This is a genomic window from Kocuria rosea subsp. polaris, from assembly GCF_001483755.1.
GTDB classification, from domain to species: Bacteria; Actinomycetota; Actinomycetes; order Actinomycetales; family Micrococcaceae; genus Kocuria; species Kocuria cellulosilytica.
Genome location: NZ_LQBK01000003.1, coordinates 57,672 through 157,156, shown reverse-complemented (window position 1 = coordinate 157,156; position 99,485 = coordinate 57,672). Strand labels below are relative to the sequence as shown.

At 73.2% G+C, this 99,485-nt stretch carries 84 protein-coding genes, 1 tRNA gene and 1 riboswitch (1 of these 86 only partly in view); of the genes, 62 read left to right on the top strand and 23 right to left on the bottom strand.

Features of this window, described 5'->3' with window-relative positions; all coding sequences use genetic code 11:
• The first annotated feature begins 320 nt into the window (after positions 1 to 320).
• The 4 genes from ileS (at position 321) to ndk (ending at position 6,018) form a co-directional block, all read left to right on the top strand.
• The gene (gene ileS / locus AVL61_RS02455; RefSeq protein WP_082696908.1) at positions 321 to 3,680 is read left to right on the top strand and encodes an isoleucine--tRNA ligase; all 3,360 of its coding nucleotides are present in this window, start codon (positions 321 to 323) and stop codon (positions 3,678 to 3,680) included.
• Positions 3,677 to 5,050, top strand: a complete 1,374-nt coding sequence (locus AVL61_RS02450; RefSeq protein ID WP_058872752.1) for a bifunctional folylpolyglutamate synthase/dihydrofolate synthase — start codon at positions 3,677 to 3,679, stop codon at positions 5,048 to 5,050. Before ileS ends, AVL61_RS02450 begins: the two co-directional genes overlap by 4 nt.
• A 73-nt stretch (positions 5,051 to 5,123) precedes the next feature.
• Positions 5,124 to 5,558 carry a DUF4233 domain-containing protein gene (locus AVL61_RS02445; protein ID WP_082696904.1) on the top strand — a complete coding sequence of 145 codons (435 nt, stop codon included), beginning with the start codon at positions 5,124 to 5,126 and terminating at the stop codon, positions 5,556 to 5,558.
• A gap of 43 nt (positions 5,559 to 5,601) precedes the next feature.
• Positions 5,602 to 6,018 (top strand): nucleoside-diphosphate kinase, encoded by a 417-nt coding sequence (gene ndk / locus AVL61_RS02440; protein WP_058872750.1) that lies wholly within the window; start codon positions 5,602 to 5,604, stop codon positions 6,016 to 6,018.
• 95 nt (positions 6,019 to 6,113) lie between these two features.
• Here the strand turns inward: ndk and AVL61_RS02435 are convergent, their stop codons facing one another.
• Positions 6,114 to 6,746, bottom strand: coding sequence for a vitamin K epoxide reductase family protein (locus AVL61_RS02435; RefSeq protein ID WP_058872749.1), 633 nt, complete (start codon positions 6,744 to 6,746; stop codon positions 6,114 to 6,116).
• Positions 6,747 to 7,238: 492 nt separating this feature from the next.
• Between AVL61_RS02435 and AVL61_RS02430 the strand changes: the two genes are divergently transcribed.
• The 22 genes from AVL61_RS02430 (at position 7,239) to nrdF (ending at position 31,995) form a co-directional block, all read left to right on the top strand.
• On the top strand, positions 7,239 to 10,880 hold the full coding sequence (locus tag AVL61_RS02430) for an Rne/Rng family ribonuclease (protein ID WP_058872748.1): 3,642 nt from the start codon (positions 7,239 to 7,241) through the stop codon (positions 10,878 to 10,880).
• A 181-nt stretch (positions 10,881 to 11,061) separates the two neighbouring features.
• Positions 11,062 to 11,796 (top strand): nuclear transport factor 2 family protein, encoded by a 735-nt coding sequence (locus AVL61_RS02425; RefSeq protein WP_058872747.1) that lies wholly within the window; start codon positions 11,062 to 11,064, stop codon positions 11,794 to 11,796.
• Positions 11,797 to 11,967: 171 nt separating this feature from the next.
• A riboswitch (TPP riboswitch) is annotated at positions 11,968 to 12,061 on the top strand.
• Positions 12,053 to 12,928: a hydroxyethylthiazole kinase gene (thiM, locus tag AVL61_RS02420; RefSeq protein ID WP_058872746.1), complete on the top strand. Its 876-nt coding sequence runs from the start codon at positions 12,053 to 12,055 to the stop codon at positions 12,926 to 12,928. It overlaps the preceding riboswitch by 9 nt.
• Positions 12,925 to 13,608, top strand: a complete 684-nt coding sequence (gene thiE / locus AVL61_RS02415; RefSeq protein WP_058872745.1) for a thiamine phosphate synthase — start codon at positions 12,925 to 12,927, stop codon at positions 13,606 to 13,608. Before thiM ends, thiE begins: the two co-directional genes overlap by 4 nt.
• On the top strand, positions 13,605 to 15,125 hold the full coding sequence (locus AVL61_RS02410; protein ID WP_058872744.1) for a bifunctional hydroxymethylpyrimidine kinase/phosphomethylpyrimidine kinase: 1,521 nt from the start codon (positions 13,605 to 13,607) through the stop codon (positions 15,123 to 15,125). Before thiE ends, AVL61_RS02410 begins: the two co-directional genes overlap by 4 nt.
• A gap of 220 nt (positions 15,126 to 15,345) precedes the next feature.
• Complete coding sequence (gene rplU, locus AVL61_RS02405; RefSeq protein ID WP_058872743.1) at positions 15,346 to 15,657, top strand: 50S ribosomal protein L21; 312 nt, start codon at positions 15,346 to 15,348, stop codon at positions 15,655 to 15,657.
• Between the two features lie 60 nt (positions 15,658 to 15,717).
• Positions 15,718 to 15,975 (top strand): 50S ribosomal protein L27, encoded by a 258-nt coding sequence (rpmA, locus tag AVL61_RS02400; RefSeq protein ID WP_017834601.1) that lies wholly within the window; start codon positions 15,718 to 15,720, stop codon positions 15,973 to 15,975.
• A gap of 154 nt (positions 15,976 to 16,129) precedes the next feature.
• Positions 16,130 to 17,695, top strand: a complete 1,566-nt coding sequence (gene obgE, locus AVL61_RS02395; protein ID WP_058872742.1) for a GTPase ObgE — start codon at positions 16,130 to 16,132, stop codon at positions 17,693 to 17,695.
• Positions 17,696 to 17,806: 111 nt separating this feature from the next.
• Complete coding sequence (gene proB, locus AVL61_RS02390) at positions 17,807 to 19,060, top strand: glutamate 5-kinase (protein ID WP_082696903.1); 1,254 nt, start codon at positions 17,807 to 17,809, stop codon at positions 19,058 to 19,060.
• Positions 19,057 to 20,415, top strand: coding sequence for a glutamate-5-semialdehyde dehydrogenase (locus tag AVL61_RS02385; protein WP_197412618.1), 1,359 nt, complete (start codon positions 19,057 to 19,059; stop codon positions 20,413 to 20,415). Before proB ends, AVL61_RS02385 begins: the two co-directional genes overlap by 4 nt.
• 125 nt (positions 20,416 to 20,540) lie before the next feature.
• Positions 20,541 to 20,789 (top strand): hypothetical protein, encoded by a 249-nt coding sequence (locus AVL61_RS02380; protein ID WP_058872741.1) that lies wholly within the window; start codon positions 20,541 to 20,543, stop codon positions 20,787 to 20,789.
• A gap of 19 nt (positions 20,790 to 20,808) precedes the next feature.
• Complete coding sequence (gene nadD / locus AVL61_RS02375; protein WP_408669405.1) at positions 20,809 to 21,531, top strand: nicotinate-nucleotide adenylyltransferase; 723 nt, start codon at positions 20,809 to 20,811, stop codon at positions 21,529 to 21,531.
• Positions 21,531 to 22,637 (top strand): hypothetical protein, encoded by a 1,107-nt coding sequence (locus AVL61_RS02370; RefSeq protein ID WP_058872740.1) that lies wholly within the window; start codon positions 21,531 to 21,533, stop codon positions 22,635 to 22,637. The genes nadD and AVL61_RS02370 overlap by 1 nt, the downstream gene beginning before the upstream one ends.
• Before the next feature lie 86 nt (positions 22,638 to 22,723).
• On the top strand, positions 22,724 to 23,128 hold the full coding sequence (gene rsfS, locus AVL61_RS02365; RefSeq protein ID WP_058872739.1) for a ribosome silencing factor: 405 nt from the start codon (positions 22,724 to 22,726) through the stop codon (positions 23,126 to 23,128).
• A 117-nt stretch (positions 23,129 to 23,245) separates the two neighbouring features.
• Positions 23,246 to 23,321: transfer RNA gene (locus AVL61_RS02360), tRNA-Ala, on the top strand.
• 246 nt (positions 23,322 to 23,567) lie between these two features.
• A complete protein-coding gene (gene fdhA / locus AVL61_RS02355) occupies positions 23,568 to 24,785 on the top strand; it encodes a formaldehyde dehydrogenase, glutathione-independent (protein ID WP_058872770.1) in 1,218 nt (405 codons plus the stop codon).
• A 161-nt stretch (positions 24,786 to 24,946) separates the two neighbouring features.
• The gene (locus AVL61_RS02350) at positions 24,947 to 26,017 is read left to right on the top strand and encodes an App1 family protein (protein ID WP_058872738.1); all 1,071 of its coding nucleotides are present in this window, start codon (positions 24,947 to 24,949) and stop codon (positions 26,015 to 26,017) included.
• Positions 26,018 to 26,158: 141 nt separating this feature from the next.
• Positions 26,159 to 27,646, top strand: a complete 1,488-nt coding sequence (locus tag AVL61_RS02345) for an aldehyde dehydrogenase family protein (protein WP_058872737.1) — start codon at positions 26,159 to 26,161, stop codon at positions 27,644 to 27,646.
• Between the two features lie 296 nt (positions 27,647 to 27,942).
• Positions 27,943 to 28,179, top strand: a complete 237-nt coding sequence (gene nrdH / locus AVL61_RS02340; RefSeq protein WP_058872736.1) for a glutaredoxin-like protein NrdH — start codon at positions 27,943 to 27,945, stop codon at positions 28,177 to 28,179.
• Positions 28,180 to 28,251: 72 nt separating this feature from the next.
• Positions 28,252 to 28,749: a class Ib ribonucleoside-diphosphate reductase assembly flavoprotein NrdI gene (gene nrdI, locus AVL61_RS02335; RefSeq protein WP_058872735.1), complete on the top strand. Its 498-nt coding sequence runs from the start codon at positions 28,252 to 28,254 to the stop codon at positions 28,747 to 28,749.
• Complete coding sequence (gene nrdE, locus AVL61_RS02330; RefSeq protein WP_058872734.1) at positions 28,746 to 30,905, top strand: class 1b ribonucleoside-diphosphate reductase subunit alpha; 2,160 nt, start codon at positions 28,746 to 28,748, stop codon at positions 30,903 to 30,905. The genes nrdI and nrdE overlap by 4 nt, the downstream gene beginning before the upstream one ends.
• 91 nt (positions 30,906 to 30,996) lie before the next feature.
• On the top strand, positions 30,997 to 31,995 hold the full coding sequence (gene nrdF / locus AVL61_RS02325; RefSeq protein ID WP_058872733.1) for a class 1b ribonucleoside-diphosphate reductase subunit beta: 999 nt from the start codon (positions 30,997 to 30,999) through the stop codon (positions 31,993 to 31,995).
• A 421-nt stretch (positions 31,996 to 32,416) separates the two neighbouring features.
• Here the strand turns inward: nrdF and AVL61_RS02320 are convergent, their stop codons facing one another.
• From AVL61_RS02320 to AVL61_RS02305, 4 genes are all read right to left on the bottom strand, one after another.
• Positions 32,417 to 33,142 carry a YwaF family protein gene (locus tag AVL61_RS02320; RefSeq protein ID WP_058872732.1) on the bottom strand — a complete coding sequence of 242 codons (726 nt, stop codon included), beginning with the start codon at positions 33,140 to 33,142 and terminating at the stop codon, positions 32,417 to 32,419.
• 54 nt (positions 33,143 to 33,196) lie between these two features.
• Complete coding sequence (locus tag AVL61_RS02315) at positions 33,197 to 33,619, bottom strand: hypothetical protein (RefSeq protein WP_058872731.1); 423 nt, start codon at positions 33,617 to 33,619, stop codon at positions 33,197 to 33,199.
• Positions 33,620 to 33,819: 200 nt separating this feature from the next.
• On the bottom strand, positions 33,820 to 34,440 hold the full coding sequence (locus AVL61_RS02310; protein ID WP_058872730.1) for a dihydrofolate reductase family protein: 621 nt from the start codon (positions 34,438 to 34,440) through the stop codon (positions 33,820 to 33,822).
• Positions 34,441 to 34,604: 164 nt separating this feature from the next.
• The gene (locus AVL61_RS02305) at positions 34,605 to 36,233 is read right to left on the bottom strand and encodes an HNH endonuclease signature motif containing protein (RefSeq protein ID WP_082696901.1); all 1,629 of its coding nucleotides are present in this window, start codon (positions 36,231 to 36,233) and stop codon (positions 34,605 to 34,607) included.
• 382 nt (positions 36,234 to 36,615) lie between these two features.
• Here AVL61_RS02305 and AVL61_RS02300 point away from each other — a divergent pair, with 382 nt between their 5' ends.
• Complete coding sequence (locus tag AVL61_RS02300; RefSeq protein WP_231738253.1) at positions 36,616 to 38,316, top strand: MFS transporter; 1,701 nt, start codon at positions 36,616 to 36,618, stop codon at positions 38,314 to 38,316.
• A gap of 85 nt (positions 38,317 to 38,401) precedes the next feature.
• On the opposite strand, the gene AVL61_RS02295 is transcribed toward AVL61_RS02300, so the two are convergent.
• Entirely contained in the window at positions 38,402 to 39,382 is a 981-nt protein-coding gene (locus AVL61_RS02295) for a patatin-like phospholipase family protein (RefSeq protein ID WP_058872728.1), read from the bottom strand.
• A 421-nt stretch (positions 39,383 to 39,803) separates the two neighbouring features.
• Here AVL61_RS02295 and AVL61_RS02290 point away from each other — a divergent pair, with 421 nt between their 5' ends.
• Both AVL61_RS02290 and katG read left to right on the top strand, forming a co-directional pair.
• A complete protein-coding gene (locus AVL61_RS02290; protein WP_058872727.1) occupies positions 39,804 to 40,832 on the top strand; it encodes a M12 family metallopeptidase in 1,029 nt (342 codons plus the stop codon).
• Positions 40,833 to 41,293: 461 nt separating this feature from the next.
• Entirely contained in the window at positions 41,294 to 43,501 is a 2,208-nt protein-coding gene (gene katG, locus AVL61_RS02285) for a catalase/peroxidase HPI (protein WP_157571255.1), read from the top strand.
• On the opposite strand, the gene AVL61_RS02280 is transcribed toward katG, so the two are convergent.
• Both AVL61_RS02280 and AVL61_RS02275 read right to left on the bottom strand, forming a co-directional pair.
• Entirely contained in the window at positions 43,470 to 45,026 is a 1,557-nt protein-coding gene (locus AVL61_RS02280) for an FAD-dependent monooxygenase (protein ID WP_231738252.1), read from the bottom strand. The genes katG and AVL61_RS02280 overlap by 32 nt on opposite strands.
• 112 nt (positions 45,027 to 45,138) lie before the next feature.
• Positions 45,139 to 46,344, bottom strand: coding sequence for an FAD-dependent monooxygenase (locus tag AVL61_RS02275; RefSeq protein ID WP_058872725.1), 1,206 nt, complete (start codon positions 46,342 to 46,344; stop codon positions 45,139 to 45,141).
• Positions 46,345 to 46,598: 254 nt separating this feature from the next.
• Between AVL61_RS02275 and AVL61_RS02270 the strand changes: the two genes are divergently transcribed.
• From AVL61_RS02270 to AVL61_RS02260, 3 genes are all read left to right on the top strand, one after another.
• Positions 46,599 to 47,774 carry a PucR family transcriptional regulator gene (locus AVL61_RS02270; RefSeq protein ID WP_058872724.1) on the top strand — a complete coding sequence of 392 codons (1,176 nt, stop codon included), beginning with the start codon at positions 46,599 to 46,601 and terminating at the stop codon, positions 47,772 to 47,774.
• 76 nt (positions 47,775 to 47,850) lie between these two features.
• The gene (locus AVL61_RS02265; RefSeq protein ID WP_231738251.1) at positions 47,851 to 48,450 is read left to right on the top strand and encodes a class I SAM-dependent methyltransferase; all 600 of its coding nucleotides are present in this window, start codon (positions 47,851 to 47,853) and stop codon (positions 48,448 to 48,450) included.
• A 157-nt stretch (positions 48,451 to 48,607) separates the two neighbouring features.
• Positions 48,608 to 50,071: a protein adenylyltransferase SelO gene (locus tag AVL61_RS02260; protein ID WP_058872722.1), complete on the top strand. Its 1,464-nt coding sequence runs from the start codon at positions 48,608 to 48,610 to the stop codon at positions 50,069 to 50,071.
• A gap of 179 nt (positions 50,072 to 50,250) precedes the next feature.
• Here the strand turns inward: AVL61_RS02260 and AVL61_RS02255 are convergent, their stop codons facing one another.
• Positions 50,251 to 51,000, bottom strand: a complete 750-nt coding sequence (locus tag AVL61_RS02255) for a hypothetical protein (protein ID WP_058872721.1) — start codon at positions 50,998 to 51,000, stop codon at positions 50,251 to 50,253.
• 240 nt (positions 51,001 to 51,240) lie between these two features.
• Between AVL61_RS02255 and AVL61_RS02250 the strand changes: the two genes are divergently transcribed.
• Positions 51,241 to 51,453, top strand: a complete 213-nt coding sequence (locus tag AVL61_RS02250; protein WP_058872720.1) for a hypothetical protein — start codon at positions 51,241 to 51,243, stop codon at positions 51,451 to 51,453.
• Between the two features lie 141 nt (positions 51,454 to 51,594).
• On the opposite strand, the gene AVL61_RS02245 is transcribed toward AVL61_RS02250, so the two are convergent.
• Positions 51,595 to 52,695, bottom strand: coding sequence for an excalibur calcium-binding domain-containing protein (locus AVL61_RS02245; protein WP_058872719.1), 1,101 nt, complete (start codon positions 52,693 to 52,695; stop codon positions 51,595 to 51,597).
• A gap of 299 nt (positions 52,696 to 52,994) precedes the next feature.
• Between AVL61_RS02245 and AVL61_RS02240 the strand changes: the two genes are divergently transcribed.
• The gene (locus tag AVL61_RS02240; RefSeq protein WP_058872718.1) at positions 52,995 to 53,582 is read left to right on the top strand and encodes a hypothetical protein; all 588 of its coding nucleotides are present in this window, start codon (positions 52,995 to 52,997) and stop codon (positions 53,580 to 53,582) included.
• On the opposite strand, the gene AVL61_RS02235 is transcribed toward AVL61_RS02240, so the two are convergent.
• The gene (locus AVL61_RS02235; protein ID WP_231738250.1) at positions 53,515 to 54,753 is read right to left on the bottom strand and encodes an FG-GAP repeat domain-containing protein; all 1,239 of its coding nucleotides are present in this window, start codon (positions 54,751 to 54,753) and stop codon (positions 53,515 to 53,517) included. The two genes, AVL61_RS02240 and AVL61_RS02235, sit on opposite strands and share 68 nt — an antisense overlap.
• A 462-nt stretch (positions 54,754 to 55,215) precedes the next feature.
• Here AVL61_RS02235 and AVL61_RS02230 point away from each other — a divergent pair, with 462 nt between their 5' ends.
• The 10 genes from AVL61_RS02230 (at position 55,216) to AVL61_RS02185 (ending at position 63,086) form a co-directional block, all read left to right on the top strand.
• Positions 55,216 to 56,340 (top strand): serine hydrolase domain-containing protein, encoded by a 1,125-nt coding sequence (locus AVL61_RS02230; protein WP_082696907.1) that lies wholly within the window; start codon positions 55,216 to 55,218, stop codon positions 56,338 to 56,340.
• Between the two features lie 148 nt (positions 56,341 to 56,488).
• Complete coding sequence (locus AVL61_RS02225) at positions 56,489 to 56,866, top strand: hypothetical protein (protein WP_058872716.1); 378 nt, start codon at positions 56,489 to 56,491, stop codon at positions 56,864 to 56,866.
• A gap of 244 nt (positions 56,867 to 57,110) precedes the next feature.
• Entirely contained in the window at positions 57,111 to 57,344 is a 234-nt protein-coding gene (locus AVL61_RS02220) for a hypothetical protein (protein ID WP_058872715.1), read from the top strand.
• A gap of 82 nt (positions 57,345 to 57,426) precedes the next feature.
• Complete coding sequence (locus tag AVL61_RS02215; RefSeq protein ID WP_408669404.1) at positions 57,427 to 58,695, top strand: SufS family cysteine desulfurase; 1,269 nt, start codon at positions 57,427 to 57,429, stop codon at positions 58,693 to 58,695.
• A gap of 39 nt (positions 58,696 to 58,734) precedes the next feature.
• Positions 58,735 to 59,199: a Fe-S cluster assembly sulfur transfer protein SufU gene (gene sufU, locus AVL61_RS02210; RefSeq protein WP_058872713.1), complete on the top strand. Its 465-nt coding sequence runs from the start codon at positions 58,735 to 58,737 to the stop codon at positions 59,197 to 59,199.
• Positions 59,200 to 59,280: 81 nt separating this feature from the next.
• Entirely contained in the window at positions 59,281 to 60,288 is a 1,008-nt protein-coding gene (locus tag AVL61_RS02205) for an MsnO8 family LLM class oxidoreductase (RefSeq protein WP_058872767.1), read from the top strand.
• Between the two features lie 118 nt (positions 60,289 to 60,406).
• Positions 60,407 to 60,976, top strand: a complete 570-nt coding sequence (locus AVL61_RS02200) for a nucleosidase (protein ID WP_058872712.1) — start codon at positions 60,407 to 60,409, stop codon at positions 60,974 to 60,976.
• A 44-nt stretch (positions 60,977 to 61,020) separates the two neighbouring features.
• Positions 61,021 to 61,737, top strand: coding sequence for a lipoate--protein ligase family protein (locus tag AVL61_RS02195; RefSeq protein WP_058872711.1), 717 nt, complete (start codon positions 61,021 to 61,023; stop codon positions 61,735 to 61,737).
• Between the two features lie 38 nt (positions 61,738 to 61,775).
• Positions 61,776 to 62,606, top strand: a complete 831-nt coding sequence (locus AVL61_RS02190; RefSeq protein ID WP_058872710.1) for an SOS response-associated peptidase — start codon at positions 61,776 to 61,778, stop codon at positions 62,604 to 62,606.
• A gap of 48 nt (positions 62,607 to 62,654) precedes the next feature.
• The gene (locus AVL61_RS02185) at positions 62,655 to 63,086 is read left to right on the top strand and encodes a pyridoxamine 5'-phosphate oxidase family protein (protein WP_058872709.1); all 432 of its coding nucleotides are present in this window, start codon (positions 62,655 to 62,657) and stop codon (positions 63,084 to 63,086) included.
• 175 nt (positions 63,087 to 63,261) lie between these two features.
• Here AVL61_RS02185 and AVL61_RS02180 read toward each other — a convergent pair whose 3' ends face one another.
• Entirely contained in the window at positions 63,262 to 63,765 is a 504-nt protein-coding gene (locus tag AVL61_RS02180; RefSeq protein ID WP_058872708.1) for a GNAT family N-acetyltransferase, read from the bottom strand.
• Between the two features lie 301 nt (positions 63,766 to 64,066).
• Between AVL61_RS02180 and AVL61_RS02175 the strand changes: the two genes are divergently transcribed.
• The 3 genes from AVL61_RS02175 (at position 64,067) to AVL61_RS02165 (ending at position 66,494) form a co-directional block, all read left to right on the top strand.
• Entirely contained in the window at positions 64,067 to 64,390 is a 324-nt protein-coding gene (locus tag AVL61_RS02175; protein ID WP_058872707.1) for a DUF6504 family protein, read from the top strand.
• Between the two features lie 60 nt (positions 64,391 to 64,450).
• Positions 64,451 to 65,290: a fumarylacetoacetate hydrolase family protein gene (locus AVL61_RS02170; RefSeq protein WP_058872706.1), complete on the top strand. Its 840-nt coding sequence runs from the start codon at positions 64,451 to 64,453 to the stop codon at positions 65,288 to 65,290.
• A 235-nt stretch (positions 65,291 to 65,525) separates the two neighbouring features.
• On the top strand, positions 65,526 to 66,494 hold the full coding sequence (locus tag AVL61_RS02165) for a TIGR03885 family FMN-dependent LLM class oxidoreductase (RefSeq protein ID WP_058872705.1): 969 nt from the start codon (positions 65,526 to 65,528) through the stop codon (positions 66,492 to 66,494).
• A gap of 145 nt (positions 66,495 to 66,639) precedes the next feature.
• Here the strand turns inward: AVL61_RS02165 and AVL61_RS02160 are convergent, their stop codons facing one another.
• Entirely contained in the window at positions 66,640 to 67,212 is a 573-nt protein-coding gene (locus tag AVL61_RS02160) for an MOSC domain-containing protein (RefSeq protein ID WP_058872766.1), read from the bottom strand.
• Between the two features lie 234 nt (positions 67,213 to 67,446).
• On the opposite strand from AVL61_RS02160, the gene AVL61_RS02155 reads away from it, so the two are divergent.
• The 4 genes from AVL61_RS02155 (at position 67,447) to AVL61_RS02140 (ending at position 75,032) form a co-directional block, all read left to right on the top strand.
• Positions 67,447 to 70,917 carry a DNA polymerase III subunit alpha gene (locus AVL61_RS02155; RefSeq protein WP_231738249.1) on the top strand — a complete coding sequence of 1,157 codons (3,471 nt, stop codon included), beginning with the start codon at positions 67,447 to 67,449 and terminating at the stop codon, positions 70,915 to 70,917.
• 103 nt (positions 70,918 to 71,020) lie between these two features.
• Positions 71,021 to 72,052 carry a PRC and DUF2382 domain-containing protein gene (locus AVL61_RS02150; RefSeq protein ID WP_058872704.1) on the top strand — a complete coding sequence of 344 codons (1,032 nt, stop codon included), beginning with the start codon at positions 71,021 to 71,023 and terminating at the stop codon, positions 72,050 to 72,052.
• 287 nt (positions 72,053 to 72,339) lie between these two features.
• Positions 72,340 to 74,457: a threonine--tRNA ligase gene (thrS, locus tag AVL61_RS02145; protein WP_058872703.1), complete on the top strand. Its 2,118-nt coding sequence runs from the start codon at positions 72,340 to 72,342 to the stop codon at positions 74,455 to 74,457.
• Complete coding sequence (locus tag AVL61_RS02140; RefSeq protein WP_058872702.1) at positions 74,454 to 75,032, top strand: HIT family protein; 579 nt, start codon at positions 74,454 to 74,456, stop codon at positions 75,030 to 75,032. The genes thrS and AVL61_RS02140 overlap by 4 nt, the downstream gene beginning before the upstream one ends.
• Before the next feature lie 156 nt (positions 75,033 to 75,188).
• Here AVL61_RS02140 and AVL61_RS02135 read toward each other — a convergent pair whose 3' ends face one another.
• The 4 genes from AVL61_RS02135 to AVL61_RS02120 all read right to left on the bottom strand — a co-directional run bounded on the left by AVL61_RS02135 (position 75,189) and on the right by AVL61_RS02120 (position 81,924).
• Complete coding sequence (locus AVL61_RS02135; RefSeq protein WP_082696899.1) at positions 75,189 to 77,276, bottom strand: M3 family metallopeptidase; 2,088 nt, start codon at positions 77,274 to 77,276, stop codon at positions 75,189 to 75,191.
• A gap of 170 nt (positions 77,277 to 77,446) precedes the next feature.
• Positions 77,447 to 78,499, bottom strand: coding sequence for a hypothetical protein (locus AVL61_RS02130; RefSeq protein WP_058872701.1), 1,053 nt, complete (start codon positions 78,497 to 78,499; stop codon positions 77,447 to 77,449).
• Between the two features lie 4 nt (positions 78,500 to 78,503).
• The gene (locus tag AVL61_RS02125; RefSeq protein ID WP_058872700.1) at positions 78,504 to 81,041 is read right to left on the bottom strand and encodes a PEP/pyruvate-binding domain-containing protein; all 2,538 of its coding nucleotides are present in this window, start codon (positions 81,039 to 81,041) and stop codon (positions 78,504 to 78,506) included.
• 160 nt (positions 81,042 to 81,201) lie between these two features.
• Positions 81,202 to 81,924 (bottom strand): LysE family translocator, encoded by a 723-nt coding sequence (locus AVL61_RS02120; protein WP_058872699.1) that lies wholly within the window; start codon positions 81,922 to 81,924, stop codon positions 81,202 to 81,204.
• A 111-nt stretch (positions 81,925 to 82,035) separates the two neighbouring features.
• Between AVL61_RS02120 and AVL61_RS02115 the strand changes: the two genes are divergently transcribed.
• Entirely contained in the window at positions 82,036 to 82,956 is a 921-nt protein-coding gene (locus AVL61_RS02115; RefSeq protein WP_058872698.1) for a LysR family transcriptional regulator, read from the top strand.
• A gap of 81 nt (positions 82,957 to 83,037) precedes the next feature.
• On the opposite strand, the gene AVL61_RS02110 is transcribed toward AVL61_RS02115, so the two are convergent.
• The 5 genes from AVL61_RS02110 to AVL61_RS02090 form a co-directional block, all read right to left on the bottom strand.
• Positions 83,038 to 83,532, bottom strand: a complete 495-nt coding sequence (locus AVL61_RS02110) for an MmcQ/YjbR family DNA-binding protein (protein ID WP_231738248.1) — start codon at positions 83,530 to 83,532, stop codon at positions 83,038 to 83,040.
• Positions 83,529 to 84,707: an MFS transporter gene (locus AVL61_RS02105; protein ID WP_082696897.1), complete on the bottom strand. Its 1,179-nt coding sequence runs from the start codon at positions 84,705 to 84,707 to the stop codon at positions 83,529 to 83,531. The genes AVL61_RS02110 and AVL61_RS02105 overlap by 4 nt, the downstream gene beginning before the upstream one ends.
• 148 nt (positions 84,708 to 84,855) lie before the next feature.
• Positions 84,856 to 85,626: a VldE C-terminal domain-containing protein gene (locus AVL61_RS02100; protein ID WP_058872764.1), complete on the bottom strand. Its 771-nt coding sequence runs from the start codon at positions 85,624 to 85,626 to the stop codon at positions 84,856 to 84,858.
• Complete coding sequence (locus AVL61_RS17720) at positions 85,626 to 86,261, bottom strand: hypothetical protein (protein ID WP_197412617.1); 636 nt, start codon at positions 86,259 to 86,261, stop codon at positions 85,626 to 85,628. The genes AVL61_RS02100 and AVL61_RS17720 overlap by 1 nt, the downstream gene beginning before the upstream one ends.
• A gap of 496 nt (positions 86,262 to 86,757) precedes the next feature.
• Positions 86,758 to 87,084 carry a hypothetical protein gene (locus AVL61_RS02090; RefSeq protein ID WP_157571253.1) on the bottom strand — a complete coding sequence of 109 codons (327 nt, stop codon included), beginning with the start codon at positions 87,082 to 87,084 and terminating at the stop codon, positions 86,758 to 86,760.
• A 164-nt stretch (positions 87,085 to 87,248) separates the two neighbouring features.
• Here AVL61_RS02090 and AVL61_RS02085 point away from each other — a divergent pair, with 164 nt between their 5' ends.
• From AVL61_RS02085 to AVL61_RS02040, 10 genes are all read left to right on the top strand, one after another.
• Positions 87,249 to 88,556: a Mur ligase family protein gene (locus AVL61_RS02085; RefSeq protein ID WP_058872694.1), complete on the top strand. Its 1,308-nt coding sequence runs from the start codon at positions 87,249 to 87,251 to the stop codon at positions 88,554 to 88,556.
• A gap of 11 nt (positions 88,557 to 88,567) precedes the next feature.
• Entirely contained in the window at positions 88,568 to 89,290 is a 723-nt protein-coding gene (locus AVL61_RS02080; protein ID WP_197412616.1) for a type 1 glutamine amidotransferase, read from the top strand.
• A gap of 166 nt (positions 89,291 to 89,456) precedes the next feature.
• Positions 89,457 to 90,218 carry a YebC/PmpR family DNA-binding transcriptional regulator gene (locus tag AVL61_RS02075; protein WP_058872693.1) on the top strand — a complete coding sequence of 254 codons (762 nt, stop codon included), beginning with the start codon at positions 89,457 to 89,459 and terminating at the stop codon, positions 90,216 to 90,218.
• A 26-nt stretch (positions 90,219 to 90,244) separates the two neighbouring features.
• Positions 90,245 to 90,841 (top strand): crossover junction endodeoxyribonuclease RuvC, encoded by a 597-nt coding sequence (gene ruvC, locus AVL61_RS02070; protein WP_058872692.1) that lies wholly within the window; start codon positions 90,245 to 90,247, stop codon positions 90,839 to 90,841.
• Positions 90,842 to 90,931: 90 nt separating this feature from the next.
• Complete coding sequence (ruvA, locus tag AVL61_RS02065; RefSeq protein ID WP_058872691.1) at positions 90,932 to 91,573, top strand: Holliday junction branch migration protein RuvA; 642 nt, start codon at positions 90,932 to 90,934, stop codon at positions 91,571 to 91,573.
• 26 nt (positions 91,574 to 91,599) lie between these two features.
• On the top strand, positions 91,600 to 92,697 hold the full coding sequence (gene ruvB / locus AVL61_RS02060; protein WP_231738247.1) for a Holliday junction branch migration DNA helicase RuvB: 1,098 nt from the start codon (positions 91,600 to 91,602) through the stop codon (positions 92,695 to 92,697).
• Between the two features lie 220 nt (positions 92,698 to 92,917).
• The gene (gene yajC / locus AVL61_RS02055) at positions 92,918 to 93,376 is read left to right on the top strand and encodes a preprotein translocase subunit YajC (protein ID WP_058872689.1); all 459 of its coding nucleotides are present in this window, start codon (positions 92,918 to 92,920) and stop codon (positions 93,374 to 93,376) included.
• A gap of 90 nt (positions 93,377 to 93,466) precedes the next feature.
• Positions 93,467 to 95,308: a protein translocase subunit SecD gene (gene secD / locus AVL61_RS02050; RefSeq protein ID WP_157571252.1), complete on the top strand. Its 1,842-nt coding sequence runs from the start codon at positions 93,467 to 93,469 to the stop codon at positions 95,306 to 95,308.
• Positions 95,308 to 96,327: a protein translocase subunit SecF gene (secF, locus tag AVL61_RS02045; RefSeq protein WP_058872688.1), complete on the top strand. Its 1,020-nt coding sequence runs from the start codon at positions 95,308 to 95,310 to the stop codon at positions 96,325 to 96,327. The genes secD and secF overlap by 1 nt, the downstream gene beginning before the upstream one ends.
• Positions 96,328 to 96,540: 213 nt before the next feature.
• Complete coding sequence (locus AVL61_RS02040; RefSeq protein ID WP_058872761.1) at positions 96,541 to 98,865, top strand: RelA/SpoT family protein; 2,325 nt, start codon at positions 96,541 to 96,543, stop codon at positions 98,863 to 98,865.
• A gap of 165 nt (positions 98,866 to 99,030) precedes the next feature.
• Here the strand turns inward: AVL61_RS02040 and AVL61_RS02035 are convergent, their stop codons facing one another.
• Positions 99,031 to 99,485 carry the 3' portion of a type IV toxin-antitoxin system AbiEi family antitoxin gene (locus tag AVL61_RS02035; protein WP_058872687.1) on the bottom strand. 142 nt of this gene lie beyond the right edge of the window, so the window shows 455 of its 597 coding nt (coding positions 143–597); its start codon lies beyond the right edge, outside the window — the gene reads right to left on this strand; its stop codon occupies positions 99,031 to 99,033.

Below are 99,485 nucleotides of genomic sequence, written 5' to 3'. Positions count from 1 at the left end.
GCGGCTGTCGGCGACCCGGCGAGCCCGGGTCGCCGACAGCCGCGACCTCGGCGGGCTGCCGGGTGGGTTAAGATGGGGGCAGTCATCGCGGCGTCGATCCGGCCATCACCGGGGAGCCTTCGGAAGAACAGGGCCCCCGGGCCCCCAGTAGAACCGAACGGGTAAGCCCGTCACAGCAGTCACGAGCGGCGGCCCGCGTCCCCCCGGGGACCGGGGCGCAAGCGAGGTGGTACCGCGTTCCGCCCCGGGCGACCGGCCGGCAGCGTCCTTGCACCCTGACCCGCACGAGCAGCACCGACGTCAGAACGAGGATGGACCCCGTGTCAGACCAGCCCGTCTACCCCAAGGCGACCACCGACCCCGAGGCCCGCGGCGTCCCCGCGGCGCCCGCGTTCCCCGCCGTCGAGGAGCGCGTCCTGGCCTACTGGGCGCAGGACCGCACGTTCCAGGCCAGCGTGGACCAGCGCGATCCCGGCCGGGACGGCGCCAACGAGTTCGTGTTCTACGACGGCCCGCCCTTCGCCAACGGCCTGCCGCACTACGGCCACCTCCTCACGGGCTACGTCAAGGACCTCGTGGCCCGGTACCAGACCCAGCAGGGGCGCCGGGTGGAGCGCCGCTTCGGCTGGGACACCCACGGCCTGCCCGCCGAGCTGGAGGCGATGAAGCAGCTCGGGATGGCGGACAAACAGGAGATCGAGCGGATGGGCGTCGCGGCGTTCAACGACGCCTGCCGGTCCTCCGTGATGAAGTACGCCTCCGAGTGGCAGGACTACGTCACCCGCCAGGCTCGCTGGGTCGACTTCGACAACGACTACAAGACCCTCAACCCGGACTACATGGAGTCCGTGATCGCGGCGTTCAAGGCGCTCGACGACAAGGGCCTCGTCTACTCCGGCTACCGCGTCCTGCCGTACTGCTGGAAGGACGAGACCCCGCTGTCCAACCACGAGCTGCGGATGGACGACGACGTCTACCAGGACCGCCAGGACCAGACGGTCACCGTCACGTTCCCGGTGCTCGACGACGCCTCGTGGGCGGTCCGGCCCGAGCTGGCCGCCGAGCTCGCCGGGGTCGAGGCCCTCGCCTGGACCACCACCCCCTGGACGCTGCCCACCAACCAGGCGATCGCCGTGGGCCCCGGGATCGTCTACGCCGTGGTCCCCGGCGCGGGGGAGCTCGCGGGCCGGCGCTTCCTGGTCGCCGAGGAGCTGCTGGGCGCCTACGCCAAGGACCTCGGCTACGGGGACGCCGAGGACCCGGCCGCGGCCGCGGCCGCCGCAGTGACCGCCCGGCACCCCGGCGCGGACCTCGAGGGGCTGCGCTACCAGCGGCTGTGGGACTACTTCGCCGACGCCGAGCGCTTCGGCACGGGCACGTCCTGGCAGTTCGTCGTGGCCGACTACGTCACCACGACCGACGGCACCGGGCTGGTGCACCAGGCGCCCGCCTACGGCGAGGACGACCAGAACGTCTGCGCCCGCTACGACATCCCCGTGGTGCTCTCCCTCGACGAGTCGGGGGTGTTCTACCGGCTCTTCGAGGACGAGCGGCTCGCCCCGGGCGCGCCCCTGGCCGGGATCGCCGGGCGCAACGTCTTCGACAAGGACGTGGCGCGCACGGTGATCCGGGACCTCAGGGCACAGGACCGGCTGGTCCGGCAGGCCACCTACGAGCACCCGTACCCGCACTGCTGGCGCTGCCGCAATCCGCTCATCTACCGGGCCGTGTCCTCCTGGTTCGTGGAGGTCACCCGGATCAAGGAGCGGATGGTCGAGCTCAACCAGCAGATCCACTGGATCCCGGAGAACGTCAAGGACGGCCAGTTCGGCAAGTGGCTGGAGAACGCCCGCGACTGGTCGATCTCCCGCAACCGCTACTGGGGCTCGCCCATCCCGGTCTGGGAGTCCGACGACCCCGAGCACCCGCGCCGCGACGTCTACGGCTCCCTCGCCGAGCTGGAGGCCGACTTCGGCCGGCTGCCGGTCAACGACCGGGGCGAGGTCGACCTGCACCGGCCGTGGATCGACGAGCTGACCCGCCCGAACCCCGACGACCCGACCGGCCGCGCCACGATGCGGCGCGTGCCCGAGGTGCTGGACGTGTGGTTCGACTCCGGGTCGATGCCGTACGCGCAGGTGCACTACCCGATGGAGAACCGGGAGTGGTTCGAGACCCACAACCCCGGCGACTTCATCGTGGAGTACATCGGCCAGACCCGGGGCTGGTTCTACACGCTGCACATCCTGGCCACGGCGCTGTTCGACCGGCCCGCGTTCCGCAACGTCATCAGCCACGGGATCGTGCTGGGCTCCGACGGGCAGAAGATGTCGAAGTCCCTGCGCAACTACCCGGACGTCAACGAGGTCCTGGACCGGGACGGCGCCGACGCGATGCGCTGGTTCCTGATGTCCAGCCCCATCCTGCGCGGCGGGAACCTGGTCGTGACCGAGCAGGGCATCCGGGACGGCGTGCGCCAGATGATGCTGCCGCTGTGGAACGTGTACCACTTCTTCGGCCTCTACACGAACGCCGCGAACGGCGGCGCCGGCTACGAGGCACGGACCCGCCACGAGTCCGGGAACGTGATGGACCGCTTCGTGCTCGCCGCCACCGGCCGGCTCGTGACGGACGTGCAGGACGCCTTCGACCGCTACGACGTCTCAGGCGCCGCGGAGCACCTGCGCTCCTACATGGACACGCTGACCAACTGGTACGTGCGCCGCTCCCGGGACCGGTTCTTCGACGAGGACACCGTCGCCTTCGACGTGCTGTACACGTGCCTGGAGACGGTCTGCCGGGTGGCAGCCCCGCTGCTGCCGCTGGTCGCCGAGGAGATCTGGCGCGGGCTGACCGCCGGGCGCTCGGTGCACCTGACCGACTGGCCGGACGCCTCGCTGTTCCCGGCCGAGGCCGGCCTGGTGGCGCGCATGGAGACGACCCGCACCATCTGCTCCAACGGCTCCGCCCTGCGCAAGGCCCACCAGCTGCGCGTGCGCCAGCCGCTGGCCGGGATGACCGTGGTGGTGCCCGGGGGCGACGAGCTCGCCGGCACCTTCGAGCGCATCGTCGCGGACGAGCTGAACCTGAAGTCCGTGACCCTGCTGGACGCCGCCGAGGCCTCCGCGGAGCAGTTCGGCATCTCCCAGCAGCTCAAGGTGAACGCCCGCGCCGCGGGCCCGCGCCTGGGCAAGGGCGTGCAGGCCGTGATCAAGGCCGCCAAGGCGGGGGACTGGTCCACCGCGGAGGACGGCACCGTCACCGCCGGCGGGGTGGCGCTGCAGGAGGGCGAGTACGAGCTCGAGACCGTCGTGGCCCAGGACGCGGCCGCCGGCTCGCGCGCCGTGGCCGTCCTGCCCGGCGGCGGGTTCCTCGTCCTCGACACCGAGCTCACCCCCGAGCTCGAGGCCGAGGGCACGGCCCGGGACATGGTCCGGGCGATCCAGCAGGCCCGCAAGGACGCCGCTCTCCAGGTCTCCGACCGGATCCGCACGGTCGTGACCGCGGACGAGCGGACGGTCGCCGCGCTCGAGGCCAATCGCGGGCTCGTGGCGGGCGAGACGCTCTCCGCGGAGCTCGAGCTGCGCGTGGGCGAGCCGTCCGTGGCGGTGACCGTCGTGGGGACTGCGGCCGGGCGCCCGGCCGGCACCGCTGTCGACGCCGGGGCGGTGCAGGCGTGAGCGCCCCGTTCGCGGAGACCGGCGGCGCGGAGACGGTCGAGGAGGTCTACGCCCGGCTGCTCGAGCGCGCCCCCGAGAACCGGATGGCCCCGCGCCTGGACGCGATGCGCCGGACCATGGAGGTCCTCGGCGAGCCGCAGCGCGCCGCCCCGGTGATCCACCTGACCGGCACCAACGGCAAGACCTCGACCGCCCGGATGATCGAGGCCCTGCTGCTCGCCCACGACCTGCGGGTGGGCCGCTACACGAGCCCCCACCTCTCCCGGGTCACCGAGCGGATCAGCGTGGACGGCGCGCCCGTCGACGACGCGACGTTCGTGCGCGTGTACGGCGAGATCGCCCCGTACCTCGGCTTCGTGGACGCCGAGCTGGCCGAGCGGGGCGAGCCCCGGCTCAGCTACTTCGAGACCGTCACGGCGCTCGCGTTCGCGGTCTTCGCGGACGCGCCGGTCGACGTCGTCGTCCTCGAGGTGGGCATCGGCGGCTCCTGGGACGCCACGAACGTGGCCGACGCCGTGGTCTCCGTGGTCACGCCCGTCGACCTCGACCACACCGACATGCTCGGCGACACGCTCGCCGAGATCGCCGCCGAGAAGGCCGGGATCCTCAAGCCGGGCGGGTTCCTCGTCTCCGCCGCCCAGGACCCGGAGGCCGCCGAGGTGCTGCTCGCCCGGGCCCGGGAGCTCGGGATCCCGTTCCGGTTCGGCGGCGTCGAGTTCGGCGTGGAGTCCCGCGCCACGGCCGTGGGCGGGCAGGTGCTCGACCTGCAGGGCCTGGCCGGACGGTACCCCGAGGTCCTGCTGCCGCTGTTCGGCGCGCACCAGGCGGAGAACGCCGCGCTGGCCGTCGCCGCCGTGGAGGCCTTCCTGGGCGGCGGGGACAAGGAGCTCAGCCCCGAGCTGGTCCGCACCGGACTCGGCGCCGTCGAGTCCCCGGGGCGGCTGGAGCTGGCCCGCAAGGCGCCCCCGGTGGTGCTCGACGCCGCGCACAACCCGCACGGGCTCACGGCCGCGGCGGCCGCCCTCAAGGAGGCCTTCACGTTCGGGAAGCTCAATCTCGTGGTGGGGGTGCTCCAGGAGAAGGACGCCGAGGCGATGCTGCGGGTCCTGCTGGACGAGTACGAGGAGTTCCACACCGAGTTCTGGTTCACCCGGTCCTCCTCGCCGCGGGCGGTCGACCCGCAGGAGCTCGTGGAGCTCGCCGTGGACCTCGGCTTCCCGGAGGACGTGGTCCACGCCGTGCCCCAGCTCGACGACGCGATGACCGAGGCCGTCCAGGACGCCGCCGCCCGCCCGGAGTTCGACGGCGCCGTGCTGGTCACGGGCTCGATCACCGTGGTCGGCGAGGCCCGCACGCTGCTGGGGCTGTGACGGTGCGCCGCGCCCCGAGCCACCCCCGCCCCCCGCACCACTCGCAGGAGAGGACCCGTTCCCCGTGGCACGCATGAGCAGAGCCCAGCGCGGCACGCCCTCCGGGCAGCCCGGGCGGCGGCGCTCGATCCGCACGATGTTCGCCTCCTCCGTGCTGGTCATGGAGGCGTTCATCGCGTTCTTCGCCGCCCTCACCGCCTACGGAGTGCTCGGCCGCGAGCTCGGGGACGGGGCGCGCGTGGCGGTCCTGGCGGGCGGGACCGCGCTCGCCCTGGTCCTGGGGCTGGCCCCCGCCGTGCTGGGCCGTCCCTGGGGGTACACCGTCGGGTGGGTCCTGCAGGGGGTGCTCCTGGCCACGGGTCTCGTGCTCCCCACGATGTTCTTCGTGGGCGGGCTGTCGGTGCTCGCCTGGTGGTACGCCGTGCGCACCGGGGCGCGGCTGGACCGGGAGAACGCCGCCCGCGACGCCGCCCAGGCGCAGTGGGAGCGGGAGCACCCGGACGGCTAGGCTGAGCACCGACATCCCGGATACCCACCTCGGAAGGACTCCCATGACCACGGAACGCACCCTCGTCCTCGTCAAGCCCGACGGCGTGGCCCGCGGCCTCACCGGCGAGGTGCTCGCCCGGATCGAGGCGAAGGGCTATCGCCTCGTGGAGCTGCGGCTGCTGCACGCGGAGCGCTCGGTGCTCGAGCAGCACTACGCGGAGCACCGCGGAAAGCCGTTCTACGAGCCACTCGTCGAGTTCATGCTGAGCGGCCCGGTCGTGGCAGCCGTCGTCGAGGGCCACCGGGTGATCGAGGGCTTCCGCTCCCTGGCCGGGACCACCGAGCCGACCACCGCCGCGCCGGGCACCATCCGTGGGGACCTCGGCCGGGACTGGGGCGGAAAGGTCCAGCAGAACCTCGTGCACGGCTCCGACTCCCCGGAGTCGGCCGAGCGCGAGATCGGCATCTGGTTCGCCTGATCCCGGTCCCACCGACGACGACGGCCTCCGCCCGGACCGGGCGGAGGCCGTCGTCGTCCGGGCCGGGGCCGGCGGGGTCCTGTCTCAGGCCGGTCTCAGGCCGGGAAGATGACCCCGGCGAAGCGCACGAGCACCGTCCCGAAGATCAGCACCAGCAGGGCCGCGGAGACGAACCACGCCCACGGTTCGGCGGCGCGCGCCAGAGCGGCGGGCGCCGGCAGCACCCCGGCGCGCAGGTTGCGGGCCGTGGTCTGCACCACCAGGACGGTCTGCATCACCCACACGAGCATGCAGTACAGGCACAGGGCGTTGATCTCGAACGTGGTCTGCCACCACAGCCACAGCACGAAGACCCAGCCGAGGGTCACCCCGAGCTGCAGGCCCCACCAGTACCAGGCGGCGAACCGGGCGCCGGCCAGCACCGCGAGCGCCACGGCCACGACCACCGCGTAGGCCACGATGCCGATGAAGGGGTTGGGGAAGCCGAACGCCTCGGCCTGCGGCGTGCGCATGACGGTGCCGCAGGACAGCCACGAGTTGATGTCGCAGCTGGTGCGGTGCCCGGCGTCCAGGAAGAGCTGGAGCCGCTCGTACACCAGGGTGGCGGCGCCGTAGAAGCCCAGGACCGCGGTCACGAGCGCCACGAGGCCCCAGCGCCGGTCGGCGCGGGGGTCGTGGCCGGGAGGTGCGGCGGGGGAGTCGTCGAGAGCGGACGGAGTGGAGGTCACACGCCGATCCTAGGCGATGCCTCCTCCGGCCCTCCCGGTCCCCGGCGGGAGGAACCCGGGAGGACCCGGGGAGGATGCCGGGCACGTGGCGGGAGGTCGCAACAGGACCGCGGGACGAGCGCGGGAGGGTTGCGGGCCGTGACAGGACCAATCCGGCCCGGACCGGGACGTCTGTGAGATACTGGCCACGGTCGAGCCCGCCCGTACGCGGGATCTCGGCCCAGTCGGACTTCGACCCCAGGTCGGCAGGACCCGCGGCTCTCATCGGATTGAGCGCGTCCGCCGCCGGCTCAAGACCGTTGCCCTCGTGAGCAGCGGCTCGAAGCCCCGGACTGGCTCGTTGCCGTCCCCGCCCGTTCGCGAGGTGTGCGGGACGCGACGGGTACGCACAGGACTTCTGGCCGCCGCGTGGACCCCCACCGGCGATACGCCGACCAAGCCGCCGCGGGGACCGGGTACGGACGGCGTACCGCGGCAGGAGCACAGCTGTATATGGATGCCGAACAGGAGAACCAGGTCGGGGCGCAGGACGCCCTGGACGCTGGTCAGCAGAACACATCGCACGACGCGCCCCGGGACCTCCCGGTAGCGGAGGAAGTGGTGCAGGACCCCGCCCCCGAGGCCCCGGCCGACGCGCCGGGCACCGGGTCGGACCCTGATCCCGTCACGGAGCCGGGCATTGAGCGGGCCGCCGCGTCGGTCGTGGAGCCGGCCGCAGAGACAGACACCGAGCCGGTCGCCGATCCGGACCCTGAGCCGACCACGGAGCCGGGTACTGAGCCGATCCCCGTGTCGATCGTGGAGCCGGGCACTGAGCCGGTTGCCGCGTCGGTCGCAGAGACAGGCACCGAGCCGGTCGCCGATCCGGACCCCGAGCCGGTCGTGGAGCCGGACAGGGGCGCGGCCGCCGGGACCGACACCCTCGACGTCGCGCCGGGGACCGCTGTTCCCGGCGACGAGCGACCCGGTGCGGTGGCCGAGGAGGCCGCCGCGCCCGGGCACCCCGCACCGGGCACGCCGGGTGCCGAGGAGGCTGCCGAAGGCGTCGAGCCCGCCGGTGAGGCGGAGGACCTGGGCACCGGGACGGACGCCCCGGTCGAGGACCCGACGAGCGGTCGCGGCCAGGGGCGGGACACCGACGCCGTGGGAGCCGGGAACGGGGCCACCGACGACCGGAACGCCGGCAACGGGAATGCCGACGCCGAGGGTGCCGGAAACGGGGCCACCGACGACCGGAACACCGGCAACGGGAATGCCGACGCCGAGGGTGCCGGGAACGGGGCCAACGACGACCGGAACGCCGGCAACGAGAATGCCGACGCCGGCAACGGGACCACCGACGACGAGAACACCGGCGACCGGAATGCCGACGCCGAGGGCACCGAGGACGACGAGGGCACCGACGGCGACGAGCCGCGCACGGCGCTGTCCGCCGCCGTGACGGCGACCTCGCTGATGTTCCACGCCCCGGACCTCGACGAGCTGCGCGAGGCCGCTCAGCAGCGCGCGGCCCGCCGCCGCGAGGCGCGGCGCCGCCAGCAGGAGGAGAACGCCTCCGCCGAGGACCCGGGCGACGGGCCCGAGGAGCCGGACACGGCCGAGCTCGCCGACGAGGGCGAGGAGGCCGGACAGGGCTCGGGCGGGGGCACCACCAGCCGCCGGCGCCGTCGCCGCCGCCGCGGCGAGGTCGACATGGAGCTCGTGGGCGGCAGCGACGACGACCCGCCCAACACCGTGACGCGGGTCCGGGCGCCGCGCGCCGCGGACTCCGCCACGGTCGACGAGGTCGTGGCCGTGAAGGGCTCCACGCGGCTCGAGGCCAAGAAGCAGCGCCGGCGCGAGTCCCGCCAGACCGGCCGCCGCCGCCAGGTGATCACCGAGGCGGAGTTCCTGGCCCGCCGCGAGTCCGTCGAGCGGCAGATGCTGGTGCGGCAGAAGGACAACCGGATCCAGATCGGCGTCCTCGAGGACGGCGTCCTGGCCGAGCACTTCGTCTCGCACACCCAGCAGGACTCCCTGATCGGCAACGTCTACGTGGGCAAGGTGCAGAACGTGCTGCCGTCCATGGAGGCCGCGTTCATCGACATCGGCCGCGGCCGCAACGCCGTGCTGTACGCCGGCGAGGTCAACTGGGACGCATCGCGGCTCGAGGGCGGGCCCCGCCGGATCGAGGTCGCGCTGAAGTCCGGGGACTCGGTCCTCGTGCAGGTGACCAAGGACCCGGTCGGGCACAAGGGCGCGCGGCTCACGAGCCAGATCTCCCTGCCCGGCCGGTACCTGGTCTACGTCCCGGGCGGGTCGATGACCGGGATCTCCCGGAAGCTGCCCGACGTCGAGCGTGCCCGGCTGAAGAAGATCCTCAAGGACCGGCTGCCGGACGGGGCGGGAGTCATCGTGCGCACCGCGGCCGAGGGGGCCTCCGAGCAGGAGCTCACCCACGACATCAACCGGTTGCGCGCCCAGTGGGAGCAGATCCAGGAGCGGTCCGGCTCGACGAAGACGCTGCCGCCCGAGATGCTCTACGCGGAACCTGACCTGACGATCAAGACCGTCCGCGACGTCTTCAACGAGGACTTCACCACCATGGTCGTCCAGGGCGACGAGGCGTGGGACAACATCGAGGCGTACGTGACCTACGTCGCGCCGGACCTGCTCGACCGGCTCCAGAAGTGGGACGAGGACGAGGACCTGTTCGTGAACTACCGCGTGGAGGAACAGATCCAGAAGGCACTCGAGCGCAAGGTCTTCCTGCCGTCGGGCGGCTCGCTCGTGATCGACCGGACCGAGGCGATGACGGTGGTCGACGTGAACACCGGCAAGTTCACCGGCTCCGGCGGCAACCTCGAGGAGACCGTCACCAAGAACAACCTGGAGGCGGCCGAGGAGATCGTCCGGCAGCTGCGGCTGCGGGACATCGGCGGGATCATCGTGATCGACTTCATCGACATGGTGCTCGAGTCCAACCGGGACCTCGTGCTGCGCCGGCTGGTGGAGTGCCTCGGCCGGGACCGCACCAAGCACCAGGTGGCGGAGGTGACCTCGCTGGGGCTCGTGCAGATGACGCGCAAGCGCATGGGCACCGGCCTGCTCGAGGTGTTCTCCGAGCCGTGCGAGCACTGCGCCGGTCGCGGCGTGGTGGTCCACGACCACCCGCTCGAGGGCCGCTCCGGCGGCGCCACGGGCGAGTCGCGCGACCAGCGGCCCAACCGGACGGAGCGCAAGCGCGGCCGCGGGGGCCGGGGCGAGCAGCAGCCGGCCCGGACGGAGCAGCGCTCCGCCGAGCCGGATCCCGCGGAGAAGGCCAAGGCCGAGGCCGCGCGGACGGCGTTCGCGACCATCGCCGCGGCCACCCACCACGAGGAGGCCGTCGCGGAGGAGCCGGCCCGTGCCGAGGAGACCGCCCCGCCGGCGGAGTCCCGGCCCGAGGGCTCGGGGCGCTCCCGGAAGAAGCGGCGCGGCAAGCGCAGCCGCAACCGCGGCCAGGGCGCGGACACCGCCGCCGAGCAGCAGCCGGGCATGGGGGAGGAGCCCGCCGCGTCCGCACCCGAGCAGGTCTCCGCCGAGGAGACGCCGGCCGGGCAGGGCTCCCGCCTGACGATCAAGGGCGAGGTCATCGAGCTGCCGCAGGGCCACACCCCCGCGGAGGAGCCCGCCGAGGCCCGGCCGCTGAGCCTGGACTCCCTCGCGGAGGCCTTCGAGCACCCCGCGCCGGACGCGGCCTCCGCTCCGCGGGAGCCGGCCGGAACGACGGGCGCCGCTGCGCAGAACACGGCCGCGCAGAACACGGCCGCGCGGGACACCGCCACGGAGGACGCCCGGGCGGGGACCGCCGGGCAGCGGAGCGCGGGGCGCGCGGGCACGGCGCCGCAGGCTCCCGCCCCGGAGCAGCCGCGGGCGGACGCCGAGCCGGCGCGCCCCCGCCGGCGCTCCCGGCGGGCCTCGGCACCGGAGGCCCGCCCGGGCGAGGCCGAGGTGACCGCCGGGCAGGCGGCCACCGCGGAGGGCGCCCGGCACGAGGCCAAGGCCGTCGCCCAGCGCTCCCCGGAGGAGACCTCGGGCCGCGCGCCGACCGTCGTCGGCGTGGGGGTCAAGGCGGAGGACCTCACCAGCGGCCGGCCCGCCGAGCGCGGCTGAGCCGCCCCCGCGAGCAGCACGACGGAGGACCCCGACCGGAGCGGTCGGGGTCCTCCGTCGTCGTGCGCTCCGCCTCCCTGTCGGGCCGGGCACGGCGCGAGTAGCGTGGTGGCACGACACGCGGGCCGGCCGACCGGGCCGATCCGTCGGATCCCCGGCCCGCAGCCCCGAGGGGACAGCCATGAACAGCAAGCAGATCGTCCTCACCGCCGGCCGCGAGCTCTTCGGCGAGCGGGACGCCTCGGCCATCGACCGGCACTGGGCCCCGGACTACCGGCAGCACTCCGCGCTCGGGGCCGACGGCCCGGACGGCCTCCGCGCGGCGCTCTGGCAGCTGCCGGAGGACTTCCGCATCGACGTCCTGCGGGTGCTCGAGGACGGCGACATGGTCGCGGTCCACTGCGTCTACCACGGGTTCGGACCCGACCCCACGGCAGCGGTGGACGTGTTTCGCGTGGCGGAGGGAAAGATCGCCGAGCACTGGGACGCCATGGCGCCCCTGCCCGGCGGTTCCGCCGGGACGCACCGGATCGACGGACCACGGCAGATCACCGGGCGCGAGCGCACCGGCACGAACAAGGCAGCGGTGACCGAGTGGGTGCAGGAGCGGCTCATCGGCGCCGACCGGGACGCCCTCGAGGAGCTGGCCCGCGACCCGCGCTACGTGGAGCACGGCCCCGGCCCGGACGACCGGCTCGCCCGGCGCACCCTGCACCGGGTGCTCGGCGAGGGCGACCTCGTCCTCACCGTCACCGAGGCCCTGCTCGGTCCCGGCGAGGGAGGCGCCGAGCCCGGCGACCGCGTCCCGGCCGCCTGCTACGACCTGTGGCGGGTCTCGGACGGCCGGATCCTCGAGCACTGGGAGGTCTGCCAGCCCGTCCCGGAGCGGATGCCGCACGGCAACGGCTTCTTCTGAGCGTCAGGACGTCCCCACGAGCCCGATGGTGCCGGGCCGTGGGGAGCCGATCACCGGCGTGCCCCTCCGCCCGGACGGCAGCCCCCGAGGGCAGGGCGGCGGACGAAACCCGAGCGCCGCGGCTGGGGCCCTCCGGCGTCCCGGCGCACCTTCTGCGACTAGACTGGCAGGACACCTGACACGGGGTGCCGCGCGAGCGGCTGAGAACACACCCGTCGAACCTGATCTAGCCAGTACTAGCGAAGGGATGTCGCAGATGCGCGATGCCGTACCCACGTCCGCCGGAACACCGGGAGCCGTCCGGCCGGTACCACCGGATCCCGTGCTCGCCGAGGACGCCGCCGCGGCCCTGGAGGACCTGCGCTCCGCGGCGCCGCTGGTGCAGTGCATCACCAACGCCGTGGTCACCAACTTCACGGCCAACGCGCTGCTCGCCGTGGGCGCGTCCCCGGCGATGACCGACATCCAGGGCGAGGGCGGGGTCTTCGCGGAGCTCGCGGACGGCCTGCTCGTCAACACCGGCACGCCCACCGCCGAGCAGCGCGGCGCCGCCTACGAGGCCGTCGGGGCCCGGCACCGCGCCGGCCGGGCGTGGGTCCTCGACCCCGTGGCGGTGGGCGCCCTGCCCGTGCGCACCGCGCTGGCCCGCGACCTGCTCGAGTTCCGGCCCGCGATCGTGCGCGGCAACGCCTCCGAGGTCATGGCTCTCGCCGGCGGCACCGGCGGGCGGGGCACGGACGCCACGCACGGCGTCGAGGCCGCCCGTGACGCCACCACCGCGCTCGCCGAACGGGCCGGCTCGGCGGTGGCCGTGTCCGGGCCCGTGGACCTCGTGCGCTCCCCGGACGGCACCGTCGTCCGCGTCCCGCACGGCACGCCGCTGCTGACCCGCATCACCGGCGGGGGCTGCGCCCTGGGCGCCCTCATGGCCGCATTCACCGCCGTGCGCACGGACCCCGGCGCGGCGGCCGTGGCCGCCACCACGGTGTACACCCTCGCCGCCGAGGACGCGGCCGCCGACGCCTCCGGCCCCGGGTCCTTCGCCGTGGCCCTGCTGGACCGCCTGTACGCCGTGACGCCGGAGCAGGTCGCCGCCCGGGCGGATCTGGTGCGCGAGGAGGTGACCCGGTGAGCCCGCGCCTCGATCCCGCGGCCCTGGCCCTGCACCTCGTGACGGACACCGCCCTCAGCGCGCCCCGGCCGGTCCCGGACGTCGTGGCCGCCGCCGTGCGCGGGGGCGCCACCATGGTCCAGGTCCGCGCGAAGGACGCCCCGGTCCGTGATCTCGTCGCCCTGCTGACGGCCGTCGCCGAGCGCGTGGGCCGGCAGGTCCCCGTGCTCGTGGACGACCGCGCGGACGTGTACCTCGCCGCCCGCGCGGCCGGCGCCCCCGTGGCCGGGGTGCACGTCGGGCAGACGGACCTGCCCGTGGCGCTCGCCCGGCGGATCTGCGGCCCCGACGCCGTGCTGGGCCTCAGCGCGGCCACGGCCGAGGAGCTCGACACCGCCTCCGCGCTGCCCGCCGGCACGGTCGACTACCTGGGCGTCGGGGCGGTGCGGGCGACGCGCACCAAGCCCGACCACCCCGAGCCGCTGGGCGTCGAGGGCTTCGCCCGCGCGGCGGCGCGCACCTCCCTGCCCTGCCTGGCCATCGGCGGGGTGCAGGCCGAGGACGCCGCCGCCCTGCGCGCCGCGGGCGCCGCCGGGCTGGCCGTGGTCTCCGGGATCTGCGCCGCTCCCGACCCCGCGGCCGCCGCCGCTCGCTACGTGCGCGCCTTCGGCGCGGCGACCGCCGAGGAGGTGGCCCCGTGAGCGCACGCGTGCCCCGCGTCCTGGCCGTCGCCGGCACCGACCCCACGGGCGGGGCCGGCCAGCACGCGGACCTCAAGTCGATCGCCGCGATGGGCGGCTACGGGATGAGCGCCGTCACCGCCGTCGTCGTGCAGAACACCGTGGGCGTGCGCGCCATCCACGTCCCGCCGGTCGAGTTCCTCACCGCCCAGCTCGAGGCGGTCGCCGAGGACGTCGAGATCGACGCCGTCAAGATCGGGATGCTCGGCTCCGTGCCGGTCATCGAGGCCGTCACCCGGTGGCTCGGAGCCCACCGGCCCCCGGCCGTGGTCCTGGACCCCGTCATGGTCGCGACCTCCGGGGGGCGCCTGCTCGAGCCCGACGCCGAGGACGCCCTGCGCTCGATGCTGGGCCTCGCCGACCTGATCACCCCGAACCTGCAGGAGCTCGCCGTGCTGGCAGGCGAGAACACGGCGTCGTCGTGGGACGAGGCCCTCGCGCAGGGCCACCGCGTGGCCCGCGCCCACGGGACCCTGGTGCTCGTCAAGGGCGGGCACCTCACCGGGGACCGGACCCCGGACGCCCTCGTGGGCCCGGACGCCCCGGAGCCCCTCGTGGCGTTCGACGGCGTCCGGGTGCCCACCGAGAACTCGCACGGCACCGGGTGCTCCCTCTCCTCGGCCCTGGCCACCCTCCAGGCCCGGCACGGGGACTGGCCCCGGAGCCTGCGGATCGCCCGGGACTGGCTGCGCGGGGCCCTCGAGACCTCCGGGGAGCTCTCCGTCGGCCACGGGAGCGGCCCCGTCCACCACTTCCACCACGTCCAGCACGCCCTCGAGACCTGGGGCACCGTGCCGGAGCGGTTCAGCGACGAGCTGTGGGAGGCCTCCGCGGCCGTGCGGCGGGAGATCGAGGAGCTCGAGTTCGTGCGCCGCCTCGGGGACGGGCGGCTCGAGCCGGACCGCTTCCTCACCTACCTCGACCAGGACCTGCAGTACCTCGACGGCTACAGCAGGGCGCTCGCCCTGCTGGCGGCACGGGCGCCCGACGAGGAGCAGCGGCTGTTCTTCGCGGCCGGCGCCGTGTCCTGCACCGAGACCGAGGCGCAGCTGCACCGGGCCCGGCTGCAGCACGCCGGGGACGGCGGCGCGCGGGACGAGCCGGCGGAGGTGACACGGCGGTACACCACCTTCCTGCTCGCGGCCACCGCCGCGGAGCCCTACCCCGTGGGCCTCGCGGCCGTGCTCCCGTGCTACTGGGTGTACGCGGACGTGGGACGCCACCTGGGCGAGCTCGCCGCGGCCGGCGGGCCCGGCGAGCACCCCTACGCCGACTGGCTCGCCACGTACGCGGACGAGGGGTTCCAGGAGGCCACCCGCACGGCACGGCGGCTGCTCGACGACGCCGCCCGGGCGGCCCCGGCGGAGGTCCGGGAGCGGATGCGGGAGGTGTTCCTGGAGGCCTGCGCGCTCGAGCGGGACTTCTTCGCCGCGCCGGGGACGGGGCGCCGGTTGGCGGGCATTGACCGGATCGAGTAGTCTTGATCTTCGGTGCCATGCCGGTGCGCGCGTGTAAAAACTCGACACCCCACCTGGCGGCACATGCGGGTGCAGTTCCTGAATTGCGGCGAACCTGCGCTGACCTCGGCCTAGTCCCACGGGCCGGTCACCGACAGCTCGTCTCAACGTCGTTGGTCCTGACAGGTATGCGCTCGACCCACACTGTTTACACATGACGTCGAGAGAAGTGAGTTCCCAAGTGGTGTACGCGATTGTCCGCGCTGGCGGCCGCCAGGAAAAGGTTTCCGTCGGAGACCTCGTTACCCTTGACCGCGTCGCCGGCGGAGCAGGCAGCACCATCGAGCTCCCTGCCCTGCTGCTGGTCGACGGGGACAAGATCACCTCGGATGCCCCGACCCTGGCGAACGTCAAGGTCACGGCCGAGATCGTCGAGAACCTCCGCGGTCCCAAGATCTCCATCCAGAAGTTCAAGAACAAGACCGGCTACAAGAAGCGCCAGGGCTTCCGTGCCGAGCTGACCACCGTGAAGGTGACCGGCATCGACGCCTGATCGGCCCGGTTCCCCTCCAGACTCCATCAGCCAGTAAAGACCCGAAGGTAGGCACACCTCATGGCACACAAGAAGGGCGCGAGCTCCACTCGCAACGGTCGCGACTCCAACGCGCAGTACCTCGGCGTGAAGCGCTTCGGCGGCCAGACCGTCAACGCCGGCGAGATCCTCGTCCGGCAGCGCGGCACGCACTTCCACCCCGGCCTGAACGTCGGCCGCGGCGGCGACGACACCCTGTTCGCCCTGGCCGCCGGCCAGGTCGAGTTCGGCACCCGCCGGGGCCGCAAGGTCGTCAACATCCAGGCTGCCGCGGAGTAGTCGGAAGGACCGGCCCTGCCGGTCCCGGTGCGGGTCCCCACCCGCGCCGCCCATTGTTTGTGCTGTAGAGGGTGGGTGCGTCCAGCGCCCGCCCTCTACAGTTTTAACGTGGCCCGTTCGCGGGCCCGCCCGTTCTTGACCAGAGGAGTTCCCCGTGGCCAGTTTCGTCGACCGCGTCGTCCTGCACGTCTCCGGCGGCTCCGGGGGGCACGGCTGCGTGTCCATCCGCCGGGAGAAGTTCAAGCCGCTCGGCGGGCCGGACGGGGGCAACGGGGGAGACGGCGGCAGCGTGATCCTGCGCGTCGACGGCCAGACCACCACGCTGCTCAACTACCACCACGCGCCCCACCAGTCCGCGCCCAACGGCGGCCCCGGCAAGGGCGACCTCCGGCACGGGCACAAGGGCGAGGACCTCGTCCTGTCCGTCCCCGACGGGACCGTGGTGAAGGACCAGGACGGCAACGTCCTGGCCGACCTGGTGGGGCAGGGCTCCGAGTTCGTGGCCGCGCCGGGCGGGCAGGGCGGGCTGGGCAACGCCGCGCTGGCCTCGGTCAAGCGCAAGGCCCCGGGCTTCGCGCTCCTCGGCACGCCGGGCTCGGCCCGCGACGTGGTCCTGGAGCTCAAGTCCATCGCCGACATCGCCCTGGTCGGCTATCCCTCCGCCGGCAAGTCCAGCCTCGTCGCCGCCATCAGCGCCGCCCGCCCCAAGATCGCGGACTACCCCTTCACCACGCTCGTCCCGAACCTCGGCGTGGTGCAGGCGGGGGACGTGCGCTACACGGTGGCCGACGTCCCGGGGCTGATCCCCGGCGCCTCCGAGGGCAAGGGACTGGGCCTGGAGTTCCTCCGCCACGTCGAGCGCTGCGCCGCGCTCGTGCACGTCCTCGACTGCGCGACCCTCGAGCCCGGCCGGGACCCGGTCTCCGACCTCGAGACGATCGAGCGGGAGCTCGCCGGCTACGCCGTCGACGGCGACCTCGACGGCGGGCAGGCGGTGCCCCTCAACGACCGTCCCCGCCTCGTGGTGCTGAACAAGATCGACGTCCCCGAGGCCAGGGAGCTCGCCGAGTTCGTGCGCCCCGAGCTCGAGTCCCGCGGCTACCGCGTGTTCGAGATCTCCACCGCCTCCCACGAGGGGCTGCGACCGCTGACCTTCGCCATGGGCGAGGTCGTGCAGCAGGCCCGGGCGGCGCGACCCGCTCCGGCGGAGGCGCCGAGGGTCGTGCTGCGCCCGAAGGGCGTGCGCGGGCCCGAGTTCACCATCAGCCGCGAGGAGCGCAACCTCGAGCCGCTGTGGCACGTGCGCGGCGACAAGCCCGACCGCTGGATCCTGCAGACGGACTTCAACAACGAGGAGGCCGTCGGCTACCTCGCCGACCGGCTCGCGAAGCTCGGCGTCGAGTCGGAGCTGTTCAAGCAGGGCGCCCGGCCCGGCGACGCCGTGCTCATCGGACCCGAGGACGACGGCGTGGTCTTCGACTGGGAGCCCACGATGGTCGGCGGCGCCGAGCTGCTCGCCGGGCCCCGCGGCACCGACCTGCGCTTCGCGGACATCGACCGCCCCACCCGCGAGCAGAAGCGCCAGCAGTACCAGGACCGCAAGGACGCCAAGGCCGCCGCCCGCGCCGAGCTCGAGGCCGAGCGCACCGCCGGGGTGTGGACCGAGTCGGTCGACGCCCGGCGCGGCGAGGCCCCGGACGGCCCCGGCACCGACGACTGACCGCACCCGCGGGACCGGGACGGCGTGCCCGGCCCCGTCCCCGACCGCAGCACCCGACGAACGACTGACCGACACACCGACGACGCCCACCGGACGAGGGAGACGCCCAGGATGAACGAGCAGACGAACGAGATCGACGTCGAGCAGCTCGAGGAGGTCGCGGAGAAGTCCGCGGTCCAGCTCAGCAGCGAGAACCGTGGCAAGAACCGGCGCAGCCCCATCGAGCGCCGCGAGGACATCCCGCGCGCCCACCGCGTGGTGGTCAAGGTCGGCTCGTCCTCGCTGACGTCCATCGAGAGCTCGATCGACGAGCAGGCCGTGCGGATGATCGTGGACGCCCTCGGGGAGACCAAGGCCCGCGGCATCGAGCTCGTGTTCGTGTCCTCGGGCGCGATCACGGCGGGCCTGGCGCCCCTGGGGCTGTCCCGGCGGCCCAAGAACCTGGCGGGCAAGCAGGCCGCCGCCGCCGTGGGCCAGGGACTGCTGATGGGCCGCTACATCGAGTCCTTCGCCCGCTTCGGCGTCACCGTGGGCCAGGTGCTGGTCACCGCGGAGGACCTGATGCGCCGCAGCCACTACAAGAACACCCACCGCCAGATCGAGCGGCTCCTCGACTTCGGGGTGCTGCCCATCGTCAACGAGAACGACGCCGTCTCCAGCCAGGAGATCAAGTTCGGCGACAACGACCGGATCGCCGCCCTGATCGCCCACCTCATCAAGGCGGACGTCCTGCTGCTGCTCTCCGACGTCGACGCGCTCTACACCATGGACCCCCGCAAGGGCGGCGAGCGGATCCCGGTGGTCAACGACCCCATCAAGGACCTCGAGGGCGTGCAGATCGGCTCGGTGGGAGCCGCCGGGGTGGGCTCGGGCGGCATGGTGACCAAGGTCCAGGCCGCGCGCATCGCGGCGGCCTCGGGCATCCCGGCGCTCGTCACGTCGGCGCAGAACATCACCCGCGCCCTGGACGGCGAGGACGTCGGCACCTGGTTCGCGACCTCCGGCGGGCGGCGCAACGTCCGGCTGCTGTGGCTGGCCCACCTCGCGGACATCAAGGGCTCCCTGACCCTGGACCCGGGCGCCGTCGAGGCGATCCGCGACCGCAACTCCCTGCTGGCCGCCGGGGTCACGGGCGTGTCCGGCACCTTCGAGGCGGGGGAGCCCGTCTCGCTGCGGGACCCGGCGGGCAAGGAGATCGCGCACGGGCTGAGCAACTACTCCTCGGACGAGATCCCGCCGATGCTCGGCAAGTCCACCTCCGTGCTGGCCGACGAGCTCGGGGACGACTACAGCCGGGAGCTCGTGCACGTGGACAACCTGGTGGTCCTGCGCGCACGCGGCGCACGGACTAAACTGAAGAAATGACTTCCGCCGCACACGATTCCGTGACCACCGACGAAGCCACCCGCACGACCGACAAGGCGGTCGTGTCCGACCACGGCGTCATCGCCACCTTCGGGGAGGACCCCGTCGCCGGCGTGGCCGCCATGGCCGACGACGCCCGTGATTCCGCCCGCGTGCTCGGCCGCGCCACCCGGGCCTGGAAGGACCGGGCGCTGCTCGCCATCGCGGACCGCATCGAGCGCAAGCAGGACGTGATCCTCGCCGCGAACGCCAAGGACCTCGAGCGCGGCCGCGTGAACGGGACCTCCACGGCCCTCCTCGACCGGCTCAAGCTGGACGCCGGGCGGATCACCGCCCTGGCCGAGAGCCTGCGCGAGCTGGCCGCCCTGCCCGACCCCGTGGGCGGGTTCGTCCGCGGCTCCACCCTGCCCAACGGCCTGCGGATGCGCCAGGTGCGCGTGCCGATGGGCGTGGTCGGCGCCATCTACGAGGCCCGCCCCAACGTCACCGTGGACATCGCCGGCATCGCCCTGAAGTCCGGCAACGCGGTGCTCCTGCGCGGCGGCTCGGCCGCGGAGGAGAGCAACCGGGCCCTCGTGGGCATCATCCGGGACTCCCTCGCCGACGTGAAGCTTCCCGTGGACTGCGTCCAGAGCGTCGACGAGTACGGCCGCGAGGGCGCGAACGCGCTCATGGCCGCCCGCGGCAAGGTCGACGTCCTCATCCCGCGCGGCGGGCACGGGCTGATCCAGTCCGTCGTCCAGAACGCCAAGGTCCCCGTCATCGAGACCGGAGAGGGCAACGTCCACCTCTTCGTCGACCACTCGGCGTCGAAGGACATGGCCGTGGACGTGGTGGTCAACTCCAAGACCCACCGCACGAGCACGTGCAACACCACGGAGACCCTCCTGCTGCACAGCGGCTTCGAGCACGGCGCCGCCGTGCTCGCGGCCCTGGACCGGGCCGGCGTCACGCTGCACGTCGACGAGCGGGCCGAGGCCATGCTCCCCGCCGGCAGCCACCACCTGCGCGCCACCGAGGAGGACTGGGGCACCGAGTACCTGTCCATGGACCTGGCCGTGAAGGTGGTCGACTCCCTGGACGAGGCGCTCCAGCACATCGACCGGTGGTCCACCCGGCACACCGAGGCGATCGTGACCAACGACCTCGCGGACGCCGAGCGGTTCGTCGCCGAGATCGACGCCGCCGCGGTCATGGTCAACGCCTCCACCCGGTTCACCGACGGCGGCCAGCTGGGCCTCGGCGCCGAGATCGGCATCTCCACCCAGAAGATGCACGCGCGCGGTCCCATGGGCCTGGAGGAGCTGACCACCACGAAGTGGATCGTCCAGGGCGACGGGCACACCCGCGCCTGAGTCCCGCACGCGGCGGGCCCGCCGCGGATTCAGTACGATGAGAACCGCCCGGGCCCGCCGACGTCGGCGGCACGGACCGCCCACCGACCACCCCCGCCGCCACGCCGGCGTCAGAAGGGATCCCCATGCTCCAGAACACCGTCATCACCGTCCTCGCCGCCGCGGAGGGCGGGCACGCCGCCGCCGAGCCCGGCGTGCCCGCGTGGGTCTGGGGCGTCTCCGTCTTCATCGTGCTGATCGGTCTCATGGTGGTGACGCTGTCCTACGCCAACCGGGGCCTCAGCCCCGAGGCCGGCCAGCACGAGGACCCGGCCGACCTGCCCGCGGACGAGCGCGCGATGCTCGACGAGTACGCCGCCAAGCGCCACGCCTGAGCCGGGGAATCCCACCGTCGTGACGACCGCTTCGCAGGACACCGCCGCCCGGACCCGGGGCCTGCCCCTGACGGGCACGGCCGTGCCGCCCCGGACGCCGGGGCGCACCAGGCTCGGCGTCATGGGCGGGACGTTCGACCCCATCCACCACGGCCACCTCGTGGCCGCGTCCGAGGTGGCGGGGGAGTTCGATCTCGACGAGGTCGTGTTCGTCCCCACCGGGCACCCCTGGCAGAAGGCGGCGGGGGCGGTGAGCCCCGCGGAGCACCGCTACCTCATGACGGTGATCGCCACGGCCTCCAACCCGCGGTTCACCGTCAGCCGCGTGGACATCGAGCGCGACGGTCCCACGTTCACGGTGGACACCCTGCGGGACCTGAAGCGTCAGCGGCCGGAGGCGGACCTGTTCTTCATCACGGGCGCGGACGTCATGGCGGAGATCCTGACCTGGAAGGGTGCGGAGGAGCTCTGGCAGCTGGCCCACTTCGTCGGCGTGACCCGGCCGGGTCACGACCTCGCCGCGCCCGTCGGGTCCAGCGGCGTCAATCTGCTCGAGGTGCCCGCGATGGCCATCTCGTCCACGGACTGCCGCGCCCGCGTGGCCGAGCACAAGCCCGTCTGGTACCTCGTGCCCGACGGCGTGGTGCAGTACATCAACAAGTACGGGCTCTACCTCGGCGCCGAGGACGGGGCGACGACGGACCATGTCGGCGTCCGCGGCACCGCGGCGAAGGCGCCCTGATGGCCGGCGAGGACCCCCAGCGGGACGACCCCGAGCAGCCGGCCGACCTGGCCGTGGGCGCGCCCGAGTCGGCGGACGGCCCCACTACGGGCACGCCCACGGCGACCTCCGGGGCGGCTCCCGTCGTCGATCTCGGCGAGGACGCCGTGCGGGACGACCCGGAGAAGGCGGACGGCCCGGCCGTCGGCACGACAGAGCCGGCCGACCCGGCCGTGGGCACGCCGGGGCCGGCGGACGGCACCGCGGTGCGCACGCCGCCGGTGCCCTCCGGGCCGGCCCCGGTCATCGATCTGGGCGAGGACGCCGTGCCGGTCCGCCCCGTGAAGCCCCTCGGGCCGCGGCGGCTGGCCCGGCTGCAGCGCGAGCTCGCGGAGCGCGCGCGGGAGCTCGAGGAGACCGGCGGCCCCGCGGACCCGGAGCTGCTGGAGAAGCAGCGCCGGTTCGCGGAGCTCGCCGCACAGGCGGAGGCCGCCCAGACGGGTTCCGGCACGGGTGTGGTTCCCCAGCAGCCGGTCGCCCCGGCGGCTCCCTCCGCGCCGCTCTCCCCGGCGCCGCCGGAGGACCGGCAGGAGCCGCTCGAACAGATCACCGTCGTGTTCCCCGATGGCGGTCCGGACGGCCCGGACGGGCACGTGTCCCACGACCCCGTGCACGTCGACCCGTCCCTGTTCAGCAACCGGCTCGCGCCGGAGGACCTGGCCGCGCTCACGCACATCGAGATCGTCGCGCCCGAGGACGCCGGGCACCACGGCTCCCACGCCGCCACGGCGGCCGCTCCCGCCCAGCACGTGCCCTCCGCTGCCGCCGAGACCTCGCCGGGAGCCGGGCCGGTTCCCGCCGCCGAGGACGGCCCGCAGGGCAGCGCCGAGGACCCATCCGGGGCTCCGCCGGTGCCGGCCGACCCGTCCGAGCCGGCGCCGGCGTCCGCGGCGTCGTGGTCCGAGGAGGACCCACCGGCCCCGCCGGTGCCGGCCGGCACCGCCGAGGGGCTCGAGCTGCTCGAGCGGCGGGAGTACCGGCGCCGCACGGGCGCCGCCTGGTGGGTCCTGCTGCTGCTGGCAGTGCTCGCGGCCCTCGTCGTCGTGCTCGTGCTCTTCGTGCTCTGAGCACACCACCTGCTGTCCTGCTCCACTCGTCCACTCCATCCGTCCCCGTGGGACGGAACCTCCGGTTCGCCGGGAAAGGATCCTTCTTGACTGTCAACGACTTCTCCCTCTCCATCCTCCGCGTCGCGGCCGCCGCGGCCGACGCCAAGCAGGCCCACGACATCGTGGCCCTCGACGTCAGCGAGGCGCTGGGCATCACCGACGCGTTCCTGGTCGCGTCCGCCTCCAACGAGCGGCTCGTCAACGCCGTGGTCGACGAGATCGAGGAGAAGCTGGTCGAGCAGCTCCAGCTGCGCCCGATCCGCCGCGAGGGTCGCTCCGAGGGTCGCTGGGTGCTCCTGGACTACGGCGACGTGGTGATCCACGTCCAGCACGACGAGGACCGCGCGTTCTACGCCCTCGAGCGGCTGTGGCGGGACAGCCCCGTGGTGGACCTCGGCACCGCCACGGGCCAGGCCGCGCCGGCGCCCGCTGCCGACGATTTGCCTTGATCCTGATCGGCTGTCTACTATGAATGCGTTGCCCAGCGAGGTGCTGGATCAACCGGGAAAGGGTGACCGACAAGGACACCGTCCAGGTTGTGATAGTGTCTCTCGAGGCAACGACCTGGGGCTGTGGCGCAGCTGGTAGCGCATTTGCATGGCATGCAAAGGGTCAGGGGTTCGAGTCCCCTCAGCTCCACCAGGACGAAAGAGCCCGTTCCGCGACACGCGGGGCGGGCTCTTTCGCATTCCGTTTCGCCTGCTCCCATCCCTTCCGCTCGTTGACGCGTCCTGTTAGCGTCAGCACCACCGGCGGCCGTTCTCCGTGACCTGGATCACAGCGAGCTCAGGGTCACATCGTGACGGGTCCCCGTCGGGAACGAGGGCTTCCGCGGTGGTGCTCTACCGGGAACGCCCGTGACGGACATCCACCACGGAAGAGGTCATGATGGCAGGCAACAGAGCGGTCGCCTACAAGGGTCCCGGCAAGGTCGAGGTCATCGACACCGAATACCCCGAGTTCGAGCTCAAGGACGCCCCGGGGATCAACACGGCCAACATCGGCCGGAAGGTCCCGCACGGGGTCATCCTCCGGACCGTGAGCACGAACATCTGCGGCTCGGACCAGCACATGGTGCGCGGGCGCACCACGGCCCCGACGGACCTCGTCCTCGGCCACGAGATCACGGGCGAGGTCGTCGAGTGCGGGCCGGACGTCGAGTTCATCAAGGTCGGGGACATCGTCTCCGTCCCCTTCAACATCTCCTGCGGGCGGTGCCGCAACTGCAAGGAGCGCAAGACCGGCATCTGCCTCAACGTGAACCCGGACCGGCCGGGCTCCGCCTACGGCTACGTGGACATGGGCGGCTGGGTCGGCGGGCAGGCCGAGTACGTGCTGGTGCCCTACGCGGACTGGAACCTGCTGAAGTTCCCGGACCGGGACCAGGCCCTGGAGAAGATCATGGACCTGACCATGCTCTCCGACATCCTGCCCACGGGCTACCACGGCGTGGTCACGGCCGGGGTGGGCGTCGGCTCCACGGTCTACATCGCCGGCGCCGGACCGGTGGGCCTGGCCGCGGCGGCCGCGGCCCACCTGCTGGGGGCCGCGGTGGTGATCGTGGGGGACATGAACGAGCAGCGACTGGCCCAGGCGCGCAGCTTCGGCTGCGAGACCGTGGACGTCTCGAAGGGCTCGCCCGCCGAGCAGATCGAGCAGATCCTCGGCGTCCCGGAGGTCGACTGCGGCGTGGACGCCGTCGGCTTCGAGGCCAGGGGGCACGGCAAGGACGCCTCCCACGAGGCTCCGGCCACCGTGCTGAACTCCCTCATGGACATCACCGCCGCGGGCGGAGCGCTGGGCATCCCCGGCCTCTACGTGACCGGTGATCCGGGCGCGGTGGACGAGGCGGCGAAGAAGGGCTCCCTGTCGATCAGCCTCGGCACGGGGTGGGCGAAGTCCCTGGCCTTCACCACCGGACAGTGCCCGGTGATGAAGTACAACCGACAGCTGATGATGGCGATCCTGCACGACAAGATCCAGATCGCCAAGGCCGTCAACGCCAAGGCCATCCCGCTGGAGGAGGCGCCGCAGGGCTACGCCGAGTTCGACGCCGGGGCCGCCACGAAGTACGTGCTGAACCCGAACGGCTACATCAAGAACTGACGCCGGGGCCGCCACGAAGTACGTGCTGAACCCGAACGGCTACATCAAGAACTGACCGGCAGGACCCCGGCGCCCGTGGGGCGGAGCGAATCGGACACCCGGCCCGCTGCGCCCCGCGGGCTCCGCCGTGTCCCGGGTGTGCCCTGTGGAACACTGGGCGCATGGCGAAGAAATCCAGCAGCTCGGAGCTCATGCAGACCGTCGACCAGGTCACCGAGGAAGCCATCAACGTGGGCTACCGCCTCGAGCAGCGGCTCCACCGGTTCCGGCAGCGGCGCGCCGAGGCCCGGGGCGACATCCCGGTCATGGTGGCCTTCGAGGGGTACGGCTCCGAGCACCACGTGCGGGTGCTCGGCCGGGCCCTGCTCAAGACCCGGGGGCTCATCGAGTCCACCGACGAGAGCGCGGAGTCGATCCGCGGCTGGCGCTCGTTCACCTCCGTGCCCATCGCCTTCGCCCACGTCAACGTCTGGATCGACGAGTTCGAGTTCCACCTGGTGGCCGACAAGGGCGGCGTGGTCGACGTCGACCTGCAGGTGTCCCTGGCTCCGGGCGAGCACACGGTGTGGATGCAGACGGAGGGCTCCGAGACCGTCGAGTCCCGCGTGTTCGTCGTGGCGGACGAGCAGCGGATCGGCGTGGTCTCCGACGTCGACGACACCGTCATGGTCACGGCCCTGCCGCGCCCCATGCTGGCCGCCTGGAACTCCTTCGTGCTCAACGAGCACGCCCGCACCCCCACCCCCGGGATGGCGGTCATGATGGACCGGCTGCTGCACCGCCACCACGAGGCGCCGTTCCTCTACCTCTCCACGGGCGCCTGGAACGTGGCGCCCACCCTGCGCCGCTTCCTCACCCGCAACGCCTACCCGGCCGGGGCCCTGCTGCTCACCGACTGGGGCCCCACCACGGACCGCTGGTTCCGGGCCGGGGCCGCGCACAAGGTGCAGAACCTCGAGCGGCTGGCCCGGAACTTCCCCCACGTGCGGTGGATCCTCATCGGCGACGACGGCCAGCACGACCCCGAGATCTACAGCGGATTCGTCAACCGCTATCCGGAGCACGTGGCCGCCATCGTCATCCGCAACCTGTCCCCGGCGGAGGCGGTGCTGGCCGGCACGCCCCTGGTCAACGAGGAGCGGCGGGTGACCATCCCCGAGGGAACGCTGTGGATCGAGGGCAACGACGGCGCGTCGATCTCCCGGCAGCTCGCGGAGCACGGGCTGCTCTGACCGGCGAGGGCCCGGCCGGCGGGTCGGACGCCCGATCCCGCCGTCCGTCGCCTCCGAGCCGGGCACCCCGGGCGGGGGCGGGGCCTCGTCGCCGCGGCCACCGGAGTCTCCGGCGTCCGAGCCGGGCCCTACCCTGGAGCCATGACCAGCATCCACAGCAGTCTCACCGTCCCCGGCCCCGCGGACGTCGCGGCCCACGCGCCGGCGGACTTCCCGGCCGTCGACGCCGCCGTCGACCGCGCCCGGGCGGCCTTCGTCCCCGACGTCGACCTCGCGACCCGGCTGGACCGGCTCCACCGGCTCGAGGACCTCGTGCGGGAGAACCGCACGGAGCTCGAGCAGGCCCTGGCCGCCGACCTCGGCAAGCCCCCGGCGGAGGCGTGGCTCACCGAGCTCGGCTTCACCCTCGAGGAGGTCGCCGGCATCCGCAAGGAGCTCGCCCGCTGGATGACCCCGGCCCGGGTTCCCGTCCCGCTGAGCCTCGCCCCCGCCCGCTCCCGGGTCGAGCACCAGCCGCTCGGGACCGTGCTGGTGATGGCGCCGTGGAACTATCCCGTCCAGCTCGTCCTGAGCCCGCTGGCGGGAGCGCTCGCCGCCGGCAACACCGTCGTCGTCAAGCCCTCGGAGGTCTCCGCCACCGTCTCCGGGGTGCTGGCCGAGCTGCTCGAGCGCTACCTGGGGGACTGCGTGAGCGTGGTCGAGGGCGGCGTGCCGGAGACCACCCGGCTGCTGGAGCACCGCTTCGACCACGTGTTCTACACCGGCAACGGGAAGGTCGCGCGGGTCGTCATGGCCGCCGCCGCACGGCACCTGACCCCGGTGACCCTCGAGCTGGGCGGGAAGTCCCCGGTCTGGGTGGACGGCTCGACCGACCTGCGGACCGCCGCGCGGCGGATCGTGTGGGGGAAGTTCCTCAACGTGGGCCAGACCTGCGTGGCCCCGGACCACGTGCTCGGCACCCCCGAGACGCTCGCCGCCCTCGAGCCGGAGCTCGTGCGTGCGGTGGAGGAGCACTACGGCCCGGACCCGTCCCGCAGCGACTCCTACGGGCGGATCGTCACCGGCCGCCACCTCGACCGGCTGACCGGGCTCCTGGACCAGGTCCCCGCCCACGACGTGGTCTGCGGAGGGACGGCCGAGCCGGGGGAGCGCTACCTCGCGCCCACGGTGGTGCGCTCCGCCCCGGACGGCCCGCTCATGGCCGAGGAGCTCTTCGGGCCCGTCCTGCCCCTGGTGCCCGTGCCCTCCGCCGAGCACGCCGTGGAGCTGATCACCTCCCGGGACAAGCCGCTGGCCCTCTACGTGTTCACCGAGGAACGGTCGGTCAAGGAGCTGTTCCGCCGGCGCACGTCCTCCGGCGGGCTGTCCTTCAACGCCCCGCTGCTGCACCTCACCAGCCCCGAGCTGCCGTTCGGCGGGGTGGGGGAGAGCGGCACCGGCGCCTACCACGGGAAGTTCTCGTTCACCACGTTCTCCCACGCGCGAGCGGTCCTCGACAAGCCGCTCGCCCCCGACACCCTGCGGGTCGTCTACCCGCCCTACCGGGGCCTGCGGGGCAGGATCGCCGCCGCGGCGGTCGGGCTGCGCCGGCCCCGCCGCCGACCCCGACACGCCGTGTCCGAAAATTAATCCTGTCCACCGGCCGGGGGCCCGCGGTGCGCACAGCCTGTGCACAACGGCACCCCGGCGGCGGAAATCCGCGACCCCCTGCGGAGGCCCCTGTGGATAGACCAGGGCCTTCCTGGGGATAGTGAGAAAGGAGCTGTGGACAACCGTCACCACTGCATCTAGGGGTCGCTTCCCCTTCCTGGCACTAGATGTAGTATTGAAATCAGCCACCCGGAGAGACCCCTTCACCGCCGCAGAGTCTGCGGAAGTCCCGGATCTCCCTCGAAAACCACCCGACCGACCAAGGGGAAACAGCGATGTCCGTGACCGTGTACAGCAAGCCGTCCTGCGTCCAGTGCAATGCCACCTACCGGGCTCTGACCAAGAAGGGCATCGAGTACAACGTCGTCGACGTCACCGAGGACGAGGCCGCCCTGGCCCACGTCCTGGCCCTGGGCTACCAGCAGGTGCCGGTCGTCGAGACGCCGACCGAGCACTGGTCCGGGTACCGTCCGGACAAGATCACCTCCCTGGCCGTCCTCCTCACGGCCTGAGGCCGGCGCGCCGCCCGCTTCCCCGCGGCGCCCGACCACCCACCCACCACCCCATCCCGGAGCGCGGAAGCAATGAGCACGCACCACCCCGGCACCCGTCCCGGGAACGCTCAGCAGGACCACGGCGAGACCGCCGCGGCACCGGACGGCCACGCCCCACTGGTGGTCTACTTCTCCTCGGTCTCCAACAACACGCACCGCTTCGTCGAGAAGCTCGACGCCCGCGTGCTGCGCCTTCCTCTTCTGACCGGGGAGGAGCCCCCTGAGATCACCGAGCCCTTCGTGCTGGTCGCCCCGACGTACGGGCGGCCCAACGGCAGCGGGGCCGTCCCGCCGCAGGTCGTGAAGTTCCTCAACAAGGAGACCAACCGGCGGTTCCTGCGCGGCGTCATCGGCGCGGGCAACACCAATTTCGGGCCGGCGTTCTGCCTGGCCGCGGACAAGATCGCGGCCAAGTGCAACGTCCCCGTTCTCTACAAGTTCGAGCTCATGGGCACCCCCGAGGACGTCCACGAGGTCAATCAAGGATTGGAACAGTTTTGGCGACAATTTCAGCAGCTCCGGGCGTGAGCGTCGAGCCCGGCCACGAGGACACGCGCGTCCCGGAGAAGTACCGGGGCCTGGGCTACCACGAGCTCAACGCCCTGCTGAACCTCTACGACGCCGACGGCCACATCCAGTTCGACGCCGATCGGCAGGCCGCGCGGCAGTACTTCCTGCAGCACGTGAACAACAACACGGTCTTCTTCCACGACCTCGAGGAGAAGCTCGACTACCTGGTCTCGCACCAGTACTACGAGCCCGAGGTCCTGGCGAAGTACAGCATGGACTTCATCAAGGAGCTCTCCAAGCGGGCCTACTCCCGGAAGTTCCGCTTCGAGACCTTCCTGGGCGCGTTCAAGTTCTACACGTCCTACACGCTGAAGACCTTCGACGGCCAGCGCTACCTCGAGCGCTTCGAGGACCGCGTGGTCATGGTCTCCCTCTACCTCGCGGACGGCGACGAGCTGCTCGCCACGCAGCTGGTCGACGAGATCATCGCCGGGCGCTTCCAGCCGGCGACCCCCACGTTCCTCAACGCGGGCAAGCAGCAGCGCGGCGAGCTCGTCTCCTGCTTCCTGCTCCGCATCGAGGACAACATGGAGTCCATCGGCCGGTCGATCAACTCCGCCCTGCAGCTGTCCAAGCGCGGCGGCGGCGTGGCGTTCGCGCTGACCAACGTCCGTGAGGCCGGGGCCCCGATCAAGAAGATCGAAAACCAGTCCTCGGGCATCATCCCGATCATGAAGCTGCTGGAGGACTCGTTCTCCTACGCCAACCAGCTGGGCGCCCGCCAGGGCGCGGGCGCGGTGTACCTGCACGCCCACCACCCGGACATCTACAGCTTCCTGGACACCAAGCGGGAGAACGCGGACGAGAAGATCCGGATCAAGACCCTCTCCCTGGGCGTGGTAATCCCGGACATCACGTTCGAGCTGGCCAAGAAGAACCAGGACATGTACCTGTTCTCCCCGTACGACGTGGAGCGGGTCTACGGGATGCCGTTCTCGGACGTCAACGTGTCCGAGAAGTACCACGAGATGGTCGCGGACGGCCGGATCACCAAGAAGAAGATCAACGCCCGCGAGTTCTTCCAGACCCTCGCGGAGGTGCAGTTCGAGTCCGGCTACCCGTACGTCATGTTCGAGGACACGGTGAACCGGGCCAACCCGATCGACGGCAAGATCATCATGTCCAACCTGTGCTCCGAGATCCTGCAGGTCTCCGAGCCGTCCACGTACCACGAGGACCTGAACTACGACGAGGTCGGCAAGGACATCTCCTGCAACCTCGGCTCCCTCAACATCGCGCTGACCATGGAGTCCCCGGACTTCGGGCGGTCGGTGGAGACCGCGATCCGGGGGCTCACCGCGGTGTCGGACATGTCCGACATCACCTCGGTGCCCTCGATCGAACGCGGCAACCAGATGTCCCACGCCGTGGGCCTCGGGCAGATGAACCTGCACGGCTACCTCGCCAAGGAGCACATCCACTACGGCTCCGAGGAAGGCCTCGACTTCACGAACATCTACTTCTACACGGTCACGTACCACGCGGTCCGCGCGTCGAACGAGATCGCGAAGGAGCGCAAGTCGGTGTTCGCCGGCTTCGAGCGGTCCCAGTACGCGTCGGGGGAGTACTTCACCAAGTACACCGACCGCGAGTGGGTCCCGGCCACCGAGCGGGTGCGGCAGCTGTTCGCGGAGGCCGGCGTGCACATCCCCACCCGCGCGGACTGGGAGCAGCTCAAGGCCTCGGTCATGGAGCACGGGATGTACAACCAGAACCTGCAGGCCGTGCCGCCGACCGGGTCGATCTCCTACATCAACAACTCGACGTCCTCGATCCACCCGATCGCCTCGAAGATCGAGATCCGCAAGGAGGGCAAGCTGGGCCGCGTGTACTACCCGGCGCCCTTCATGAACAACGAGAACCTGGAGTACTTCCAGGACGCGTACGAGATCGGCTACGAGAAGATCATCGACACCTACGCCGCGGCCACGCAGCACGTGGACCAGGGCCTGTCCCTGACCCTGTTCTTCAAGGACACGGCCACCACCCGGGACATCAACCGGGCGCAGATCTACGCGTGGCGCAAGGGCATCAAGACGATGTACTACTCCCGGATCCGCCAGCTGGCGCTGGAGGGCACCGAGGTCGAGGGCTGCGTCTCCTGCATGCTGTGACCACAGGGCCCCGGCGGCCACCCACGAAACTCCCCGCGTGCGTCCGCAGGACGCGCGCGGGGGCCCACCCCGTTCGAGGAAGAGACAGACCATGACTCTGGAGAAGAGCGAGAGCATCGACAAGGTGCAGCTGCTCCACCACCAGGCCCAGGCCATCAACTGGAACCGGATCGAGGACCCGAAGGACGACGAGGTCTGGGACCGGCTGACCGCGAACTTCTGGCTGCCCGAGAAGGTGCCGATCTCCAACGACGTCCCCTCCTGGAAGACGCTCACCGCGGAGGAGCAGCAGCTCACCATGCGGGTCTTCACGGGCCTGACGCTGCTGGACACCATCCAGGGCACCGTGGGCGCCGTCTCCCTGATCCCGGACGCCGTGACCCTGCACGAGGAGGCGGTGTACACCAACATCGCGTTCATGGAGTCGGTGCACGCCAAGTCCTACTCGTCCATCTTCTCGACGCTGTCCTCCATGAAGGAGATCGACGACGTCTTCCGCTGGTCCCGGGAGAACCCGCACCTGCAGAAGAAGGCCGACATCATCATCAAGTACTACAAGGGCGACGACCCGCTGAAGAAGAAGGTGGCCTCGACCCTGCTCGAGTCCTTCCTCTTCTACTCCGGGTTCTACCTGCCCATGTACTGGTCCTCCCGGGCCAAGCTGACGAACACGGCCGACCTGGTCCGCCTCATCATCCGGGACGAGGCCGTGCACGGCTACTACATCGGCTACAAGTTCCAGCGGGCCCTGGCCCAGGAGTCCCAGGAACGCCAGGACGAGCTGAAGCTCTACACCTACGAGCTGCTCGAGGAGCTCTACGAGAACGAGGTGCTCTACACCGAGTCCCTCTACGACGGTGTCGGGTGGACCGAGGACGTCAAGAAGTTCCTGCACTACAACGCCAACAAGGCCCTGAACAACCTGGGCTTCGAGGCGCTGTTCCCGAAGGACATGACGGACGTCTCGGCGGCCATCCTGTCCGCGCTGTCCCCGAACGCCGACGAGAACCACGACTTCTTCTCCGGCTCGGGCTCCTCCTACGTGATCGGCAAGGCCGTGAACACGGAGGACGAGGACTGGGACTTCTGATCCCGTGTGAGGTCCCGAGCTGTCTGAGCAAGGTGACCCCAGCGTCACCTCACACCGACTGCTGCGGCGTTTGCTGACGACGCCGGATCGCGGGCTGAACCGGTCCGCGGCGACGACAACGGGTAGCGGCGCGTCAAAGGTGAGTACAGATGCAGCTGAGCTGCCACGATGACATGTCGTGCAGGCCCCTGCCGAGCTTCGTGAAGTGCTCAGACGACTCGATGCCGCTAGGAGCGTGACCAAGCGACGCCAATTCCGGAAGTCCGGGGTTCCCGTTCCTGGGCAATTGCTCACTCAGGTCGGCGTCTCACATCCCGGCTTGAGCCATTTGGACGACGACGGCGGTCCGGCCCACCTTCCCGAGGTGGGCCGGACCGCCGTCGTTGACAGACATGACTCGATGCCCTGGTGCCGTGCTGCCTCAGCCTTCCGCGCCGACGCGGGGCTCGGCTGTGCTCTTTCGCCGGATCGTCCAGGGCCAGGTGATGAGCGCCCAAGCCACGGCGATGACGAGGAACTCCACCAGCAGGTACCACGGCCAGGGCCCGAGCAGATCGAGGATCGAAGGGTTGTCCGGCTTGCCGTTGAGGAAGCCGTAGTTGGTCCCCAGCCAGCTGTTGAGTCCGAAGGCAGCCACGGCCCACGTGACGGTGACCACCATGGCCAGGCGGTAGCTGCCCCAGTCAATCCGGCCGCCGCGTCCCCAGATCAGGTACAGGGTGGCCCAGAGGACCAGGATGTGCTGGACCCAGAGGTCGACGAAGTCGATGTGGGGGAAGTCCGGCGAGTCGAGTGCCGGGGTGAGGATGGCCTGCGGGTTGAGAGTCAGTCCCCAGTAGTAGGTAAGCGCCGTCGCCCAGCGGACCCGTGTCCACAGGGCGATGACAGCGACCATCCACGCGACGTCCGAGAGGTGGACCGGCAGAGAGATGTGGACGTCGAAATTGCCCGGCAGCGACCGGTAGACGAGCATCGTCACGGTGTACGTGGTCAGCACCGCGGCGAAGGCCCGAGAAAAAACCGCCTCGGCCCCGGAACCCCGAAGGCGGCGGCCCAGCATCACCACGAGCACAGCCCCGAGGGCGCAGACGCCCAGAGCAGCCCAGTGCGTGGGGCCGTAGGGGACGAAGACCTCCTGATCGGGCATCGCCGTCTCCCCTCAACCGGGTCTGATGGGTGGTGCGCCCATGGGGCCAGGACATCAGATCCGGTCGTCCAGGGCCATGGGCGGGGCAACGTGGACCGGGACCGGCGCCGGGTCGCCGTTCGAGCTCTTGGCCTTGCCCTGACCGATGCTGCGCGTCACGGAGACCAACTGGTAGGGCCTCTTGGCCCGGGGGCGCGTGTCACGCCGGAGAAGCGCCACCCATCCTTCGCCGGCAACGTCGACCTGCTTCAAGGGCCGGGTGAGGTAGCTGACAACGGTCGGCGGCGTGGTGGATCGATCGATGCGGACCCCGCCGGCGAGACCGGTGTTGAAGTCCCGGGTCCATGCGTTCTTCGCCGGCGTGGCCGAGGCAATGTGCTCTGCGAACTCCGGTGGCACCACGAAGGTCGCCAGCCTGCCGTCCACACCCTGTAGCCGCAACGGCACCCGGTATCGCGGTGCCTCCAGCTCGCCCATCCCAGGTCCTTCTTCGCGGGTTCGGTCGGCGGCATTATAGCGGATCCCTCTGAATATCTCCCGCTGCGTGATCGACGCGGCAGTGGGGAGCCGCGTTGCTTCATGACAGGCCGAGGTGCCTCACGACGGCGTCGGGACCGGTCGTCCGACAGCCCGGTCCAGATGACAGGGACACGGCGAACAGGGCGTTGCGGCGTCGTTCACTGGGCCGGCTGGGAGACGTCCACGCCGGTGACCGGGTCGCCGGCCCGCTCGTAGACGAGCGAGACCGCTCCCTTCGGGAACGCCCGCGGTGGCTCCGCCAGGGTGAAGGCGGCCGGGACGGAGCCGTGGCCGAAGAGGCGCTTGCCCGAGCCCAGGACCACGGGATAGAGCAGGAGGTTCAGCCGGTCGACAAGGTCCTCCCTCAGCAGGGTCGAGACGAGGTCGCCGCTGCCGACCACGTGGACCTCGTCGAACCGGTCCTTGAGGGCTCGCACCTCGGACCGGACATCTCTCAGCACTGTGGTGCCCTGCCACGAGGGAGCGCTCAGGGTGCGGGACACGACGAACTTCGGCACCGCGTTGAACTTCACGGCGATCGGTTCGTCGCCGTCGTGGGCCGGCCAGTAGCCGGCGAAGATGTCGTACGTCCTGCGACCGAGCAGCAGCGCGTCCAGGCGCTCGATGCCCGCGCCGACCGTCGCCCCCGATTCGTCGTCGAAGTAGGCCCCCTGCCAGCCACCGAGCTCGAAGCCGCCCGAACGGTCCTCGTCGGGCCCGCCCGGCGCCTGGTAGACGCCGTCGAGGGTGAGGAAGAGGTCGACCTGGACGATTCCCATGGCGTGGTCCTTCGGCGTGCTGCGGCGGCATCCGTGGTGCACCATCTTGTCGCCGCGGGATGCGGGCGTCAACGGCTCGCCCTCGGAGGACACGATGCCTGAACTGCCCCGCCATGACGTCCTGCTCCGGCCGGGCTGCCGGCGGTGCTGATCGAGGCCTCGGTTCAGAAGGGCGGGGGGTCGTCGGCAGGTGGCGACGGCGGTGGGCATCCGGCCGCGGAGCCGAGAGCGGGATGCAGCGGGCCGTCCGCAGCGGCGCTCCGGTCACGGACGTGCTCGGGCACGGACCGGTGCACGAGCCCGCCCGGGGAGGTCCACTCCAGCACCGCGGCGTGCTCGGCAGGGGTGCCGCCCGTCCCGCCGTCCGGTTGGGGTGCGACCCGCCGCACCGACCAGCGCCCGAGGTGCCCATCGCGGTGCTTGACCCGGTGATGGTGCCGGCACAGCGCGGCCAGATTGTGCTCGGCCGTCGGACCGCCGTCCGCCCAGGCCACCGTGTGGTCGAGGTCGCCGCTCTCGGCGCGGCGCCGGCACCCGGGGAAGCGGCAGGTCCCGTCGCGCAGCTCGACCAGACGGCGCAGGTCCCGGGGCACGGCGTAGACGGTGCGGTCGTGGTCGAGGACCACGCCGGACACGGGATGGGTCAGCACCCGGTGCCAGGCGCCGGCGCCGGCGGCCAGCCGGCGGGCCACCTCCGTGCTGATCGGCCCGAAGCCGGAGAGCATCGGGGCGCCGCACGCGGCGGTGTCCGCCCCGACGCCTTCGCCGGCGAGCAGAGCCAGCGGCACCGTCACGGTCACCCGGGCCCGGACTCCGCGTGGGAAGCGCGGCTCGTCCGGCAGGACACCGTCCAGCAACAGGTCCGCCAGCACATCTGCGCGCAGCTCTCCGGCCGAGCGCGGTTCAGCGTCCTCCGAGCCGTCCGACAGGGGCCGACCGGCCTGCCCGAGACCGTCGGGAGCCGGTACGTCCTCGCCCAGCAGGGCCACCAGGTCCTCGAGCCTGCCGTGCACGGCGACCGCCACGTGCGCGTCCAGCAGTGCGTGCAGAAAAGCCGTCCCGTCGGGGGCCGGTTCCACCCACACCGTGCGGTTCTTCCGGGTACTGCACCGGCTGCGCTCCTCGGCGTCGGCTACGAGCACCGCCCGCCGGGCGCGAGCCACCGCCCGCAGCTGCGCGGCCGTGGCGTGGGGTGCCCGTTCCAGGAGCTCGGTGATCAGGCGGCAGACCGCGTCGACGGGCGGTGGGGCGCAGCTCCCGGGAGTCCAGGTCGGTGCCTGCTCGATGAGCTCGCGCCACTGCTCCACCATCACCGTGGCCTGGGCCGCACCGATGCGGCCCTCCTCCAGGGCGGTCAAGACCTCCGGCAGCATCTCGGCCAGGAGGACGGCGTCCTCCACCCGCCGCCGGGCCGTGCCGGCCGGCACCCGCAGCGCCGGCCCCACCTCGGCCGCCACGTCCACGACCAGCTGGTGCTCCGCCTCAGCCAGCGGGCCCAACGGGTCCGGGCGGACGAACCCTCGGGCGGACATCTCGGCATCTGCCTGCGCCATCGTCTCGAACCGGGCCGCCGTACGAGCCGTCTGCGCCGCCAGCCACAGCCGGTGGATGGAGCGCATCTGGGCACCGACTGCCCGTGCCTCCGCGGCGGCGGCGTCCACGAGCTGGGCGGCGGCGGCCCGTACCACCTCGCGCCGCGCTCCAGGCCCCGTCATGTCCGTCAGCCCGGGGCGATCCCGGAATCCGTCACGGGTCACCGGGGTCGGGAGCTGCCACTGCGCCGTCGCCGTCATGACCCCATTCTCTCCAGCGCCTCCGACGCGCTAAGGCCGAGCCCGGCCACGGCCGTCCCGGGCTCTCGCGGGTGGGGTGTGCCGTTCGAGGGCTGTGGGCGGGAAGGCCGGTGCGGCCTGCTGGTCGGCCACGCCGGGCCGCGAGCGTCCTCGGCCTTCCCAGGTGGGGTGTCCTGCTCGAAGACCGTGCACGGGGACGCCGGGTTGGCCCACTGATCGGCCCGACCGGGCAACGACAGTCCTCGCCTTCCCGGGTGGGGTGTGCCGTTCGAGGACCGTGGCCGGGGGAGCGTGCTCGCCCGGCCGGGCCGCTGCAGAACTGCTCCTCGGTGCCCCGCTCCGAGCCGTTATCGTGTCCGCACCCCTCACTAGACTGAGCCGCATGAACGAGCAGGAACCGGGTCTGTCCCGGGCCGCGGTGGCCCCCGTCGGCCGTGCGGCGCTCCCCGCGGACGCGACCGGCACGCCCGCTCCGACCGACGACGGCCAGGCCCCGGACCTCGTCGATCCAGGTGCCGTCGACACCTCCCTGCGCAGTCCGGCGCAGCGCTCCCGCACCTTCGCCGGGATCCTGGTGAACACCGCGCTCGCGAACATCACGACCAGCTATCTCTGGTTCGCCCTGACGTTCTGGGTCTACCTGCAGACGCGGAACGTGATCGCCACCGGGGTGGTCGGCGGCGCCTACATGCTGCTGATCGCGCTCTCCAGCATCAGCTTCGGCACCTTCGTGGACCGCTACCGCAAGCTCGCCGTGATGCGCTTCGCCGCGGCCTTCACCCTGGTGATGTTCGTCCTGGCCGGAATCCTGTTCCTCCTCGCCCCGGCGTCCGCGATGGCGGACCTGACCCAGCCGTGGATCTGGGTCTTCGCCCTGGTCGTGCTGATCGGTGCGGTGGTGGAGAACATGCGCAACATCGCCCTGTCCACCACGGTCACGATCCTCATCGAGCCGGACCGTCGCGCCAACGCCAACGGGCTGGTGGGCATGGTGCAGGGTCTGATGTTCATCGTCACCTCGGTGCTCTCCGGCCTCTCGATCGGGCTCCTGGGCATGGGCTGGACGGTCGTGGTGGCCGTGCTGCTCACGGCCGTGGCCTTCGGGCACCTCCTGACGCTGCGCATGCCCGAGGAGGTGCGCGCCGCGGCCACGGACGCCCACGGCGGCTTCGATCTGCGGGGAGCCTTCGCGGCCGTGCTGGCCGTGTCGGGACTGTTCGCGCTGATCCTGTTCTCGACGTTCAACAACTTCATCGGCGGCGTCTACATGGCCCTGATGGACCCCTACGGCCTGGAGATGTTCCCCGTCGAGATCTGGGGAACGGTCTTCGCGCTCGGCGCGACCGGGTTCATCGTGGGCGGGGCGCTGATCGGCAAGTTCGGGCTCGGGTCCAACCCGCTGCGCACCATGCTGCTCGCGGTGATCGCGATGGGCGTGCTCGGGGCGGTGTTCACCGTGCGGGAGTGGGCCTGGCTGTACGTCCTCGGCATCTGGCTCTACCTGGTGCTCGTCCCCTTCGTGGAGGCGGCCGAACAGACGATCATCCAGCGTGTCGTGCCGCTCGAGCGGCAGGGCCGGGTGTTCGGATTCGCCATGGCGTTCGAGTCGGCGGCAGCGCCGGTCACCGCGTTCCTCATCGCGCCGATCGCCCAGGTCTGGATCATCCCGTACGCACGGTCGGCGGAGGGCAGCGCCCAGCTGGCTCCTCTGCTGGGCGAGGGCACCTCCCGGGGCATCGCCCTGGTGTTCCTGGTGGCCGGGATCATCATGATCGCGGCCGCGCTGCTGGCCTTCCTGACTCCGGTCTACCGCCGGGTCTCGGCGTCGTACGCCCAGGTTGCCGCTGAGGCCGGCGGGGACGCGGGGGCCGGCGGGGATGCGGGGAACGCGGGGGCCGGCGGGGATGCGGGGAACGCGGGGGCCAGCGGGGACGCGGAGGGCGTCAGGGAGCCGGGGAACGCGGGGGCCGGCGGGGACGCGGAGGGTGTCAGGGACCCGGGGATCGCAGGGACCGGCGGGGACGCGGAGATCGTCAGGGACCCAGGCAATGCCGGGGACGGCGTTCGCGCGCCCTCGACCTGAGGGTGTCGGCAGCCCGCCCCGAGGACGACGGCGGGAGCGGTGGCCGGCCCGCGAGCTCGGCGGGGTCGGCAGGGCCGGCGAAGCTTCAGCGGTGTGCGGCGATGTAGGCGCTGAAGTCCCACGGCGGGCGGTGGGCTGAGCCGTCGAGGAACTTCTCGGCGGCCCGGCGCCCGTTCTGGTAGAGGAAGTCCCGGTCGTCGTCGGTGAGGTTGAAGTCGGTGGCGCGGATGGCGCCGGTGTCGACGAAGATCGTGCGGGCCTGGGCGTCGGAGGACTCGATGTGCATCTGGTCGTAGAACCCGGTCATGGTCTTGAGCATGGCCCGGCTCATGCTCACCGGCCCGTTGATCGGGTACTTGGTGCCCTGGACCGCGTCCGGATGCGCGGAGAGCTTGATGCCCAGGGTGGGCCAGCGCGGCGCGGTTCCGGCCGGGGCGTCGAAGACGCTGATGGGATAGTTCGAGAGCATTCCGCCGTCGACCAGCCAGGCCTTCCGGCCGTCGGCGGTGTCCCAGCGGACGGGACGGTAGAAGAACGGGATGGACATCGAGGCGCGGACCGCCTCGACCACGTGCTGGGCGCCCCGGTCGCGGCCGAACTCGTCGTAGTCCCAGGGCAGGTAGCGCAGCCGGCCCCTGCTGATGTCCGAGGCGGTGACCACCAGCCGGAAGGCCCGCTCCGGGGCAGGGGGCCGCTCGTCGTCCGTGTAGGGCAGGTCGGCGAAGGTCGTGACGCCGTAGTCGTCGAGCTGGGACTGCAGCCAGGAGCGAAGGTGCTCACCGAGGTAGATGCCGTTGCGGGCCAGGATCCCGGCGGCCTTGCCCGCGGTGGTCCGGGTCAGCCGGGAGCCGTCGCGGAAATCGGGGTACTGGACGGAGCCGATGATGTCCACCAGTTTCCTCGCCGGGGCGCCGGCGGCGACCAGGGCCCCGACGATGGCTCCGGCGGAGGTGCCGGCCACTCGTTTGAAGCGGTAGCCGCGCTCCTCGAGGACCTCGATGGCCCCCACCAGGGCGATGCCCTTGACACCCCCGCCCTCCAGCACCAGGTCGGCAAACTGTTCCATGCAGCCCACGCCCCTCAGGCAGGTCGGATTCCTGTGCCCAGTACAGCAAAGGATCGGGGGAGAAGGAACGAGTCCACGGCATGCGGTTTCATGTGACGAGAGTGCACTCGTGCAGCGGAGATCTGCGGAGCCGGCATCCCGCTCCGTCCGCCCAGCAGCGCATCGGGCCGAGGCTCGCCACAACGTCCCACGTCGGAGCCCGGTCCTTCATGTTGTCGTCACATGATCACAGCCGCAGCACGGGGAGGACCGACCTCTTGGACGTGCTGCCTGCCCGTGGTTGTGTCGATGCACATCACTGCGACGGCACTCGCGGTGCGCCGCGCGGAACGACTGCCGCCGGGATTCTCCGGCGGCGCCGCACGGGCCGTGGCCGTGCGGCATCCGAGATCGCAGGACAGGCACGTGTCAGGAGCCGACCATGACCGATTCCCCAGTTCGTCCGTACTGCGCCGTCAAGCCTCGCATCGTCCGTCCGCTCCCGGAGGGACTGGTGGCCGTCAGGCAGCGGCTCGTCCGGCTCATGGCGCAGAAATGGGTCAACGGCACCGTGCTCCACTACGCGTTCCGCGAGGGCCCCGAGCCGCAGCGCCAGGCGGTGCGGAGCGCGTTCCAGGAGTGGAAGGACCTGGGGATCGGCCTCGGCTTCCAGGAGGTGGACGAGCCGGGGGAGGCGGAGGTCAGGATCTCCTTCGACCAGGCCGACGGGTCCTGGTCCTACGTGGGCAGGGACGTCCTGACCATCGGCACCCAGGCACCGACCATGAACTTCGGCTGGGACCTGACCGACGAGTACGGACGCACCACGGCGCTGCACGAGATCGGCCACACGATGGGTCTGCCCCACGAGCACCAGAACCCGTTCGCCGGAATCGTGTGGGACGAGGCCAGGGTCTACGAGTTCTTCGCCGCGGCACCGAACCACTGGTCCCCGGAGACGACGCACCACAACGTCCTGCGCAAACTGGGCCAGGACGAGGTGGAGGGCTCGACCTGGGATCCCGACTCGGTGATGCAGTACGCGTTCTCCGAGGGGCTCATCAAGGAGCCCGCCCGCTACCAGCCGGGAATCAGCCCCCCGGGCGGTCTCTCGGGCAAGGACACGGAATGGGTGCGGACCTTCTACCCGGTGCTGCCGGACGCGCTCCCGGCCCTCGAACCGTTCCGGTCCACGCCGCTGACCCTGGCCCCGGGGGAGCAGGCGGACTTCGAGATCACCCCCGAGGCGTCGCGGAAGTACCAGGTCGCGACCTTCGGGACCGCCGACACCACGCTGGTGCTCTTCGAGGAGGTCGACGCCGAGCTGCGCTTCCTCGCCGGCGACGACGACAGCGGGGAGGACCGCAACTCCAGCCTGTCGGCGAAGCTCTTCCGGGGAAGGCGGTACGTGGTGCGCGTCCGGCTCGCCTGGGCAGGACAGTCCGGGGACACCGCGATCATGCTCTGGTAGCCCGGGGCGTGCTCCACCCGTTCCACGCGCGGCGGCTCTGCCCAGCACTGCCGCCGAGGCCGGGACCAGCGGAGCGAAGATCCTTGACGGGCTCCGGACCGGCCACGGCACTTTGAGGGTGGACGCACAGCTGGATCCCCAGCAGCTCTCCCGGAGCGCCGCCCAGCGGGTCGACCCGACTCCGCCGGGGGTTCCGGACGCCGTGACCACTCACTCGCACGTCGCCACAGCCCCGGTCCTCCGCGGCGTCCGTCGCGCTCTCCCCGCCCCGTCGGCCCCGGCCGCGCACACCGCCCTCCGGAGTCCGGACGGCGCCACCTCCTGCCTGACGGCGCCCGGGCGTCCGACGGCACCCGGTGACCGCGTGCTGTCCGCCCACGGGTGCGGCTCGTCCGCCGAGGCCGGTGCGCATGCTGCACGACCGGTCCCGGCCCCGCACCGCCATTCCGGAAGGAAGACCCATGTCCCAGACATCTGACGCTCCCGTGCACGGCAGCGAGAGCGAGAACCCGGCCATCGACGCGCCCACCCCCAGGACCGGTCAGCCGCGGACGGTCCAGGACTGGTGGCCCGACCAGCTGGACCTGGGCGTCCTGCGGAAGCACTCGACCACGACCGACCCGCTGGGCCCCGACTTCGACTACGCGAGCGAGTTCGAGAAGCTCGACGTCGAGGAGCTCAAGCGCGACCTCGCAGACCTCATGACCACCTCGCAGGACTGGTGGCCGGCCGATTTCGGGCACTACGGAGGGCTGTTCATCCGGATGAGCTGGCACTCGGCCGGCACCTACCGGACCGCGGACGGCCGCGGCGGCGCCGGCGAGGGCGCCCAGCGGTTCGCCCCGCTCAACAGCTGGCCGGACAACGCCAACCTGGACAAGGCCCGGCGCCTGCTGTGGCCGGTCAAGCAGAAGTACGGCCGGAAGATCTCGTGGGCGGACCTGCTGGTGCTCGCCGGGAACGTGGCGCTCGAGTCGATGGGCTTCAGGACGTTCGGCTTCGGCTTCGGACGCGAGGACGTCTGGGAGCCCGAGGAGATGTTCTGGGGCCCTGAGGACACCTGGCTCGGCGACGAGCGCTACGCGGGCGACCGCGAGCTCACGGGCCCGCTGGCCGCGGTGCAGATGGGGCTGATCTACGTCAACCCCGAGGGCCCCCAGGGCAACCCCGACCCGCTCGCCTCCGCCAGGGACATCCGCGAGACCTTCGGGCGCATGGCGATGAACGACGAGGAGACGGTCGCTCTGATCGCCGGCGGGCACTCGTTCGGCAAGACCCACGGTGCCGGGCCCGCGGACCACGTGGGGCCCGAGCCGGAGGCCTGCCCGGTCACGGGCCAGGGCCTCGGCTGGAGGAGCACCTACGGCACGGGCAAGGGCCCGGACACGATCACCAGCGGCCTGGAGGTGACCTGGACCAGCACCCCGACCCGCTGGGGCAACGGCTTCTTCGGCAATCTCTTCGGCCACGAGTGGGAGCTGGCCGAGAGCCCCGCGGGGGCGCACCAGTGGGTGGCCAAGGACGCCGACGAGACCGTCCCGGACGCCTTCGACCCGGAGCGGAAGCACCGGCCGACGATGCTGACGACCGACCTCGCACTCCGGGCCGACCCGGAGTACGAGAAGATCTCCCGGCGGTTCCACGAGCACCCGGAGCAGTTCGCCGAGGCGTTCGCCAAGGCGTGGTACAAGCTGCTGCACCGCGACATGGGTCCGGTCACGCGCTACCTCGGGCCGTGGGTCCCCGAGCCGCAGCTGTGGCAGGACCCCGTCCCGGCGGTCGAGCACGAGCTGATCGGGGACGACGACGTCGCCGCCCTGAAGGAGACCCTCCTCGGCTCGGGGCTGACCGTGCCGCAGCTGGCCTCGACCGCGTGGGCCGCCGCGGCCAGCTTCCGGGGCACCGACAACCGGGGCGGGGCCAACGGCGCCCGCATCCGCCTCGAGCCGCAGCGCGGCTGGGAGGTGAACGAGCCGGAGCGGCTGTCCGAGGTGCTGCGCGTCCTCGAGCAGGTCCGGGACGACTTCAACGGTGCCCGCTCGGACGGCAGGAGGGTCTCGCTGGCCGACCTGATCGTCCTCGGCGGCTGCGCGGCCGTCGAACAGGCGGCCCGCAGCGCCGGGCACCCGGTCGAGGTCCCGTTCCGGCCCGGGCGCACGGACGCCACGCAGGAGCAGACCGACGTCGAGTCCTTCGCCGTGCTGGAGCCGCAGGCCGACGGCTTCCGGAACTTCGTGAAGTCCGGCGCACGGCTCTCGCCCGAGACGCTGCTCCTCGACCGCGCCTACATGCTGAACCTCACGGCCCCGGAGATGACGGTCCTGGTGGGCGGCATGCGCAGCCTGGGCACGAACCACGGGCGGTCGGAGCACGGCGTCCTCACCGACCGTCCGGAGACGCTGACCAACGACTTCTTCGTCAACCTCCTTGCGGCCGGCACGGAGTGGAGGCCGTCCGAATCGTCGGAGAACGTCTACGAGATCCGCGATCTCGCCACCGGTGAGCTCCGGTGGACGGCCACCGCGGCCGATCTGGTCTTCGGCTCGCACTCCCAGCTGCGGGCGATCTCGGAGGTCTACGCCAGTGCCGACGCCGGGGAGAAGTTCGTGCGCGACTTCGTCGCCGCCTGGGTGAAGGTCATGGAGCTCGACCGGTTCGATCTCCGCTGACCTGGGGCCCGGGGCGCGGGCCGCACCAGGCGGTGAGCGCCTCCTCCAGTCCTGAGCGGTCTCCCTCGCCCACCCAGGCGACGTGCCCGTCCGGGCGGATCAGCACCGCGGTGGGCGCGGGGACGGTGCCCAGGACCGGGAGCTCCCAGGCCCCGGCGGGTTCGGCGGCCACCAGCCGGACGCGCTCGGCCCAGGGCCCGGCGTCGACGCCGTCCGGGTCCCCGAGGTCGAGCAGCACGGGCCGGGCCTCGTGCAGGAGGTCGAAGACCCGTGCGGGGCCACCGGCCGTGCGGAGGTCGAGATCGGGCATGCGCCGTCCGAGCAGGGGATGCCCCGCGCCGAGGTCGTAGTGGATGTCCAGACCGGACATCGTCGCGGCGTAACGCCGTCGTGGCTCGTCCATGCCCAGCAGCTCGGCGACCGTCTCGCCCACGGCCCGCACCCGGTCGTCGGGCCGGCGCAGCGCGACCTGCGCCATCGTGAGGCGCAGCACGCGGGCCGCCACCGGGTGGCGCTCGGCGTGGTAGCTGTCCAGAAGGCCCTCCGGCGAGGTCCCCGCGACGACCTGGCCGAGCTTCCAGCCCAGGTTCACCGCGTCCTGCACCCCGGTGTTGAGGCCCTGCCCGCCGTCCGGGGCGTGCACGTGCGCGGCGTCGCCGGCCAGCAGGACCCGCCCTGCCCGGTAGGACGCCGCCTGCCGGGTCGTGTCGGTGAACCTGAAGATCCAGGTGGGGCTGTGCACCCCGTAGTCCGTCCCGTGCACGGCGACGAGCGCCTCGCGCAGATCGTCCAGGGTGGGCTCACGACCGTGTTTGACGTGGCGCTCGGTCACCATGACCCCCACCGGCCCACCGTCCTCGGGGCGGCGGAAGGCGTGCTTGCCGAGACCGTCCTGGTGGATGCCCCACTGCGGCTCCTCGTCGAGCTCGACCTCGGCGAGCAGACTGCTGGTCGTCGGGTCCCACCCCGGGAACGCGATCCCCGCCGCCCTGCGGATCCGGCTCCGGCCACCGTCGCACCCCACGAGGCGAGCCGCCCGCAGCCGCCGGCCCTCGGACAGGTCCACGTCGACGCCGGCGCCGTCCTGGGCGATGCCCGTCACCTCGTGCCCGTGGCGGACGGGCACCCCCAGCTCACGGACCCAGCCGGCCAGGAGCCGCTCGATGTGGTTCTGCCACAGCGCCAGGCCGTAGGGATGGCGGGTGGGGAAGTCGCTGATGTCCAGTGGAACGCCGGCGAACCCGGCGACCTGGGCGGTCGTTCCCGCTTCGAGGAACCGGTCGGCGATGCCGCGCTGGTCGAGGACCTCGATGGTCCGCGCGTGCAGCCCGCCGGCGCGCGAGCCGACGAGCTCCTGGCCGGCCCGCCGTTCGACGACGACGACGTCCACCCCCGCCAGCGCCAGCTCGCCCGCCAGCACCAGGCCCGTCGGCCCTGCGCCGACCACCACCACGTCGTGCTCGTCCATGTGCTGCTCCTCGGCCCGCAGGTCCCGCTCCCGGCCCGAGCATTCTGCGGCGCGCACGGGGTCTTGCCGCAAGCCCCCCGCGCCGCTGTACGTTGGGAGTGACGAGCAACCACGCACGGCCCCGGCCGGGACGGCACCGGCCCCCGTTGCGGCCCGGGCGTCGAGCGGCTCAGAGCCAGGTTCCGCCGCCGGCCTCGTCGGGCACGTCGACGTCGGCGCGGAAGCCGTGGATCCACGCGAGGTGCCGGTCGACGACCCCGGGACGGCCCAGCCGGGCGTTGCGCTCGTCGGCCCGTTCACCGTCGGGCAGGTGCAGCACGTCGGCGGTGGTGATCGAGGCGTACTGCACCTTGCGGGTCCGCCCCCGGCGCAGCCGCTCGTACTGCTCCCGCGCCGCGTCCCAGTCGGCGCTCCCGGCCAACTGGTCGGCCAGCACGATCGCGTCCTCGATCGACTGGTTGGCGCCCTGCCCGTGGTGCGGCACGAGCGCGTGGGCGGCGTCGCCCAGCAGCGTCACGCGGCCGCGGGACCAGCGGGACAGGGGCGGGCGGTGGAACAGGGCCCAGCGCTCGGTGACCGGCACGGCCGAGACCATCTGCCGGACCGCCGGGTGCCAGTCGCGGAACCGCTCGAGGTGGGACCCGTCCTCGACCGGCACGACCCAGCGCCGGTGCGGCCAGGGCGAGGGCGCGCGCTCCACGAGGAAGAAGTTCTGGTCCCCGCCGCCGATGGGATAGTGGAGCAGGTGCGCGCCGGGGCCCGTCCAGAACTGGATGGCCCCGGGGTCCGGCAGCTCGGACAGCGCCTCGGGCGGCACGATGCCCCGGGAGGCGCTGGTGCCGGAGTACAGCGCGTCGTCGTAGCCCAGCAGCAGCCGCCGGGTGGTGGAGCGGGCGCCGTCCGCGCCGATGACCAGGTCGGCCTCGGCCGTGCTGCCGTCCTCGAAGCGCAGCACCGCGGCCGCGCCGTCGTCGTCGACGTCGACCATGCGCTTGCTCAGGTGCAGGCCGTCCGTCCCGAGGGCTCCGGAGAGGATCTGCTGCAGGTCGGCGCGGTGGATCCCCACGTACGGGGCGCCGAAGCGCTCGCGGTAGCCCGTGCCGTGCCGGCCGATCAGCCGGCCGTCCCGACCGTCGCGGAAGACCAGCGCCTCGACCTCCGCCCACCGGGCGCTCAGCCGTTCCTCCAGCCCGAACCGCTCCAGGAAGAAGCGGGTCGCGTTGGCGGACAGCGCCACGGCGGCCCCCACCTCGCGCAGCTCCCCGGCCGCCTCGTACACCTCGACCTCGAGGCCGCGGCGGCGCAGCTCGATGGCCAGCGTCAGCCCGCCGATGCCCGCGCCGACGACGGCGATGCGCCTCCCGGTGGTCGTCATCCGTTGTCCTCTCTCCTCGTGCTCAGCCGTTCCTGCCGCGGAGCTCGTGCCGCGGAGCTCGTGCTCCACCTCTCGCTCCGCTTCTCGGGGTGTCCTGCTCCGACCGTAGCCAGTGCACGCCGTCACCCTCTTCGGACGGCTGTGGGAAGATCGTGCCGATTCGTCGGACACCGTGTCCGACGGGCGGTCGGGCCCCCCGCGGCGCGCGACCGTCCACCCACCGCCCACCGCACCCGAGGAGCCACCGACCACCCGTGGACCGGACCCCCGACCTGGACGACCTGCTCCAGGACCTCTCCGAACGAGCCGGCCGCCGGCTGATCGTCCTCGACTCCGCGATGCGCGTGGTCGCCTGGTCGATCCACGAGTCCGACGACGATCGGCGCCGGCTCTCCGCCGCGCTCGCCCACAGCGACTCGTGGGACGTTCCCGCCGCCGGTCCCGAGGGCTTCGCCATCGAGGACGTCCCGGAGCTGGGCCGGTGCCTGGTCATCGCGCTGCACGACCACCGCCACCGTGTCGGGCTCCTGCTCACCGTCCTGGAGGGTCCGCGGTCACCGTCCGCCGACGTGGTCCGGACGCTGGTCGGCGAGGCGCCCGTGCTCGGCGTGCTGCTGTCCCTGCGGACCCTCTACGCGGCGCGGGACCGGGACCGGGCACGGACCCTGCTCACGGCCCTCGTCGCGGGCGATCCGGCGCGCCGGCCGGGAGCCGCCGAGGCCCTCGTGGGAGAAGGTCTCCTGGGCGCGTCGCGGCAGTACTGCGCCGTGGTCCTCGGCACGGACCCGCTCGCGGCCGCACCGGACGAGACGGGCCGGACCGTGCTGGCCGTGCACCGGACCCTCGACTTCGTGGCCAGGAGCTCGACCGCGTCGGTGGTGGGCTCGACCTTCGACGACGGCACCGGTGTCCTCGTCTTCCCCCGGCCCGTGGTCGTGCCCCGCCTGGCGCGCATCCTCGCCCGGCCGGACGTGGCCACGGTGCGCGCCGGCATCGGCCCCGTGGTCGACGGCCTGCTGGACGTGCACCGCTCGTACCGCCTCGCGCGCCGCACGTGGCGCACCCTGTGGCTGGATCCCCTCGCGCACGGGCCGGTCAGCACCTGGGACGACGCCGGGCTGGACGGGCTGCTGGCGATGCTGCCGCTCGAGCGGCTGACGGCCGACGACCTGCCGCTGCAGGTGCGCCGGGTCCTCGCCGCCGGCCTGCGCCCCGAGCTGCTGCGGACGCTGGAGACCTACCTCGACTGCGGGGCCGACGCGCAGCGAACGGCCGCCGCGCTGCACATCCACCGGTCGACGTTCTACTACCGGCTGGATCGGCTCAAGGAGCGCCTCGACCTGGACCTCGACGACGGGCGGACCCGCAGCGAGCTCCACGTCGGGCTCCGCGTGGCCCGGCTCGCACGCCTGTGGCCACCGGAACCGTGATGCGCACCCACCCCTCCGACCACGCGGCAGGGCACCACCCGGCGGGCGGTACCCTGGCGGGGTGGTGGAACAGAGCATGTGGATGCAGAAGGTGCGCGCGGATCCCGGGCACTCCTCGTGGTACGTCGAGCGGTTCCGGGCCATGGCCGCCGCCGGCGCGGACATCGTGGGGGAGGCCCGGCTGGTCGAGGCGATGGTCCCGCCCGGCTCGCGGATCCTCGACGCCGGATGCGGGCCCGGCCGGCTGGGCGGACACCTGCACCGCAGCGGGCACACCGTCGTCGGGGTCGACGTCGACCCCGCCCTGGTCGCCGCCGCGCAGGAGGACCACCCCGGCCCCCGGTGGCTCGTCGGGGATCTCGCGGAGCTGGACCTGCCGGCCCGTGGCGTGCCCGAGCCCTTCGACGCCGTGGTGTGCGCCGGCAACGTGATGGCCTTCCTGGCCCCCAGCACGCGCACCGAGGTGCTGCGACGCTTCCACCGCCACCTGACCGCCGACGGGCGGGCCGCCGTGGGCTTCGGGGCGGGGCGCGGCTACCCGTTCCCGGAGTTCCTGCGGGACGCCGAGCGGGCCGGGCTCGAGCCCGAGCTGCTGCTCTCGACCTGGGACCTTCGCCCGTTCCGGGAGGACAGCGACTTCCTGGTGGCCGTGCTGCGGCCTGCGGCGCGGCACTGATCCGGGGTGCGGCACCGGCGCCACGGTGGGGCCCGCGGGGTGCGGTACCGGCCCCACGGTGGGGCCCGCATCCCGCGGTGCGTTCCCGGCCCCGCGGTGCGGCCCGGACTGCGCGGGCCCATCGGCAGCGCCGGATCCGCCGGGTAGCGTGGACGGTGTGAGCACCCAACCCCTGTCCGCCGTCGTCCTCGAGAGCCGCTTCGCCCAGGAACTGGGGGAGCTGTCCGTGCCCTGGCAGGCCGACGACGTCGCCGCCCCCCGGCTGCTGGTCCTCAACGAGCCCCTGGCCGCCGAGCTGGGCCTGGACCCGGAGTGGCTGCGGAGTGCGGAGGGCGTCCGACTGCTGATCGGCAACCTGGTGCCGCAGGGGGCCGTGCCGGTCGCGCAGGCCTACTCCGGGCACCAGTTCGGCTGGTACTCCCCGAGCCTCGGCGACGGGCGCGCCCTCCTGCTGGGCGAGCTGGTGGACGCCGGTGGCCGACGCCGCGACCTGCACCTCAAAGGCATCGGACGGACACCCTTCGCCCGCGGGGCCGACGGTCTCGCGGCGGTCGGCCCGATGCTGCGCGAGTACGTCCTGAGCGAGGCGATGCACGCCCTCGGCGTGCCCACGACCCGGTCCCTCGCCGTGGTGGCCACGGGGCGGCAGGTGCGCCGCGAGAGCCTGCTGCCGGGAGCCGTGCTCGCCCGGGTGGCGAGCAGCCACCTGCGCGTGGGCACCTTCCAGTACGCCCGGGCCACGGGCGACATCGACGTCCTGCGCCGGCTCGCCGACCACGCCGTCGCCCGCCACCACCCCGGCGTCGCCGGTGCCGAGCACCCGCATCTCGCGCTGTTCGAGGCGGTGGTGGCCGCCCAGGCGTCACTGGTGGCCCGCTGGATGCTCCTCGGGTTCGTGCACGGGGTGATGAACACCGACAACACGACCGTCTCGGGGGAGACCATCGACTACGGGCCGTGCGCGTTCCTGGACGCGTTCGACCCGGCCGCGGTCTACAGCTCGGTCGACCGCGGTGGGCGCTACGCCTACCGCAACCAGCCGGTGGCCGCGCAGTGGAACCTCGCCCGGCTCGCCGAGGCCATGCTGCCGCTGCTCCACGAGGACCAGGACCGGGCGGTGTCCCTGGCGGAGGAAGCGCTCGAGGCGTTCCCGCGGCAGTACAGCGCGGCGTGGTCGGCGGGCATGCGGGCGAAGCTCGGGCTGCCCCAGGACCTCGACGACGACGTCGCCTCGTCCCTGGTCGACGACCTGCTCGTGCTGCTCCAGCAGGACCGCGTCGACTGGACGGCGTTCTTCCGCGCCCTGGGCAGGACCGCCCGGACCGGCGCGCACGCCGCGCGGGACCTGTTCCTCGACCGGCGGGGGTTCGACGCCTGGGCCGAACGCTGGCGGGCCGTGGGCCCCGACCCCGAGGCGATGGACCGCGTGAACCCCGTCTACATCCCCCGCAACCACCTGGTGGAGGAGGCCCTCTCCGCGGCCGCCGAGGGCGACCTCGACCCCTTGGGGCGGCTCCTGGAGGCGGTGACCGCTCCCTACGACGAACGCCCCGGCCTGGAGCGCTGGGCCGCCGGGCCCCCGGACGACTTCGGCCCCTACAAGACCTACTGCGGGACCTGAGGCGCCTGGGCCACCTCCTGCCGGGCCTGCGCGCCTCGCCCCCGGACGACTTCGGCCCCTGCACGACCTGACGCGGGACCTGAGCTGCCCGGGTCACCTCCTGCCGGGCCTGCCGCGCCTCGCCCCCGGCGCCCGCACCCTGCGAGCTGCCGGGTCCGGGCGCACGGGCCGGCGGGTGGTCAGCCGCCGATGTACTCCCCGGTCACGCTGTCCACGGTGCCGTTCTCGATGCCCGTGCACTGCGCGACGCCGGCCTCCGTCACCGGGTCGTAGTTGACGCAGAAGGCGTCGTAGTAGGGCACGCCGCTCCGCCACGCGGCCAGGGCCTCGTCATAGCTGAACTTCTCCGGGAACGGCACCGCTCCCACGTCGGTGTTCACCTGCACCTGGCAGCTCCCGGGTCCGCCCGGGGCGAAGGCCAGGAGCTGGCCGACCGTGTCGACGACGTCGATCCGGTCCTGGCCGGTGCCCATCGCGGACTGGTAGGCACCGCAGATCTCGACGGCGACGGCGCGGTCGTTCGTGTCCGCGGTGAGGCGGTGCGCGAGTCCGCCGCCCTGGACCGCCTGCTGCTCGACCCTGGTCACGGTCCCGGTGTACGGCTGTCCCTCGGGAGTGGCGGCGAACGCGGCCCACGGATCGGCGGGACCGGGCTCCTCGGCCGCCGGGGGAGCGTCCTCGGGCTGAGGCTCGGAGTCCTCGTCCGGCTCGGGGGCCGGCTCAGTGGTCGGCTCGGGGGTCGGTGCGGGGGTCGTCCCAGTGGCCGGCTCGGAGGTCGGCTCCGGCGTTGTCCCCCGAACGGTGTCCGAGGGGGAGGGCGAGGTCCGGGCGGCCGGAGTGCTCTCCTGGGCCGGGGGATCGCCGGCGCAGCCGGCCAGGGCGAGACCGGTGGCGATGAACAGACTGGTGACGACGGCCTTCGTGCTCATGAGGTGCCTCTGCTTCGCTGGGGGGCGGGATCTCCACTGTAGGCGGCCCGCCCGGCGAACCCCGGTTGCCACCCGGTGGCCCGCCCGGATCTGCCCACCCAAGAGGGGTCAGACGGGGCGGGGAGCGCCGTGCCACGATGCGGAGGGCATGCCGCCGGACACTGCCACGATGCGGAGGGCATGCCGCCGGACACTGCCACGATGCGGAGGGCATGCCGCCGGACACTGAAGGGAGCCGCTGTGCCGCACCAGATGACGCTGATGTTCTCCAACATCGTGCTGACCCTCGTCCTCGTCACGGCGTGCTATCTGCACCTGGACGGCGGGCGGTGGTGGTTCCCCTGCCTGTGGTTCGTGGGCATGGCCGCAGGGTCCTTGTGGGACGCGCTGCCGCACCGCCGCGCGGCGGAGTTCGCCCGCGCCAGCGGTGGGCGGGCCGCCTGGCAGTCCTGAGCGCGAGGAGGCGCCCTCGAGGCCGGCCGGCACCGTCCCGGCCCAGCCGGCGGCCCAGGACGACGCCGCCGGCGCGGGAACGGAAGCCGACCGGCCGCTGAACGGGCGTCATCGGCCCCGCCGACCTCCTCCGCCGGCGCCCTACTCGCACGCGACGCCGTCGCCGTCACGGTCCATGGCGCTGCGGTAGCCGGGCTGTCCCCGCAGCAGCGGGGCGGCGCCGGCCTCCCGGGCGGCCGTGCAGTTGGCGTAGTGGACGTCCGCCGGGGCGGCCGGAGCCTCCTCGACCACGACGGGGGCCGGCTCCGGAGCGGTCCCGGCGGGGATGTCGCCGAACGGAGTGCCGGCGGGCAGCTGCTGGTCGGGGCACTCGGCGAGCACCTCGGCCATGGCGTCCTTCTCGGGTGCCGTGACCCACAGGCCGTAGCGGGACTTCACCGCGATCTGGATCGCCACCATGTCGCAGGCGAAGGCCCGGTTCGGGGGCAGCCACCCGGCGGCGTCCTGGTCGGACTTCGACCCGTTGGCCGGGCCGTCGACCGCCAGCAGGTTCAGCGGGTCGTTGGCGAGGGCCACGCGGTCGGCCGGGGAGAGCCGGCGCGCCCCGGTGACCCAGGCGTTGCCGAGCGAGACGACGTGGTCCACCTGGACGTCACCGGAGGTCGCGACCCCGCGCACGAAGTCGATGCTCGCCCCGGTGTAGGGGTCGGCGAGGGTGCCGGTGTCGACCCTGCACCCGTCGGCGGAGGTGACGCCGGTCAGGTCGCGGGCCAGGATCTCGTTGCGGGAGTCCTCGCAGTCGCCGTCGGCGTCGATCCAACCGCCGAACAGGGCCTCGCGGTCGTAGTCGGACATCGTCCCGGCGGCGGCGACCGTCAGGTCCTCCAGGGCCAGGAACGCCCCCGAGGGCGGGGCGACGGCGCGGACGGGAGTCTCCGACGGCTCCGGGGACGGGGCGACCGTGGTGACGGATCCCGGTGTCCTCGAGGCGGTGGGCGAGGGAGCATCGCTCGGCACGGCGCTCGGGGACGGAGCGGCGGGCACCGTCGTCACGGTTCCCGGAACGGGGCCGGGCTCGGTGCCCGGGTCGGTGGACGCGGTGCTGGACGCGCAGCCGGCGACCAGCCCGATCGCCAGGGTGAGGTGCAGCGGCACCGCCACGATCCACCGGCCCGCGGCGGAACCGCGGCGGGACGTCAGGCCCGTTCTCGGGGCAGGGGAGGGGGAGGGGGCGTTGCTCATGGTGCTCCTGGGGGGAAGAGGCGAAGCGTGCCTGGTGGGGGATGCGCGTGGGGGAGCGCGCGCGGCACCCTCCAGTTCTACGTCCGCTGCCCGGCCGTCACCGCGCGGCGCGCCGCAGACGACGGCCACCGGCGCGAGTGTGACGCCGGTGCGTGCCCGTCCGGCCGGGGAGGCCTGCTCCGCGGCTCGTGCCGGAGGTCCCCGCCGCGCCCGCCATCCCCGGATGAGGGGTCAGACACGCGGGCTCACCGGGTGCGAGGATGCGGTCACGGGGATCGTCCGAGGGAGGGGAGGGGCTCGTGCTGGCCGTGCGCGACAAGCTGCTCCTGGGGCTCTGGCTCCTGCCGGTGGCACTCGGTCTCGTGGTGGGACTGCGCGTCGGGGACGACGACGGCTCCGTCATGCTGTTCGTCACCGGCATCGTGGCGGCGCTCTACGTCGTCGTGCTGGTCAGCACGGTGCACTCGGCGCGACGCCGCCGGGCCGAGCCGCCCGCCGCCGCGCCGGGGCCCGGCGAGCCCGCCGGCGAGCCCGAGCCCGGTGCCGCGGGCCCGCCCGGCGAGGACGGCCGTGCGCTCGCGGTCTCACGCGCCCTGCAGCTGGTCCTGATCGTCTCCGCTGCCGTCTACGTGGTCGTCGCGGAGGGCGGCTGGACCTTCGTGGTCGTCGCCGCGCAGCTCATCACGGTGATCACCATGGCCGCCTACGTCCACGAGCGGGGGGCGGCGCCGGTTCCGGTGACCTGGCACGGCCCCGCCCCCGTCCGCGCGGACGGGGGCGGGGCCGTGACCGGACCGCGACGGAGCGCGGCCGGCGGGCTCAGGACAGCTGCACGTACGTGGCCGAGTGCCCGAAGCCCACGACGTCGTCGCGACCGTCGCCGTTGACGTCACCGAGCAGACGCGGATACCGCTCCTCCGTCCAGCCGTCCGCCCAGCCGAAGGCGGCGGTCTTCAGGTACACCGGGCCGAAGGTGCTGTCCGCCCGGCCGTGCGCCACGTAGACCCCGGCGTTGCCGAAGCCCACGATGTCCTGGATGCCGTCGACGTTGATGTCCGCGTGGGTCCGCGGATGACGGTCGCCCCGCCACCCCTGGGCCTGGCCGAAGTCGTTCACCCGCACGGCCACACCGGTGTAGTTCCCCCCGTTGAGCGAGTGGGCGACGGAGACCCCGGAGTAGCCGAAGCCGATGATGTCCGCCGCGGCGCTGCCGGCGGGGTTGATGTTGACGTCGGCCAGCATCCGCGGGTGCTGGTCCACGCGCCACCCCTGGGCGTAGCCGAAGTTGCGGATCTCCAGCGCGGGCTGGGTGAACGTGTCCCCCAGCGCCGAGAAGTAGGAGACGTACGTGCCGGCGTCGCCGAAGCCCACGATGTCGGCGGTGCTGTTGCCGTCGACGTCCGCGAGCATCCGCGGGTTCTTGTCGACCCGCCAGCCCCGGTCCCAGCCGAAGCTGTCGATGCGCTTGCCGGTGCCCGTGAACGTCCGGTCGGACAGGGCGTGGGAGATGGTGACGCCGGAGTACCCGAAGCCCACGATGTCGGCGGTCAGGTTGCCGTTGAGGTCGGCGAGCTCGCGCGGGTGCCTGTCGACGCGCCAGCCCTGGTTCCAGCCGAAGTCGCGGACCTTGAGCTGCGGCGCGGTGAAGCTGCCGTCGCCCTGCGAGTAGGCCACGTAGACCCCGGCGTTGCCGAAGCCCACGATGTCGTCGCGGCGGTCGCCGTCGACGTCCGCGAGCGTGCGCACGTGCCGTGCGTTGGACCAGCCCTGGGCGGTGCCGAAGTCCCGCACGCTGAACCTCGGGGTGCCGAAGGTGCCGTCGGCCCGGCCGAAGGAGACCTGGACGCCGGCGTTGCCGAAGCCGACGACGTCGGCGCGGCCGTCACCGTTGACGTCCGCGAGCTCGCGCACGTGCTGGTCCACGCGCCAGCCCTGGGCGTAGGAGTACACGGGCTGTGCGGTCGCGGCGTGGGCCGGTGCGGCCACGGCGAGCCCTGCGGTCACCAGGGCGGTGGCGGACGCGCCGGTGAGCACGCGCGAGAGGAGTGGGTGTTTCATGGTGGGTCCCCGAGGTGGTGAGGTGGATCGTTCGGCACGGGCGCGGGTGGCACGTGCCGGAGACGTCGGTCGACCCCCGGTCGACCGGGAGATGTCCCCCGGGGCGCGGCGCGCCTTCCGGGGAACCGGTGGCTCCGGGAACGTCGTCCCGGAGCCGAGGCGCAACAGCTGAGGACCCCAGTTTACTCCTGCAACGATCGTCGTCACCAGGGGTGTTCCCGATCGTGACCTCCTGCCGCGAACGGGCGGGCTCCGCGGCGGCCGCGGTGCAGCACGCGCCGTCGCCGCCCACCGCGGAGAGCTCCCGGCCGGTCCGTCCCTCGAGGTCGGGCCGGGCGTCGTCGGTCGACATGCGTCTCGTCCGGCCCGGAGGTCCGGGCGCCCTTGACGGATCGGGAGTCCGGCCGCACCGTGGTCCTGTCGGGCGGCGGTGACCTCCGCGGCCCGCTCCCGGAGGTTCCGATGCACAGCTCCTCGCCCGGTGACCGCGCCTCGACGCCTGCCCCGGGGCCCCTGCCGGCCGAGCTGCAGGACGCGGTGGCGGCGATGATGCGCGCCGGGCACGTCCCGGGGCTCTCCCTCGCGGTGACCGACCGGGACGGGCTGCTCTGCGCGGCAGGCTTCGGACTGGCCGACCTGGCCGGTCGGGTCCCCGCGACGCCGGGCACGGCCTACCCGTGGTTCTCCATGACCAAGCCCGTCACCGCCACCGCCGTCATGGCCCTCGCCGAGGCCGGCCGGCTGGACCTGCAGTCGCCCGTCGACGAGCACCTGGACTTCCCGCCGGCCCCCGGAGGCGCCCGGCCGACGGTGGAGCAGCTGCTCACCCACACCGCGGGCCTGTCCAATCCGCTGCCGATCCGGTGGGTCCACCCGGCCGGGGCCCCGCCGCCGCCGGCCGGCGACCTGCTGCGCCGGCTGATGCGCCGTCGGCGGGCGTACCGGTATCCGGTGGGGGAGCGGGCCCGGTACTCCAACGTGGGCTATCTCGCCCTGGGCGAGGTCCTCGAGGCGGTGACCGGGACGTCCTTCGAGTCCTCCCTGCGCGAGACGGTGCTGGGCCCGGCGGGCATGACCCGCACCGGGTTCGCCCGCCCGCAGGGCGCCGTGGCGGCGACCGGCTATCTGCGTGCCCCGCGGCTCGCCGATCCCATGCTGCGCCTCCTGCTGCCCCGTGGGGTGGCCGGTTCCCGGACGGGGGCGCACCTGGGCCTGCGCCCCTTCCACGTCGACGGTCCCGCGTTCGGGGGCCTGATGGGCGACGTGCTCGACGCCGCCCGGTTCCTGCGCCTGCACCTGGGGGAGGGGCAGATCGACGGACGCCGGGTGCTGTCCGCGGACGCCGCCCGGTCCATGCGGACGATCGCCCACCCGGGACGGCCGTTCGACCACGGCATCGGCTGGTTCCGCCGCCCTGCTCCGGGGGCCCACGAGTGGGTCGAGCACTACGGGACGGGCGCCGGCTTCTGGAACGTCATGCGCCTCTACCCGGACCGCGGCCTGGGCATCGTCATGATGACCAACAGCACCACCGCCTACGACTTCGGGCCGGTCCTCGCCCGTCTCGCGGCGGCGCCCTGGGCCTGACGCCCCTGGTCCGGAACGTGCGGCGCCGGGGCAGGAGGCAGGGCGGGGGCCGGAGCGGAGCACGAAGCTGGGCGACAGGACCGGGACGGCCGTGCCCCGCCGTGCGGGGCGGACCGTCCCCGGCGGACGGGGCGATAGGCTCGCCTCCGTGACCGAGCTCAGCGAGATGGCCCGCACCGGGGTGGTGAGCGCCGCGTGCCTCACGGCGGGATGGGCCCTGCTGGTGGCCGCACTGCTCGTCCGGTGCCTGTACGCCTGGTGGGTCAGGACCTCGGCCGTGCACCTGGTCGAGGACGGCCGGCACCGGCTGCGCTGGCACACCACCCGGTACGAGATCCACGAGGAGCCCTGGCCGCACCCTCCGTCCCCCGCGCCCGCGGCCGGGGCGGAGGTCACGGTCTACTACCACGCCCGCCACCCCTGGCGCTGGGCCCTCGTCGCGCCGTACCGCTGGCTGTGGCTCCTCACCGCGTCCGGGGCGGTGCTGGTCGGAGCCGGTCTGCTGATCCGCCTCGTGCGCGGCTGATCCCCTGGTGAGCCCCCGCAACGGTCCGGTCGGGTCCGCACCCCGGACCCCGCCGCCGGCGTCCCCTCGCGGTCCGTGCCGGTTTCTCCTCCCGACGCCGGGCGGGAGATCATGGGGGCAGGACCCCTGTGGGCGTCGGCCGCGCCACAGGCCTTGCGACACGCCGGTCCCGCACCGGACCCCCGGTGCGGAGCAGCACGCGGACCGGCACCGACGGCCCCGACCCAGCACCCGGAAGGACAGCATGCGCAAGCACCAGCACTCCGACGACGAGCCCGCCCGGCCCAGGCGCAGCCTGTTCCGGCGCTTCGACGACTTCACCATGCGGTTCTACGGGCCCGCCGTGCGCAGCCCCCGGGATCTCAGGGGCGCCGAGGCCAGTGCGCAGACGCAGCAGTGGTACCAGGACCTGCAGGAGGAGTTCGTGGTCGAGAAGGACGCGAACGGCAACACCTACCTGCGGCCCCGCCATCGCTGACGGGGCCGTGACGCCGCGGGGCGCCCGGCCGTCCGGCGCCCCGGCCCGGGACGTACAGTGTCGGAGCATGGAAGGAAACCACGTGCTGCCCCTGACCGATCCCGAGGTGCGTGCGCTCCGGGAGGACTTCCCCCTGCTGACCGGCACACCGACGGTCTACCTGGACTCGGGGGCCACCTCCCAGAAGCCCCTGGCCGTCCTGGACGCCGAGCGGGACTTCTACGTGCACCGCAACGCCGCGGTCCACCGCGGGGCCCACGCGCTGGCCGTGGAGGCCACCGACGCCTACGAGGAGGCCCGCCGGGTCGTCGCCGGCTTCGTGGGCGGCACCGAGCGGGAGCTGGTGTGGACCTCCAACGCCACCGAGGCGATCAACCTGCTCGCCTACTCGTTCTCCAACGCCACGGCCGGGCGCGGGGGCCAGGAGGCCGAGCGCTTCCGGCTCGGCCCGGGCGACGAGATCGTGACCACCGAGCTCGAGCACCACGCCAACCTCATCCCGTGGCAGGAGCTGGCGGCCCGCACCGGGGCCGTGCTGCGCTGGATCCCGGTCGGCGACGACGGCGCCCTCGACCTCGGGGCCGCCGCCGAGGTCATCGGCGAGCGCACCCGGGTGGTGGCGTTCAGCCACGTCTCCAACGTCACCGGTGCGGTCACCGACGTCGAGACCCTGGCGGGCCTGGCCCGGGCGGCCGGGGCGCTGAGCGTGCTGGACGCCTGCCAGTCGGTGCCGCACCTGCCCGTGGACCTGCCCGCCCTGGGGGTGGACTTCGCGGTGTTCTCCGGGCACAAGATGCTCGGGCCCACCGGCATCGGGGCGCTGTGGGGGCGGGCCGAGCTGCTGGACGCGATGCCTCCCTTCCTCACGGGCGGGTCCATGATCACGAAGGTCACGATGGAGGGCGCCCGGTACCTGCCCGCCCCGACCCGCTTCGAGGCCGGCACCCAGCGCGTGGCCCAGGCCGTGGCGCTGGCCGAGGCCGTGCGCTACCTGCAGGGCATCGGGATGGAGCGGGTCGCCGCCCACGAGCACGAGCTGGGACAGCGGCTCGCGGCCGGGCTCACGGAGCTCGAGGGGATCCGGCTGATCGGCCCGGCCCCGGGCACGGACCGCGTGGGACTGGCGGCGGTGGACGTGGCGGGCGTGCACGCCCACGACGTCGGCCAGGTCCTCGACGTGGCCGGGGTGGCCGTGCGGGTGGGCCACCACTGCGCCCAGCCGCTGCACCGCCGGCTGGGGCTGACCGCGTCCACCCGGGCGAGCGCCTACCTCTACAACACCACCGAGGACGTCGACCGGTTCCTGGCCGAACTGGCCGGGGTCCGCGCCTACTTCCGCGTGGCCGGCTGAGCCCGTGCGCACCGATCCGGACCGACCGAGGAGACGACGATGAGCGCGCTGGACGGCATGTACCAGGAGGTCATCCTCGACCACGCCAAGCGGCGGTCCGGGGAGGGGCTGGCCACCCCGGACCCCGGGCACGGGAGCGGGGAGTCCCACCAGTACAACCCGACGTGCGGGGACGAGATCACCGTCCGCGTCGAGCTCGTGCCTGCCGCCGAGGGCGCGGAGCCGGTGGTCGAGCGGCTCAGCTGGGAGGGCGAGGGCTGCTCGATCTCCATGGCCGCGGCCTCCGTGCTGGCCGAGACCGCCCCCGGGATGACACGGGCCGAGCTGGCGGAGCTGATCGGGGCGTTCCGGGACCTGCTGCGCTCCCGGGGCACCGTGGTCCCGGACGAGGAGGTCCTCGGTGACGCCGCCGCCTTCGCCGGGGTGTCCCGGTTCGTGGCCCGCGTCAAGTGCGCCATGCTCGGCTGGGTCGCCGCCGAGGAAGCCCTCGGCCGCGCCGGCTGAGCAGCTCCCGGACCCGCGGCTCCCGGACCCGCAGGGCCTGCGGCCCGGAATGCTTCCGGCGCCGTCCCGGTTGTGCGCACCATGCCCCTCTCCGACGTTCCGCTCTCCCTCCTCGACCGCGCCGGCACCCGGGACGGCTCCACGGAGGCCGAGGACCTCGCCCGCGTCCTGGAGCGGGCCGAGCGCGCGGAGGAGCTGGGCTACCACCGGTTCTGGGTGGCCGAGCACCACGGGGTGCCCGGGATCGCCGGGTCCGCGCCGGCGGTGCTGATGGCCGCCCTGGCCGCCCGGACCCGCCGCCTCAGGATCGGCTCCGGCGGGATCATGCTCCCCAACCACCAGCCCCTCGTGGTCGCCGAGCAGGCCGCCACCCTCGAGGCCCTGCACCCCGGCCGGATCGACCTCGGCGTGGGCCGCTCCCTCGGGTTCACCGCCGCCGTCCGGGACGCGCTGCGCACCGGGAAGGAGGCCGCGGACCGTTTCGAGGCCGACCTCACGGAGCTGCTCGCCCACCTCTCCGGCGCGGCCCCCGTGACCGCCCGGCCCCGGAACCACGCCGCGACGCCGGTCTTCGTCCTGGCGACCGGCGCCGGGGTGGAGACCGCCGCCCGGGCGGGACTCGCCGTGGTGCTCGGCGGCCCGGCGCTCTTCCGCGAGGGCCCCGGCGGCGGCGCCGCGGTGCTCGAGCGGTACCGCGCGCAGTTCCGCCCGTCGTCCTGGTGGCCGGCCCCGCACGTGGTCGTCTCGGCGAACGTCGCGGTGGCGCGCACCCGCGCGGCCGCCCGTGAGCTGCTGCTGCCCGAGGCCCGCGCACTGGCCGCCTCCCGCACCCGGGGGGAGTTCCCGCCCCTGGCGCCCGCGCGGTCACCGGATGCCGACGGGCTCCCGGACCGGGAGCGGGCCCTCGTGGAGGAGGCCCTCGCGGGCTCGGTCCACGGCACGGCCCCGGAGGTCCGGGCGCAGCTGGAGCGGCTGCTCGCGCGGACCGGGGCGGACGAGCTGCTCGTGACGGGCGGCGCGTACGACCTCGACGCCCAGGCGGAGTCCGACCGGCGGCTCGCCGCGCTGTTCGCCGCCCGCCCGGCCTGACGTCCCATCTCCGGGCGCCGTCCCGCCGCGTCCCCAGGCGGGGGACGCCGCGGCGGGGACGGCCGGGCACGGGGGCTCGGCGGCAGAGGCAGCAGGAGAGGGCGGATAGAGTGACGGGGTGCCACAGCTGCTCGTTCTCGCCGCCCACCCCCTGGAGACCAAGTACTTCCCGGAGGACATCGACCTGGTCCTGACGGGCGTCGGGATGTCGGCCGCGGCCGTGCGCACCACCGAGGCGGTGCTGACCCGCTGCCCGGACCCCGCGCGCCGGGCGGAGCTGACGGTGCTCAACATCGGCAGCGCCGGCGCCCTGAGGCACGGGCTGACCGGGGTGCTCGAGCCCTCCCGGATCATCAACCGGGACGTGGACGAGGAGCTGCTGCGCGCGGCCGGGATCCCCGTGGACAACGTCATCGAGCTCGACGGCGACGGGCCCGTGCTCGCCACCGGCGACTCCTTCGTGGCCGGCGGGCCCACCCGGGACGCCCTCGCCGTGCGGGCGGACCTCGTGGACATGGAGGGCTGGGCGGTCGCGGTGGCCTGCCGGCACCTGGGCGTGCCGCTGCGGATGGTCAAGCACGTCTCCGACGCCGCCGACGAGGAGGCGGTCGCGTGGGCCGAGAAGGTGGAGGCCAGCGCCCTGGCCCTGGGGCAGTGGTTCCGCGGCAGCGGGATCGCCCGGCCGTGACCCGCCGCAGGACCGTCCGGATCCGCCACTAGACTGGGACCAGCATGAAAATTCTCCGCCAGCGCGAGTCCCTGGGCGCCCAGCAGGACTACGAGAGCGCCATGACCCTCCTCGCCGACGTGCGCCGCAGCGGGCCCGTCCTGCGCCTCTACGAACCGGCCCCCACGGTCGCCTTCGGCCGCCGGGACGAGCTGCGCCCTGGCTTCGCCGACGCCGCCCGGGCCGCCCGCGAGAGCGGGTTCGAGCCCCTGGTCCGCAAGGTCGGAGGCCGGGCCGCCGCCTACCACGGCGGGTGCCTGATCATCGACCACCTCGAGTCCGCCGAGGACCCCACCTCGGGCATCCAGGACCGCTACCGCCTCTTCGGCGACATGATCGTGGCCGCCCTGGAGGAGCTCGAGGTCGAGGCCGACGTCGGCGAGATCCCGGGCGAGTACTGCGCTGGCGAGCACAGCGTGCACGGGACGCACCCGGCGGCGTCGTCGACCCCGGGCCGGAAGGTGAAGCTGGCCGGGACCGCCCAGCGGGTGGTCGCCGGCGCCTGGTACTTCTCCACGGTGCTGGTCGTCGAGCAGTCCGAGCCCATCCGCTCGGTGCTCACCGACGTCTACGCCGCCCTCGACCTGGACTGGGACCCCACCACCGCGGGGGCCGTGGACGACCTGCGGCCGGGCACCACCGTGGCCGACGTCGAGCGCGGGATCCGCAAGGTGTACGGCATGTACTCCGAGTACCTGGGGTACGGGCAGCTCACCGACTGAGCCCCGGCCGCGAGCCGGGCAGACCGAGGAGGCAGCAGATGTGCGGACGCTACGTCATCGCCCGGGCCGTGGGCGACCTCGTGGCCGAGACCGGGGCCGTCCCGGACGAGAGCCTCGGCGGCGACGCCGACCAGGAGCGGCTGCGGGCCAACTGGAACACCGCGCCCACCACCGACGTGCCGATCGTCCTCGAGCGCCTGACGGGCGGGGACGACGGCGGCGAACTGGTCCGCGAGCTCCACGTGGCCCGCTGGGGCCTGGTCCCGGGCTGGGCCAAGGACCCGGCGGTCGGGTCGAAGATGTTCAACGCCCGGTCGGAGACCGTGCTCGAGAAGCCGTCCTTCCGCAAGGCGGTCCGGGCCCGCCGCTGCGCGGTCCCGGCCAACGGCTACTACGAGTGGAAGAAGGAGCCCGGGGCCGGGCGGGGCGGGCGCAAGCAGCCCTACTACGTCCACCCGGCCGACCCGGAGGAGACCATCTGGTTCGCCGGGATCTACGAGTGGTGGCGGGTGCCCGAGGGCACGGAGCTGCACTCCGCGGCCCTGCAGCCCGGCCGGGACGGCGCGGGAAGCACGTGGCTGCTGTCCTGCTCCGTCCTCACCACCGACTCCCCGGAGCCCTCCGCCGAGCACCCGGTGCTCACGGAGCTGCACGGCCTGCACGACCGGATGCCGATCCCGCTGGCGCCCGAGCACGTGGGGGACTGGCTGCGCCCGGGGGAGGAGGACGCCCCGCAGCTCGTGGACCTGGTGCGGGCCGAGGCGCACCGGACGGCGGCCCGCTGGGTGCTCGACCCGGTGGACCCCGCGGTCGGGAACGTGCGCAACAACTCCCCGGAGCTCGTGGTGCCGCAGCCTGCCCTGTTCTGAGCGCGTACCGTGGGGCCTGACCTGTCCCCGTCCCCAAGGAGCACCTCCATGACCTCTGCCTCACCGGACGCCGTCGGCTGCATCGTGGACTTCGTCCGCGCCCACGGCGGTGGCGTAGTGGCGACCAACAGCGACGAGGGATACCCCGAGTCCGCCTGGGTCAACCTCGTGGCGGACGACCACGGCCGCCTGGTCTTCGGCACGAACATCGCGAGCCGCAAGTTCTCCAACATCGGCGCCGACCCGAGGGTCTCCCTGGTGCTGGTCTCCGGAACGGGCCAGGAGTTCCAGCTCGAGGGCGACGCCGCGGTGCTCGAGGGCGACGCGGCGCAGGAGGCGGGGCAGCGGCTGGAGGCCCGCCACCCGGGCTCCGGCGGCCACGAGCCCGAGTCCACCCGGCTCGTCGAGGTGGGCCTGCGCTGGGCGCGGTTCGTCGACGTCGCCGTCGAGCCCCCGGCCCGGGAGGAGTTCGCGCTCTGACCCGGCCACGGAAAAGGCCCGGGGTCCGCTGCTGCGGACCCCGGGCCTTCCCCGAGGCACCTCTGCCGGTGGCTCTCTCCGGCGCCTCTCCGGTGATCCCTGGGGCGGTGACTCCTGGGGCGGTGACTTCCGGGGCGTCGTCTGCGCGCCCCCGGCTCCGGAGCGCCGACCGGGCTCAGACGTAGTCCGTCTCGGGGACCCAGCGGTTGAAGTCGAGCGTGAGGTAGAGCGCGAGCGCCGCCGCGTTGTCCTCGGCGATCCGCAGGCAGACCTGGTCGTGACCGTTGTCGTAGAGGGTGCTCATGGCGCAGCGCACGAGCTGCTCGGCGAGGCCCTGCCGCCGGCGGGAGGCCGCCGTGAACAGCTCGAAGATGTAGGGGACGTCGGGGAGGTCCTCCCCGACCCGCCGGGCCAGCACGAGCGCTGCGGCCACCACGGTCCCGTCGTCGTCGACCACCACCGGCGAGGCCTCGGGGAGGAAGGGCCCGTACTCCCCGTCGAAGACCCCCCGGATCACCTCGTGGGCCTCCTCCAGGCTGGAGACCCCGCCCTGCTCGTAGGAGGAGTAGTAGAGCTGGGCGAGGCTCTCGGCGTCCTCCGGGGCGGCCGGACGCAGGGTCACCGCGGGGGTCCTGGTGTTCTGCGCGGTGTGGGCGATCAGCGTGATGGTTCCGGTCATGGGAGGCCTCCGTGAGGTCGACGCCGGTGGATGCCGGCGGGGCGGACGAGGGACAAGGGACGTCCGGGCGGGTCGCGCAGGGCACGCCCTCCGTGCTCTCAGCGTATCCATTTCGCTGGGCTTGTCCATGCTCCCCGCCTGCGAATTGCGAATGCGAACGACTGCCATGAACAGTGCACCGCGGGGAACACCTGTTCCCTGGTGGTGCTCCCCGGGGTTAGCGTGTCGTACAGGTGTTCTAGCTTCCAGGAGACAGGGCGCACCGCGGGACGGGCGCCGGCCGAGGGAGAGAGGAGCCGTCGTGGGTTTCCTGACGGAGAGCGTGGACGTGGACTGCGACACGGACGGGGTGCCGGTGGGCGTGCGCTGGCGCGGGCGGAGCTACCGGGTGGCGCAGGACCCCGTCCGCTGGTACGAGCGCCGCGCCTGGTGGTCCGAGGACGCGCGGCTGCCCCAGGACCGCGGGATCGGGGCGGTGGACCAGCAGATGTGGCGGGTCCAGGTCCAGCTGAACGCCCGCTCCGAGCTGCTGACCCTCGAGCTCGTCCACACCCTCGACACCGGCCGCTGGCGGCTGCTCGCGGCCACGAGCGCCTCGGGGGCGCAGGTGGTGCGCTGTGCATAGGCGCACCGGGGGTGCATAGGATCGGACGGAGACCGCACCGCAGAACGTGAGGGGGCACCCGTGAGACTCGGCACCGTGCGACGCGACGGCACCACCCAGGCCTTCCGGCAGGAGGACGGGCGGACCGTCTACCTTCCCGTTCCCGACGTCGGGGCCCTCCTGGCCGGGGGCGACCTGCACCTGCCGGGGGAGCCGGGTCCCGCGCCGGCCCCCGCGGACCTGGCGACCCCCGTCCTGCGCCCGGGCAAGATCCTGTGCGCCGGCCTGAACTTCTACGACCACGCGGAGGAGGTCGGCCAGGAGATCCCGAAGCACCCCACGATCTTCGCGAAGTACGCCACCGCGCTCATCGGCCCCACCGACCCCATCGCCATGCCGGAGGAGTCCGAGAAGATCGACTGGGAGGCCGAGCTCACCGTGGTGATCGGCTCGCCCCTGCGCCACGCCACGCTCGACCGGGCGCGGACCGCGATCGCCGGGTACACCGTCATGAACGACATCTCGGTGCGGGACTGGCAGGGCCGGACCTCCGAGTGGTTCCAGGGCAAGAACTTCGACCGCACCACCCCGGTGGGTCCCGTGGTCGTCACCCCCGACGAGGTCGACCCCGAGGCGGGACTGGCGATCCGCTGCACCGTGGACGGCGTGCTGCACCAGGACTCCGGCACCGACCGGATGATCTTCTCCGCCGTGGAGCTGGTCGAGTACCTCAGCCGGTTCCTGACCCTCGAGCCCGGGGACCTCGTGGCCTGCGGCACTCCCGCCGGCGTGGGCCTGGCCAAGAAGCCCCGCCGGATCTGGCTGCGCGACGGCCAGGAGGTCGTCACCGAGATCGAGGGGATCGGCGAGCTGCGCAACGTCTGCACCCCCGCCGAGGAGCTCCGGGACGCGGTCGGCTGACCGGCACCCGCCCCTCCCGGTCCTGCCCTGTTCCCGTCCTCGTCCGTTCCGAGCCCATCCGTTCCGGACTCACCTGTCCCGAGCCCATCCGTTCCGAGCTCACCCGTTCCGGGCTCGTCCGTCCCGAGCTCACCCGTTCCGGGCTCGTCCGTCCCGAGCTCACCTGTTCCGGGCTCGTCCGTCCCGAGCTCACCTGTTCCCACCTCTCTGTTCCCGCCTTCGACCGGAGGACCCCATGGCGACGATCGGCTTCCACGCCTCCCACGAGCAGATCCCTCCCGAGCAGCTGCTGCTCGACGTCGGGCACGCCCAGCAGGCCGGCTTCGGCGCCGCCATGTGCTCCGACCACCTCGAGCCGTGGTCACCGCGCCAGGGCCACTCCGGGTTCGCCCTGTCCTGGCTGGGCGCCGCCCTGGCCAGCACGGACCTGACGTTCGGGTTCGTGCACGCCCCGGGCCGGCGCTACCACCCGGTGGTCACCGCCCAGGCCACGGCCACCCTCGCCCGCATGTTCCCCGGCCGGGTCTGGACCGCCCTGGGCAGCGGGCAGAAGCTCAACGAGCGGGCCGTCGCCCCGGACTGGCCGGCCAAGGAGCAGCGGCAGCGGTTCCTCGAGGGCAGCTTCGACGTCGTCCGCCGGCTGCACGCGGGGGAGGAGGTGTCCTGCCGCGAACCCTTCCACGCCGACCGCGCCCGGATCTGGGACCCGCCGGAGGTCCCGCCCGCCCTGCTGGTGGCCGCGCTCACCCCGACGACGGTCCGCCGCTTCGCCCCCGTGGCCGACGGGTTCATCACGGTCCAGCAGCCCCTGGAGGACCTGCGCCGGATGCTCGACGCCTGGCGCGAGGCCGGCGGCACCGGCCGCGCCGCGCTGCAGGTGCACCTGAGCTGGGCGGCCACTCAGGAGCAGGCCCGGGCGATCGCCCTCGACCAGTGGCGCACCAACGTCTTCGACCCCGTGACCATGGCCGAGCTCGCCTCGCCCCAGGACTACCTGCGCAAGGCGGTCCAGGAGGACGTCGGGGACGCGCAGGTCGCCGGGGCGGTCAACGTCTCCGCCGACCTCGGCCGGCACGCCCAGTGGCTGCACGAGTACGCCGAGCTCGGCTTCGACGAGATCTACCTGCACCACGTGGGGCAGGAGCAGGCCCGCTTCCTCGACGCCTTCGGGGAGGCGGTGCTGCCCCAGCTCGCGCAGGCCTGAGCCGGTGCGTCCGACGGTGACCGCTGTCGGACGCACCGGGCCACGGTCGCCCGAGTTCGTGCCGGCGGGCGCCCCGTGGCAGATCGCCGGTGCGCACGGGAAGAAGCCGGCCGCGCGGGAAGCTCCCGTCAGGACCGGGAGGCGATCACGGCAACCGGGACGGCCGCCGCAGGACCGCCGCCCCGGCCTGCTCCGGGTCGAGCGGGACCGGGCTGTGCAGCACGGCCGGTCCGCGGTGCAGGACACCGCTGGACAGCGGCCGGCAGCGCAGGCCTCCTCGTCCCCGCATGGCGGCGTGCGCGCCCGGGGCGAGCACCCGGTCCATCCAGGCGCACGGGTGGGCCGGCCGGCCGCCGCGGAGCCGCACGAGCTCGCCCCGGGACTCCAGCGCGAACTCCTCGCCCAGCAGCGGGGCCAGCTGGGCGCCCCGGAGGACCACGTTGCGCCGGGCCAGGAGCGGGTCGAACGGGGGTGTGCCCAGCTCCGCGGCCATGGCCTCGAGCGCCTCGACGGCCAGCAGGGTGACGGCGGCGTCCAGGTGCGCGGCCTTGCCGAAGAACCGGTCGCCGACGACGCCCTTGCCGGCCACCAGCTCGGCCCGGTCGGCGTCGGTGCTGGGGACGTCCGCGGAGCCGTCCCGGGCGCGGCCGAAGTAGGCGTGGGCCGGGGACACGAGCAGGTGCAGGACCTCCACGTCGTACCGGTAGCTCTCCGCCATGCCGCACATCCCTCCGTCGTGACGAGGGCCGCTGCCGCTCTGCCGTGCGGCCGTCCGATCGCAGCAGCCGTCCGAGCTCAGCATAGGGCCGGGGAGCGCGGCGGGCCGGGTGAGAGCTGTTCCGCCCGTCGTCCTCGGGATGCTCGTGCTGCGTTTCCTCCTCCCTGGGTGCCCGACGGTCCTTCCGGTGGTTTGCAATTGACTTAATATTAGAACACGTATTCGAATGGGGGTGTGAGCTTTCCGCACCTGCACGTCGCCACCGCCTTCAGCGCCCACTTCGGGGTCAGCCGGCCCGCCGCCCTGGCGGCGGCCGCCGCGGCGGACGGCGCGGACGTGCTCGCCTGCACCGACCGGGACGGGCTCTACGGGGCGATCAAGCACCTGGGCGCGTGCCGGGAGCACGGCCTCGACCCGGTCCTGGGGGTCGACCTCGCCCTGCTGGCCCCCGGCCGCGAGCGCGTCCTCGGCCGCGTGGTGGTCCTCGCGGCCGGCCACACCGCCGGCGCGGGCTACGCCGCCCTGTGCCGGCTCGTCTCCACCGCCCACGCCGCGGAGGGCCCGCCCGGGGCGACCGCCGCCGAGATCGCGGCCGCCGCCCTTCCGTCCCGCCACGAGGGACCGGTCCTGACCGTGCTGCTCGGACCCGCCTCCGACGTCGGGCAGGAGCTCGCGGCCCGCCGCTACCGCACCGGGCGCGCCGCCCTGGGGCGGTGGCGGTCCCTGCTCCCGGCGCCGGCGCTCGCCGTGGAGGTGGTCTCGCACCTGGCCGCCCCCGGCACCGCGTGCAGCACCTCCCACGCGGCCCGGATGCTGCGGGCCGCCCTCGAGGCAGGACTGACCCCCGTGCTGACCAACGCGGTGCGCTACGCCACCCCCGCCGAGGCCGCCACCGCCGACGTCCTCGACGCCGCTCGCGCCCTCACTCCGCTCGAGACCCTCGGGGCGCGGGCCGGCCTCGTCCCCGGCGGCAGGGGAGGAGGCACCGGGCGGGCCGGGGGGTCCCGGCGGACGGCGGCGCCGGAGCCGCTGCAGCCCAACGGGCAGGGCTGGCTCAAGTCCGCCCGGCGGATGCGCGCGCTCGCCGCGGAGATCGCCCGGGCCGCGGACCTCGGCGCCGCCGGGGCCGCGGCCCTGCTGGCCGGCACCCAGCGGGTCGCCGACCGGTGCCGGCTGGACCCGGTCGCCGACTGCGGCTGGGGGCGTCCGGTGGTGCCGGAGGCCTCCGTGCTGGGCCTGGAACGGCCGGCGTCCGCGGAGCTGCGGGCCCGGTGCGAGGCCGGTCTGGGGCGCCGCTACCCGGGCCGCCGTGCCACACGGACCGTGCGGGACCGGCTGGAGCGGGAGCTGAGGGTGATCGAGGACCTCGGCTTCGCCTCCTACTTCCTCACCGTGGCCGAGGTCTCCGCGATGATCGGGGAGATGGGGGTCCGCCACGCCGCCCGCGGCTCGGGGGTGTCCTCGCTCGTCAATCACCTGCTCGACGTCTCCCCGGTGGATCCGCTCGAGCACGAGCTGCTCTTCGAGCGCTTCCTCTCCACCGACCGCTCGACCCTCCCGGACATCGACATCGACGTCGAGTCGGCCCAGCGCCACCGCGTCTACCGGCGGATCTTCGAGCGCTTCGGCCCCGAGCGGGTGAGCCTCATGAGCATGCAGAACGCCTACCGCGCCCGCGGCGCCGTCCGGGACGCCGGGCTGGCCCTCGGGATCGACCCCGAGACCGTGGACAGCGCCGCCAAGCAGCTGTGGAACCTGCCGGCCTCGGCGCTGCGGGAGACCATCGCCCGCCGGCCGGAGCTGCGGGACTTCGCCGAGCAGGTGGCCCAGGAGAAGCAGCTCGACCTCCTCGTGGACCTCACCGAGCGCCTGGACCGGCTGCCCCGGCACATCTCCATGCACCCGTGCGGGGTGATCCTGGGGGACCTGAGCCTCCTGGACCGCACCCCGGTGCAGCCGAGCGGGACCGGGATGCCCATGAGCCAGTTCGACAAGCACGACATGGACCCCATGGGCATGCTCAAGCTCGACATCCTCGGCGTGCGGATGCAGTCGGCGCTCGCCCACGCCGTCGACGAGGTGGCCCGTGTTCATCCGGACCGGCCCCGCCTGGATCTCGAGGCGATCCCCGTGGACGACGGGAGGACGTTCGAGCTCATCCGCTCGACCCACACCCTGGGCTGCTTCCAGATCGAGTCCCCGGGCCAGCGCGAGCTCATCGGCAAGATGGCGCCCACGAGCTTCCGGGACCTCATCGTGGACATCTCCCTGTTCCGCCCCGGGCCCATGCACTCGGACATGGTCCGTCCCTATCTGGAGCACCGCCACGGCTGGTCCGAGCCCGTCTCGATCCACCCGGCCCTCGACCCGATCCTCGCCGAGACCCACGGCGTGACCGTCTTCCACGAGCAGGTCCTGCGCATCCTCGACACCTTCACCGGGTGCGGTCTCGCCCGGGCCGACGAGCTGCGCCGGCGGCTGGGCTCGGAGCGCCGGCTCGAGGTGGAGGAGTTCTTCCGGGAGCGGGCCCGCGCACGGGACTACCCCCTCGACGTCGTGGACCGGGTCTGGGGGATCCTGGTGGCGTTCGGCTCGTTCGGCTTCTGCAAGGCCCACGGCGCGGCGTTCGCCGTGCCCACCTACCAGTCCGCGTGGCTGAAGGCCCACCACCCGGAGGCCTTCCTCGCGGGGCTGTGGGAGCACGACCCCGGGATGTACCCCAAGCGCCTGCTGGTGGGGGAGGCGCGGCGGATGGGCATCCCCGTCCTGCCCGTGGACGTCAACCGCTCCGACGAGCACTACCGCGTGGAGCGGCTCGAGGAGGACCCCGCCCGCCTGGGCGTGCGCCTGGCCCTCACTGGGATCCACGGGGTCTCCCGGGCCGAGGTCCGCCGGATCGTGGCCGGGCAGCCCTACGCCTCGCTCGCCGACCTGCGGCAGCGGGCCCGTCCCGCCCGGCGCACCCTCGAGCGTCTCGCGGCCGTCGGGGCCTTCGACGGCCTGCTGCGCCGGTCCGGCGGCGCCGCCTCCCGCGCCGACCTCGTGCACGCCCTGCGGACCCGGGCGGACAGCGGCCGGCCGCCCCGGCCCGCCGGGGAGGTCGAGGGGCAGCTGGCCCTTCCGCTCGAGGACCTCGAGCTGCGCGCCCTGCCCGCGGAGCGTCCCGAGCCCACCCTGGCGGAGAAGGTCCGCACGGAGCTGGACCTGCTCGCGGTGGACGTCTCGGCGCACCTGCTGGAGAGCTGGGCGCCCGTGCTGCGCGAGCTCGGGGTCACGCCCGCGGAGCGGCTGCTGGAGCTGCGCAACCGCTCCGAGGTGCTCGTGGCAGGGGTGCGGGTCTCCACCATGACCCCTCCCGTGCGCAGCGGCCGGCGGGTGGTCTTCGTCAGCCTCGACGACGGCACGGGCACGGTGGACTGCGCCTTCTTCGCCGACGCCCAGGACCGGTCGGGGCAGCACCTGTTCGGCACGCGGATGCTGCTGGTGCGGGGGCGGACGCGGCGCACCGGGCCCCGGGGGATCAGCCTCAGCGCGGAGCAGGCCTGGGACCTCGCCGACCCGGGAACACCGGCGGCCGTGCGCGCCGCCGCCCCGCCGGGCCTCCCGGGAAGGAGCACAGGATGGGCAGAAGAACCGCGGAGTTCCAGGGGTTTCACTCTGGGAGAAGCCATTGGCCAGGGCACTGATTGCCAGTATGGTTACTAATGACAGCGGACGAGCTGCACCCCGCCCCCCGGGCGGAGATCGTCCGTGGCGAGCCCCCCGTCCAGGGGAGCCCGTTGCCTCGCAGAATAGAGAAGGAGTTCTCATGGCTACGTACGACGTCAACGCACTGCTCTCGGCCACCGCCTACGGCTCGGACGGCGACAAGATCGGCAAGGTCGAGCAGGTCTTCCTGGACGACAACACCGAAGAGGTCACCTTCGTGACCGTCAACACCGGTCTTTTCGGCGCCAAGGAGAGCTTCGTCCCGGTCGACGGCGCCCAGCAGGACGGCGACCGCCTCGTCCTCCCCTACACCAAGGACGTCGTCAAGGACGCCCCGAACGTGGACGCGGACCAGCACCTCTCCCCGGCCGAGGAGGAGGAGATCTACCGCTACTACAAGATGAACTACTCCGGCGCCGACGGCGGTGACCGCGATCGTGATCTCACCGACCGCGACCGCACCGCCGGTGTGGCCGGTGCCGCGGGCACCGCGGATGTCGCCGACCGTGCCGACCGCTACGCCGCGGACACCGACCGCAACGCCGTCCCGGCGACCGGCACGGGCGACACCGCCGGCTACGCCGAGGTCGACCGCGACAGCACCGACCGCAACAGCACCGCCGGGATCGCCGACGTCGACCGGGACCGGGACCTCGCCGACCGTGACCGTGATCTCACCGACCGTGACCGCGACCTCACCGACCGTGCCGACAACGGCGTGGTCCGGCACGAGGAGCAGCTGCACGTCGGCAAGGAGCAGCGCGAGACCGGCCGTGCCCGTCTGCGCAAGTACGTGGTCACCGACCACGAGACCGTGGACGTGCCCCTCGAGCGCGAGGAGGTCCGTGTCGAGCGCACCCCGCTGAACGGCGACGAGGCCACCACCGGCACCATCGGCGAGGAGGACGTGGAGGTGAGCCTCCACGAGGAGCGCCCCGTCGTCGCCAAGGAGACCGTGGGTGTCGAGAAGGTCGGCCTCGAGAAGGAGACCGTCCGCGACACCGAGCGCGTCGAGGCCGACGTCCGCAAGGAGCAGGTCGACGTCGAGAACGACGCCGAGCGCGGCGCCGGCCTCACCGACCGCGACCGCGGCACCGGCCTCACCGACGACGATCGCCGCGACCGCATCTGATCGCACCCGATCCCCCAGGGGCCCCCGTCACCGATCGCGTGACGGGGGCCCCGTCGTCGTGCCGGGTGGACGGGCCCCCGTCCTCGTGCCGGGCGCGGGCACGCGCTCTTCCGCCGGACCCGCGGCGGGCACGGCCGCGCAGCGGAGCGGGCCCGGCGCCACCGGCCCCGCCGCGGCCCGCCCCGGCCGACAGGTACCATCGATGCAGTGCGCGCCGCCCGCGGCGCCGCTGCCACGCGCCCCCCGTACCGGTGCGTGCCGATGCCGACCCGAGGAGCACCTTTCCCATGACCACCGTGCCCGAGCACCAGCCCGAGTCCGCCCCCCTCACGATCACCGTCGACGGCGAGCAGCGGACGGTGGGGACCGGGACCTCCGCCGCGGACCTCTACCGCGAGGACCGCTCCGTGGTGGTGGCCCGGGTCAACGGGGTGCTCAAGGACCTCGCCACCGAGCTGGCGGACGGGGACGACGTGCAGCGGGTGCTGGTCTCCGAGCCGGAGGGCCTCGAGGTGCTGCGCCACTCCGCCGCCCACGTCATGGCCCAGGCCGTGCAGCAGCTGCACGAGGACGCGAAGCTCGGCATCGGCCCCTACATCACCGACGGCTTCTACTTCGACTTCGACGTCGAGCAGGCGTTCACGCCCGAGGACCTCAAGGCCATCGAGAAGCGCATGCAGCGGATCGTGAACTCCACCCAGTCCTTCCGCCGCCGCGCGGTGAGCGAGGAGGAGGCGCGGGCCGAGATGGCGGACGAGCCGTACAAGCTCGAGCTCATCGGCCTGTCCCAGGGCCCCGGCTCCGGCGGGGACGTGGACGCCGCCGCGGAGGGCGCCTCCGTGGAGGTCGGCGCCGGCGAGCTGACGATCTACGACAACGTGGACCGCAAGACCGGGGAGACGGTCTGGAAGGACCTGTGCCGGGGCCCCCACCTGCCGGACACCAAGCTGATCGGCAACGGCTACGCCCTCACGCGCTCGGCCGCCGCCTACTGGCGCGGCTCCGAGAAGAACAAGCAGCTGCAGCGCATCTACGGCACGGCGTGGCCGACCAAGGAGGACCTCAAGGCCTACAAGGACCGCCTCGCCGAGGCGGAGCGGCGCGACCACCGCCGGCTCGGCTCGGAGATGGACCTGTTCTCCTTCCCCGACGAGCTCGGCTCCGGCCTGCCGGTGTTCCACCCCAAGGGCGGGATCATCCGCAAGACCATGGAGGACTACTCCCGGGAGCGGCACACGGAGGCCGGCTACGAGTTCGTCTACACCCCGCACATCACCAAGGGGCACCTCTACGAGGTCTCCGGCCACCTCGACTGGTACCGCGAGGGCATGTTCCCCGCGATGCACGTGGACGAGGAGCGGGACCCGCGGACCGGTGAGCTCACCAAGCAGGGCCAGGACTACTACCTGAAGCCCATGAACTGCCCGATGCACAACCTCATCTTCCGGTCCCGCGGCCGCTCCTACCGCGAGCTGCCGCTGCGCCTGTTCGAGTTCGGGCAGGTCTACCGGTACGAGAAGTCCGGCGTGGTCCACGGCCTGACCCGGGTCCGGGGCATGACCCAGGACGACGCCCACATCTACTGCACCCGGGACCAGATGAAGGCGGAGCTGACCACCACGCTCACCTTCGTGCTCGACCTCCTGAAGGACTACGGGCTGGACGACTTCTACCTCGAGCTCTCCACCAAGGACCCCGAGAAGTTCGTGGGCTCGGACGAGCTCTGGGAGGAGGCCACGAACACCCTCGCCGAGGTCGCGGCCGAGTCCGGGCTGGACCTGGTCCCGGACGCCGGGGGTGCCGCGTTCTACGGCCCGAAGATCTCGGTGCAGGCCAAGGACGCGATCGGGCGGACCTGGCAGATGTCCACCATCCAGCTCGACTTCAACCTGCCGGAGCGCTTCGACCTCGAGTACCAGGCCGCCGACGGCACCCGGCAGCGGCCCGTGATGATCCACCGTGCCCTGTTCGGGTCCGTGGAACGGTTCATGGGGGTGCTCGTGGAGCACTACGCCGGGGCGTTCCCCGCGTGGCTGGCCCCCGTGCAGGTCGTGGCGATCCCGGTGGCCGAGGCCTTCAACGACTACCTGCAGGGCGTGGTGGACACCCTCCGGGCCCGCGGCGTGCGCGTGGAGCTGGACGCGGGCTCGGACCGGTTCCCGAAGAAGATCCGCACCGCCTCCAAGGAGAAGGTGCCGTTCGTGCTCATCGCGGGCGGGGAGGACGCCGAGGCGAACGCCGTGTCCTTCCGCTTCCGCGACGGCTCGCAGGACAACGGCGTCCCGGTCGGCGAGGCCGTCGAGCGGATCGTGGCGCACGTCCAGCGCCGCGTGAACCAGGAGCCGACGGCCGCCCTGCCCCAGGACCCCCTGGCCGCCGCGGAGACGGCGGGGGTGGGGCAGTGACCGGGACGGCGCAGGACGCAGGCCCCCCGCACCACTGGATCCGCCAGGACGAGTTCGAGATCCCGGGGGTGCCCGACAGCTTCCAGCGGCTGTGGACCCCGCACCGGCTCGCCTACGTGCGCGGGGAGGACCCGTCCGCGCGGGAGGACCCCGGGTGCCCGTTCTGCAACGGCCCGCTCCGTGCGGACGAGGAGTCGCTGATCGTCCACCGCGGCGAGCACTGCTTCGTGATCCTCAACCTGTTCCCCTACAACCCCGGGCACCTCATGGTCTGCCCGTACCGGCACGTGGCGGACCTGACGGAGCTCGAGACGGAGGAGCTGCGGGAGCTGACGGACCTGACCCGCACCGCGGTCGCCACGATCCGCGGCGTCGCGTCCCCGCACGCCTTCAACGTGGGCATCAACCTGGGGGCCGCGGCCGGCGGCTCCCTCTCGGGGCACCTGCACCAGCACGTGGTGCCGCGCTGGAACGGGGACGCCAACTTCATGCCCGTCCTCGCGGGCACCAAGGCGATCATGCAGACCCTCGGGGACACCCGCCAGGACATCGCCGACGCCTGGCCCGTGGACTGAGCTCGACGGTCCGGACTTCCCGGCCCGCGCTCTCCGGCGTGCTCTGCCCGCCCGGCAGTGCGGCCCGGCCGCACGGCCGTGTCCCGGTCCTCCGGCCCGGTCGTGCGGCCCGACGCCGGGGCCCGGCCCCTGCGGCCGGTCCGGGAGCCGTGGCGCTCAGCCGCGGGCGTCCGGGGCGGGCGCCCCGCGCTGACGGTGGACGAACTCCTCGCGCTGCTGGAGCCCGCGCCGCTCCAGCAGCGCGCCGAGGTGCGGGCGGCGGCCCAGCAGGGCCTCGAAGGACTCCATCGGAGCGGTCTCGTTGCCCCGGGAGAGCACCTCGGCGGCGAAGCGGCGGCCGTTCTCCCGGGTCGGCCCGCCGCGGTCCGTGAACCACTGCGCCGTGTCGGCGTCGAGGATCTCGGACCAGATGTAGGACCAGTAGCCCGCGGAGTAGCCGCCCGCGAAGACGTGCTTGAAGTACCCCGTCCGGTAGCGCGGGTCGATGCCGGGCACGTCCACCCCGGCGCGGACGAGCGCCTCCCGCTCCACGGTCCGCGGGTCCGCCGGCTCGGCCGGGTCCTCGATCCCGTGCCAGGCGAGGTCGAGCCAGGTCGAGGCGAGATACGCCACGGTCCGGAAGCCCTGCCCGTGGGCGGAGGCCTCCCGCAGCCCGGTCAGGGTCCGCTCGGGGACCGGCTCGCCCGTGCGGTGGTGGCGGGCGTAGTGCCGGAGCACGTCCGGGTGCAGCACCCACATCTCGTGCACCTGGGAGGGGTACTCCACGAAGTCCCGCGGCACCTTCGTCCCGGAGAACGAGGGCAGGTGCACGTCGGACAGCAGCCCGTGCAGGGCGTGGCCGAACTCGTGGAAGACCGTCACGACCTCGTCCAGGGTCAGCAGCTTGGGCCTGCCCGCGGGCGGCCGCGTGAAGTTCGCGTTGTTGACGACGACGGGGCGCTGGCCGGTCAGCCGGTTCTGGTGCACGAGCGAGCCCATCCAGGCCCCGCCCTGCTTGGTGGGGCGCGTGAACCAGTCGCCCAGGAACAGGCCCACGCCGCGGCCCTGCTCGTCGGTGACCTCCCACACCCGGACCTGGGGCAGGTAGCCGTGCAGGTCGGGGCGCTCGGTGAAGACCAGCCCGTAGAGCTCCCGGGCGGTGCGGAAGATGCCGTGCTCCAGCACGGACTCCAGCTCGAAGTACTCCCGCAGCGCCGCGGCGTCCACGTGGTAGCGCTCCCGGCGCAGCCGCTCCGCCCAGAACGGCCAGTCCCACGCCTCGATCGGGTGGCCGGCCAGCTCCTCGAGCTCGGCCCGCTCCTCGAGCGCGTTGCGCACGGCCGGGCCGGTGACCCGCTCCAGCATGTCGTGCACCGCCTCCAGGGACGGCGCCGTGCTCCCGGCCAGGACCTGGTCGGCGTGGCTGGGGTAGCCCAGCAGCCGGGCCTGCTCCGAGCGCAGCCGGGCGATCCGCGCGGCCACGGGCAGCAGGTCCGTGCGGCTCTGCGAGCCCGCACCGCCGTGCTCGCCGGTGCCGCGGTGCACGGCGGCGAGGTGGATCCGCCGGCGCAGCGCGCGGTCCGTGAGCACTGACAGCACCGGCTGGAGGGTGAACAGCGAGGGCGTGAGGAGGTAGCGTCCCGGCATGCCGTTCTCGGCGGCCGCGGAGGCGGCCGCCTCGATGTCGGCGGCGGACAGCCCGTCCAGCTCCGCGGGGTCGTCGACGACCACGGCCGAGGCGTTGACCTCCCGGATGAGGTCGTTGCCGTAGCGGATGCTCAGCTCCGAGAGCTCGTCGTTGATCGCCCGGAGCCGCTGCTGGTCGTCCAGGCTGAGCTCGGCGCCCGAGTTCGCGAACCAGGAGACGTACTCGTCCAGCACGCGCAGCTGCCACGGCTCCAGGTCCTCGCGGTCGACCCGGCGCACCCGGGCGTAGAGCGCCTTGTTGAGGGTGAAGTCCGCCTTGTGCTCCGACAGCCGCGGCGCGAGCTCCTGGTAGATCCGCTGGACGCCCTCGGTGTTGTGGGCGGCCGTCAGGGTGAAGAAGACCGACTCGACGCGGTCCAGGGGCAGACCGCCGCGTTCGAGGGCCTCGACGGTGTTCGCGAAGGTGGGCGGGTCCGGGTCCGCCAGGATCGCCTGCACGCACTCGAGGTCCTGGGCCATCGCGGCCTCGAAGGCCGGCAGGAAGTGCTCCTCCTTGATCCGCCCGAAGTCGGGCAGCTCGTAGGGGAGGTCGCTGGGGCGCAGGAGTGGGTTGTCCAAGGGCCGGCTTCTGTCGTGGTGGGCGGACGGGTGCGCTCAAGACTAGCCGCCCCGTGCGACGGTGGTGACTCCACGCCGCGCCGGTCGGCCACGCGACGCGGACGTCGACGACGTCTCGGCAGAACGGCCGGGGAGGTCCGTGCCGTCCACCGCGGTGCCCACCCTCGACGTCACTCGGGGCGATCGAGCACGTCGCCGTCCCGGGTGAGGTCGGCGTCGGTGCGAAGGGGCAGCACCTCGAGCCCCGGGGTCTCCATGAGCTCGCGCACGAGCGCCCTGGTCCCGGCCACGAGCGTGGAGTCGAAGTCGATCTCCGTGGCAAGCACCCAGGCGTGGTCGTCCGGCCACAGGATGCTGGGCGAGTGCGCCCACACGACGTCGTCGACCCAGGGCGCGCGGGCAGGCCACGCGGCATCCGCGAAATCGGCGGCACATGCCTCGAACAGGACGTAGCGCCGCCCGGTGTTCCCGTGCAGCTCGAACCGCGGCCCGGTGGCGATCTCCCGGGAGAGCAGTCCGGAGCCCGGTTCCGGGCCGTTGCGGGCAGCCCCGGGACGAGCCGTCAGCACCGCCTGCGCTCCGGCGAGCCCCGCCCGCCCGGCCGCAGCGAGCCGGTCGCGGAGCGACGGGGCGGCGCCGCGCCCGGTGTTCTCGTCGGTGTCCTCGTCGGCGTGGCGGGCGGGCCGCCGCCCGCTCGACTCGGGCACGAAGTGCGCAACCCCTGCCGAGCTCAGCAGGCCGCCCCAGCCCTCCCAGACCGCGGCGACGCCGGCGTCCGGGGTCGTGGTGTGACGGGCCAGCACCGCGGAGGCCGCGGCCAGCGACACGGCGTCGAGACAGCCCTCGGACGTGTCGCCGTACCGCCAGCCGTCGGCGGCGATCGCCCCGTCGACTTCGCCGTCGTCACGCCGCACGAGCCGTGCGTACTGCGCCTGGGCGTGCATGGTCGTGCCGAACGACGCCGCGGCCTGCGCCCACGTGGCACGCTCCGTCTCGAGCGAGGCCTCGATGTCGTCGACACCCTCGAAGTACGTCGTCTCGTCGAGGCCCTGCCAGGTCCTCGTCCTCCGCGGACGGTCGCGCTCGACCGGATGGAGCACGCGCGCATACGCCTCGAAGCCGCGCGGAACCACCGACAGGATGCTCTCCGGAGGCTCAGCTTCCATCGGGCGCAGCCACTCGCCCCGCTCGAGGTCGGACACCCAGGTGAATCGTTCTGACATGCGCCTATTCTCCTGGTGCGGTCCGGCCCGGCTCACCGGCCCGATGTTCCCGAGCGCCCGCGACCCCCGGGCGCTGCGCCTCGCCGTCCGTCTCGTGCAGGTGGATCAGCCCCGTGGCGCCGTCGATGGTGACCACCTGGCCCTCGGTCAGCCGGGTGGTGGCGTCGGGCACGCAGATGACGGCCGGGATGCCGTACTCGCGGGCCACCGTCGGGCCGTGGGCGATCGTGGAGCCGGTCTCCGTGACGAGCCCGCCGAGGGTCAGGAACAGCGGGGTCCAGCCCGGGTCGGTGGTGGGGGCGACGAGGATGTCACCGGGCCGCAGCCTCGCCTCGGACGGATGGTGGACGATGCGCACCGGCCCGGTCGCGACCCCGGTGGCCGCCGGCTGGCCGACCAGCACGTCCGGCCCGTGCTCGGCCGCGTTGCCGTCCGGCAGGGCCTGGGGATTCGTGCCGTCGGACAGCAGCAGGCCCGGGACCTGCCGCCGTCGGGCCTCGCGGTGGTGCTCCGCACGCCGGCCGGTCACCACCGTGCGCAGGTCCGTGCCGTGCGAGGCGTCGAGAGCCTCGTCCAGGGTCAGGAACAGGATGTCCTCCGGCTGCTCCAGCAGGCCACGCCCGGTGAGCTCGGCCCCCGCGGTGAGCAGCTGCCGGCGCACCTCGGCCAGCGGGGTCAGCCACAGGAACTTGGGCAGCTCGCGCAGGCCGGTCAGCTCCCGGCTGCGGCGCAGCATGGTGCCGGCGAGGCGGGCCCGCAGCGGCCGGGTGCGCCGCGCGCGGTCGACGAGCTCTGCCACGGCGGCCTCGGCCTCGACGGCGGCGCGGGCGAACCGGGCCGGCGGGGCCTGGTCCGGGTCGGTCACCTGCAGGTACCCGGCCAGGGCCGCGAACACGGGAGTGGAGTCGTCGGCCCACCGGGGGGAGCCGACGTCGATCTCGGCGCTGCCGCGGATCCCGTACTCCTCCAGGAAGGCCGTCAGGCCGAACTCGGGCAGCTCGCCGCGCGAGAAGCGCGCGGCGAGCTCGTCCGGGGCGGTGCCGACCAGGAGATCGCGGTGCGGACGCGCGGCGACGGCCACGGACCAGAGCTTCAGGTCCATCTGGGTGGTGACGTTGTGGGGCATGCCGCGCAGGGTCGCGTTCAGCTCACCGGGCCGCAGCACGTCGCGCAGCAGCCCGCCGGCCACACCCTGGGCGATGAGCGCTGCCCACAGCGGTGGCAGGGATCGCATCATCGGTCCGGTCATCGCCGCGTCCTGCAGACCGGCGGCGCAACGGATCCGGCTCGCCGTGTCCGCCGGCTCGGTCCGGGGCTGCCGGCGGACCTGCTCGAGTTCCTGGAACGCGCGCTCGCGGGCGGCCGCGGGCCGTGCCAGGGCCCGCAGCGCGCCGAGCAACGAGGCCGGCACGACGGTCAGGAGCAGCCGCGCGATCGCACCGGCGGAGCGCGCGCGCCGACCGGGTGGAGCGGGACGGGGCGCGTAGCGGGGGTCCTCCAGGACGTGCCGCATCCCCCGCGCCACGGCCGGACCGTAGACCTGCAGCATCTCCGGAACCCGGGAGTGCAGGCGCGGGCTGCGGACGAAGCCGGTGAGGTCGGTGAACAGCCGGCCACCGATGTCGACGAGGTACTGATCGGCCACGGTGTCGTCGACGCCGATGATCTGCAGCCAACGGCGGGTCGTCTCCCGCAGCACGGACACGCCCATGGGGGTGACCGGACGCCGCAGCCCCTGCATGTGGCCGATCTCCAGGTAGACGCGCGGGTCGCCCTGCACCGGGTCGGTCCCGGGCGGGAGCGGGAAGAGCGTGGTGATGGCCCGGGACTGCAGCAGCCAGAGCGTGCCCTCGGCGTCGTAGGCGAACTCGACGTCCTGCGGGCCGCCGAGGGCGCGCTGCACCCGCTGCCCGGCCTGCTGGAGCTCGCGGAGCTGACCGGGGGACAGGCAGCCGTGATGCTGCTGCCCGGGGAGCGGGCCGTGCCCGGGCAGGACGTAGTGGTCGGTGTCCACGGTGCCGTCCACGACGCCGGTGCCGAGCCCCGGGACCGCGTCGACGACGGTCTCCGTGCGGGTGCCGGTCAGCGGATTGGCCGTGAACATCACCCCGGCGGCCGTCGGGACGATCATGCGCTGCACGACGACAGCCATCGCCGGGTCGTCGGCCTCCAGCCCCCGCTCGGCCCGATAGGCGACGGCGCGCTCGCTGTCCACGGAAGCCCAGCACTGCCGGATCGCCTCGAGCAGCGCGGCCCCGCCCTCGACGTCGAGGACGGTGTCGTGCTGGCCGGCGAAGCTGGCGTCCGGCAGGTCCTCGGCCGCAGCGCTGGAGCGGACGGCGACGGGGCCACCCCCGAGACGTTCGTAGGCCCTCAGGACCGCCTGCTCGGGGACGGCTCCCGAGCGGTGGGCCTCGGTGGTCAGGCAGAACCCGTCCGGCACCCGCTCGCCCGCGGACAGGAGGGCCCCGAGGCCGAGGGCCTTGCCGCCGACGAGCCCGATCCTCCCCGGGGCGATGTGGGCCAGGTCGATCACGTCCATGGGATGCCTCTCTGTCGCCCCGGGACCGACGGGGGATGAGAACTGGGCCGTGCCACGGGGTGTCCGGCACCCCGTTCGTAGCCGATGATCCAGTCCGGACGGTGGCAGGTCAACCTCCTCGTGCCCCGGGGCGCCGGCGTCCCTGCGCGGCCGGGGCCGATCAGAGCCAGGAGGTGAGCACGGGGACGGTGGTCATCAGTCCCAGCCCCACGAAGACCGCTCCGGAGGTGAGCTCGATCCTGCGGTTCACGGCGGGACGGTTGAGCCAGTTGCCGGCGGTGTGGGCGACCAGGGCCACGAGGAACAGGTAGATCCCGATGGCTGCCGCCACCGTCCCGCCCATCACCACCACGACGAACAGCGCCCCGGCCCCGGGCGGGGTGAACTGGGGCAGCAGGGCCAGGAAGAACAGCCCGGTCTTCGGATTGGTCAGACAGCACACCAGCCCTGCCGCGAAAGCCGATCGCGCCCTCCGCCGGGACGGCTCCGGGCGGACCGGGGCAGCGGTGACGGCCGACCCCGCGGTCCGTGCGACGCCGACGGCCGACTCCGCGGTCCGTGCGACGCCGACGGCCGTCGGCACCGCGGTGGCCGGGGCGGGAGCGTGGGGGACGAGCGCTCGGTAGCCCAGGAAGAACAAGTAGACGCCCCCGAGAACCCGCAGCGCCTGGAAGGCGGCCGGGGAGTCGTCCAGGACGGCGGCCACGCCCACCGCCATCAGCCCGGCCCAGGCGAAGACCCCCAGCGCGGAACCGGCCGCGGCCAGCATCCCGGCCCGCCGCTCGCGCAGGGCGTGGCCCAGGGTCAGGACGGTGTCGGGTCCCGGCGTGATGGCCAGGACCACAGCCACTCCCAGCAGGGCCAGATAGCTCGAGGTGTCCACGGCAACTCCTTGTCGGTCAGTGCTCCGCAGTCTCTACCGTGCCACCGCATCAGCCTTCGGAACCAGCAATGATTTCTGCGTCATTGACAGGTGAAAGCGTACGATCGAGGCATGCTCGATCCGCACCGGCTCGCCATCCTGCGCGCGGTCATCGCCGCCGGTTCGATCCACGCCGCCGCCCGGAACCTCCATCTGGCCCCGGCCACGGTCAGCCAGCACCTCCGCGCCCTGGCCCGGCAGACCGGGCTGGTGCTGTTCGAGAAGAACGGCCGGGGCATCGAGGCCACCCCGGCCGCCCGGCACCTGTGCGAGGCCAGCGCGGACACCCTCAACAGCCTGGAACGCCTCGAGCGCACCGTGGAGGATCTGCGGCAGGGCCGGGCCGAGCAGATCGCCGTCGCCTGCTTCGCGTCCGTGGCCCAGGCCTGGATGCCCGAGGTCGTGCTCGCCCTGCGCGCCCGGTCCCCGGACGTGGTGGTGGAGATCAGCATCAACGAACTGCATCCCACCGGAGGCCGCCGGGCGCCTGACATCGACGTGCGCAACGAGTCCCTCGACGGGCCCCCCGCCCACCTGGAGGGATACCAGCGCCATGCCCTGCACGAGGAGGACTTCTGCGTGGTGCTGCCGGTCGGCCATCCCCTGGCCGCACATCCCGCGGTGACCATGGCCCAGCTGCGTGACGAGCCCTGGATCGACCACGACATCCACGACGGCCCCACCGGGCGCATCATCACCCGCGCCTGTCACGCCGCCGGCTACACCCCGCACTACGTCGCCCGTCTCGACGACCACCACGCAGCGACCGGTCTCGCCGCGGCCGGGCTGGGCATCACGGTGCTGCCCCGGATCGCGCTCACCGGGCTGCCGGCGAGCCTCACGGCGAGGCCGCTGGTGGACCCGGCCGTCCACCGGCGCATCGTCGCGCACACCCGCCCCCACCCCACCCGGGCGCGGCTGATCCACACGACCCTGACGGCGCTGCGCCAGGCCGCTCACCGAAGCGGGCCGTCGACACCGGACGAGCACTGAGTCCGCGACGACGGGCCGCCCCGGTGAGGACACCCACCACGACGGGGGACGTCCCCCGGACACGGACAGCAGGACGTCCGGTTAGGGGTGCCCACCGGTGCGGTGGTGGCGCAGCACGGGGCGCTCGCTGCGGGGGAGTCCTTCGACGACGAGCTCGTAGGCGTTCAGCACCAGCTCCCCGACGAGCTCCGGGGTGATCCCGGGGCCGGCGGCGAGGGAGATCCAGTGCTGCTTGTTCATGTGGTGGCCGGGCGTGATCGTGGGGAACTCCTGGCGCAGTGCCGCCGCGTGCGGGGGCTCGCACTTGAGCGTCACGATCGGCTCCCCGGGTGCTTCCGTGGTCAGCAGGAAGATCTTGCCCCCGACCTTGAACACGTCCTGCTCGGGGCCGAAGGGCCAGGTGCAGGACACGGCCGGCAAACCGGCGGCGACCTGCTCGGCGATCTGCTGAAGCCTCGTTCCGTCCACGACGTGTCTCCTTTTCTCGACCGTGGGGTCACCGGGCGCCTCGGACTCCGCGTCCGCGGCGGCCTCGGCGCGTGGCCCGTCGTCGTGATCGCGGGGGGAGGTGGTCACGGTGCTCCCCGCGGGGGTCTGCCGGCGCGAGTACGACGCCCGGCCCGGGCCAGCGCGAGCGGCAGGGTCAGCAGCGAGATCGCTCCGGCCACCAGCAGCGCGGTGCTGAAGGAGGTCCCTGCGGCGACCATCCCCACCACGACCGCTCCGATGCCGGTCCCGGCGTCGAAGCCGATGTTCCACACCGCGCTGGCAGGACCGTAGTGCTGCCGGCTGACGGCCTGGAAGGTCACGACCAGGGTGAGGTTCTGCAGGCCGCCGTAGCTGATGCCCACCATCGCCGCGCCGACCAGCAGCGCCGGCGCCACGGTCGCCCGGGGGTCGTGGACCGCCCAGGCGAGCACCGCCATGCCCGCCGTGGTCAGCAGCACCAGCGGCGGGATGAACCGTTGCGGCCCGTGCCGGTCGGACCACGAGCCGATCCGCCAGCGCGCGAGCGCGGCGGCGACATTCATCAGCAGCAGCGCCAGGGTGGTCAGCACGGCACTGCTGCTCATCTGGGCCATGAAGGTGATCAGCGCCCCGCCGGCCAGGGTGACGCCGAGCAGCAGTCCCATGGGAGGGAGGAGACTCAGATAGGGGGCCCGGGCGTCCACCGCCTCGGGGACGTGGTCCAGCATCCGGGCCAGGCCGACGGCGGGGACGACGGCCGCCGCGGGCAGGGACGCCAGGGCGAACACGACCCAGAAGCCGAGCTGCTCGGCGATCCAGGGTCCCGCCGACAGGAACAGCACCTGCGGTCCCGCGATCGCCAGGCCGTAGGCACCGATGGCCTTCCCGCGCCGCTGCGGCTCCACCAGCTCGGCCACGAGGGCGCTGCCGGTCACGGTGAGGACCCCGAAGCCGAGCCCGCGCACCGCGGACAGCGCCAGGGTCGGGCCGAGCGCCGCGCTGGCGCCGTGCGCCAGGGCGGGCAGGCCCAGCAGGAGCATGCCCGTCACGAGGACCGGTCCCCAGCCGAAGCGGCGCAGCGCCCGGGGGACGAACAGCTGCGTGAGCACGGTGAAGAGCATGAGCACGCCGTTCACCAGCCCGGCGCCGACCGCGTCGGCGCCGCCGCGCACCGCCCACAGCGGTGCGACCGCCAGCAGCGCGGCGTAGCCCGAGAAGCCCAGGGCGGTCATGGTCAGCAGCAGCGGCATCCCCGGCGCCCGCCAGACCGATCCGTTCACCACCGGCCGAGGTCCGTGACGAGGGCCCCGCCGCCGGGGCACGCGGAATCGGCGGGGGTGCTCCCGCCGCGGCCTCGCGGCACCGCGGGCGGCTGCTTCTTCCGGACATCGACGATCGGCATGATGACGCCAGCCTATGCCCGGCACCAGCTCAGCCGGCGCCTCCGCGCAGGACGTCCACGTGCACGTGGTCCAGGTGGCGGAGGATCTCGTTGCCGGGCTCGGGCGCGTCGTAGTCCCGCCACTGCCCCCGGGAGCTGTGGGCGCTCCAGAACCGGTCGTCGAAGATGACGTACTGGACGTCCAGGTCCTCGGCGTGCGCGACCAGCCAGTGGGCCAGCAGCCAGCCCGCCCGCCGGTTCTCCTCGGTCACCGGGCGGAAGAAGACGTCGACGGCCCGGCCGTCGTAGTGCGTCGACTCCGCCCCGTGGCCGTGGTCGACGCCGCCGGGTGCGAACCCGCCGAGGCTCTGCGCACCGAACACCTCGGTCATCGCCGCGCGCAGCCGCTCGGCGCGCGGGGTCAAGCCGGTGCCGGTCAGCTCCTGCTCCGGCAGACCACCGGCCGCCGAGCCCCGGCAGGAGAGGCTCGCACCGGCGTCCCCGGGCGGCCCGTCGGCCAGCCGCTGCAGCACCGCCTCGTCGATGCCCGAGGTGTCGGGGGCCTCCGCCCCGCGGGCCGCGAGCGCCACCGCCGTGGTGGCCCGCTTCGCCTGCGCCCGGTCGAGCCCGACCTCTCCCTCGGCGGTCTCGACCGTGCACTCCGGGCCCCACGGCAGCCAGCTGCCCCCCGTGCGCAGTCCGCCGAGCAGACCGGGCCCCAGGAGCCCCAGCGCGCCCGCGAGCACCCCCAGCACGAGGAGCAGACCCACGAGCGTGCGCACGGAGCCGGACCGGCGCCGACGCGTGTTCTCGTGCGCCATCACGAGGGCGGACCGGCTGCGCGCACGGACCCGGTGCTGCGCGGCACCGGAGCAGCGGAGGCGGTGCCGCGCCGAGGCCGGTCCGGATCGCGGTCCCGGCCGTCCTGGCGCTCGCGCTCGGCGCGGCCGGCGGCGATCTGGGCCGCCCAGCGCACCCGGAACGGCCGCGGGTCCTGCGCCGCTGTCCCCGGCGGATCCACGGCCGCGTCCGTCGCGCCGGTGTCCGTCACGGTGCCCTCCCGCCGTGGCCGGCGGTCGGCGTGCCGTCGGGCGGCGGCGAGGGCCTCGGCCCGCCGCTGCTCGGCCTCGGCGGCAGCACGCTGGTCGGCGGAGCGCATCGGGGTGCCGTCCTGGTGGGTCCAGGTGCGCAGCCGGGCGGCGAACCAGGCCCCGGGGTTCTCGATCCCGGTGACCGAGTCGTGGGCGTAGCGGGCCCCCTGCGGAGTCCAGTCCAGGGCGTGCAGGACGTCGGCCACGGTCCACCCGGCGTCGAAGCAGGGCTCGGCCACGGCCACGACGCCGGCCGTGCTGATCCGGCGCAGCACCAGCGCGTGGTGCTGGATCTCCAGCCCGGCCAGCCGGCGGACCTGCCGCCGCTCCTGACGGGTCGCTCCCGGTGCCGGCCGCACCGGCACATGAGCCGGCCACAGCGGAGCCGTGCGCCGGCTCAGGGCGGCCCGGACCTCCCGCCGCTGGGCGTCGGCCGGGGCGGCGGGTCGCGGCCCCGCCGGAGCCGTCGGGGACGTCCCGTTCGGCGCGCGCGGGGCAGGGCACGGCCTCTCCGGAGGCACGGGACCGACCTGGACGTCCACCGGCATCGGCTCCTCTGCTGGTCCTGGGGGTTGCTGGTTCGTGGGGGCTGCTGGTTGCTGGGGGCATGTCCCGCGGTCTCCGGCTGCGCCGGGCCCGTCCCGGCCCGCGCCGACAGTGTCGCGCCCGGCCGTGGTCCGACGATAGCGGGATGTGCTCTACCCGGTGGCATGACCGGCGCCTCCCTGCCGACGCGCCCACGGCCGAGGACTTCCGCACGCCGGCGCGCAGCTCGCCGGGCAGGTACTCACCACCCACGGAGGGCTGGGCCTGGCCTGAGCGCCGTGCCGGACCGGAGAGCCGTCGACACGGGTGTGCCCCTCAGCGCTCCTCCGGCCGAGCAGGCCCGCCCGGGCCACGTCGCCGGCCCAGCAGCCAGCCGGCGCAGAAGGCCCACAGGAGGAGACCCGCGGCCATGCCGGACCACCCCGCCGTGGCCTCCGGGGTCACCACGGTCATGGCCGGGAGCGTCTCGCCGCTCGCGGGGAGGTCCCCGAACCACCCGAACGCCGCGTCCGCCGGATGCAGCAGCACCAGCATCGCCCCGCCCAGCACCAGCACCGCGCCCAGCAGCGCCAGGACCACCCACCACCGGGGCGGCCTTCGCGGCGGGACGGACGGAGCAGTGGCGGGGCCGGCGGAGTCCATGGTCCGACCCTACGGGTGCGGCGCCCCACCTCTCACGGCACGCGGCGGCGGCGTCGTGTCCTCCGTCGTCGTCCGCCGCGTCCCGCGCGGCCCCGGACGGACCAGGGGCCGCGCTCCCCGGGACGCCCCCGGGTGCCCGCCGCCGCCGGGGCGCAGACCATAGGATGGAGCGCATGTCCAGACCCCACGTGCGCCTGCTCGGCCAAGGCATCCGGTACCTGACCACACTGCGCGGCGGAGGCTCCGCCTTCCCCGGCCTCGTGATGGAGCGGCTGCACCCCGGGTTCGTGGCCGAGGAGCTGGCGAAGCTCCCGCACGGCGTGGTGCTCATCAGCGGCACCAACGGCAAGACGACCACCACCAAGATGGCCGTCCAGCTGCTGCGCTCGCAGGGGTTCAAGGTCTTCACCAACCGCACGGGGTCCAACTTCGTGCGCGGCGTGGCCGCGGCCCTGCTCGGAGAGATGAGCCTCACCGGCCGCCTCGACGCGGACGTCGCCGTGCTCGAGCTCGACGAGGCCCACGCCGTGCACTTCGTCAAGCAGGTCAAGCCCCGCCACGCGCTGCTGCTCAACGTCATGCGCGACCAGCTCGACCGCTTCGGCGAGATCGACACCACCCGGCGGATGCTGGCCCAGATCGCCGCGGCCACCACGGGCACCGTGGTGCTCAACCGCGAGGACCCCAGGATCGTCTCCCTGGCGGAGCACGTCCCGGAGGGCACGCAGACCCGCTGGTTCGGCCTGTCCGCGCCGCTGCGGCCCATGTTCCCCTCCGACGACGACATGCGCTCGGCCGGCGGGCCCGACGCCGAGGACGACCACGAGGGCGACTTGGCGCCCCGGCCCGCCGCCGACGTGGAGCTGACGTCCTTCGAGGCGAACCGGGTCCGGCTCACGGTGGGCGGAGAGCCCGTCGAGACCACCGTGGAGCTCTACGGCGTCTACAACATGTACAACGCGGCGGCCGCCCTCGCCCTGGCCCTCGCGGTGGCCGGGCCCGGCGCCGACCGCGCCGCGCTGGTGGACGAGCTCTCCCGGGTCACCCCCGCCTTCGGCCGCGGGGAGACCATCACCGTGGACGGCCGGCCGCTGCAGCTGCTGCTCGTGAAGAACCCCGCCGGGTTCCGGCTCTCGCTGGCCTCGGCCCGGCCGGGCGACTACGCCACGATGATCGCCATCAACGACGAGTACGCCGACGGCCGCGACGTCTCCTGGCTGTGGGACGTCGACTTCCACTCCCTGCGCTCCGGCGTAGTGGACGTGGTGGCCGGCACCCGCGCGTGGGACATGGCCCTGCGCCTGGACTACGACGAGGTCCCGGTGCGCGAGGTGGTCCCGGGGCTCGGCGACGCGCTGCGGCGCTTCGTCGCCGGGGCCGGCGAGCGGCCCATGCGCGTCTTCTGCACCTACACGTCCATGCTCGAGCTGCGCCGGGAGCTCTCCCGGGTGGCCGAGGTCGCCGAGATCTGAGCGGAGCCCCCGTGACCGACCGCACCGTCCACCTCGTCCAGCTCTATCCCCGGGACATGAACATCTACGGGGACTGGGGCAACACCCTCACCCTCAAGCGCCGGCTGGAGAAGTACGGCTACGCCGTGCGGCTGAGCGACCACAACCCCGGGGACCCCTTCCCGCCCGACGCCGACCTCCTGGTGGGGGGCGGCGGCCAGGACTCCGGGCAGTTCCGGGTCCAGGAGGACCTGCAGCGGATCGCCCCCGAGCTGCGGGCCATGGCCGCCGACGGCGTGCCGATGCTCGCGATCTGCGGTCTCTACCAGCTCTTCGGCCACGAGTTCCGCACCGGCGCCGGCGAGACGCTGCCCGGCATCGGCATCCTCGATCTGACCACGGTGGGCGGGCCCACGCGCCTGATCGGCAACATCGTGCTGGAGTCCCCGGAGTTCGGGACCGTCGTCGGCTACGAGAACCACTCCGGGGTCACCCGCCTCGGCCCCGGCCAGGCGCCGCTCGGGACGGTGCTCAAGGGCGCCGGCAACAACGGCGAGGACGGCACCGAGGGCGCGCGCGTGCACCACGTGGTGGGCTCCTACCTGCACGGGTCGATGCTGCCCAAGAACCCCGCCGTGGCCGACCACCTCATCCGCGCCGCCGTGGAGCGCCGGCTCGGGGCCTTCGACGCCGCGCCGCTGGACGACACCCTGGCCGAGCGGGCCCGCGAGGTCGCGCAGGCCCGGCCCCGCTAGACCCCCGGTCCGGGGTGGGCGCACCCGGTAGAATGGGTCATGACTTCTCCGGCCCGCCCCGGCGGCGGCCGGCACGGCCCGCTCCGGCCACCGCCGGAGCGGGCCGTGCCGGGACGACGACCGGCGCGTCCCGGCCGAGCACGAACGACTTCCCGAGGAGGGACGCATGTCAGGACACTCCAAGTGGGCCACGACCAAGCACAAGAAGGCCGCGATCGACGCCAAGCGCGCCAAGGCCTTCGCCAAGTACATCAAGGGCATCGAGGTGGCCGCGCGCATGGGCGGGCCCGACACCGCCGGCAACCCGGCGCTGGACCTCGCCGTGTCCAAGGCGAAGAAGAACTCGGTGCCGGTGGCGAACATCGACCGGGCGATCAAGCGCGGCGCGGGCCTGACCGGTGAGGTCGTCGACTACACCGAGATCCTCTACGAGGCCCGCGGTCCCCAGGGCACGGCGCTGTACATCGAGTGCCTCACCGACAACAAGAACCGTGCCGCCTCCGAGGTGCGCGTGGCCGTGACCCGCAACGGCGGCACCATGGCCGACTCCGGCTCCGTGGCGTTCCTCTTCGAGCGCAAGGGCGTCGTGGAGGTCACGCGCACCGACGGGCTGACCGAGGACGACGTGCTGATGGCCGTGCTGGACGCGGGCGCCGACGAGGTCGTGGAGCAGGAGGACGTCTTCGAGGTCGTCTCCGAGGCCACCGACCTGCCGGCGATCCGCACCGCCCTCGACGAGGCCGGGCTCGAGTACAACAACGACGACCCGCAGTTCCGCCCGAGCATGCTCGTGGAGCTCGACGCGGAGGGCGCCCGGAAGTTCCTGCGCCTGGTCGACGCCGTCGAGGAGCTCGACGACGTGCAGAACGTCTACTCGAACGCGGACATCCCCGCCGACGTCCTGGCCCAGCTCGACTCCGAGGACTGACCACGGCCACGCAGCGGATCCTCGGGGTGGACCCCGGACTGACGCGGTGCGGGTTCGGTCTGATCGACATGGCCGGCAACCGCACCGCGTCCTTCGTGGACGTCGGCGTGGCCGGCACGGACGCCGCCGACCCGCTCGACGTGCGCGTGCTGCGGATCTGGGAGGCCACCGAGCGGTGGATCGAGCGGTACCGTCCGGACGCCCTCGCCCTGGAGCGCGTGTTCGCCCAGACCAACGTGAACACCGTCATCGGCACGGCGCACGCCTCGGGCGCCGTCATCGCCTCGGCGGCCCGCCACGGCGTGCCGGTCGCGTGGCACACCCCCTCCGAGGTCAAGGCCGCGGTGACGGGGGAGGGGCGGGCCGACAAGGCGTCCGTGGCCCGCATGGTGGTGCGCATCCTCCGGCTCGACGCGCCGCCCCGCCCCGCCGACGCCGCCGACGCCCTCGCCATCGCCATCTGCCACGGCTGGCGCGGCGGCGGCACGGGCGTGGACGCGACGGCAGGGACCGAGACGCACCAGGGCGCCCGCCCCCTGGCCGCCGCCCGCACCGGCATGACCCCCGCCCAGCGGGCCTGGGCCGAGGCCGAGCACCGCGCCCGACGGGGCCGGCGCGGCTGAGTCGGTGCCCACTGCTAGAGTGGTCGTCATTCGTAGATCTGTTCGATCGACCGTGCTCGGCCCCCGCCGGGCACGGGAAGGAGTTGCCCGGTGATCGCGTCCATCACGGGACAGGTCGAGCACGTCGGCCTCACCACCGCCGTCGTGGCCGTGGCCGGCTTCGGCGTCCAGGTCCAGGCGACGCCGGAGACCCTGGCCGGGCTGCGGATCGGCCGCGAGGTCCGCCTGGACACCGCCTACGTGGCGCGCAAGGACGAGTCCCCGCTGCTCTTCGGCTTCCGCAGCCCCGCCGAGCGCGAGGTCTTCGAGATCATGCTCGGGGTCAGCGGCGTGGGCCCCCGCACCGCCCTGGCCGTGCTCTCCGTGCTGGGCCCGGACGACGTGCACCGCGCGATCGCGCAGGGCGACGCCAAGGCGTTCACGACCGTCCCCGGCATCGGCCCCAAGGGCGCCCGCCGGATCGTGCTGGAGCTCGCCGACAAGCTCATCGTCCCGGACCGTCCCGCCCAGCCCGCCGCCGCCCCGATGGAGCCGTGGCGGGCGCAGGTGCTCGAGGCGCTCGTGGGCCTGGGCTGGAGCGAGAAGGACGCCGCCCGCGGCGTCGCCGACGCCCTCGCCGACCGGGAGGAGCTCGCCGCCTCCGGGGACGTCCCGACGATCCTGCGCACCGTGCTCGGGTGGCTCGGCGCCGCCAAGGCCGGCTCGCGGGCCGGTGCCGAGCGGGGGGCCTGAGCGTGGCCCGCGAGGACGGTGCCGCCGTGAACGCCCGGGACCGGCTGGTCTCGGCCGACGACGAGCCCGACGAGAAGCAGCTCGAGTCGGCCCTGCGGCCCGCGAACCTCGACGAGTTCGTGGGGCAGAAGCGGGTGCGCCAGCAGCTGTCCCTGGTGCTCGAGGCCTCCCGGCTGCGGGGCCGCTCCGCCGACCACGTCCTGCTCTCCGGCCCGCCCGGGCTCGGCAAGACGACCCTGGCCATGATCATCGCCGAGGAGATGGGCGCCCCCCTGCGGATCTCCTCCGGGCCGGCCATCCAGCACGCCGGCGACCTCGCCGCCATCCTCTCCTCCCTGACCGAGGGGGAGGTGCTGTTCCTCGACGAGATCCACCGCATGTCCCGGCCCGCCGAGGAGATGCTCTACATGGCCATGGAGGACTTCCGGGTGGACATCGTGGTGGGCAAGGGCGCCGGCGCCACGTCCATCCCGCTGGACCTCCCGCCCTTCACCCTGGTGGGCGCCACCACCCGCGCGGGCCTGCTGCCGGGCCCGCTGCGCGACCGCTTCGGCTTCACCGGCCACCTCGAGTTCTACTCCGTGGAGGAGCTCGAGCTCGTGCTGCGCCGCTCCGCCGGGCTCATGGACCTCGCGATGACCGCCGAGGGCTTCGCCGAGGTCGCCTCCCGGTCCCGGGGCACCCCGCGCATCGCCAACCGGCTGCTGCGCCGGGTGCGGGACTGGGCGCTCGTGCACGGCATCGAGCGGATCGACGCCCGCACCTCGTCCGCCGCCCTCGACATGTACGAGGTGGACACCCGCGGCCTCGACCGCCTGGACCGCTCGGTGCTCGAGGCGCTCGTGACGAAGTTCGGCGGTGGGCCGGTGGGCCTGTCCACCCTGGCGATCGCCGTGGGGGAGGAGACCGAGACGGTCGAGACCGTGGCCGAGCCCTACCTGGTCCGCGAGGGCCTGCTCGGCCGGACGCCCCGGGGCCGGATCGCGATGGCCGCGGCCTGGGACCACCTGGGACTGCGCCCGCCCGAGCACGCCGCGTTCAAGGACCCCGGGCTGCGGGCGGCCTTCGGCGGGACCGCGCCGGCGCCGGCCGCCGAGGACGTCCCGCCCCTGTTCGAGGACTGAGGCCCGGGTTCCGAGGGCCGAGCACCGGGACTGAGCACTGAGCACTGAGCACTGAGGACTGAGGACTGAGCACCGGGCACCGATGACCGGGACCGAGCTCCGGGGGCCGCCCCGGATCCGTGCGCGGACCGGCGGCCGTCCACCGGGCGCCGTCCAGGACGCCGACAGGGTGGATCGCCTACCATGGTGAGGACACCCACCACCGATCGAACGGAAGTCCGTGAGCCCGCTCCTCACCACCCAGTCCCTCGCCGCCCAGGCCCCCCAGTCAACGGGGGGCGGCACCGCCTGGCTGCTGCCGCTGATGCTGGTGGCCATGGTGCTCCTGCTCTGGCTGCCCATGCGGCGGCAGAAGAAGGCCATGGCCCAGGTCAAGGAGAAGCAGGCGGCCATGGGCCCCGGCACGGAGGTCATGACGAACTACGGCCTCTACGGCACCGTGCGCTCGATCGACCGGGACACCAACAAGGTCGTCCTCGAGATCGCCCCCGGCACCGCCGTGACCGTGCACCTGCAGACCGTGACCACGGTCGTCGAGGACGAGACGGCGCCCGCACCGGCCCCCGGGACCGAGGCGGAGCCGTCGGTGATCGAGCCCGACGCCCCCGGCGCCGGGTCGACCCCCGTCGACCCCCTCGACGACGACACCCGGCGCGATCCCGGGCAGCGCAACGACTGACCCCCCACACGGGACGACGGGCCGACCACTGGTCGGCCCGTTCCCATGCACAGGCCCGGCAGCACCGGGCCGTCGTTCGTAAGGAAGACCATGGCACTGACCACACGCAAGACCCCCGGTGACCCCGGGGCCGCCGCACCGGACGGCACCCCCGGGCGGGGCGGCTCGACCGCGCCGGCACGCTCGGGGGTGCGGGCCGCCCTCTCGACCGCCCGGCGGTCCCTGATCGGGCTGCTGGTGCTGCTCGCCCTGCTGGGCGGGCTGTTGGCCTGGGGCGCGGGCACCGACCGCAGCGGCTGGGGGCCCAAGCTGGCCCTCGACCTCGAGGGCGGCACCCAGATGATCCTCTCCCCGTCCCTGCAGGGGGAGGACGCCGGCGAGGAGGTCTCCCCGGAGCAGCTGGACCAGGCCGTGGAGATCATCCGCCAGCGCGTCGACGGCTCCGGAGTGGCCGAGGCGGAGATCGCCACCCAGTCCGGCGACAACATCGTGGTCTCCATGCCGGGCGTGCCCTCCGCCGAGACCCGCGAGCTCATCCAGACCTCGGCGCAGATGAACTTCCGGCCCGTGCTCACCACCGCCGCGGCGGAGCCGGTCCCCGAGGACCAGCGCGCCACCGACGAGGAGCTGCCCGAGCCCACCGCCGAGCCGACCGACGCCTCCGACCCGAACTGGATCACCCCGGAGCTGTTCCGGGAGTTCGAGGCGACCGACTGCACCGTGCCCCAGTCCCCCGAGGAGCGGGAGGCCCAGGAGCCCGGCGAGCCGATCGTCGCGTGCGAGCCCGAGACGGGCACCAAGTACCTCCTGGGGCCCGTGGAGATCCAGGGCACCGGCATCGAGGACGCCTCCTACGGCACCGCCCAGAACTCCCAGGGCGTGTCCCTGAACCAGTTCGCCGTGAACCTCCAGTTCGGCCCGGAGGCCACGGACACCTTCCGGCAGCTCTCCGAGCGGCTCTACGGGATCGGCACCGCCACGTCCGGCGACCCCCGCAGCCAGTTCGCAATCCTGCTGGACGGCCAGGTGGTCTCCGCCCCGTCGATGAACGCCGTGATCTCCGACGGACAGGCCCAGATCACGGGCCAGTTCACCGAGGAGCAGGCGAAGTTCCTGGCCGAGCAGCTCAAGTACGGCGCGCTGCCGATGAGCTTCGACATCCAGTCCGAGCAGCAGATCTCCGCGACCCTGGGCGCCGACCAGCTGCGGATGGGCATCATCGCCGGGATCATCGGCCTGGTGCTCGTGTGCGTGTACTCGCTCTTCCAGTACCGTCTGCTGGGCCTCGTGACCATCAGCTCGCTCGTGGTCGCGGGCGTGCTCACCTGGCTGGCGATCACCCTGCTGGGCTGGTCCGCGAACTACCGCCTGTCCCTGGCCGGCGTGGCGGGCCTGATCGTGGCGATCGGCCAGACCGCGGACTCGTTCATCGTCTACTTCGAGCGCATCCGCGACGAGATCCGCAGCGGCCGCTCCATCCCGGCGGCCGTCGACCACGGCTGGCAGCGCGCCCGCCAGACCGTGCTCGCGTCCAAGGCCGTGAACCTGCTGGCCGCGGCCGTGCTGTACTTCGTGGCCGTGGGCAACGTGCGCGGCTTCGCCTTCACCCTGGGCCTGACCGCGATCGCCGACCTGCTCGTCGTCTTCCTCTTCACGCACCCGGTGATGGTCATGCTCGCCCGCACCCGCTACTTCGGCGGCGGCGGGAAGCACTCGGGGCTCAGCCCCGAGGCCCTCGACGCGGTGCCCCTGTACCGGGGCGCCGGCCGGCTGCGCGAGCCGCAGGCGGAGCACGACGGCCTGACCATCGCCGAGCGGCGCCGCCGCGCGGCGCGGACCGCGCCGAAGGACCCCCCGTCTGCGGCGGCACCGGACGGCGCGCCGGTCGGCGCGTCGTCGTCCGCCGCCCGCACCCCCGAGGAGAACGCCTGATGTCCAAGTTCGCAGATTTCGGCAACGCCCTGCACAGCGGACGGACCTCCTACCCCTTCGTGGGCCGGGCCAAGCAGTGGCTCGCCGTCGTGGGCGTCCTCGTGCTGCTGTCCCTGCTCGTGCCCGTGGCCAAGGGCGGCTTCAACCTCGGCATCGACTTCACCGGCGGGTCCGAGTTCACCGTGTCCTCCGTGGCCGACCCGGACATCGAGGCCGGCCGGGAGGCCGTCGCCGAGTCCTCGGACGCCGCCGGCGTGGAGGTCACCAACATCGCCCCGGAGACCGTCCGGGTGCGCACGGAGCAGCTCGACGACGACCAGACCCTGGCCGTCAAGGACGCCCTGGTCGACGCCTACGGCGTGAGCGAGCAGGAGGTCACCTCCAACTTCGTGGGTCCCACCTGGGGCGCCGGCGTCACCACCCAGGCCCTGCAGGGCCTGGTGGTCTTCGTGGTCCTGGCCACCGCCCTGATGGCCCTGTACTTCCGCACCTGGAAGATGTCCGTCTCGGCGGTCGCCGGCATGCTCGCCTCGGTGGCGATCACCGCCGGGATCTACTCGCTCGTGGGCTTCGAGGTCACCCCGTCCGCGGTGATCGGCTTCCTCACGGTGCTCAGCTACTCGCTCTACGACTCCGTGGTGGTCTTCGACAAGGTCCGGGAGAACACCGAGGGGCTGCTCGACGGCACGGCCCCGCCGGAGCGGGCCGGCCGGAGGTTCTCCGACCAGGTGAACCTCGCCGTCAACCAGACGCTGGTGCGCTCGATCAACACGTCCGTGGTGGGCATCCTGCCGGTCGGCTCGATCCTGTTCATCGGCTGGCTCGTCCTGGGGGCGGGCACCCTCAAGGACCTGTCGCTGTCCCTGTTCGTCGGCATCATCGTGGGCACCGCGGCCACCCTGTTCGTGGCCGCGCCCCTCTACGCGCTGCTGCGCCGCGGCGAGCCCGCGGTCCAGGAGCAGGAGGCCCGCGCGGGGGCACCCGTCGAGCGTGCCGCCGAGGAGGCCGCGGCGCACTAGACTGTAGCCACCGTAGGGCGGGTCGTGCAGGAGCGGCCCCCCGCACAGCAGCACACGTCGAACCCGAACCGGAGACGACGATCGGGGCGGCGGCCGCACGGCCGCCGCCCCGCGTGCATCGATGGGAAGGAAGTCTCGGTCATGAGCTCGTCCGACGACGGGGCCGTCCCCGCGGACCAGGCCGCCGCACCGACCCCGCCGCGCCGGTCGGACATGGCCGGCACGCACTACGTGGTGCCCGCGTCCCGGCCGCTCCTGGGCCGTGCCGTGTTCCCGGGACGCAGCGACCGCACCCGGTCGAGCCTGTCCTACCTGTCCGGGCGGCCCATGGACCACTCGCCGATCCTCGAGCCGCTGCTGCACACCGTGCGCGCCACCCACCCGGAGGAGGACCTCGAGGTCCTGCAGCGCGCCTTCAAGGTCGCCGAGAAGTGCCACGAGGGCCAGAAGCGCAAGAGCGGCGACCCGTACATCACCCACCCCGTGGCCGTGACCACGATCCTCGCCGAGCTCGGCATGACGGGCGCCACCCTCGTGGCGGCCCTGCTCCACGACACCGTGGAGGACACGGACTACACCCTCGAGCAGCTGCGCGCCGAGTTCGGCGAGGAGGTCGCCGCCCTCGTGGACGGCGTGACGAAGCTGGACAAGGTCCAGTACGGGGACGCTGCGCAGGCCGAGACCGTGCGCAAGATGATCGTGGCGATGGCCAAGGACATCCGCGTGCTCGTCATCAAGCTCGCCGACCGCCTGCACAACGCCCGCACCTGGCGCTTCGTCTCGCAGACCTCGTCCTCGAAGAAGGCCCGCGAGACCCTCGAGATCTTCGCCCCGCTGGCCCACCGCCTCGGCATGAACACCATCAAGTGGGAGCTCGAGGACCTGGCCTTCGCGGCGCTCTACCCCAAGGTCTACGAGGAGATCGTGCGGATGGTGGGGGAGCGCCAGCCCCAGCGCGAGCGGTCCCTGGCCAAGATCCGGGAGCGGATCGCCCTGGACCTCTCCGAGGCGGGCATCGAGGCGACCATCACCGGCCGGCCCAAGCACTACTACTCGATCTACCAGAAGATGATCGTGCGCGGGAAGGACTTCGACGAGATCCAGGACCTGCAGGCGGTGCGGGTCCTGGTGAACACGGTGCGCGAGTGCTACGCGGCGCTGGGCGCCCTGCACGCGCGGTGGCGGCCGCTGCCGGGGCGGTTCAAAGACTACATCGCCATGCCGAAGTTCAACATGTACCAGTCCCTGCACACCACGGTCATCGGCCCGGACGGGCGGCCCGTGGAGATCCAGATCCGCACCCACGAGATGCACCGCCGGGCCGAGTACGGCGTGGCCGCGCACTGGAAGTACAAGGACCAGGCCAACCAGGCGAACTCCGCGACCCCGAAGGCCCAGGAGGGGGACCTCGCCTGGCTGAGCTCGCTCGTGTCCTGGCAGGAGGAGACCCAGGACTCCTCCGAGTTCCTCGACTCCCTGCGCTACCAGATCAACACGTCCGAGGTGTACGTGTTCACCCCCAAGGGCGAGGTCATGGCCCTGCCCGCCGGCTCCACGCCCGTGGACTTCGCCTACGCCGTGCACACCGAGGTGGGGCACAAGACCATCGGGGCGCGCGTCAACGGCAAGCTCGTGCCCCTGTCCTCGGAGCTCCAGCACGGGGACTGGGTGGAGGTGCTGACCTCCAAGTCGGAGCACGCCGGGCCCTCGCAGGACTGGCTGAAGTTCGTGCAGTCCCCGCGGGCCCGCAACAAGATCCGGCAGTGGTTCTCCAAGGAGCGCCGCGAGGAGGCGATCGAGAAGGGCAAGGACGCGCTCACCCGCGCCCTGCGCAAGCACCACCTCCCCCTGCAGCGCACGCTCACCCAGGAGTCCCTGCTCGCGGTGGCCCAGGACTTCCACCGCACCGACATCAGCTCCCTCTACGAGGCGATCGGCTCCGACGTGGTCAGCGCCCAGAGCGTGGTCGAGAAGATCGTGGGCGACCTCGGCGGGGCGGACGGCGCGGAGGAGGACTTCGCGGAGACCACCATCGCCACCCAGCCGGTGCGCCCGCGCGTGTCCGACTCCGGGGTGACGGTCCAGGGCGCCTCCGACGTCTACGTCAAGCTCGCCCGCTGCTGCACGCCGGTGCCGCCGGACGAGATCATGGGCTTCGTGACCCGCGGCGCCGGCATCTCCGTGCACCGCAAGGACTGCGCCAACATGCTGGCCCTGACGTCCACGGAGCGGGTGGTCGAGGTCGAGTGGGCGCCCACCCAGTCCAGCGTGTTCCTGGTCGAGATCCAGGTGGAGGCCCTCGACCGCAAGTCCCTGCTCTCGGACGTCACCCGAGTGCTCTCGGAGAACCACGTCAACATCCTCGCCGCCTCGGTGCACACCTCGAAGGCGCGGCTGGCGATCTCCCGCTTCGCCTTCGAGATGGGCGATCCGCGCTACCTGGACCACGTGCTCAACCAGGTCCGCCGCATCGACGGGGTCTACGACGTCTACCGCACCTCGGGCAACCGGCCCATCTCGGAGCCGTCCTCGCGCTGACGCGGTCGCTCTCGGTCCCGTCCTCGCGCTGGTCCATCCGCTCCCGTGGCCGTCTTCGTGCCGGTCCGGTCGCTCGCGGGAGCCGTCCTCGCGCCGGCCCGGCCGCTCTCGGAGCCGGCCGCTCTCGGAGCCGTCCACTCCCGGAGTCGGCCGCTCCTGCCGCCGTCAGCGCAGCGGGCGCCCGACGGCACGGGCGGCACGGCGGACCCGCAGCAGCGCCGCCTGCCGGCCGGGCATCCGCTCGAAGCTCTCGAGCGCGGCCTGGACCAGCGGGGGCGGGCAGTGCAGGTGCGGGGCGTGCATGAGCTTCTCCAGGGCCGCGAGCCCCTCCCGTCCCGGCACGTGCAGAGCCAGGTCCACGGCGGTGCGCAGCGGCGTGGTGACGTGCACCGGCCCGGCGTCGTGGACGTCGTAGCCGCCCAGCGTGACCTGGTGCAGCGCCAGGCCCTCCGGCACCGGGGACATCGTGGTGCGGCGCAGCTTGTCCAGCAGCACCGGCAGGATGCTGGGGCGTCCGGCGCAGTCGTAGAACCACGCGGCGGAGAGCCGGCCGAGCACCCCGCGCCGCAACAGGTGCGGGGGCAGCTGGGCCTCCAGGGCCGCGACCTTCACCGCCCGGG

Coding starts and splice junctions, on each gene's coding strand:
- AVL61_RS02180 (WP_058872708.1), bottom strand. CDS start 63,765: ATGACCGGAACCATCACGCTGATCGCCCACACCGCGCAGAACACCAGG.
- AVL61_RS02295 (WP_058872728.1), bottom strand. CDS start 39,382: ATGGAACAGTTTGCCGACCTGGTGCTGGAGGGCGGGGGTGTCAAGGGC.
- AVL61_RS02100 (WP_058872764.1), bottom strand. CDS start 85,626: ATGGCGCACGAGAACACGCGTCGGCGCCGGTCCGGCTCCGTGCGCACG.
- nrdI (WP_058872735.1), top strand. CDS start 28,252: ATGAGCACGCACCACCCCGGCACCCGTCCCGGGAACGCTCAGCAGGAC.
- thiM (WP_058872746.1), top strand. CDS start 12,053: ATGCGCGATGCCGTACCCACGTCCGCCGGAACACCGGGAGCCGTCCGG.
- AVL61_RS02220 (WP_058872715.1), top strand. CDS start 57,111: ATGCGCAAGCACCAGCACTCCGACGACGAGCCCGCCCGGCCCAGGCGC.
- AVL61_RS02315 (WP_058872731.1), bottom strand. CDS start 33,619: ATGGGCGAGCTGGAGGCACCGCGATACCGGGTGCCGTTGCGGCTACAG.
- nrdF (WP_058872733.1), top strand. CDS start 30,997: ATGACTCTGGAGAAGAGCGAGAGCATCGACAAGGTGCAGCTGCTCCAC.
- AVL61_RS02425 (WP_058872747.1), top strand. CDS start 11,062: ATGAACAGCAAGCAGATCGTCCTCACCGCCGGCCGCGAGCTCTTCGGC.
- AVL61_RS02130 (WP_058872701.1), bottom strand. CDS start 78,499: ATGTCAGAACGATTCACCTGGGTGTCCGACCTCGAGCGGGGCGAGTGG.
- AVL61_RS02075 (WP_058872693.1), top strand. CDS start 89,457: ATGTCAGGACACTCCAAGTGGGCCACGACCAAGCACAAGAAGGCCGCG.
- AVL61_RS02115 (WP_058872698.1), top strand. CDS start 82,036: ATGCTCGATCCGCACCGGCTCGCCATCCTGCGCGCGGTCATCGCCGCC.
- katG (WP_157571255.1), top strand. CDS start 41,294: ATGTCCCAGACATCTGACGCTCCCGTGCACGGCAGCGAGAGCGAGAAC.
- AVL61_RS02300 (WP_231738253.1), top strand. CDS start 36,616: ATGAACGAGCAGGAACCGGGTCTGTCCCGGGCCGCGGTGGCCCCCGTC.
- rpmA (WP_017834601.1), top strand. CDS start 15,718: ATGGCACACAAGAAGGGCGCGAGCTCCACTCGCAACGGTCGCGACTCC.
- AVL61_RS02430 (WP_058872748.1), top strand. CDS start 7,239: ATGGATGCCGAACAGGAGAACCAGGTCGGGGCGCAGGACGCCCTGGAC.
- AVL61_RS02230 (WP_082696907.1), top strand. CDS start 55,216: ATGCACAGCTCCTCGCCCGGTGACCGCGCCTCGACGCCTGCCCCGGGG.
- AVL61_RS02290 (WP_058872727.1), top strand. CDS start 39,804: ATGACCGATTCCCCAGTTCGTCCGTACTGCGCCGTCAAGCCTCGCATC.
- AVL61_RS02245 (WP_058872719.1), bottom strand. CDS start 52,695: ATGAGCAACGCCCCCTCCCCCTCCCCTGCCCCGAGAACGGGCCTGACG.
- AVL61_RS02090 (WP_157571253.1), bottom strand. CDS start 87,084: ATGGACTCCGCCGGCCCCGCCACTGCTCCGTCCGTCCCGCCGCGAAGG.
- AVL61_RS02445 (WP_082696904.1), top strand. CDS start 5,124: ATGAGCAGAGCCCAGCGCGGCACGCCCTCCGGGCAGCCCGGGCGGCGG.
- AVL61_RS02235 (WP_231738250.1), bottom strand. CDS start 54,753: ATGAAACACCCACTCCTCTCGCGCGTGCTCACCGGCGCGTCCGCCACC.
- AVL61_RS02195 (WP_058872711.1), top strand. CDS start 61,021: ATGAAAATTCTCCGCCAGCGCGAGTCCCTGGGCGCCCAGCAGGACTAC.
- AVL61_RS02040 (WP_058872761.1), top strand. CDS start 96,541: ATGGCCGGCACGCACTACGTGGTGCCCGCGTCCCGGCCGCTCCTGGGC.
- AVL61_RS02190 (WP_058872710.1), top strand. CDS start 61,776: ATGTGCGGACGCTACGTCATCGCCCGGGCCGTGGGCGACCTCGTGGCC.
- secF (WP_058872688.1), top strand. CDS start 95,308: ATGTCCAAGTTCGCAGATTTCGGCAACGCCCTGCACAGCGGACGGACC.
- AVL61_RS02380 (WP_058872741.1), top strand. CDS start 20,541: ATGCTCCAGAACACCGTCATCACCGTCCTCGCCGCCGCGGAGGGCGGG.
- AVL61_RS02085 (WP_058872694.1), top strand. CDS start 87,249: ATGGAGCGCATGTCCAGACCCCACGTGCGCCTGCTCGGCCAAGGCATC.
- AVL61_RS02350 (WP_058872738.1), top strand. CDS start 24,947: ATGGCGAAGAAATCCAGCAGCTCGGAGCTCATGCAGACCGTCGACCAG.
- AVL61_RS02345 (WP_058872737.1), top strand. CDS start 26,159: ATGACCAGCATCCACAGCAGTCTCACCGTCCCCGGCCCCGCGGACGTC.
- AVL61_RS02305 (WP_082696901.1), bottom strand. CDS start 36,233: ATGACGGCGACGGCGCAGTGGCAGCTCCCGACCCCGGTGACCCGTGAC.
- AVL61_RS02265 (WP_231738251.1), top strand. CDS start 47,851: ATGTGGATGCAGAAGGTGCGCGCGGATCCCGGGCACTCCTCGTGGTAC.
- AVL61_RS02255 (WP_058872721.1), bottom strand. CDS start 51,000: ATGAGCACGAAGGCCGTCGTCACCAGTCTGTTCATCGCCACCGGTCTC.
- AVL61_RS02310 (WP_058872730.1), bottom strand. CDS start 34,440: ATGGGAATCGTCCAGGTCGACCTCTTCCTCACCCTCGACGGCGTCTAC.
- AVL61_RS02160 (WP_058872766.1), bottom strand. CDS start 67,212: ATGGCGGAGAGCTACCGGTACGACGTGGAGGTCCTGCACCTGCTCGTG.
- AVL61_RS02125 (WP_058872700.1), bottom strand. CDS start 81,041: ATGGACGTGATCGACCTGGCCCACATCGCCCCGGGGAGGATCGGGCTC.
- AVL61_RS02205 (WP_058872767.1), top strand. CDS start 59,281: ATGCCCCTCTCCGACGTTCCGCTCTCCCTCCTCGACCGCGCCGGCACC.
- thrS (WP_058872703.1), top strand. CDS start 72,340: ATGACCACCGTGCCCGAGCACCAGCCCGAGTCCGCCCCCCTCACGATC.
- sufU (WP_058872713.1), top strand. CDS start 58,735: ATGAGCGCGCTGGACGGCATGTACCAGGAGGTCATCCTCGACCACGCC.
- AVL61_RS02275 (WP_058872725.1), bottom strand. CDS start 46,344: ATGACGACCACCGGGAGGCGCATCGCCGTCGTCGGCGCGGGCATCGGC.
- proB (WP_082696903.1), top strand. CDS start 17,807: ATGAACGAGCAGACGAACGAGATCGACGTCGAGCAGCTCGAGGAGGTC.
- ndk (WP_058872750.1), top strand. CDS start 5,602: ATGACCACGGAACGCACCCTCGTCCTCGTCAAGCCCGACGGCGTGGCC.
- AVL61_RS02320 (WP_058872732.1), bottom strand. CDS start 33,142: ATGCCCGATCAGGAGGTCTTCGTCCCCTACGGCCCCACGCACTGGGCT.
- fdhA (WP_058872770.1), top strand. CDS start 23,568: ATGGCAGGCAACAGAGCGGTCGCCTACAAGGGTCCCGGCAAGGTCGAG.
- AVL61_RS02165 (WP_058872705.1), top strand. CDS start 65,526: ATGGCGACGATCGGCTTCCACGCCTCCCACGAGCAGATCCCTCCCGAG.
- AVL61_RS02370 (WP_058872740.1), top strand. CDS start 21,531: ATGGCCGGCGAGGACCCCCAGCGGGACGACCCCGAGCAGCCGGCCGAC.
- nrdH (WP_058872736.1), top strand. CDS start 27,943: ATGTCCGTGACCGTGTACAGCAAGCCGTCCTGCGTCCAGTGCAATGCC.
- AVL61_RS02185 (WP_058872709.1), top strand. CDS start 62,655: ATGACCTCTGCCTCACCGGACGCCGTCGGCTGCATCGTGGACTTCGTC.
- secD (WP_157571252.1), top strand. CDS start 93,467: ATGGCACTGACCACACGCAAGACCCCCGGTGACCCCGGGGCCGCCGCA.
- AVL61_RS02150 (WP_058872704.1), top strand. CDS start 71,021: ATGGCTACGTACGACGTCAACGCACTGCTCTCGGCCACCGCCTACGGC.
- AVL61_RS02385 (WP_197412618.1), top strand. CDS start 19,057: ATGACTTCCGCCGCACACGATTCCGTGACCACCGACGAAGCCACCCGC.